The sequence below is a fragment of the Stenotrophomonas sp. ISL-67 genome (assembly GCF_018612915.1).
Taxonomy (GTDB): Bacteria; Pseudomonadota; Gammaproteobacteria; order Xanthomonadales; family Xanthomonadaceae; genus Stenotrophomonas.
Map to the genome: position 1 here is coordinate 114,011 of NZ_JAGGRL010000007.1, position 106,533 is coordinate 220,543.

94 protein-coding genes, 2 tRNA genes and 4 pseudogenes (1 of these 100 running past the window's edge) are annotated in these 106,533 nt (G+C 66.2%); 51 read left to right on the forward strand and 49 right to left on the reverse strand.

Going from position 1 to position 106,533, the window contains the following annotated elements; translation table 11 throughout:
* A protein-coding gene (locus J7J08_RS09365) for a cupin-like domain-containing protein (protein ID WP_214904423.1) crosses the window boundary here: on the forward strand, nucleotides 1–172 show its end. The gene continues 845 nt to the left of window position 1, outside the view; only the last 172 of its 1,017 coding nucleotides appear in the window; its start codon lies off the left edge, out of view; it ends in the stop codon at nucleotides 170–172.
* 46 nt (nucleotides 173–218) lie between these two features.
* Here J7J08_RS09365 and aceK read toward each other — a convergent pair whose 3' ends face one another.
* Nucleotides 219–1,955, reverse strand: a complete 1,737-nt coding sequence (gene aceK, locus J7J08_RS09370) for a bifunctional isocitrate dehydrogenase kinase/phosphatase (RefSeq protein WP_214904425.1) — start codon at nucleotides 1,953–1,955, stop codon at nucleotides 219–221.
* 91 nt (nucleotides 1,956–2,046) lie between these two features.
* On the reverse strand, nucleotides 2,047–3,612 hold the full coding sequence (locus tag J7J08_RS09375; protein ID WP_214904427.1) for a hypothetical protein: 1,566 nt from the start codon (nucleotides 3,610–3,612) through the stop codon (nucleotides 2,047–2,049).
* Nucleotides 3,613–4,087: 475 nt separating this feature from the next.
* On the opposite strand from J7J08_RS09375, the gene J7J08_RS09380 reads away from it, so the two are divergent.
* Entirely contained in the window at nucleotides 4,088–4,516 is a 429-nt protein-coding gene (locus tag J7J08_RS09380) for a hypothetical protein (RefSeq protein ID WP_214904429.1), read from the forward strand.
* 168 nt (nucleotides 4,517–4,684) lie between these two features.
* Here the strand turns inward: J7J08_RS09380 and J7J08_RS09385 are convergent.
* The 6 genes and pseudogenes from J7J08_RS09385 to J7J08_RS09410 all read right to left on the reverse strand — a co-directional run.
* Nucleotides 4,685–4,957 (reverse strand): annotated as a pseudogene (locus J7J08_RS09385) (NADP-dependent isocitrate dehydrogenase); the annotation flags it as partial.
* 52 nt (nucleotides 4,958–5,009) lie between these two features.
* Complete coding sequence (locus J7J08_RS09390) at nucleotides 5,010–5,456, reverse strand: DNA-binding protein (RefSeq protein ID WP_251006536.1); 447 nt, start codon at nucleotides 5,454–5,456, stop codon at nucleotides 5,010–5,012.
* A complete protein-coding gene (locus tag J7J08_RS09395; protein WP_214904432.1) occupies nucleotides 5,404–6,033 on the reverse strand; it encodes a nucleotidyltransferase domain-containing protein in 630 nt (209 codons plus the stop codon). Before J7J08_RS09395 ends, J7J08_RS09390 begins: the two co-directional genes overlap by 53 nt.
* Nucleotides 6,034–6,168: 135 nt before the next feature.
* Nucleotides 6,169–8,394, reverse strand: a complete 2,226-nt coding sequence (locus J7J08_RS09400; RefSeq protein WP_214904434.1) for an NADP-dependent isocitrate dehydrogenase — start codon at nucleotides 8,392–8,394, stop codon at nucleotides 6,169–6,171.
* A 204-nt stretch (nucleotides 8,395–8,598) separates the two neighbouring features.
* Nucleotides 8,599–9,096 carry a hypothetical protein gene (locus J7J08_RS09405; RefSeq protein ID WP_214904436.1) on the reverse strand — a complete coding sequence of 166 codons (498 nt, stop codon included), beginning with the start codon at nucleotides 9,094–9,096 and terminating at the stop codon, nucleotides 8,599–8,601.
* A 46-nt stretch (nucleotides 9,097–9,142) separates the two neighbouring features.
* Nucleotides 9,143–9,439 (reverse strand): LysM peptidoglycan-binding domain-containing protein, encoded by a 297-nt coding sequence (locus tag J7J08_RS09410; protein WP_214904439.1) that lies wholly within the window; start codon nucleotides 9,437–9,439, stop codon nucleotides 9,143–9,145.
* A 142-nt stretch (nucleotides 9,440–9,581) separates the two neighbouring features.
* Between J7J08_RS09410 and queF the strand changes: the two genes are divergently transcribed.
* On the forward strand, nucleotides 9,582–10,400 hold the full coding sequence (gene queF, locus J7J08_RS09415; protein ID WP_214904442.1) for an NADPH-dependent 7-cyano-7-deazaguanine reductase QueF: 819 nt from the start codon (nucleotides 9,582–9,584) through the stop codon (nucleotides 10,398–10,400).
* Nucleotides 10,401–10,559: 159 nt separating this feature from the next.
* On the opposite strand, the gene J7J08_RS09420 is transcribed toward queF, so the two are convergent.
* A complete protein-coding gene (locus J7J08_RS09420; protein ID WP_214904444.1) occupies nucleotides 10,560–11,873 on the reverse strand; it encodes a M20 family metallopeptidase in 1,314 nt (437 codons plus the stop codon).
* Nucleotides 11,874–12,109: 236 nt separating this feature from the next.
* Here J7J08_RS09420 and J7J08_RS09425 point away from each other — a divergent pair, with 236 nt between their 5' ends.
* From J7J08_RS09425 to J7J08_RS09460, 8 genes are all read left to right on the forward strand, one after another.
* Nucleotides 12,110–13,354 (forward strand): efflux RND transporter periplasmic adaptor subunit, encoded by a 1,245-nt coding sequence (locus J7J08_RS09425; RefSeq protein WP_214904446.1) that lies wholly within the window; start codon nucleotides 12,110–12,112, stop codon nucleotides 13,352–13,354.
* 86 nt (nucleotides 13,355–13,440) lie between these two features.
* The gene (locus J7J08_RS09430) at nucleotides 13,441–16,671 is read left to right on the forward strand and encodes an efflux RND transporter permease subunit (RefSeq protein ID WP_214904448.1); all 3,231 of its coding nucleotides are present in this window, start codon (nucleotides 13,441–13,443) and stop codon (nucleotides 16,669–16,671) included.
* Nucleotides 16,668–19,790, forward strand: a complete 3,123-nt coding sequence (locus J7J08_RS09435) for an efflux RND transporter permease subunit (RefSeq protein ID WP_214904450.1) — start codon at nucleotides 16,668–16,670, stop codon at nucleotides 19,788–19,790. Before J7J08_RS09430 ends, J7J08_RS09435 begins: the two co-directional genes overlap by 4 nt.
* Nucleotides 19,791–19,948: 158 nt before the next feature.
* A complete protein-coding gene (gene yccS, locus J7J08_RS09440; protein WP_214904452.1) occupies nucleotides 19,949–22,153 on the forward strand; it encodes a YccS family putative transporter in 2,205 nt (734 codons plus the stop codon).
* 94 nt (nucleotides 22,154–22,247) lie between these two features.
* Nucleotides 22,248–24,137, forward strand: a complete 1,890-nt coding sequence (locus tag J7J08_RS09445; RefSeq protein WP_214904454.1) for an MFS transporter — start codon at nucleotides 22,248–22,250, stop codon at nucleotides 24,135–24,137.
* A gap of 139 nt (nucleotides 24,138–24,276) precedes the next feature.
* Nucleotides 24,277–24,567 carry a CD225/dispanin family protein gene (locus tag J7J08_RS09450; protein WP_251006538.1) on the forward strand — a complete coding sequence of 97 codons (291 nt, stop codon included), beginning with the start codon at nucleotides 24,277–24,279 and terminating at the stop codon, nucleotides 24,565–24,567.
* Between the two features lie 43 nt (nucleotides 24,568–24,610).
* A complete protein-coding gene (locus tag J7J08_RS09455; RefSeq protein ID WP_214904460.1) occupies nucleotides 24,611–24,889 on the forward strand; it encodes a CD225/dispanin family protein in 279 nt (92 codons plus the stop codon).
* 65 nt (nucleotides 24,890–24,954) lie between these two features.
* Nucleotides 24,955–25,383 (forward strand): DUF2752 domain-containing protein, encoded by a 429-nt coding sequence (locus J7J08_RS09460; RefSeq protein WP_214904462.1) that lies wholly within the window; start codon nucleotides 24,955–24,957, stop codon nucleotides 25,381–25,383.
* A 162-nt stretch (nucleotides 25,384–25,545) separates the two neighbouring features.
* Here J7J08_RS09460 and ampE read toward each other — a convergent pair whose 3' ends face one another.
* From ampE to J7J08_RS09485, 5 genes are all read right to left on the reverse strand, one after another.
* Nucleotides 25,546–26,439 carry a regulatory signaling modulator protein AmpE gene (ampE, locus tag J7J08_RS09465; RefSeq protein WP_214904464.1) on the reverse strand — a complete coding sequence of 298 codons (894 nt, stop codon included), beginning with the start codon at nucleotides 26,437–26,439 and terminating at the stop codon, nucleotides 25,546–25,548.
* Nucleotides 26,440–26,552: 113 nt separating this feature from the next.
* A complete protein-coding gene (gene nudC, locus J7J08_RS09470; RefSeq protein ID WP_214904466.1) occupies nucleotides 26,553–27,458 on the reverse strand; it encodes an NAD(+) diphosphatase in 906 nt (301 codons plus the stop codon).
* Nucleotides 27,459–27,521: 63 nt separating this feature from the next.
* Complete coding sequence (erpA, locus tag J7J08_RS09475) at nucleotides 27,522–27,917, reverse strand: iron-sulfur cluster insertion protein ErpA (protein ID WP_214904468.1); 396 nt, start codon at nucleotides 27,915–27,917, stop codon at nucleotides 27,522–27,524.
* Between the two features lie 46 nt (nucleotides 27,918–27,963).
* On the reverse strand, nucleotides 27,964–28,428 hold the full coding sequence (locus J7J08_RS09480) for a polymer-forming cytoskeletal protein (RefSeq protein WP_214904470.1): 465 nt from the start codon (nucleotides 28,426–28,428) through the stop codon (nucleotides 27,964–27,966).
* 4 nt (nucleotides 28,429–28,432) lie between these two features.
* Nucleotides 28,433–29,185: a DUF6776 family protein gene (locus J7J08_RS09485; RefSeq protein ID WP_214904473.1), complete on the reverse strand. Its 753-nt coding sequence runs from the start codon at nucleotides 29,183–29,185 to the stop codon at nucleotides 28,433–28,435.
* Between the two features lie 158 nt (nucleotides 29,186–29,343).
* Here J7J08_RS09485 and J7J08_RS09490 point away from each other — a divergent pair, with 158 nt between their 5' ends.
* From J7J08_RS09490 to J7J08_RS09500, 3 genes are read left to right on the forward strand one after another with little or no spacing between them, the layout of a single operon-like run.
* Nucleotides 29,344–29,967 (forward strand): DUF4126 domain-containing protein, encoded by a 624-nt coding sequence (locus J7J08_RS09490; protein ID WP_214904476.1) that lies wholly within the window; start codon nucleotides 29,344–29,346, stop codon nucleotides 29,965–29,967.
* A gap of 24 nt (nucleotides 29,968–29,991) precedes the next feature.
* A complete protein-coding gene (locus tag J7J08_RS09495; RefSeq protein ID WP_214904477.1) occupies nucleotides 29,992–31,866 on the forward strand; it encodes an EAL domain-containing response regulator in 1,875 nt (624 codons plus the stop codon).
* A gap of 38 nt (nucleotides 31,867–31,904) precedes the next feature.
* Nucleotides 31,905–34,109, forward strand: coding sequence for an ATP-binding protein (locus J7J08_RS09500; protein ID WP_214904622.1), 2,205 nt, complete (start codon nucleotides 31,905–31,907; stop codon nucleotides 34,107–34,109).
* A gap of 1 nt (nucleotide 34,110) precedes the next feature.
* On the opposite strand, the gene bfr is transcribed toward J7J08_RS09500, so the two are convergent.
* From bfr to J7J08_RS09520, 4 genes are all read right to left on the reverse strand, one after another.
* On the reverse strand, nucleotides 34,111–34,581 hold the full coding sequence (gene bfr / locus J7J08_RS09505; RefSeq protein WP_214904479.1) for a bacterioferritin: 471 nt from the start codon (nucleotides 34,579–34,581) through the stop codon (nucleotides 34,111–34,113).
* 195 nt (nucleotides 34,582–34,776) lie between these two features.
* The gene (locus J7J08_RS09510; protein WP_214904481.1) at nucleotides 34,777–34,983 is read right to left on the reverse strand and encodes a bacterioferritin-associated ferredoxin; all 207 of its coding nucleotides are present in this window, start codon (nucleotides 34,981–34,983) and stop codon (nucleotides 34,777–34,779) included.
* 156 nt (nucleotides 34,984–35,139) lie between these two features.
* Nucleotides 35,140–35,214, reverse strand: a tRNA-Gln gene (locus J7J08_RS09515).
* A gap of 49 nt (nucleotides 35,215–35,263) precedes the next feature.
* Nucleotides 35,264–35,340 (reverse strand) — tRNA-Met (locus J7J08_RS09520).
* 121 nt (nucleotides 35,341–35,461) lie between these two features.
* On the opposite strand from J7J08_RS09520, the gene J7J08_RS09525 reads away from it, so the two are divergent.
* The gene (locus tag J7J08_RS09525) at nucleotides 35,462–36,097 is read left to right on the forward strand and encodes an RNA pyrophosphohydrolase (RefSeq protein WP_214904482.1); all 636 of its coding nucleotides are present in this window, start codon (nucleotides 35,462–35,464) and stop codon (nucleotides 36,095–36,097) included.
* Between the two features lie 100 nt (nucleotides 36,098–36,197).
* On the opposite strand, the gene rpsI is transcribed toward J7J08_RS09525, so the two are convergent.
* Together rpsI and rplM are read right to left on the reverse strand one after the other, a co-directional pair.
* Nucleotides 36,198–36,590 (reverse strand): 30S ribosomal protein S9, encoded by a 393-nt coding sequence (gene rpsI / locus J7J08_RS09530; protein ID WP_017354549.1) that lies wholly within the window; start codon nucleotides 36,588–36,590, stop codon nucleotides 36,198–36,200.
* Nucleotides 36,591–36,592: 2 nt separating this feature from the next.
* On the reverse strand, nucleotides 36,593–37,021 hold the full coding sequence (rplM, locus tag J7J08_RS09535) for a 50S ribosomal protein L13 (RefSeq protein ID WP_017354548.1): 429 nt from the start codon (nucleotides 37,019–37,021) through the stop codon (nucleotides 36,593–36,595).
* Between the two features lie 182 nt (nucleotides 37,022–37,203).
* On the opposite strand from rplM, the gene coq7 reads away from it, so the two are divergent.
* Nucleotides 37,204–37,848 (forward strand): 2-polyprenyl-3-methyl-6-methoxy-1,4-benzoquinone monooxygenase, encoded by a 645-nt coding sequence (coq7, locus tag J7J08_RS09540; RefSeq protein ID WP_214904483.1) that lies wholly within the window; start codon nucleotides 37,204–37,206, stop codon nucleotides 37,846–37,848.
* Between the two features lie 85 nt (nucleotides 37,849–37,933).
* Here the strand turns inward: coq7 and sugE are convergent, their stop codons facing one another.
* Both sugE and speD read right to left on the reverse strand, forming a co-directional pair.
* Nucleotides 37,934–38,251 (reverse strand): quaternary ammonium compound efflux SMR transporter SugE, encoded by a 318-nt coding sequence (gene sugE / locus J7J08_RS09545; RefSeq protein ID WP_214904484.1) that lies wholly within the window; start codon nucleotides 38,249–38,251, stop codon nucleotides 37,934–37,936.
* Nucleotides 38,252–38,421: 170 nt separating this feature from the next.
* The gene (speD, locus tag J7J08_RS09550) at nucleotides 38,422–39,216 is read right to left on the reverse strand and encodes an adenosylmethionine decarboxylase (RefSeq protein ID WP_017354544.1); all 795 of its coding nucleotides are present in this window, start codon (nucleotides 39,214–39,216) and stop codon (nucleotides 38,422–38,424) included.
* A gap of 171 nt (nucleotides 39,217–39,387) precedes the next feature.
* On the opposite strand from speD, the gene crp reads away from it, so the two are divergent.
* On the forward strand, nucleotides 39,388–40,053 hold the full coding sequence (gene crp, locus J7J08_RS09555) for a cAMP-activated global transcriptional regulator CRP (RefSeq protein ID WP_214904486.1): 666 nt from the start codon (nucleotides 39,388–39,390) through the stop codon (nucleotides 40,051–40,053).
* Nucleotides 40,054–40,130: 77 nt separating this feature from the next.
* Nucleotides 40,131–40,892: a sulfite exporter TauE/SafE family protein gene (locus J7J08_RS09560; RefSeq protein WP_214904487.1), complete on the forward strand. Its 762-nt coding sequence runs from the start codon at nucleotides 40,131–40,133 to the stop codon at nucleotides 40,890–40,892.
* Nucleotides 40,893–40,928: 36 nt separating this feature from the next.
* Here the strand turns inward: J7J08_RS09560 and J7J08_RS09565 are convergent, their stop codons facing one another.
* The 6 genes from J7J08_RS09565 to J7J08_RS09590 all read right to left on the reverse strand — a co-directional run bounded on the left by J7J08_RS09565 (nucleotide 40,929) and on the right by J7J08_RS09590 (nucleotide 48,279).
* Complete coding sequence (locus J7J08_RS09565) at nucleotides 40,929–41,645, reverse strand: haloacid dehalogenase-like hydrolase (protein ID WP_214904488.1); 717 nt, start codon at nucleotides 41,643–41,645, stop codon at nucleotides 40,929–40,931.
* Nucleotides 41,642–42,445 carry an indole-3-glycerol phosphate synthase TrpC gene (trpC, locus tag J7J08_RS09570; protein WP_214904489.1) on the reverse strand — a complete coding sequence of 268 codons (804 nt, stop codon included), beginning with the start codon at nucleotides 42,443–42,445 and terminating at the stop codon, nucleotides 41,642–41,644. The genes J7J08_RS09565 and trpC overlap by 4 nt, the downstream gene beginning before the upstream one ends.
* A 64-nt stretch (nucleotides 42,446–42,509) precedes the next feature.
* Nucleotides 42,510–43,547: an anthranilate phosphoribosyltransferase gene (trpD, locus tag J7J08_RS09575; protein WP_214904491.1), complete on the reverse strand. Its 1,038-nt coding sequence runs from the start codon at nucleotides 43,545–43,547 to the stop codon at nucleotides 42,510–42,512.
* Complete coding sequence (locus J7J08_RS09580; protein ID WP_214904493.1) at nucleotides 43,544–44,131, reverse strand: aminodeoxychorismate/anthranilate synthase component II; 588 nt, start codon at nucleotides 44,129–44,131, stop codon at nucleotides 43,544–43,546. Before J7J08_RS09580 ends, trpD begins: the two co-directional genes overlap by 4 nt.
* A 69-nt stretch (nucleotides 44,132–44,200) precedes the next feature.
* The gene (gene trpE, locus J7J08_RS09585) at nucleotides 44,201–45,676 is read right to left on the reverse strand and encodes an anthranilate synthase component I (RefSeq protein ID WP_214904496.1); all 1,476 of its coding nucleotides are present in this window, start codon (nucleotides 45,674–45,676) and stop codon (nucleotides 44,201–44,203) included.
* Between the two features lie 212 nt (nucleotides 45,677–45,888).
* Entirely contained in the window at nucleotides 45,889–48,279 is a 2,391-nt protein-coding gene (locus J7J08_RS09590) for an XVIPCD domain-containing protein (protein ID WP_251006539.1), read from the reverse strand.
* A 110-nt stretch (nucleotides 48,280–48,389) separates the two neighbouring features.
* Between J7J08_RS09590 and J7J08_RS09595 the strand changes: the two genes are divergently transcribed.
* Together J7J08_RS09595 and J7J08_RS09600 are read left to right on the forward strand one after the other, a co-directional pair.
* The gene (locus tag J7J08_RS09595; RefSeq protein ID WP_251006540.1) at nucleotides 48,390–49,250 is read left to right on the forward strand and encodes an ankyrin repeat domain-containing protein; all 861 of its coding nucleotides are present in this window, start codon (nucleotides 48,390–48,392) and stop codon (nucleotides 49,248–49,250) included.
* Between the two features lie 72 nt (nucleotides 49,251–49,322).
* A complete protein-coding gene (locus tag J7J08_RS09600) occupies nucleotides 49,323–50,165 on the forward strand; it encodes an ankyrin repeat domain-containing protein (RefSeq protein WP_343237722.1) in 843 nt (280 codons plus the stop codon).
* A gap of 46 nt (nucleotides 50,166–50,211) precedes the next feature.
* Here the strand turns inward: J7J08_RS09600 and yegS are convergent, their stop codons facing one another.
* From yegS to J7J08_RS09620, 4 genes are all read right to left on the reverse strand, one after another.
* Nucleotides 50,212–51,138 (reverse strand): lipid kinase YegS, encoded by a 927-nt coding sequence (gene yegS / locus J7J08_RS09605; protein WP_214904502.1) that lies wholly within the window; start codon nucleotides 51,136–51,138, stop codon nucleotides 50,212–50,214.
* A 601-nt stretch (nucleotides 51,139–51,739) separates the two neighbouring features.
* Nucleotides 51,740–52,231, reverse strand: coding sequence for a GNAT family N-acetyltransferase (locus tag J7J08_RS09610; RefSeq protein WP_214904506.1), 492 nt, complete (start codon nucleotides 52,229–52,231; stop codon nucleotides 51,740–51,742).
* 2 nt (nucleotides 52,232–52,233) lie between these two features.
* Entirely contained in the window at nucleotides 52,234–52,911 is a 678-nt protein-coding gene (gene rpe / locus J7J08_RS09615) for a ribulose-phosphate 3-epimerase (protein WP_068854293.1), read from the reverse strand.
* A gap of 40 nt (nucleotides 52,912–52,951) precedes the next feature.
* Nucleotides 52,952–53,281, reverse strand: a complete 330-nt coding sequence (locus J7J08_RS09620) for a DnaJ domain-containing protein (protein WP_070207432.1) — start codon at nucleotides 53,279–53,281, stop codon at nucleotides 52,952–52,954.
* Between the two features lie 143 nt (nucleotides 53,282–53,424).
* Between J7J08_RS09620 and J7J08_RS09625 the strand changes: the two genes are divergently transcribed.
* From J7J08_RS09625 to J7J08_RS09660, 8 genes are all read left to right on the forward strand, one after another.
* The gene (locus tag J7J08_RS09625; RefSeq protein WP_214904509.1) at nucleotides 53,425–54,351 is read left to right on the forward strand and encodes a phosphoribosylaminoimidazolesuccinocarboxamide synthase; all 927 of its coding nucleotides are present in this window, start codon (nucleotides 53,425–53,427) and stop codon (nucleotides 54,349–54,351) included.
* A gap of 176 nt (nucleotides 54,352–54,527) precedes the next feature.
* Nucleotides 54,528–55,010, forward strand: coding sequence for an Mpo1-like protein (locus tag J7J08_RS09630; protein WP_214904512.1), 483 nt, complete (start codon nucleotides 54,528–54,530; stop codon nucleotides 55,008–55,010).
* A gap of 421 nt (nucleotides 55,011–55,431) precedes the next feature.
* Nucleotides 55,432–58,260, forward strand: a complete 2,829-nt coding sequence (locus tag J7J08_RS09635) for a monovalent cation/H+ antiporter subunit A (protein ID WP_214904517.1) — start codon at nucleotides 55,432–55,434, stop codon at nucleotides 58,258–58,260.
* On the forward strand, nucleotides 58,260–58,646 hold the full coding sequence (locus J7J08_RS09640) for a Na+/H+ antiporter subunit C (protein WP_214904519.1): 387 nt from the start codon (nucleotides 58,260–58,262) through the stop codon (nucleotides 58,644–58,646). The genes J7J08_RS09635 and J7J08_RS09640 overlap by 1 nt, the downstream gene beginning before the upstream one ends.
* Nucleotides 58,643–60,178 carry a monovalent cation/H+ antiporter subunit D gene (locus tag J7J08_RS09645; protein WP_214904522.1) on the forward strand — a complete coding sequence of 512 codons (1,536 nt, stop codon included), beginning with the start codon at nucleotides 58,643–58,645 and terminating at the stop codon, nucleotides 60,176–60,178. The genes J7J08_RS09640 and J7J08_RS09645 overlap by 4 nt, the downstream gene beginning before the upstream one ends.
* Entirely contained in the window at nucleotides 60,175–60,681 is a 507-nt protein-coding gene (locus J7J08_RS09650; RefSeq protein WP_214904525.1) for a Na+/H+ antiporter subunit E, read from the forward strand. The genes J7J08_RS09645 and J7J08_RS09650 overlap by 4 nt, the downstream gene beginning before the upstream one ends.
* Nucleotides 60,678–60,962, forward strand: coding sequence for a K+/H+ antiporter subunit F (locus J7J08_RS09655; protein WP_214904526.1), 285 nt, complete (start codon nucleotides 60,678–60,680; stop codon nucleotides 60,960–60,962). Before J7J08_RS09650 ends, J7J08_RS09655 begins: the two co-directional genes overlap by 4 nt.
* Entirely contained in the window at nucleotides 60,959–61,390 is a 432-nt protein-coding gene (locus J7J08_RS09660; RefSeq protein WP_214904528.1) for a Na+/H+ antiporter subunit G, read from the forward strand. The genes J7J08_RS09655 and J7J08_RS09660 overlap by 4 nt, the downstream gene beginning before the upstream one ends.
* A gap of 52 nt (nucleotides 61,391–61,442) precedes the next feature.
* On the opposite strand, the gene J7J08_RS09665 is transcribed toward J7J08_RS09660, so the two are convergent.
* Together J7J08_RS09665 and J7J08_RS09670 are read right to left on the reverse strand one after the other, a co-directional pair.
* A complete protein-coding gene (locus tag J7J08_RS09665; protein ID WP_214904529.1) occupies nucleotides 61,443–62,393 on the reverse strand; it encodes a sodium:calcium antiporter in 951 nt (316 codons plus the stop codon).
* A 66-nt stretch (nucleotides 62,394–62,459) separates the two neighbouring features.
* Nucleotides 62,460–63,074 carry a hypothetical protein gene (locus J7J08_RS09670; protein WP_214904530.1) on the reverse strand — a complete coding sequence of 205 codons (615 nt, stop codon included), beginning with the start codon at nucleotides 63,072–63,074 and terminating at the stop codon, nucleotides 62,460–62,462.
* Between the two features lie 132 nt (nucleotides 63,075–63,206).
* On the opposite strand from J7J08_RS09670, the gene J7J08_RS09675 reads away from it, so the two are divergent.
* The 3 genes from J7J08_RS09675 to J7J08_RS09685 all read left to right on the forward strand — a co-directional run bounded on the left by J7J08_RS09675 (nucleotide 63,207) and on the right by J7J08_RS09685 (nucleotide 64,347).
* Nucleotides 63,207–63,743: a hypothetical protein gene (locus tag J7J08_RS09675; protein WP_214904631.1), complete on the forward strand. Its 537-nt coding sequence runs from the start codon at nucleotides 63,207–63,209 to the stop codon at nucleotides 63,741–63,743.
* Between the two features lie 101 nt (nucleotides 63,744–63,844).
* Nucleotides 63,845–64,096, forward strand: a complete 252-nt coding sequence (locus J7J08_RS09680; protein WP_214904532.1) for a type II toxin-antitoxin system prevent-host-death family antitoxin — start codon at nucleotides 63,845–63,847, stop codon at nucleotides 64,094–64,096.
* The gene (locus tag J7J08_RS09685; RefSeq protein WP_214904535.1) at nucleotides 64,093–64,347 is read left to right on the forward strand and encodes a Txe/YoeB family addiction module toxin; all 255 of its coding nucleotides are present in this window, start codon (nucleotides 64,093–64,095) and stop codon (nucleotides 64,345–64,347) included. Before J7J08_RS09680 ends, J7J08_RS09685 begins: the two co-directional genes overlap by 4 nt.
* 4 nt (nucleotides 64,348–64,351) lie before the next feature.
* On the opposite strand, the gene hmgA is transcribed toward J7J08_RS09685, so the two are convergent.
* Both hmgA and hppD read right to left on the reverse strand, forming a co-directional pair.
* A complete protein-coding gene (gene hmgA / locus J7J08_RS09690) occupies nucleotides 64,352–65,653 on the reverse strand; it encodes a homogentisate 1,2-dioxygenase (protein ID WP_214904538.1) in 1,302 nt (433 codons plus the stop codon).
* Between the two features lie 164 nt (nucleotides 65,654–65,817).
* Entirely contained in the window at nucleotides 65,818–66,933 is a 1,116-nt protein-coding gene (hppD, locus tag J7J08_RS09695) for a 4-hydroxyphenylpyruvate dioxygenase (protein WP_214904541.1), read from the reverse strand.
* 129 nt (nucleotides 66,934–67,062) lie between these two features.
* Here hppD and J7J08_RS09700 point away from each other — a divergent pair, with 129 nt between their 5' ends.
* Nucleotides 67,063–67,554, forward strand: coding sequence for a MarR family winged helix-turn-helix transcriptional regulator (locus J7J08_RS09700; protein ID WP_214904545.1), 492 nt, complete (start codon nucleotides 67,063–67,065; stop codon nucleotides 67,552–67,554).
* Nucleotides 67,555–67,585: 31 nt separating this feature from the next.
* Here J7J08_RS09700 and J7J08_RS09705 read toward each other — a convergent pair whose 3' ends face one another.
* From J7J08_RS09705 to J7J08_RS09720, 4 genes are all read right to left on the reverse strand, one after another.
* Nucleotides 67,586–68,725: a hypothetical protein gene (locus J7J08_RS09705; protein ID WP_214904548.1), complete on the reverse strand. Its 1,140-nt coding sequence runs from the start codon at nucleotides 68,723–68,725 to the stop codon at nucleotides 67,586–67,588.
* A gap of 100 nt (nucleotides 68,726–68,825) precedes the next feature.
* Nucleotides 68,826–69,431 carry a thioredoxin family protein gene (locus J7J08_RS09710; RefSeq protein ID WP_214904551.1) on the reverse strand — a complete coding sequence of 202 codons (606 nt, stop codon included), beginning with the start codon at nucleotides 69,429–69,431 and terminating at the stop codon, nucleotides 68,826–68,828.
* An 8-nt stretch (nucleotides 69,432–69,439) separates the two neighbouring features.
* The gene (locus J7J08_RS09715) at nucleotides 69,440–70,942 is read right to left on the reverse strand and encodes an oligopeptide:H+ symporter (protein WP_214904555.1); all 1,503 of its coding nucleotides are present in this window, start codon (nucleotides 70,940–70,942) and stop codon (nucleotides 69,440–69,442) included.
* Nucleotides 70,943–71,184: 242 nt separating this feature from the next.
* Nucleotides 71,185–72,063, reverse strand: coding sequence for a tryptophan 2,3-dioxygenase family protein (locus J7J08_RS09720; RefSeq protein WP_214904558.1), 879 nt, complete (start codon nucleotides 72,061–72,063; stop codon nucleotides 71,185–71,187).
* 335 nt (nucleotides 72,064–72,398) lie between these two features.
* Between J7J08_RS09720 and pdhA the strand changes: the two genes are divergently transcribed.
* Genes pdhA through J7J08_RS09740 form a run of 4 tightly spaced genes read left to right on the forward strand, consistent with a single transcriptional unit; the run spans nucleotide 72,399 to nucleotide 76,281 of the window.
* A complete protein-coding gene (pdhA, locus tag J7J08_RS09725) occupies nucleotides 72,399–73,481 on the forward strand; it encodes a pyruvate dehydrogenase (acetyl-transferring) E1 component subunit alpha (RefSeq protein ID WP_214904560.1) in 1,083 nt (360 codons plus the stop codon).
* Nucleotides 73,474–74,541 (forward strand): alpha-ketoacid dehydrogenase subunit beta, encoded by a 1,068-nt coding sequence (locus tag J7J08_RS09730; RefSeq protein WP_214904564.1) that lies wholly within the window; start codon nucleotides 73,474–73,476, stop codon nucleotides 74,539–74,541. Before pdhA ends, J7J08_RS09730 begins: the two co-directional genes overlap by 8 nt.
* A gap of 1 nt (nucleotide 74,542) precedes the next feature.
* Nucleotides 74,543–74,896 (forward strand): SH3 domain-containing protein, encoded by a 354-nt coding sequence (locus tag J7J08_RS09735; protein WP_145478894.1) that lies wholly within the window; start codon nucleotides 74,543–74,545, stop codon nucleotides 74,894–74,896.
* Nucleotides 74,893–76,281 (forward strand): dihydrolipoamide acetyltransferase family protein, encoded by a 1,389-nt coding sequence (locus tag J7J08_RS09740; RefSeq protein ID WP_214904567.1) that lies wholly within the window; start codon nucleotides 74,893–74,895, stop codon nucleotides 76,279–76,281. Before J7J08_RS09735 ends, J7J08_RS09740 begins: the two co-directional genes overlap by 4 nt.
* 329 nt (nucleotides 76,282–76,610) lie before the next feature.
* Here the strand turns inward: J7J08_RS09740 and J7J08_RS09745 are convergent, their stop codons facing one another.
* A complete protein-coding gene (locus J7J08_RS09745; RefSeq protein ID WP_214904569.1) occupies nucleotides 76,611–77,243 on the reverse strand; it encodes an NAD(P)H-binding protein in 633 nt (210 codons plus the stop codon).
* A gap of 136 nt (nucleotides 77,244–77,379) precedes the next feature.
* Between J7J08_RS09745 and J7J08_RS09750 the strand changes: the two genes are divergently transcribed.
* On the forward strand, nucleotides 77,380–78,933 hold the full coding sequence (locus tag J7J08_RS09750; protein WP_214904570.1) for a GGDEF domain-containing protein: 1,554 nt from the start codon (nucleotides 77,380–77,382) through the stop codon (nucleotides 78,931–78,933).
* Between the two features lie 109 nt (nucleotides 78,934–79,042).
* Here the strand turns inward: J7J08_RS09750 and J7J08_RS09755 are convergent, their stop codons facing one another.
* Nucleotides 79,043–79,984 carry a DUF808 domain-containing protein gene (locus J7J08_RS09755; RefSeq protein ID WP_214904571.1) on the reverse strand — a complete coding sequence of 314 codons (942 nt, stop codon included), beginning with the start codon at nucleotides 79,982–79,984 and terminating at the stop codon, nucleotides 79,043–79,045.
* A gap of 164 nt (nucleotides 79,985–80,148) precedes the next feature.
* Between J7J08_RS09755 and J7J08_RS09760 the strand changes: the two are divergent.
* From J7J08_RS09760 to J7J08_RS09770, 3 genes and pseudogenes are all read left to right on the forward strand, one after another.
* A pseudogene (locus J7J08_RS09760) lies at nucleotides 80,149–81,804 on the forward strand (AarF/UbiB family protein); the annotation flags it as partial.
* 193 nt (nucleotides 81,805–81,997) lie between these two features.
* Nucleotides 81,998–84,100, forward strand: a complete 2,103-nt coding sequence (locus J7J08_RS09765; protein WP_214904572.1) for a phosphoglycerol transferase I — start codon at nucleotides 81,998–82,000, stop codon at nucleotides 84,098–84,100.
* A gap of 335 nt (nucleotides 84,101–84,435) precedes the next feature.
* Nucleotides 84,436–90,450, forward strand: coding sequence for a hypothetical protein (locus J7J08_RS09770; protein WP_214904573.1), 6,015 nt, complete (start codon nucleotides 84,436–84,438; stop codon nucleotides 90,448–90,450).
* Between the two features lie 15 nt (nucleotides 90,451–90,465).
* On the opposite strand, the gene J7J08_RS09775 is transcribed toward J7J08_RS09770, so the two are convergent.
* Nucleotides 90,466–92,856, reverse strand: coding sequence for a DUF3772 domain-containing protein (locus J7J08_RS09775; RefSeq protein ID WP_214904636.1), 2,391 nt, complete (start codon nucleotides 92,854–92,856; stop codon nucleotides 90,466–90,468).
* A gap of 134 nt (nucleotides 92,857–92,990) precedes the next feature.
* Nucleotides 92,991–93,239: a hypothetical protein gene (locus tag J7J08_RS09780; RefSeq protein ID WP_214904574.1), complete on the reverse strand. Its 249-nt coding sequence runs from the start codon at nucleotides 93,237–93,239 to the stop codon at nucleotides 92,991–92,993.
* Nucleotides 93,240–93,344: 105 nt separating this feature from the next.
* On the opposite strand from J7J08_RS09780, the gene J7J08_RS09785 reads away from it, so the two are divergent.
* The 3 genes from J7J08_RS09785 to J7J08_RS09795 all read left to right on the forward strand — a co-directional run bounded on the left by J7J08_RS09785 (nucleotide 93,345) and on the right by J7J08_RS09795 (nucleotide 95,388).
* Nucleotides 93,345–93,548 carry a hypothetical protein gene (locus tag J7J08_RS09785; protein WP_214904644.1) on the forward strand — a complete coding sequence of 68 codons (204 nt, stop codon included), beginning with the start codon at nucleotides 93,345–93,347 and terminating at the stop codon, nucleotides 93,546–93,548.
* Nucleotides 93,549–93,554: 6 nt separating this feature from the next.
* Nucleotides 93,555–94,766, forward strand: coding sequence for an FAD-dependent oxidoreductase (locus tag J7J08_RS09790; protein WP_214904576.1), 1,212 nt, complete (start codon nucleotides 93,555–93,557; stop codon nucleotides 94,764–94,766).
* 121 nt (nucleotides 94,767–94,887) lie between these two features.
* Nucleotides 94,888–95,388: a hypothetical protein gene (locus J7J08_RS09795; RefSeq protein WP_214904579.1), complete on the forward strand. Its 501-nt coding sequence runs from the start codon at nucleotides 94,888–94,890 to the stop codon at nucleotides 95,386–95,388.
* Between the two features lie 73 nt (nucleotides 95,389–95,461).
* Here J7J08_RS09795 and J7J08_RS09800 read toward each other — a convergent pair whose 3' ends face one another.
* Nucleotides 95,462–95,896 carry a PepSY domain-containing protein gene (locus J7J08_RS09800; protein ID WP_214904582.1) on the reverse strand — a complete coding sequence of 145 codons (435 nt, stop codon included), beginning with the start codon at nucleotides 95,894–95,896 and terminating at the stop codon, nucleotides 95,462–95,464.
* 200 nt (nucleotides 95,897–96,096) lie between these two features.
* Between J7J08_RS09800 and J7J08_RS09805 the strand changes: the two genes are divergently transcribed.
* Genes J7J08_RS09805 through J7J08_RS09815 form a run of 3 tightly spaced genes read left to right on the forward strand, consistent with a single transcriptional unit; the run spans nucleotide 96,097 to nucleotide 98,323 of the window.
* Nucleotides 96,097–96,339, forward strand: a complete 243-nt coding sequence (locus J7J08_RS09805; protein ID WP_313955405.1) for a PepSY domain-containing protein — start codon at nucleotides 96,097–96,099, stop codon at nucleotides 96,337–96,339.
* Nucleotides 96,339–97,001 carry a response regulator transcription factor gene (locus J7J08_RS09810; RefSeq protein ID WP_214904585.1) on the forward strand — a complete coding sequence of 221 codons (663 nt, stop codon included), beginning with the start codon at nucleotides 96,339–96,341 and terminating at the stop codon, nucleotides 96,999–97,001. Before J7J08_RS09805 ends, J7J08_RS09810 begins: the two co-directional genes overlap by 1 nt.
* Complete coding sequence (locus J7J08_RS09815) at nucleotides 96,998–98,323, forward strand: sensor histidine kinase (protein WP_214904588.1); 1,326 nt, start codon at nucleotides 96,998–97,000, stop codon at nucleotides 98,321–98,323. Before J7J08_RS09810 ends, J7J08_RS09815 begins: the two co-directional genes overlap by 4 nt.
* Nucleotides 98,324–98,440: 117 nt before the next feature.
* Here the strand turns inward: J7J08_RS09815 and J7J08_RS09820 are convergent.
* Nucleotides 98,441–98,763 (reverse strand): annotated as a pseudogene (locus J7J08_RS09820) (DUF6122 family protein).
* Between the two features lie 73 nt (nucleotides 98,764–98,836).
* A complete protein-coding gene (speA, locus tag J7J08_RS09825; RefSeq protein WP_214904591.1) occupies nucleotides 98,837–100,726 on the reverse strand; it encodes an arginine decarboxylase in 1,890 nt (629 codons plus the stop codon).
* Nucleotides 100,727–100,911: 185 nt separating this feature from the next.
* On the opposite strand from speA, the gene speE reads away from it, so the two are divergent.
* Nucleotides 100,912–101,766 (forward strand): polyamine aminopropyltransferase, encoded by an 855-nt coding sequence (speE, locus tag J7J08_RS09830; RefSeq protein WP_214904594.1) that lies wholly within the window; start codon nucleotides 100,912–100,914, stop codon nucleotides 101,764–101,766.
* A gap of 210 nt (nucleotides 101,767–101,976) precedes the next feature.
* On the opposite strand, the gene J7J08_RS09835 is transcribed toward speE, so the two are convergent.
* Nucleotides 101,977–102,882, reverse strand: coding sequence for an aspartyl/asparaginyl beta-hydroxylase domain-containing protein (locus J7J08_RS09835; RefSeq protein WP_214904597.1), 906 nt, complete (start codon nucleotides 102,880–102,882; stop codon nucleotides 101,977–101,979).
* A 362-nt stretch (nucleotides 102,883–103,244) separates the two neighbouring features.
* On the opposite strand from J7J08_RS09835, the gene J7J08_RS09840 reads away from it, so the two are divergent.
* Nucleotides 103,245–103,892 carry an RIO1 family regulatory kinase/ATPase gene (locus tag J7J08_RS09840; protein ID WP_214904600.1) on the forward strand — a complete coding sequence of 216 codons (648 nt, stop codon included), beginning with the start codon at nucleotides 103,245–103,247 and terminating at the stop codon, nucleotides 103,890–103,892.
* Here the strand turns inward: J7J08_RS09840 and J7J08_RS09845 are convergent.
* Nucleotides 103,889–104,227, reverse strand: a complete 339-nt coding sequence (locus J7J08_RS09845) for a P-II family nitrogen regulator (protein ID WP_214904603.1) — start codon at nucleotides 104,225–104,227, stop codon at nucleotides 103,889–103,891. The two genes, J7J08_RS09840 and J7J08_RS09845, sit on opposite strands and share 4 nt — an antisense overlap.
* A gap of 75 nt (nucleotides 104,228–104,302) precedes the next feature.
* Here J7J08_RS09845 and J7J08_RS09850 point away from each other — a divergent pair, with 75 nt between their 5' ends.
* From J7J08_RS09850 to J7J08_RS09860, 3 genes and pseudogenes are all read left to right on the forward strand, one after another.
* Nucleotides 104,303–104,569 carry an accessory factor UbiK family protein gene (locus J7J08_RS09850; protein WP_214904606.1) on the forward strand — a complete coding sequence of 89 codons (267 nt, stop codon included), beginning with the start codon at nucleotides 104,303–104,305 and terminating at the stop codon, nucleotides 104,567–104,569.
* A 210-nt stretch (nucleotides 104,570–104,779) separates the two neighbouring features.
* Nucleotides 104,780–105,016, forward strand: a pseudogene (locus J7J08_RS09855) (magnesium chelatase domain-containing protein); the annotation flags it as partial.
* 83 nt (nucleotides 105,017–105,099) lie between these two features.
* Nucleotides 105,100–106,359, forward strand: a complete 1,260-nt coding sequence (locus tag J7J08_RS09860; RefSeq protein ID WP_214904610.1) for a site-specific integrase — start codon at nucleotides 105,100–105,102, stop codon at nucleotides 106,357–106,359.
* The last annotated feature ends 174 nt before the right edge of the window (nucleotides 106,360–106,533 follow it).

A 106,533-nucleotide genomic window follows, 5' to 3' on the forward strand; every position in this document is an offset into this window, starting at 1 on the left:
GCCGCCCGCCCAGCGCAGGGATTGGCGGGCGCTGTTCGACCACTACGTGTTTGCGGCCGGGGCCGAAACCACCGCGCATATTCCCGAGCCGGCACGCGGGGTGCTGGGCACGCTCGACGCAGCAACGGCCGCCAATGTGCGCAGCGTGCTGCGCAAGCGGCTGGAACGTTGAGCCCGGTATAACGCCAAGCGCAGCCCAGCGTCGTATCGGGGGCGAATCAGGCCAGCCGACGATTGCCGGTGTAAGGCGGCGTATCGGGATAGTCGCCGGCCGCGAAGCGCGCCTGCAGGCCTTGCCACCACTGTGGGTCGAACAGATGCGCATGGTGTTCGCGCACCGCGGCAAGCTCGTCGGCCGGCAACCCCATGAACGGGGCGAAACGCTCGGGGAACACATCACGCGGACCTACGTGGAACCACGGCTCAGCGGCCAGGGCTTCGTCGGCATTGCGCGGCGTCGGCCATGCGCGGAACACGCAATCACTGACCAGGCACAGCTCGTCGTAGTCGTAGAACACCGCCCGCCCATGCCGGGACACACCGAAGTTCTTGGGCAGCATGTCACCCGGAAAGATGTTGTTGCGCGCCATGTCGGTAATTGCCTGCGCGTAGTCCAGCGCGGCGGCATGGCGGGCTTCGGCGGTCTGCTCGCGCAGGTAGAGATTGAGCGGGCGGAAGCGGCGCTGCACGTAGCACAGGGCGATCACCAGCGAATCGCCGTCTTCGCGCACGCTGGCCGCGCACTGGGTGAGCAGCTCTTCACGCAGTGCCGGCGAGAAGCGCGCCTTCGGAAAGCGCAGGTGCCGGTAGGGCTGCGCGTCCAGCAGGCGGCCGACGCGGTCCAGGTTGAACACCAGCGCGTACTTCTCTTCCACCTGGTGCCGGGTCATGGTCTTGGGCCAGGCGAAGCGGTCGCGGATCAGCTTGAACACCAGCGGGTAGCTGGGCAGGGTGAACACCGCCATGACCATGCCCGGGGTGCCGTCAGCGTGCACCAGCTGTTCGTCGGGATGGTCCTGGAAGTGCCGGAAGAACGTGCGGTAGCGCTCGGTCTTGCCTTGCTTGGCACGGCCCAGCACGGTGTATATCTCATCGATGGGCTTGGCCGGCAGCAGGCTGCGCAGGAACACCACCGCATCGCCGACCGTGGCCAGGTCGGCCTGGAAGTAGCTGCGTGATACGCCGAACAGGTGCGCCACATCACGGCGGCGTGTCAGCACCGCCTCGGCACGCAGACCGGCGCCATCGTTGACCAGCGCGATCACGCAGGGCGAGAAGCGGTGTTCGCCAAATACCCGGCCCACCAGATACGCGCGGCGCTCACGGTAGAACACCGTGTCGAGCAGCTCGATGCTGCGCACCGGCTGGGTACCCCAGTGCTGCAGGTCGTCCTGCAGGCGCACGGCAATGGCTGCCGCACAGCGCAGCTGGTGTGCGTAAGGTACATCGAAGCGGTAATCGCCCAGCACCCGCATGAACGCCTCGGCCGGCCGCGTGGCCGACAACGCGTAGGTGTGCCGCGCCACCGGATGGGTGATGGCATCGGACGGCTCCACGTCCATCGCCATGAACTCCACCGCCGCATCCACGCCTTCGGTGGCGAACAGGCGCCGGGCAAGCGTGTTGTAGAAGGTCTTATACAGCTCGGCATCGATCAACCCACCGACCAGACCGGCGTAGGCCGTCCGGATCTGCAGCCACAGCCTGCGCTCACCAACGGTCTGGCCGGCTGCGCGCCTCAGTAGATCCACGGTTTCAGCAATGCAGCGGTCATACAGCCCGATGCGCTCCACCGCATCCTGTCGCGCGCCGTTCCAGTCGCGGGTCTCGAAACGCACCCGCGCGCGGCGGGTCACCCCGGCGAAGCGCGCGTGGTAGTCCTCGAAGCCAGCGCGGATCAGCGCGGCAAGGCGCGCGGCCAACGCATCGTCATCGGGGGAATCGGCAACAGCCATGCAGCGCGACCGGAAGGACCGACCCTCACCATAGTGGTGCCGGCCCATGGCCGGCAAGCCCGCCACACCATGGCGACCGCCCAAGCCTTCATCACGCAGCGGATTGCACGTCCGTATCGCCCGTTGATCCAGCGGAGGCCTCGATGAGCAGGATCCGCACGCGGTTACTACGGCACTGCACGGTACCCCCGTAGGCCAAGGTACGCCCGGTCAGCCGCTCGATCGCCAGTTTCATGGTTGACTCGGACAGGTGTGCACCGGAATCGAGGAGCGCAACACTGGCCACCATGCCTCGATACCCACCCATGCGGCCGCAGCGCGCCCGGATCTTGATCTGCCCCGCCTCATGCTTGAGCAGCAGGGAGGTAGCCTCCACCAGCGTGCGATACGCGGCCAGCTGCAGCCCCATGCTGAACGTGCAGGGATCCCCCACCAGGCGGGGATCCGCAACGCGATTTGTCTGGTTCCACGCTTCGTTGATTCCTCCAATCTGCAGGGCGAGATAGAGACCGACGTGTTCCAGCGAAGTCGGATACACCATGCTTGTCTCACCTCGAAACTGCCTTGAGTTCGACACCGAGATGCGCAACAGACTCTTGGCGAGGCCGGGATTGCCACTCTCTTCCAGAACCTGCGCAATCTGGCTGAGTGTCTGGTCCAGACCGTCTCCCAGATTTCGCATGCTCAACGCTCTTTCCCGGAGATCCATCTCACTCGCGATATGTGTGGATCTGACGTGGTTGATCGCCATCTTCTTGGCGATGTCGCCGGTTCGATGCTGGTGGTAGTGGTGGGTTATACGGGATCCGAGCACGAGCAGCGCCGTTCCGGCCAGAATCATGATCTGCTGGGTGAAGAACGTATCTTGATCGAAGGATAGATGGGTTGGCGCTGGGGTCGTCAATCCTAAGATCAGATTGAGAAGTGGCACACCCACCGCTGCACCCCGCCATCCATGCATGCACGTCAACGCAATGGCAGGCAGGGCCATCGAGAGCTGCAACGTTGTCCTGAGCTCAGAACGCTCCGGGTCAACCAATGCTGCCGATGATCCGAGCGCGAGCATGATCAGGAGCACGCAGATCGCAGGCCTGAACAAGGTCATATCAATCGCCGTGCCTGGGCTTCGGCAAACCCAGAGCATCGCGATTGGCGCTATGGTCAGCACTCCAAGAACGTCGCCCAATGCATAGCGCACAGCACGCGCGACCAACGGGATTGGCGGAGGTGTGGGCCAAAGCATCTCCGCCAGGATCACATTCAAAAATGTGACTACAAGCACCGAGATTGCAGCTGCGGATAAAAGCCATACATCGACTCTCGCTGCCAGAAGGCGCCGGTGAAGATACATGATCATCGCTACTGCCGGCATCAGGCACACTGACGCCGAGACCGCCCACGCGGCTCCATACTTCTCGACCAATGGATAGCGCATCTGCGCGAAGTACGCGTACTCGTCCATAATGAGATAGGGCCACAGCCTTGGCGGACAAACAAGCAACGCGGCAATTCGAACGCCGGCCGGCAGGTAGAACTGATCGAGCGACAGCTTACGCGCTGTCCAACAGGCCAGGGCATAGATGACCGCAAGCGCGACCCCCTCCGGTCGAACAAAAATAGCGAGCCTGATACCTTTCTTCCACCATTCCAGTCGCACACGATGCTCCTATCCCCAAGCCCACTTCCCGTTGAGGCAGGCACTTGGCGGCAAAACCGTATCGGGGGACCGCTTCTTGTGCAATCGGTAGAACTGACGATGGTCCAATCAACACAGCGTCGTTCAAAGTAGTTATTGATCACCATCACAACAAGATGCTGACCAGGCCCTCAATTGAGCACGCTGCACGCCTGATCGTCTGCATGGATATGGGAGGTGAGCATCGTCCCAGCCCCAAGCTGACGCGGTACTTTCGTCAAAGTCCTAGATGGTCATGACGCCGCAAATCACCCGCTTTTTTAGTAACGGCGTGACCTGGCATCTCGTAACCACTCCAAAGCATCCCCATCCCCCGCAAGGGCTGAAGATCCATCGGATCATCTGGACTCAGAGATTCTTCAATGCTTAAGGTTCAAGCAGAACATAGGATGGAGATGACCCCAACCGTCACCCCACCTGTCTTAGTGAGGCTTCCGTGCGCTCGTCATCCCGCTGGCTTGTTCTTCTCGCTTCGCCTCTCGTCCTGCAGCCATCAACTGCTATCGCCCAGCACGACGATCACGGCACGGAGCAAGCCAAACGCGGACTTGGCCAGTCATTTCCGAACGCTTTGAATCAGAGCCTGCATCCAAATTGGCATGTCTATGAATTCGAGCGCGACGGAATCTCGTACTACCAGGTCAATGACATGGCTGGTCGCCTGCATCTGATCGTTGCCAAGGCAGGCGACGCGTTCTGGTCACTCCCCGCTGGAGAGTCTGGTGCCAGGATCTCATTGCCCGCTTGGCCACAGCTCCCGCACCCAACCTCGGTACCCATTGAGGTATACAGAGATTCGGAGTTCGCGTTGATCTTGCATAACGACAGCAACGACGCCATGTGGTCAATTGAGCTGATCCGCTGAATCGCCTGAAGATCGAGACAGCATGACGGTGCTGCCCGCGATCACTTGCTGACAAGAATACTGTCAACCACTGCACCTGACGGACACCACGTACTTTCGGTACAGAACAAAAAACCCGCGCCGAAGCGCGGGTTTCTCGTCGATCACCGCAGGGGTGGAATCGAACGCTTACAACGCAGTCAATGCCGTGTTGAAGGTGCTGCTCGGGCACATCGCCTTGCTGGCCTTCACCACGTCCGGGGGGTAGTAGCCGCCGATGTCCACCGGCTTGCCCTGCGCGGCGATCAGCTCACCGACGATGGCCTGCTCATTGTCCGCCAGCGCCTTGGCCAGCGGGGCGAAGCGTGCCCTCAGTGCGGCATCGTCGTCCTGCGCGGCCAGGGCCTGGGCTCAGTACAGCTCGATGTAGAAGTGGCTGCCACGGTTGTCGATGCCGCCGAGCTGGGGAGAGGCTCACAGCCGACCCGCTGGATTGTATGCCGTTGGTGGGAGGTTACAGCGGGAACACTTCCGGATGACGCGCATGCAGCCATTGCTCTGTATGCAGCAGCAGACCTGCGGCGTGATCAATGCAAGCCTTCAGGGTTGCCTCGGACACCGGATCACCCTCGTAGTCGGTGAGGTGACGCTGGCGGCGCAACGCATCCAGCACGATGATGTCGTCCCTTGGCACTTCCATCGCGTGTATCAGGCACTGAATCGCGGTCTGGTGGTGACCAGGCTGACTGGTAGATGTCCGATAGCCGCTCGCCCAAAGGCCAATCATTGCGCACTGCATGACACACTTGTAACCGGCGTCAAATCGATTGTCCGAGCTGATTTGATCAAATCGCGCGTCCGCCAGATTTCGTCGTGCGGCGTCCAGCAACTTGCGCAGTGAGATGGGTTCAGCGCTGTGCGCCTTGAGCTGCCGGATCGCCAGCAAGTTTTCCAATGTCATCCTTGTCTCCTGTTACCAGCAGCTTGGGCTTTGCCAACAGCCCGGTGGCAAACGCATCACCGGTCTGCACCCGTCGCATGAACTCTTCCACTGAGTACAGCACAGGATTGATCTCCCGATGCAACACTTCCTGCGCGGGGTGGATCGCACGCACCAGGTCAGCGAACCCCAGATCGCCCAGAACCAGCAGATCCACGTCGCTACCGTTGACTTCGGTACCTGTTGCCATCGAACCGAAGACCCACGCCAAGGAGACGTGATCGGCCACCGACGCCAATGAATCGCGAAGGACTGGCACCACGCCATGGGTCTTTCGGAACATCGCAGCCAAGTCGTCGAACAGTACGCACGCGCGATTCGCCCGGTAGTGAACCTGATTACCCTGTTCGCTCCGCAGCAGCAGCCCGGACTCGGTGAGCTTGTCCAGTTCGCGTGCAAGGGTGCCGGCGTGGGTGCCGGTTATCCTGGCCAACTCGCGCAGGTGGAGACTGGCATCCTGCTGCAGCAGCAGCGCTGCCAGCACCCGTTGGCGGGTGGCCGGGAACAGGACGCCCATCAGTAGCGAAGTGTTGCTCATCAGGCGACAACTGTTGCTTATTTGGCAACATATTGCAAGTGAGCTCCGGTAATCCCCGCTTTTGGCGGCCGCCAAAAAAGAACCCGCGCTACGCGCGGGTTCTTCGGTACAGCGTTGGGACGTGTTGCGGTTCGCTTACAACGCAGCCAACGCCGTGTTGAAGGTGCTGCTCGGGCGCATCGCCTTGCTGGCCTTGGCCACATCCGGGCGGTAGTAGCCGCCGATGTCCACCGGCTTGCCCTGCACGGCGGCCAGCTCAGCGACAATGGCCTGCTCATTGTCCGCCAGCGCCTTGGCCAGTGGGGCGAAGCGGGCCTTCAGTGCGGCATCGTCGTCCTGCGCGGCCAGGGCCTGGGCCCAGTACAGCGCGATGTAGAAGTGGCTGCCACGGTTGTCGATGCCGCCGAGCTTGCGCGAAGGCGACTTGTCGTTGTCCAGGAACTGGCCGTTGGCCTGGTCCAGGGTCTTGGCCAGCACGCTGGCACCGGCGTTGGCGTAGCGGTTGCCAAGGTGCTCCAGCGAGGCGGCCAGGGCCAGGAATTCACCCAGCGAATCCCAGCGCAGGTAATCCTCTTCCACGAACTGCTGCACGTGCTTGGGCGCCGAACCACCGGCACCGGTTTCGAACAGGCCACCGCCGGCCATCAACGGCACGACGGAGAGCATCTTGGCGCTGGTGCCCAGTTCCATGATCGGGAACAGGTCGGTGAGGTAATCGCGCAGCACGTTGCCGGTGACCGAGATGGTGTCCTCACCCTTGCGGATGCGGTCCAGCGAGAACGCGGTGGCGTCCACCGGGGCCAGGATGCGGATATCCAGGCCGTTGGTGTCGTGGTCCTTGAGGTAGGTTTCGACCTTGGCGATCACCTGCGCATCGTGCGCGCGCGAGGCATCCAGCCAGAACACGGCCGGGGTGCTGCTCAGGCGGGCGCGGTTGACCGCCAGCTTGACCCAGTCCTGGATCGGGGCGTCCTTGGTCTGGCACATGCGCCAGATGTCGCCGGTCTGCACGGCGTGTTCGAACACCACGGTGCCGGCGTCGTCGGTGACCCGCACGGTGCCATCAGCCGGAATCTGGAAGGTCTTGTCGTGCGAGCCGTATTCTTCGGCCTTCTGTGCCATCAGGCCGACGTTCGGCACCGAACCCATGGTGGCCGGGTCGAACGCGCCGTGGGCGATGCAATCCTCGATCACGGCCTGGTACACACCTGCGTAGCAACGATCGGGGATGACGGCCTTGGTGTCCTGCAGTTTGCCTTCGGCATTCCACATGCCGCCGGAGTCGCGGATCATCGCCGGCATCGAGGCATCGACAATGACGTCGCTCGGCACGTGCAGGTTGGTGATGCCCTTGTCGGAATTGACCATGGCCAGGCCCGGGCGCTTGCCGTACTCGGCGGCGAGGTCGGCCTTGATGGCTTCCTGGGTGGCTTCAGGCAACTGCGGCAGGCGCGCGTACAGATCGCCGATGCCGTTGTTGGGGTCGAAGCCGGCCTGCTTGAGCACGTCGGCGTGCTTGGCCAGCACGTCCTTGTAGAATTCTTCTACCACCACGCCGAACATGATCGGGTCGGAGACCTTCATCATGGTGGCCTTCAGGTGCAGCGAGAACAGCACGCCCTTGGCCTTGGCATCGGCGATCTGGGCCTGCACGAACGAGGCCAGCGCGTTGCGGCTCATCACGGCGGCATCGACGATTTCGCCAGCCTTGACCGCGGTCTTTTCCTTCAGCACGACGGTCTTGCCATCGGCCTGCCGCAGTTCGATCTTCAGGTTGCCAGCGGCGGCGAGCGTGGCCGACTTTTCGCTGCCGTAGAAATCGCCGCCGTCCATGTGCGAGACGTGCGACCTGGATTCCTTCGACCACTTGCCCATGCGGTGTGGGTGCTTGCGGGCATAGTTCTTGACCGACATCGGGGCGCGGCGGTCGGAGTTGCCTTCGCGCAGCACCGGGTTCACCGCACTGCCCTTGACCTTGTCGTAGCGCGCCTTGATGTCGCGCGAGACGTCGTCGGTGGGCACGTCCGGGTAGTTCGGCAGGGCGAAGCCCTGATCCTGCAGTTCCTTGATCGCAGCCTTGAGCTGCGGCACCGAGGCGCTGATGTTGGGCAGCTTGATGATGTTGGCATCCGGGGTGGTCGCCAGCTGGCCCAGCTCGGCCAGGTGGTCGGCTTCCTTCTGCTCGTCCTTCAGGAAGTCCGGGAACAGGGCCAGGATGCGGGCGGACAGCGAGATGTCGCGGGTTTCGACCGCGATGCCGGCGGTGGCGGTGTACGCCTCGACGATCGGCAGCAGCGACTGGGTCGCCAGGAACGGGGCTTCATCGGTAAGCGTGTAAAGAATCTTGGGCGTGTTCGACATGGGGGACTGAGGCTCTCTTGCGGATCGGAGTGATCGCCGATGGCGATGCCGGATAACCCCCGCATTGTCGCGGTTTCAGACCCGGGGAGCAAAGCCGGGCCATACGCGGCGGTATTGGAACGGTGTGTGCGACTTGAGCAAAAAAAGACGCAGCCTCGCGGCTGCGTCCATCGTGAGCCCGTGCCGGGAGAGAGTCGGCGGGACTTACTTGACCTCGAACTCCTGCGGCGTTCCTGCCGCCTGACCATCTACAGTGACTTCGGCGCGGTACTTGCCCACCGGCCAGCCATTGGCATTTTCGAAAGTGACGTTGGTGGTGTCGGCGCCAGTGGTGTTCAGGGCCTGGGTTTTCTCGCCAGCCACCTGACCATCCTGATAGGTCAACCTGACGCCAGTGTTGACGTTGTTGGCGGTGCCGTCGGTGCGGAAGGAAACGATGATGATGTCCTTCGGCCCGAACAGCGCCACCGGGGCAACCGACTTGTCGGCGGCGGCGGTCTTGCCCACCGTCACGGCGGAAACGCTCACCGGGGCAGCAGCGGTCATCGGCTGCGGCGCGGCTGGTTCTGCCGGCGCCGTCGCAACCGGGGTGGCCGGCTGGGCGTTATTGTCGGCGGTGTCTTCCTTCTTCTTGCAGCCAGCCAAGGCCACGGTGGCCAGCAGGGCGGCAAGTACGGCGGTACTGATGGACGTCTTCTTCATGGAATTCCTCCGTGGGAATCGAAAGTGGACTGCAGGCGGAGCGGGCTTATTCCTTCGGCGGCAATTTCAGCGTCTGGCCGGGGAAAATCTTGTCGGGATCCTTCAGCACGTCGCTGTTGGCCTCGAAAATCTTCTTCCAGGCGTTGGCATCGCCCAGCTCGTTCTTGGCGATCTTCGACAACGAATCACCCGCCTTTACGGTGTAGGTGCTACCCCCCACCTTTTCGGCAGTGGTATCTACCGAAGCGGTTACGCCGGAGAAATCAGCCTTTTCCACCTTCTGCGCGGTGGTATCCACGCTGGAGGTGACACCGGAAAAATCGGCTTTCTTGTCGGTACTCATCCACACACTCCCGTCTTGAATAGGACGACCTGGATGGCAAGGTGTCACAGGCCTTGTTAATGGGGCATGGCGCAGGCGTGAAGGCGTCGGGAGGTTTTCTGAACAGGCGGCCGGGAGCCTTGGGCCACGGTAAAATGGCGGCATGAATACCCCCCAGGACTCCAGCCTCGGTCGCGAGGTTGCTTACCCCTCCCAGTACGACCCCACCCTGCTGTTCCCGATCCCCCGCCGCGCCGCGCGCGAGGAGATCGGGGTGGACGAGGCCAATCTACCGTTCGTCGGCCATGACCGCTGGCATGCCTATGAGCTGAGCTGGCTGGACCAGCGCGGCAAGCCGCGCGTGGCGGTGGCCACGATCAGCGTTCCGTGTACTTCACCTAGCCTGATCGAATCCAAGTCGTTCAAGCTCTACCTCAACTCGCTCAACAGCACCCGCTTCGATGATGACGAGCAGGCGCGCCAGCGTATGGCCGGCGATCTGTCGGCCTGTGCCGGGGCGGTAGTGAACGTGGTGTTCGGGGTACCGTTGCTGGTGGAAACGGCTGAAGGCGAATCGCTGGATGGGCTGGACCTGGCGATTGAGTGCTACGGCCCGCCTGCCCCGGAGTACCTGTCGGCCAACCCCGGCCAGGTAGTGACCGAGACGCTGAGCTCGGCCCTGCTCAAGTCCAACTGCCCGGTCACCGGCCAGCCGGACTGGGCCAGCGTGAGTGTGCGCTACCGGGGCCCGCGTATCGACCGCGAAGGGCTGCTGCGGTACCTGATCAGCTACCGCGAGCACGCCGAGTTCCATGAGCAGTGCGTGGAACGCATCTTCAACGAGGTCACCCTGCGCTGCCAGCCGGAGTGGCTGGAAGTAGAAGCGCGCTACACCCGTCGCGGCGGATTGGACATCAACCCGTGGCGGGCCAGCGCCGGGATCGAGCAGCCGGCGCGGACGGTGCGGGATCTGCGGCAGTAGCCGGCACGTCGGTAGCGCCGAAGAGAACGGCAGGAGCTGTTCTCAACGTCGCGAAGCGACGGCCCGAAGGGTGCCCGCCAGGACGGCGGGCATAACGTTGGCCGGCCCCCGCGCACCTTCAACGTTCGTGACGGCCGGCCAACGGCCGGCGCTACCGGATCAGGATGCCGGCGCATTGAGATAATCCAGGCTTACCTGCAGCAAGGCGCGCAGGCCCACATCCAGCGCCTTCTCATCCAGCAGGAACTTCGGCGAGTGGTTGGCTGGCGCCCTGGCCGGGTCGATGCCTTCGCTGGTGGAGCCGACGAAGAAGAACATGCCCGGCACCTGCTGGGCATACAGCGAGAAGTCTTCGGCGCCCATCTGCAGCGGCGGCTCGTATACGTTGGCCTCGCCAACCACGGCCTGCAGGCTCGGCAGCATGCGCGCGGTCAGCGCCGGGTCGTTGACCGTGGCGGGGTTGCCTTCGGCCTCGTAGATCTCGGTCTGCGCCTTGGCACCATGCGCGGCAGCGGTGTGTTCGGCCACGTTGCGCAGGTCGGCGAAGATCTGCTGGCGCATGCCTTCGTCGAAGGTACGGATGGTGCCCACCATCTCCACTTCGTCGGGAATGATGTTGTAGCGGATGCCGCCCTTGATGGCGCCGAAGGAGACCACCGCCGGCTGCTTGGAGATGTTGGAGCGACGGCTGACGATGGTCTGCGCGGTGCCCACCAGGTCGGCGGTGGCGACGATCGGGTCGACTCCGTTCCACGGCGCCGAGCCGTGGGTCTGGCGGCCGATCACCTTGATCCCGAAGCGGTCCGAGGCGGCCATCAGCGGGCCACCGCGGACCGCGATCTGCCCGGCCTGGACGCTGGAGAAAACGTGCAGGCCGAACACCGCATCGGGCTTGAAGTCGGCGAACAGGCCTTCCTTTAGCATCAGCGCTGCACCACCCTCATCCGGCGGCGGCGCGCCTTCTTCGGAGGGCTGGAAGATCAGCATCACTTCGCCGGGCAGGTTCTCGCGCATCTTCACCAACGCGTCGGCCACACCGAGCAGGGTGGCGGTGTGGGCGTCATGGCCACAGGCGTGCATCACGCCCACCGGCTCGCCGCGATAGGTACTGGTGGCCTTCGAGGCGAACGGCAGACCGGTCTGCTCGGTCACCGGCAGCGCGTCCATGTCCGCGCGCAGGGCGATGCGCGGGCCGGGCTTGCCGCCCTTGATGATGGCCACCACGCCGTGGTGGGCGATACCGGTTTTTGGCTTCAGACCCATCGCGCGCAGCTGTTCGGCGACCTTGGCCGAGGTGCGTTCTTCGCGGTTGGACAGCTCCGGGTGCTGGTGGAAGTCGCGGCGCCACTGCACCACCTGGGCCTGCAGGCGGGCGGCGGCGGCGGTGACTTCCGGGCGTTCGGTGGGGGCGGCGGTGGCCAGCGCCGGGGAGGCCAGCAACAGGGCGGACAGCAGCAGCGTGAGACGGGGCATTCGGGTCTCCAACGGGTGTTCGGGGTGGTTTGAACCTGAATGTAGGGCATCAGGGTGGCTTCGGAAAGCCAACCGTTGGTTGGCTTCTACCGAAATGCCCCAGAGGCTGGGAACCTCGTCCGCCACCGCCGGTCTGACCGCCCGTCCCATCCGTCATGCATTCATGGTCACGCCTGCCGGGTATCCTTCGTACCTGCCAACCGGGCCCCGCCCTTCGCCAGCCTCAGGAGTTTTGAATGTCGCGTTTCTGGAAGATCGTGCTGCTGGTGATCGCAGTACTGGTGGTGGGGCTGGTGGGCATGCGCATGCTTGGCGGTGGCAAGGGCAACGATGACAAGGCAGGTCCGCAGGCCGAGGCCGGCAAGGACGGCGAACGCACCAATGACCCGGTGCCGGTGACCGTGATCGATGCGGCGCGCCAGGACGTGCCGGTCTACGCCAGCGCACTGGGCACGGTGAGCGCGATGAACACCGTGACCGTGAGCCCGCAGGTAGGCGGCCAGCTGATCAGCCTGAACTTCAAGGAAGGCCAGGAAGTGAAGCAGGGCGACCTGCTTGCGCAGATCGATCCGCGCACGCTGCAGGCCAGCTATGACGAGGCGGCCGCCGCCAAGAAGCAGAACCAGGCCCAGCTGGCCACGGCGCGCTCGAACTACCAGCGCTCCAACTCGCCCGAGTACCGCCAGTACGTGGCCAAGACCGATCTGGATACCCAGCGCAACCAGGTGGCCCAGTACGAAAGCGCGGTGGCAGCCAATGAGGCCAGCATGCGTGCGGCCCAGGTGCAGCTGCAGTACACCCGCGTGACCGCGCCCATTTCCGGCATTGCCGGTATCCGCGCGGTGGACGCCGGCAACGTGGTCAGCGCCGGGACCGCGCTGGTCACCCTGACCCGGATCCACCCCATCCACGTGGTGTTCAACCTGCCCGAGCGCCAGCTGCCGGACGTGCGCCAGGCGCAGCAGGCCGGCCCGGTGACGATCGCCGCGCTGGACCGCAATGACGCGCACGTGCTCACCGATGGCGGCAAGCTCGACGTGGTGGACAACCAGATCAGCAGCGACAGCGGCACCTTCCGCGCCCGCGCCCTGTTCGACAACGCCGACAACACCCTGTGGCCGGGCCAGTTCGTCAACGTGCGCATGCAACTGCGCATCATCGCCGGCGGCGTGGTCATCCCGACCCAGGCAGTGATGCGTGGCCCGGATGGCGAGTATGTGTACATCGTCAAGCCGGACAATACGGTGGCCATGCAGACCGTGAAGAGCGGTGTGGAAGTAGGCGACAGCCATGTGCAGATCACCGAAGGCCTGAAGGGCGGCGAGCGGGTGGTGAGCGAAGGCCAGTTCCGGCTCAAGCCGGGCAGCAAGGTCACCGCGCTGAAGCCGGGCGAAACCCCGGCCGCGCCGACCGAAGCCGAACTCAAGGCCGCTGCGCAGAAGCAGGGTCCTGGTGGTCGCCGTGGCGGCGGCCCGCGCTGAGCGCGCACGCCGCATCCGCAACGCCGGCCCGGTGGCCGGTGTTGGTTTTCCGCATCGCCGTTTGACGTAACAGCAAGGATCCGCCCGTGGGCTTTTCGACGATTTTCATCCGCCGCCCCATCGCCACCTCGCTGTTGATGGCAGGCCTGCTGCTGCTCGGCATCCTCGGCTACCGCCAGCTGCCGGTGTCGGCGCTGCCGGAAATCGATGCACCCAGCCTGGTGGTCACTACCCAGTACCCGGGCGCAAACGCCACCACCATGGCCTCGCTGGTGACCACGCCGCTGGAACGCCAGTTCGGGCAGATCTCCGGGCTGGAGTTGATGACCTCCGATTCGTCGGCGGGCCTGTCCACGATCATCCTGCAGTTCGCGATGGACCGCGATATCGACATCGCCGCGCAGGATGTGCAGGCCGCGATCCGCCAGGCCACCCTGCCCTCGTCGCTGCCCTACCAGCCGGTCTACAACCGGGTGAACCCGGCCGACGCGGCGATCATCACGCTCAAGCTCACCTCGGACACGCGCCCGCTGCGCGATGTGAACAACTACGCCGACTCGATCCTGGCCCAGCGGCTGTCGCAGGTGCAGGGCGTGGGCCTGGTTTCGATTGCTGGCAACGTGCGCCCGGCCGTGCGCATCCAGGTCAACCCGGCGCAGCTGTCCAACATGGGCCTGACCCTGGAAGACCTGCGCAGCGCCCTGACCCAGGCCAACGTCAACGCGCCCAAGGGCTCGCTCAACGGCAAGACCCAGTCCTACAGCATCGGCACCAACGACCAGCTGACCAGCGCGGCCGAGTACCGCGAGACGATCATCAGCTACAAGAACGGCGCGCCGGTACGGCTGTCGGACGTGGCCGAGGTGATCGACGGGGTCGAGAACGACCAGCTGGCCGCCTGGGCCGATGGCAAGCCGGCGGTGCTGCTGGAAATCCGCCGCCAGCCCGGTGCCAACATCGTGCAGACGGTGGAGCGCATCCGCGCGTTGATGCCGCAGCTGCAGAACGTGCTGCCGGCCGACGTGCACCTGGAAGTATTTTCCGACCGCACCGAGACCATCCGCGCTTCGGTGCATGAGGTGCAGTTCACCCTGATCCTCACCATCGGCCTGGTGGTGGCGGTGATCTTCGTGTTCCTGCGCCGCCTGTGGGCCACGATCATTCCCTCGGTGGCAGTGCCGCTGTCGCTGGCCGGCACCTTCGGGGTGATGGCGTTTGCCGGCATGTCGCTGGACAACCTGTCGCTGATGGCGCTGGTGGTGGCTACCGGCTTCGTGGTCGACGATGCGATCGTGATGATCGAGAACATCGTGCGCTACATCGAACAGGGCAAGAGTGGGCCGGAAGCGGCCGAGATCGGCGCCCACCAGATCGGCTTCACCGTGCTGTCGCTGACCGTGTCGCTGGTGGCGGTGTTCCTGCCGCTGCTGCTGATGCCGGGCGTCACTGGCCGGCTGTTCCATGAGTTCGCGTGGGTGCTGAGCATCGCGGTGGTGCTGTCGATGCTGATCTCGCTGACGCTCACCCCGATGATGTGCGCCTACCTGCTCAAGCCCGACGCGCTGCCCGAAGGCGAGGATGCGCACGAGCGCGCCCACGCCGCCGGTAAACAGACCGTGTGGAGCCGCACCGTGGGCCTGTACGAGCGCAGCCTGGACTGGGTGCTGGAGCACCAGCGCATGACCCTGGCCGTGGCCGCCGGCGCGCTGGTGCTGACCGTGGTGCTGTACATCGTGATCCCCAAGGGCCTGCTGCCCGAGCAGGACACCGGGCTGATCACCGGCGTGGTCCAGGCCGACCAGAACATCGCCTTCCCGCAGATGGAACAGCGCACCCTGGCCGTCGCCCAGGCACTGCTCAAGGACCCGGCCGTCACCGGCGTGTCGGCCTTCATCGGCGCAGGCAGCATGAATCCCACCCTCAACCAGGGCCAGCTGTCGATCGTGCTGAAGGAGCGTGGCGACCGCGACGGGCTGGATGAGATCCTGCCGCGCCTGCAACAGGCCGTGGCCGGCATTCCCGGCGTGGCGCTGTACCTCAAGCCGGTGCAGGACGTGACCCTGGATACCCGCGTGGCCGCCACCGAGTACCAGTACTCGCTGTCGGACGTGGACGGCGCACAGGTCGCGCTGCAGGCCACCCGGCTCACCGAGGCGCTGCGCCAGCGCCCTGAGCTGGCCGACGTGGACAACAACCTGTCCAACCAGGGGCGGGCGCTGGAGTTGACCATCGACCGCGACAAGGCCAGCGTACTGGGCGTGCCGATGCAGACCATCGACGACACCCTGTACGACGCCTTCGGCCAACGCCAGATCTCCACCATCTTCACCGAGCTCAACCAGTACCGCGTGGTACTGGAAGTGGCACCGGAGTTCCGTACCAGCACCGCGCTGATGAACCAGCTGGCGGTGGCCTCCAACGGCGCCGGCGCGCTGACCGGCAGCAATGCCACCACCTTCGGCCAGGTCACCTCGTCCAACTCGTCCACCGCTACCGGCATCGGCGCGCAGAACACCGGCATTCCGGTGGGCGCGGGCAACATCATCCCGCTTGCCGCGCTGGCCGAAGGCAAGGTCACCAGCACCCCGTTGGTGGTGAGCCACCAGCAGCAGCTGCCGGCGGTGACGGTGTCATTCAACATCGCGCCAGGCTATTCGCTGTCCGACGCGGTCAAGGCCATTGAAGAAACCAAGGCCAGCCTGGACATGCCACAGCAGGTGCACGCGCAGTTCATCGGCAAGGCCGCCGAATTCACCGGCAGCCAGACCGACGTGGTGTGGCTGCTGCTGGCCTCGCTGGTGGTGATCTACATCGTGCTGGGCGTGCTGTACGAGAGCTACATCCACCCCATTACGATCATCTCCACCCTGCCCCCGGCCGGCGTGGGCGCGCTGCTGGCGTTGATGGTGTGCGGGCTGAGCCTGTCGGTGGACGGCATCGTCGGCATCGTGCTGCTGATCGGCATCGTCAAGAAGAACGGCATCATGATGGTGGACTTCGCCATCGAGGCACGCCGTGCCGGTGCCAACGCGCATGAGGCGATCCGCCGCGCCTGCCTGCTGCGCTTCCGCCCGATCATGATGACCACCGCCGCGGCCATGTTGGGCGCGTTGCCGCTGGCGCTGGGCACCGGCATCGGTTCGGAGCTGCGCCGTCCGCTGGGCATCGCCATCGTGGGCGGCCTGCTGATTTCGCAGCTGGTCACGCTGTACACCACGCCGGTGATCTACCTGTACATGGAGCGCTATTCCGAATGGCTGCGCGAGCGCCGCGAACAGCGCGCGCTGCGCAACGCAGCTGCGCAGGACCGCGCGTGAACATCTCCGGTCCGTTCATCCGCCGCCCGATCGGCACTGCGCTGCTGGCCATCGGCCTGTTCGTGGTCGGGTTGATGTGCTACCTGAAGCTGGGCGTGTCGGCGCTGCCGAACATCCAGATTCCGGTGATCTTCGTGCATGCCAGCCAGTCCGGCGCGGACGCCACCACCATGGCGTCCACGGTCACCGCCCCGCTGGAGCGCCACCTGGGCCAGCTGCCCGGCGTGGACCAGATGCGTTCGTCCAGCTCCGAAGGCAGCTCGCTGGTGTTCATGATCTTCCAGAGCGGCGTCGACATCGATTCGGCCGCGCTGGACGTGCAGACCGCGATCAATTCCGCGCAGGCCGACCTGCCCTCCGGGCTGGGGTCGCCCATGTTCCAGAAGGCCAACCCGAACGACGATCCGGTCATCGCCATCGCGCTGACCTCGCAGACGCAGTCGGCCGACGAGCTGTACAACGTGGCCGATTCGCTGCTGGCCCAGCGCATCCGCCAGATCAGCGGGGTGTCGTCGGTGGATATCGCGGGCGCCTCCACCCCGGCGGTGCGCGTGGACGTCAACCTGCGCCTGCTCAATGCACTGAACCTCACCCCGGATGACCTGCGCAATGCGGTGCGTGCGGCCAACGTGACCTCGCCCACCGGCTTCCTCACCGACGGCAATACCACCACTGCGATCATCGCCAACGATTCGGTGGCGCGCGCGGCCGACTTCGCCAACCTGGTGATCAAGACCCAGGACGACGGCCGGGTGATCCGCCTCAAGGACGTGGCCAACGTCTACGACGGCCAGCAGGATGCCTACCAGGCCGCGTGGTTCGACCACAAGCCGGCAGTGGTGATGTACGTGTTCACCCGCGCCGGTGCCAACATCGTGGAGACCGTGGACCGGGTCAAGGCGCAGATCCCGATGCTGCGCGACTACCTGCAGCCCGGCACCACGCTCACCCCGTATTTCGACCGCACCCCGACCATCCGCTCGTCGCTGCATGAAGTGCAGATCACCCTGCTGATCAGCCTGGCGATGGTGATCCTGACCATGGCGCTGTTCCTGCGCCGGCTGGCGCCCACGTTGATCGCGGCGATCACCGTGCCGTTGTCGCTGGCCGGTGCGGCCCTGGTGATGTACGTGTTCGGCTTCACGCTGAACAACCTGAGCCTGCTGGCGCTGGTGATCGCAATCGGCTTCGTGGTGGACGATGCGATCGTGGTGATCGAGAACATCATGCGCCACCTCGACGAAGGCATGCCGCGCATGCAGGCGGCGTTGACCGGCGCGCGCGAGATCGGCTTCACCATCGTCTCCATCACCGCCTCGCTGGTGGCGGTATTCATTCCGCTGCTGTTCGCCAGCGGCATGGTGGGCGCGTTCTTCCGCGAATTCACGGTGACCCTGGTCGCGGCCATCGTGGTATCGATGATCGTCTCGCTCACGCTCACGCCGGCGCTGTGCAGCCGCTTCCTGAGCGCGCACACCGAACCGGAGAAGCCCTCGCGGATCGGCCGGTTCCTGGATGCCAGCCACGACCGCATGCTGCGGGTGTACACGGTGTGCCTGGACTTTTCGCTGCGCCACGCGCTGCTGCTGTCATTGACCCCGCTCCTGCTGATCGTGGCAACGGTGATGCTGGCCGGCGCGGTCAAGAAGGGCTCGTTCCCGCCGCAGGACACCGGCCTGATCTGGGGCCGCGCCAACTCCAGCGCCACGGTCTCCTTCGAGGACATGGTCAACCGCCAGCGCCGCATCACCGACATGCTGATGGCCGACCCGGCGGTGAAGACGGTGGGCGTGCGGCTGGGAAGCGGCCGCCAGGGTTCGAGCGCGCAGTTCAACATCGAGTTGAAGACCCGCAAGGAAGGCCGCCGCGAAACCACTGCACAGGCACTGGCGCGGTTGAGCGCCAAGGCCGACCGCTACCCGGACCTGGAGCTGCGCCTGCGCGCGATCCAGGACCTGCCCAGCGATGGCGGTGGCGGCAACAGCCAGGGTGCGCAGTACCGCGTGTCGCTGCAGGGCAATGATCTTGCCCAGCTGCAGGAATGGCTGCCCAAGGTGCAGGCCGCGTTGAAGAAGAACCCGATGCTGCGCGACGTGGGCACCGACGTGGATACCGCCGGGCTGCGCCAGAACATCGAGATCGACCGGGCCAAGGCCGCACGCCTGGGTGTATCGGTCGGTGCGATCGATGGCGCCCTGTACGGCGCGTTCGGCCAGCGCCAGATTTCGACCATCTATTCGGACATCAACCAGTACAGCGTGGTGGTGAACGCGCTGCCGGAGCAGACCGCCACCCCGCGTGCACTGGATGAGATCCATGTGCGGGCCGGCAACGGCGAGATGATTCCGATCACCGCCGTGGCGCGGCAGGTACCGGGGCTGGCGCCGCCGCAGATCACCCACCAGAACCAATACACCACCATGGACCTGAGCTACAACCTGGCCCCGGGCGTGAGCACGGGCGAAGGCGAGGCGATCATCAAGGCCACGGTGGATGGGCTGCGCCTGCCCGGCGACATCCGCATCAGCGATGGCGGCGGTTTCAACGTGCAGCTCAACCCCAACTCGATGCTGATCCTGGTACTGGCGGCGATCATCACCGTCTACCTGGTGCTGGGCATGCTGTACGAAAGCCTGGTGCACCCGGTGACGATCCTGTCCACGCTGCCGGCGGCGGGCGTGGGCGCGCTGCTGGCGCTGTTCGTGACCAACACCGAGCTGTCGGTGATTTCGATGATCGCACTGGTGTTGTTGATCGGTATCGTCAAGAAGAACGCGATCATGATGATCGACTTCGCGGTGGTAGCCCAGCGCGAGCACGGCAAGAGCCCGCTCGAGGCGGTGCGCGAAGCCAGCATCGTGCGCTTCCGCCCGATCATGATGACCACCATGGTGGCGATCCTGGCGGCCGTCCCGCTGGCGATCGGCCTGGGCGAGGGCTCCGAACTGCGCCGTCCACTGGGTATCGCGATGATTGGTGGACTGCTGTTCTCGCAGAGCCTGACCCTGCTCAGCACACCGGCGCTGTATGTGATCTTCTCTTGCCTGCAGCAGCGCTGGCAGGGATGGCGTGCACGCCGGCGCGAGCGTGCGTTGTTGAAACGTGCGGCCCGCGCATAGCGCGGCACGGCCAGCGATCAGGCGCTACCCCGTCTGGTTGGCAGCTTGTGCGGGCATCGTGAGGGCCGGCCAACGGCCGGCGCTACCGCTTGTGGGGCTTCAATGCAGGTTTCACTGTAATACCGCAATAATGGGGCGATCCCGTACCCCGAGTCCGCATGTCCGCCCGAGAATCCCGTCTGAGCCGCCTATGGGCGCATGAGAAGGCCAGCTATGGGCTGCGGGTGTTCATCGCGTTGTCCGTGGCCATGGGCGTGTGCTGGCAGCTGGACCAGCTGCCAGCATTGCCGGGCGTATTCCTGGGCATCATCGCCAGCGCCATTGCCGAAACCGACGACAACTGGTGGGGCCGCACCAAGTCGGTTGCGCTGTCGCTGCTCTGTTTCGTCGTAGCCGCAGCCGCCGTCGTCGAACTGTTCGCCTGGCCCTGGGTGTTCATCGCGGCCCTTGCCCTTTCCACCTTCGGCCTGACCCTGCTTGGCGCACTGGGCGAACGCTACGCGTCCATCGCACAGGCCACCGTCACCCTGGCCATCTACACCATGATCGGCCTGGAACAACATGGCGCTGCCGACCGCGCGCAGGCCCTCCATGCCGTCAGCCACCTGCTGGCCGGTGCGCTCTGGTACGGCCTGCTTTCCATCCTGTGGACCGCCCTGTTCGCCAACCGGCCCGTGCGCGAACGACTCGCACGCCTTTACCTCGAACTGGGCCGCTACCTGCAGCTCAAGGCCGACCTGTTCGAACCCGTGCGCGATGCCGACGTGCAGAAGCGCCAGCTGGCCCTCGCCGAACAGAACCGCCGCGTCGTCGAAGCCCTCAACATCGCCAAGACCGCCATCCTGGCCCGGTTTGGCCGCTCCGGCCGCCCCGGCGTGCAATCCGGCCTATACCTGCGCCTGTACTACATGGCCCAGGACTTCCACGAACGCGCCAGCTCCTCGCACTACCCCTATGGCGCGCTTACCGAGGCTTTCTTCCACAGCGACGTGCTCTACCGCTGCCAGCGCCTGCTTGCCCTGCAGGGCGAAGCCTGCGCCAACCTGGGCACCGCCATCCGCCTGCGCCGCCCCTTCGACTACGGCGAACGCACCCGCCAGGCTACCGCCGACCTGACCGACTCGCTCACCTGGCTGCGCGCCCAGCACAACCCCCAGTGGCAGCGCCTGCTCTCCTCGCTGGAACTGCTCGGCCACAACCTGCAGAGCATCGAACGCCGCCTCTCCGAAGCAGCCCAGTCCGAATCCACCCTGGACAACGTCGATACCCGCCTGCGCGACACCAACCCGCACACCCTGCGCGAGATGGGCGTGCGCATCCGCCAGCAGCTCACCCCCGGCTCCCTGCTGTTCCGGCACGGCCTGCGCATGGCGTTGGCGCTGATCGTGGGCTTCGCTGCCATCCGCCTGTTCAACGCCCAGAACGGCTCCTGGGTGCTGCTCACCATTGTGTTCGTGTGCCGCCCCAACTTCGGCGCCACCCGCCAACGGCTGGCCCAGCGCATCGCCGGCACCCTGATCGGGCTGGTGCTCACCTGGGCCCTGATGCAGCTGTTCCAGGACCTGCGCATCGAACTGCTGATCGCCCTGCTCTCGGCCCTGCTGTTCTTCTTCACCCGCAGCGACCGCTACCTGGTCGCCTCCGCCGCCATCACCGTGATGGCGTTGACCTGCTTCAACCTGATCGGCGATGGCTTCCTGCTGATCTGGCCGCGCCTGGTCGACACCCTGCTCGGCTGCGCCATCGCGGCCGCTGCCGCGTTCCTGATCCTGCCCGACTGGCAGGGCCGGCGCCTGGACCTGGTCATGGCGCGCGTGCTCGAGCGCTGCGCTGGCTACCTGCAGGCGGTGCTGGGCCAGTACGGCAGCGGCATGCAGGACGACCTTGCCTACCGCATCGCCCGCCGCGACATGCACAACGCGGATGTGGCCCTGTCCACCGCGCTGTCCAACATGCTGCGTGAGCCCGGCCACGTGCGCGGCAACCTGGATGCCGGTTTCCGCTTCCTGGCGCTGTCCAACACCCTGCTGGGCCATCTTTCCGCACTCGGCGCCCATCGTGCGCAGCTGGACAGCTACGCCCAGGACCCGTTGGCCCGCTCCAGCGGCGAGCGCGTGCAGCAGGCCATGCAGCAGATCGCCGGCGCGCTGGCACGGCGCGAACCGGTCGACGAAGCCGCCAACGAGGGCGACCGTGCGCTGGCCGAACAGCTGGAGCAACTGAATGATGAGATGCCGCCCAAACTGCAGCTGATCCGCACCCAGATCGGCCTGATGCTGCGCCTGCTGCCAAAACTGCGTGCGGCGGCGAACGAAGTCAGCGGGGCAGAGCCGCGCCAGGTTGCATCTGACGTGAAGGGGTGAAGAACGCGTCGCCACGCGCCCGGGCATTGCGTGGCCGTTGAGCGCCAGGCTCTGCCCGGCTGCATGCTAGTCTGCCGGCTCGCAAGGAGATTCCATGTCCGGCCACAGTCAGTTCGCCCTGCTCAAGCAGCGCCGCTTCCTGCCTTTTTTCATCGTGCAGTCGCTGGGGGCGTTCAACGACAACGTGTACCGCCAGGCCATCATCGGCCTGCTGTTCTACCTCGGCGTCAGCCAGGCCGAGCAGTCGCTGTACACCACGCTGGCACCGGCCATCTTCATCCTGCCCTACTTCCTGTTCTCCGCCCTGGCCGGGCAGATCGCCGAGAAGCTGGAGAAATCGCGCCTGATCGTGATCACCACCACGATGGAAATCGCGATCATGACGCTGGCCGCGGCCGGCTTCCTCACCCAGAGCATGCCGGTGCTGCTCATCGCGCTGTTCTGCACGGGCCTGCAGTCCACGTTGTTCGGCCCGGTGAAGTATTCGGTGCTGCCGTCGGTGCTCAAGCCCGAAGAGCTCACCGGCGGCAACGGCTTGGTGGAAATGGGCACCTCCATGTCGATCCTGACCGGCATGATCAGCGGTGGCGCCATCTTCATCCTGGCCGGCAGCTTCGGTCCGGTGGTAGCCGGCACCGCCGTGATCGCCCTGGCCATCGTCGGCAACATCACCGCGCGCATGATCCCCAAGGTCGATGCCGGCGCACCCGACCTCAAGATCAACTGGAACCCCATTCCCGAGTCGTTGGCGGTGCTGCGCCTGGCCAAAAAGCAGAAGGCGGTGGCCAACGCCATCCTGGGCGTGTCGTGGTTCTGGTTCGTCGGCACCATGCTCACCTCGCAGCTGCCCACCTACGCGGTGGTCAACCTCGGCGGCAAACCGACGCTGTACATCTTCGCGCTGGCGCTGTTCTCGGTGGGTACCGGGGTGGGCTCGCTGCTGTGCGAAAAGCTGTCAGGCCGTACCGTTGAAATCGGCCTGGTGCCGCTGGGCGCGTTCGGCATGACCGCTTTCATGCTGGACCTGTACTTCGCGCGCGCCGGCACCGCCACCACCGCCGGTTTGAGCGTGGCCGCGTTCGTGGCGGCGCCGGGCAGCGTGCGCATCATCATCGACCTGGTCGGCATCGGCCTGTTCACCGGCTTCTTCGTGGTACCGCTGTTCGCGCTGATCCAGAGCCGCACGCCGAAATCGGAAATGTCGCGCGTGTTCGCCGCACTCAACATCCAGAACTCCGGCTTCATCGTCGCTGCGGCGATGATCGCGCTGGCCACGCAGAAGTTCCTGCACTGGACCATCCCACAGCTGTTCCTGGCGCTGGCGATCGCCAATGCAGTGGTGGCGATCTACATCTTCACCATCGTCCCCGAATTCCTGATGCGCTTCCTCAGCTGGGTGATGGTGCGCTTCCTGTACCGCCTGCGCCCGCACGGCATCGAAGCCAACGTGCCCGACGAAGGCGCCGCGCTGATCGTGTGCAACCACGTCAGCTACATGGACGCACTGATCCTGTCGGCGACAATCCCGCGCCCGGTGCGTTTCGTCATGTATTACAAGATCTTCAACATCCCGGTGATGCGCTGGATCTTCCGCACCGCCAGGGCCATTCCCATTGCTGGCGCGCGCGAAAACCCCGCGCTGATGCAGGCCGCCTTCGATGAGGTGGACGCGGCCCTGGCCGACGGGGAGCTGGTCTGCATCTTCCCCGAAGGTGCGCTGACCCGCGATGGCGAGATGGCCACATTCAAATCCGGCGTGGAAAAGATTCTCGAACGCCGGCCGGTGCCGGTGGTGCCGATGGCACTGCGCGGCATGTGGGCCAGCATGTGGAGCCGGCGAGATACCCGGCTGGGGCGCATGCGCGTGCCGCGCCGTCTGCGCGCCCACGTCGAGGTGTTCGCCGGCCCGCCGTTCGATGGCGCTACGGCCACCGCCGAGGGACTGGAAGCGCAGGTCCGCACGCTGCGCGGCGATCAAGGCTAGAAGCCGCATGCAAAAAAATCCCGTGCGGCGGTCATGTAAACGCATACATCGCCGGGAACATCGGGTAGATTACCGCCCATAGGGGGTGTCACTTGGCGTTGGGAGATGCCAAGAGACAGCCAATGGAATGGAGTCGTACTTGAATCATCTGCCGCCACCCGCCCCACCGGGCGTTGTCGTCCCCAACCATCTGGTCTGGGCGATCCTGACAACATTGTTCTGCTGCCTGCCGTTGGGCGTGGTGTCGATCGTGTATGCGGCCCAGGTCGATGGCCGCCGCGCGGCCGGCGACCTGGCCGGTGCGTATGACGCATCGCGCAAGGCGGGCGGATGGGCGCTGGCATCGGCACTCGCCATGCCCGTACTGCTGCTGTTGTGGCTTGGCCTGTTTGGCGGCATGGCCGCGCTGGGCGCTCTTTCCGACCTGTGAAACACCCTTCGTTCAACTCACCCCAGAAAATGGAGCTTCACCCATGAACGCCACTGCCCCACAAGTCCCCAACAACCTGGTCTGGGCCATCCTGACCACCCTGTTCTGCTGCCTGCCGGCCGGCATCGTGTCGATCGTGTATGCCGCACAGGTCAACGGCAAGCTGGCTGCAGGTGACATCGCCGGCGCACAGGAATCGTCGAACAACGCCAAGAAGTGGGCCATGTGGTCGGCCATCATCGGCGTCGTGGCCATCGTGCTTTACATCATCCTGGTCGTGGTGATGGGCATCGGCGGCGCGCTGGGTGGCGGCAACTACTGATCGCCCCCTTGGACGGCCCGGTTCGGCGCCCGCACGGGGTGCCCGGCTCGGGCCGTTCTGCCGACATGACGATGCCTTCCCGTTCCACCCTGTCGCGTTGGGCACCGCTGGCCATCAGTGCCGGGCTGGCCGTGGGCGCGACCGTGGTGCTGCGCCATGTCAGCCCGTATGCCGGCAACAGCCCATTGCCGGGCTGCCCGCTGTACGCATTGACCGGGTTGTACTGCCCCGGCTGTGGCAGCACGCGCTGCCTGTATTCGCTGGTGCATTTCGACTGGGCTGGCGCGATGGCGATGAATCCGCTGCTGGTGATTTCGCTGCCGTTCCTGCTGCTGATGCTGCTCAACAACGCGGGCCTGCGCATGCGCGCACTGGACCCGCTGATGCGGGTGCTGGCCAATCCCACCTTCTGGCTGGTGCTGCTGGTTGGCTACGCGGTGTTGCGCAACCTGCCTTGGTTTCCGTTTACCGCATTGGCGCCGAACGCGGCATAGACCGCCTGGGCCGGCCAGCGGCCGGCGGGTACGCGTCATCGCATGCGCGCTGCCGCCCCACGATCCGCTCCGCGCATCGTGGGCCCCATTGCTGTGCCCCCCACAACCCCCACCGCTTCGCGGTCGCCCCCGTACTCCGGGGGTTTTCCAAATGACACTGCGCTACGTCACCCAACCTGCGATCACGAGCAACGCCAGCGCCGCCATCCACAGCAGCAGCATGCGCCAGACCAGGCTCATTGCATCACGCAGCTCGGGCAGGCGGCGCCATACCGGCACCATGCCCGCATCGCTGTAATCGTGCGCGTCTTCGCGCAGCTCGGCGCTGACGCTGGCGCGTGCTACGGCGCCCAGGAAATCCGTGGAAGCCGCCCAACTATTGCCGTGCGCCTCGCGCCAGGCCTTGTACGCCGTATCGAAGTTGCCCACCAGCGCCATCGACAGCGACATCAGCTGGGCCACCGGCCATTCCAGCCAGGACAGCACCTGGCGCGCGCCGACCACGGTTTCCACGTCGGCCAGCGAGCGCATCGGTCCCACCGCCAGCAACGCGAGCAGGCGGTAAGCCAGCGCACCTACCGGGCCCAGCAGCAGGAACCAGAACAGCACTGCGAACCAGCGCCGCAACGCGTTGAGCACGGTGGCTACCACCAGCGAAGGCACGTCTTCCTGCAGGCTGCCGCCGGCCGATTGCAGCTGGTCGATGGCCGCATGCCGGGCGTGCGCGTCGTCCGCGTCGATCACCGCCTCGACGTCGCGGTCCAGGTCGCGCGGCCCCCAGCAGATCACCAGCGTGGCGATGCCCAACAGCAGCGACGGCAGGCCGAACAGGCGGTCATGCAGCGCCCATTGCAGCAGGGCCAGCACCAGCACGAACGGAACCACCGCCACCAGCCAGCCGTGGCGGCCGCGCCAGAAGCCGGTTTCGGCGGCGTGTGCGTCCAACCACTGCAGCCAACGCCGGTACCCGCCGAAGCGGCGCAGCGCCACGGCCGCGGCAGGCGCGACATGGCCCAGGGCCAGGGCAACCAGCACAGCGACCAGGGTGGTGAACATGACTGCCTCCGTTCGGTTTCTGGCCGCTACTATGCCTTGCGGCCCGGAAATTGCCCGGGCCACGGGTAATGTATGCCGCCCCGTGTTCAGGCAGCGGCAACGTGGTGCCTGGATCAGCTCACCTGGTTGCGGTACCAGTGCTCGATCAGGCTGCGTGAAATCGAGACCGGCGGCGACAGGCGGATGCCCACCCCGTCGTCCTCGAGGTCACGGGCCAGCGCAGCACCCACTTCCTCGGCGGTGAACCAGCGCGCATCTTCCAGCTCGCCGTCCACGGTGGGCACGTCGTCTTCGGCGGTGGCACTGAAGCCCAGCATGAGCGCGCCCGGGAACGGCCAGGGCTGGGTGCCGAGGTAGCGACACTGGCGCACCCGCACCCGGCTTTCCTCGAAGACTTCACGCACCACTGTCTGTTCCAGCGATTCGCCCGGCTCCACGAACCCGGCCAGCACCGAGTAACGGCGCGGGGCCCAGTTGGCCTGGCGGCCCAGCAGCAGGCGACCGTTGTTTTCCACCGCCACGATCACCGCCGGGTCCACGCGCGGGTAGTGCTCGGTGTTGCATTTGGCGCAGCGGCCGATGAACCCGCCACGGGTGAAAGCCACGGCACCGCCGCACACGCCGCAGAAGCGGGTGCGCGACTGCCAGTACGACATGCCGCGGGCATAGCAGAAAGCGCTGGCATCGGCAGCCGACCAGGTGGTGGCTGATTCGCGCAGGTCCACGCGCTGGGGGGCAGTGGCATCGATGGCAGCGGATTCAACCGAGAACCACGCCTGCTCGCCGCGCAGGCCAAGGAAGATGGCCGTGCCGGGGCCGCCTCCCACCTGGGCGCCGGTCAGCGCCAGCGGCTGGCCGTCGTCGCCGGCCAGCGCGCGGCCATCAGGATCCAGCACGAGCAGATGCGCCTGCGGCCACAGCCGCAACAACGCATCGGCGTCGTCACGCAGGGTATCGGCGCGTTCAAGGGGTTCGGTGGTGAATGCAAAACCGGCAAGCGGCAAGGAGAAATTGGACATCCCTGAAGCCTGCCGCTATTCAACCGGAACAGCAAGCGGCGCGGTTCGGCACCGCTGCGGCGATCACATGCTGAAACTGCTGCCGCAGCCGCAGGTGGTTTTCGCGTTCGGATTGCGGATCACGAACTGCGCGCCGGTCAGGCTTTCGGTGTAGTCCACTTCGGCGCCCATCAGGTACTGCAGGCTGAGCGGATCGACCAGCAGGGTCACGCCGTTGGTATCCACGGCCAGATCGTCCTCGGCACGGTTCTCGTCGAACTCGAAGCCGTACTGGAAACCGGAACAGCCACCGCCCTGGATGTAGACGCGCAGGGCCAGCGCATCACCGGCTTCGTCCTGGATCAGTTCCTTGACCTTGGCCGCAGCGGCCTCGGTGAAGTTCAGGGGACGGTCCAGCGACTGGTAATTCGGCGCAGCGGCGGGGGTGGGGGCGCCGGGCAGGGAAACTAGCGTGCTCATGTACCCAGCATGGGGGTGCATGGGCACGCTTTCAAGCACCGGCCGTTCAGGCCATCGCTTCGGCCAGCTTCCTGCGGGCGTTGCCGTCCTTGCCATCGTTCTGCGCGTCGCTGTCCTCGGACGGCGGCGGCAGGGCCATCTGGGCACCGCCATGGATCAGGCGTCCGGTCAGCTGGGCGCCGGCGTTCATTTCCACCACCTGGTAGTGGACATTGCCGGTAACGCGGGCGCTGGGGGTCAGTTCGACCCGCTCGCTGGCGTGCACGTCGCCATCCAGGCGGCCACTCACCACCACCACGTGGGCGCGGATCTCGCCTTCGATGCTGCCCTGCTCGGCCAGCGTAAGGGTGGCCATGGTGGCGCCGTCCTGGGCGATCACCTTGCCCAGGATGGTGCCTTCCACATACAGGCCACCGCTGAATTCCACGTCTCCCCGGATCACCACCTGCGCGCCGATCAGCGCGTCCACGACCAGATGCCCGTCGCGGTTGGATTTGTTGCTGCCAAACATGGGCTTACTCCCCTTCTTTTGCCGTTGCTGCAGCCGGTGCTCCGGCCTGCTTCCAGTCGAATACCTGGGTGGCGCCCCCTGCGCCGGTTCCCAGCGTGACCCGCACACGTTGCGGGGTGAAGTCCTTGGGCAACATGACGCTGCCGGTGAGCTGCTGGAAGTACCGGAAGGAATAATCCTGGCCCGGCACCTTGGTGCGCTGGTGCAGCTCGTCCCAGCTGACCGAGGTCAACTTGCCCTCCTTGACGCCTTCAACCGTAAACCGCATCTGGCCTTGGCTGATCGCGCCACGGTTGAGGTTCTGGGTCAGCACCACGGCGTACTGCCAGGTGCCCCCCGCTTCCGGCGAGAATTCAATGGAATGGGTGTTCAGGCCCTTGCGCTGGCTGGTGGATCCCACCAGGCGTTCGTAGAAGGCCACGTCGGCGCGAAGGCCGGCGATTTCCTCGTCGCGCTCGCCCAGCGAGGTCTGCACCTCATTGTTGGCTGCACGGCTGATCCGATCAGACGCCTGCAGGGTGGCCTGGGTCTGCTGCAGCTCCACCACCTGCTTCTGCAAGGTGTCGGCGCGTGCTTCCGCGGCGCCCAGCTGGCGGCCGGCGTCCCCGCCGGGGCCAGCGGTCCAGCGGCCCAGCAGCACGGCCAGGACCAGGCTGGCCAGCCAGAGGCCGGCCAGGATCAGCAGGCGGCGGCGATCGGGCGCCACCGGGGTACCGGGGCGGCGGATCTGGATGCGGGACGGTGTCGGGTTGTTCATGGCGATTACGGCGGCACCGCGGCTTGGGCGATACCGACACGACCCCTGTCGGGAAGAGCGACTTGTTAGTGTAAGTCAGGGTTGGCAGGGACAGTAGCGTTCACGGTCGTCATCCCCGATAGTGTGGGCCTGTGCACACTTTCGCCGGAGCGCCTGCCATGACCGAGGCCCACCTGTTCGTGATCGGCATACTGCTGGCCTGGCTGGCCGGCATCCGCGTGTACCTCACCGTGTTCGGGGTGGGCCTGGCGGGGCTGCTGGGCTGGGTGGAGCTGCCGCCGGCGCTGCAGGCCACCGAATCCTGGTGGGTGCTGGGTACCTCGGCTGCGCTTGCCATCACCGAATTCGTCGCCGACAAGATCCCCGGGGTGGACTCGGCCTGGGACCTGGTCCAGACCCTGGCCCGGGTACCGGCCGGTGCCTTCCTGGCCGCCGCCACGCTGTCGCCCAATGGCGAACTCAGCGCCACCGCGCTGGCCGCCGGTGCCGGCGTGGCACTGGCCAGCCATGGCCTGAAATCGGGCACCCGTGCCCTGCTCAATACCTCGCCGGAGCCCGCCAGCAACTGGGTGGCCTCGGCGGCTGAAGACACGGTGGTGGTGGGCGGCCTGGCGTTGGCGCTGGCGCACCCGTGGATGGCATTGATCGTCGTGGTGGCCTGCAGCCTGGTCGGCGCGCTGGTGGTCTGGCTGGTCTGGCGCACCCTGTGGAAGGGCATGCGCTGGCTGCTGCGGCAACCGGCGGGCAAGCCCGGGGCACTGGCCGACCGCGATGCCGCATAATCGCGCCGCAGACAGGGAGTACTGATGGCCGTCCAAGACAACGTTGTTGCATCCACCCGCGTCACCCGCGCCGAAACCCCGCCCGCCGATCATTGGCAGCGCTGGGCAAGTGCCAACGCGCCGGCCGTGGCGCCCGCGCCGAGCAATGTGGTGCAGCTCAACGCTGCCGCAGCCGCTGCCGTGTCCACCCCGCCGGTGCTGCCGCCGTCGCAGTGGCAGGACGATGCCAACCCACCGCCGCTGGGCAGCGAGGCGCCCTACCGCGTGCTGATCGTCGAGGATGACCGCTCGCAGGCCCTGTTCGCACAGAGCGTGCTGCATGGTGCCGGCATGGAAGCCATCGTGCACAGCGAGGCCGAAGGCGTGCAGCAGGTGATCAACCAACAACGCCCTGACCTGATCCTGATGGACCTGCACCTGCCGGGCCTGGACGGCATGCGCCTGACCGCACTGATCCGCCAGCAGCCGGGCCAGCAGTTGCTGCCCATCGTGTTCCTCAGCGGCGACCCGGACCCGGAGCGCCAGTTCGAAGTACTCGACAGCGGTGCCGACGATTTCCTGACCAAGCCGATCCGCCCGCGCCACCTGATTGCAGCGGTGTCCAACCGGATCCGCCGCGCCCGCGCGCAGGCCGCCCAGCAGCCGGGTGCGCAGGGTGCCCCGGCGATGAACAACCCGGAAACCGGCCTGCCCACCCGCCACCACGTGATGCAGCAGCTGAGCACCGCGCTGTCACAGGGTGCCCACGGCGGCCTGTTCTTCATTGAAGTGGCCAGTGCACTGGGCCTGCGCGAACGCTATGGCTATGCCGCGTTCGAACGGTTGATGGTGCAGGCCGCGCAGCGGCTGGCCGACAACGCGCATCCGCACCTGCTGGCGCGCCTGAACGACAACAGCTTCCTGGTCCTGGCCCGGGGCGTGGACGAGGAATCGCTGGATGCAATGGCGCACCAGCTGCGCGATGAGCTGTCCGCGCGCTCCTTCGTGATCCGCGATGAGGAATCGGTACACCTGCGTGGCGTGGTCGGCCATGCAAAGCTCTCCGGTGGCTTCGGCGATGCCGGCACCGCGCTGGAGGCGGTGGAGCGCACCACGCTGCAGGCGCGCCTGCTGCCATCTGGCGTAGCCGCACACGTGCGCCGCGAAGACGTTGCCGCGCAGGAACACCTGGCCATGCTCGAGGGCCAGCTCGAACCGGCCTACCAGCCCATCGTGGCCGTGGCCGGCGGCAACACCGCGCAGTACCAGGTGCTGTTGCGCCTGCGCCAGGCCGACGGCAGCGTGCTCAATGCCGGCCAGGTGATCCCCGCTGCGGAAGCGGCCGGGCGCATCGCCGACCTGGACCAGCAGGTCTTGGACCATGCGCTGGACCTGCTCGACCTGTACCGCCACGCCACCCCGCCGCTAAGCCTGTTCGTGTCACAGTCGCTGCGCACGCTGGCCCGCGACGCGTTCGCCGACTGGCTGCTGGAGACGCTGCAGCAGCGCCAGCTGCCCTGCAGCGCGCTGGTCATCGACGTACGCCTGCCCGACGCGTTGATCCACACCGTGACCCTGCAGCAGTTCTGTTCGCGCATGAGCGCGGCCGGCGTGCGCTTCTGCCTGAGCCAGTTCGAACCCAGCGGCGAAGCCAATGCCCTGCTTGGCCAGTTGCCGCTGGCGTTCGTGCGCATGGCCGCCCGCTTCTCCAGCAGCCATGCCAACCAGCAGACCCGCGATGAACTGCGCGGCGCGATCGATGCCGCGCACCGCGGCGGGGCGCTGATCATCGGCCAGCAGATCGAGGATCCCCAGGCCGCCGCAGCGATGTGGATGGGCGGGGTCGATTTCATCCAGGGCAACATGGTGCAGTCGGCCGGGAGCGAGTTGAACTTCGACTTCCACACCGCGGTGCTCTGACCATGACGGCCCAAGGACGGGTTCCCTTCTCGCTGTGGCTGGCCGCTATCGCGGCCGCATTGGCCGCCACCGCCAGCGGCATGGCCGCAGCCGGCGCCAATGGCCCTTGGCCGATCATCGCCGCCGGCACCGCGGCCGTGGGGGTGATGGCCGCGCTGGTCGGCGTGAGCCGCTGGCGTGAGCTGCAGGCGCAGCTGGCGCTGGCGCAGCGCCGCCACGACGCGCTGGCCGGTGAGCGTGACCACCTGCAGCGCGCCGTGCAGCAGCAGGACATGCTTGAACAGGAGCTGCTGCAGGCCAAGCAGGCGGCCGAGGCCGCCGCACTGGCCAAGGGCGAGTTCCTGGCCACCATGAGCCACGAGATCCGCACACCGCTCAACGGCATCCTGCCGATGCTGGACCTGATCGCGCGCGGCCAGCTCGGCAACGACCAGCGGCAGATGCTGCAGACCGCCACGGTCAGCTCGCAGCAATTGCTGCGCATCGTCGACGACATCCTCGACTACTCCCGTCTGGAGGCCAAGGGCCTGGACCTGGAGATCACCACGTTCAACCTGCGTGAGCTGCTGGAGGGCATCGTCCAGCTCATGCAGCGCAGTGCCGACGCCAAGGGCCTGGCGGTATCGCTGGAGCTGGACCCGGCCGTGCGGCTGTCGGTGCGCGGCGACCCGGTGCGGCTGCGCCAGGTGCTGGGCAACCTGATGGTGAACGCCATCAAGTTCACCGAGCGCGGCCAGATCCGCCTGCGCGTGACCCGCCAGGGCGAGACGGCCAGCCAGCACCAGCTTCGCTTTGAAGTGATCGACACCGGCATCGGCATCGACGGCAGCCTGCAGGCACGGCTGTTCCAGTCCTTCAGCCAGGCCGATGCCTCCACCACGCGCATCTACGGCGGCACCGGTCTGGGTCTGGCCATCTGCAAGCGCATCATCGACCTGATGCACGGCAACATCGGGGTGAGTTCCACCCCGCGCCACGGCGCCACCTTCTGGTTCGAAATTCCACTGCTGAAGGTGGCGGGCGATCTGCCGGCCGCACCCATCACCACGCGTGCGCTGCTGGTCAGCGAAGACCTGCTGCTGGTACAGCGCCTGCAGCGCGTGTTGCAGCATCACGACGTCCGCCTGCATACGGCGGACAGCGCCTCGGCCGCGCTGGACATCCTGCGCGCGCCGGTGCGCGCCGGGATCGAACCGGACCTGGCGTGGGTGATCGCCGACACACACGCACTGCGCCATGGCGCCACCGCGCTGCACCGCGCGGTGCTGCACGATGCCCGCACGCCCTCCCCGCGCCTGCTCTGGCTGCAGGGCGACGAGCCACTGGCCGCACTGCTGCACGAGAACACCCACGTGCTGCCGCGCGATGCCGGCGACGCCGAACTGCATGCGGTGCTGCGCCCGCCGGTGGTCAGCGCGCGTCCGCCGCCCCTGCTGGCCAGCGCGGCGCCCTGCAGCGGGCCGCTGGAGGCCCCGCAGCTGGGCCTGCGCCTGCTGCTGGTGGAAGACAACAGCGTCAACCTGCTGGTCGCCCAGCGCCTGCTGCAGGTGCTGGGCTGCACGGTCACCACCGCCACCGATGGCGAACAGGGCCTGCGGCAGCTGCAGACCCGTACCTTCGATCTGGTGCTGATGGATTGCCAGATGCCGGTACTGGATGGCTACAGCGCCACCCGCCGCTGGCGTGAGCAGGAAGCCGCACAGGGCCGCCCCCGTCTGCCGATCGTGGCGATGACCGCCAACGCGATGGCCGGCGACCGCGAGCACTGCCTGCAGGCGGGCATGGACGATTACCTGTCCAAGCCGGTCAACCGCGAATCGCTGCAGGCCTGCCTGCTGCGCTGGCAGTTCAAGATGGAAGACAACGCCGCCGACGACGGCGCGCCAGCAGTGCTCGACACCGGCGTGCTGGATGAGCTGCAGGAGGTGATCGGCGCGGAGACGGCCAACATCATCGCCGTGTTCCTGGAAGACACGCCGCCGCTGATCCGGCAACTGCAGGACGCCTCGGTTGCCGCCGACCTGGAAAAACTGCGTGCGCTGGCGCACAGCCTGAAATCGGCCAGCGCGAACGTGGGGGCGATGGCGCTGTCGGTGGCGGCCCGTCGGATCGAACACGATGCCCGCGCCGGCACGCTGGAGCGCCCGGCCGTGGCCGTGGCGCTGCTGATTGCCGAGTACGCGCGTGCGCGGTTGGCGCTGGCTGGCTACCAGGCCAGCGTGCGCGCCACCGCCGCGCGCTGAATCACTCTTCCAGCTTGGTGAGCAGGTAGTTCGGCTCGCCAATGCGCTCGATCAGCTCCAGCTGGGTTTCCAGCCAGTCGATGTGCTCTTCCTCGTTGTCGAGGATCTTCACGAACAGCTGGCGGCTGACGTAATCGCCGACCGAATCGGCGTAGGCCACCGCGTCACGCAGCGTGACGGTGCCCTCGCGCTCCAGTGCCAGATCGCACTGCAGGATCTCGGTGGGGTTTTCGCCAATACGCAGCTTGCCCAGCGCCTGGAAGTTCGGCAGGCCTTCAAGGAACAGGATGCGATCGGAGAGCACGTCAGCGTGCTTCATCTCCTCGATCGATTCCTTGTACTCATGTTCGGCCAGTTCCTTCAGACCCCAGTTCTTCAGCATCTTGGCATGCAGGAAGTACTGGTTGATCGCGGTCAGCTCGTTGTAGAGGACCTTGTTGAGGAATTCGATGACCTTGGCGTCGCCCTTCATGACCGTGCTCCTGCAGCGTGAAAACGCCGGCACTGTAGCGCGTCCCCGCAAACAATGAAGGAACGCGAATCATGCTCGCTATCGCCTTCCGGCGGGGTGCGCGTACAGGCGCGGAAACGATCCGTAGCAGCCAGCCCATGGCTGGATGACCTTAGCGGGGCCGGATGACCTTATCGGGGCTGGGGCAGGTTGCCGTCAGGCAACCTGGGCCAGACCCAGCACGGGTAGCGGCAGATCAACGGAACGGGCCTTCGCCAGCAGGTCCGCCGCCATGTCCAGGCAGGAACCGCAGGTGGCGCCGCAACCGGTGCGCATGGTCAGCTCGGACACGCTGGCGACACCGCTCTGGGCGGCTTCGCGGATCTGGTGGTCGGTTACCCCGTTACAGATGCAGACGTACACGTGCGGACTCGGCAGGCAGGCCCGGATCGGCCTGTGGCTATTCCAATCGAAACGAGAATGGTTGTCAATTTCGTAACTGAATCATTCTCGATACGGTTCAGCATGCCGCGCCAAAACAAAAAAAAGACCGATCTTTCGATCGGTCTTTTTCGTGTTTGGCTGCCCCGGATGGATTCGAACCACCGAATGCCTGAGTCAGAGTCAGGTGCCTTACCGCTTGGCGACGGGGCAAAATACGTGTGCAATTATCGCACTTTTTCACAAGGAATCCAAGCGAACTTGGTGGCTATGGGTGGACTCGAACCACCGACCCCAGCATTATGAGTGCTGTGCTCTAACCGGCTGAGCTACATAGCCCTGGTGAGCCGGCAATTCTGAGCATGTAAACGGAATCTGTCAACACCTTTTCACCGCGCTTGTGAGTGGGCACCGGGCGTGTCACAGTCCTGACCAGTAGATTTTTCTAGGAGTCCGCATCGTGATCGATCCGGACGGCTATCGACCGAACGTCGGCATCGTGCTGATGCGGCAGGACGGGCAGGTGTTCTGGGCACGACGTGTGCGCCGGGATGGCTGGCAGTTCCCGCAAGGTGGCATGAATACCGATGAGACGCCTGTCGAAGCCATGTATCGCGAGTTGCATGAAGAAACCGGATTGTTGCCAGAGCACGTAGAAGTGCTGGGTGCGACGCCGGGCTGGCTGCGCTATCGCCTGCCGGCCCGGGCCATCCGCCGCAATGAGAAGCAGGTCTGCATCGGCCAGAAGCAGGTCTGGTTCCTGCTGCGCCTGGCGGGCGACGAATCGCACGTCACCCTGGACCATACCGACAGCCCCGAGTTCGACCAGTGGCGCTGGGTGGATTTCTGGTACCCGGTGGAACACGTGGTGATGTTCAAGCGCGGCGTCTATGCACGGGCGCTGCGCCACCTGGCGCCGCTGGCGCGCGGCGTGGCCGGCACCGGAGTGGAATCCATGCCCAAATCGGCCCAGGAAGCGTGGATGCCCGGGCATGCGGCCGGGCACGACCGACCGCGCAAGCGCGCCCCCGCGCCCAAGCGCGGTGGTGGCTATTGGCCGCGCAGCAAGGCCAAGGGCGAACCGGGCGCGGTGTAAGCGCCTTCGCGTCCACTGAAACGACAAAAGCCCGGCCGAAGCCGGGCTTTTGCGTTCCTCCCAGCGGGATCCCGAAGGATCCCACGCCAGGCGCGATGGATCAGCGCTTGGAGAACTGGGTGGCGCGACGTGCCTTGTGCAGGCCGACCTTCTTACGCTCGACTTCACGGGCGTCACGGGTCATGAAGCCAGCCTTGCGCAGCTCGGACTTCAGGGTTTCGTCGTACTCGACCAGCGCGCGGGCAATGCCCAGGCGGATCGCACCGGCCTGGCCGGTGGTGCCGCCGCCAGCGGCGGTGACCATGATGTCGAACGATTCGGTGTTCTTGGTCAGCTCCAGCGGCTGGCGCACGATCATGCGTGCGGTCTCACGGCCAAAGAACTCGTCCAGCGGACGGCCATTGACGGTGATGTTGCCGGCGCCCTTGCGCAGGAACACGCGGGCGGTGGAGGACTTGCGGCGGCCGGTGCCGTAGTTTTGAGTGATAGCCATGATTAGATATCCAGAACCTGGGGCTGCTGAGCGGCGTGCGGGTGCTCGGAACCCGAGTACACCTTGAGCTTGCGGTACATGGCGCGGCCCAGCGGGCCCTTCGGCAGCATGCCCTTGACGGCGGTTTCGATGACGCGCTCCGGGTGGCGCTCCAGCGCCTGGGCCAGAGTTTCGGTCTTCAGGTTGCCGATGTAGCCAGTGAAGCGGTGGTACAGCTTGTCCTGCAGCTTGTTGCCGGTGACGGCAATCTTTTCTGCATTGATGACAACCAGGTAATCACCGGTATCAACGTGGGGGGTGTAGACCGGCTTGTGCTTGCCGCGCAGACGGCGGGCCAGCTCGGTGGACAGACGGCCCAGCGTCTTGCCGGAGGCGTCGACGAGATACCAGTCGCGCTGGACGGTCTCGGACTTTGCAGTGAAAGTGCTCATGGAAGAACTCAAGTAGGTCGGGCTCATTGCGGCCAGGAAGCGGCCGGAACTCTGCCACGCGTTGTGAAGAGGCGGGATTGTACCGGCCATCCTGCCCGGATGCAAATCCGCGGGCGGGCCGGGTTGGCAGGCCAGCGCCGGGGGGCGAGAATCGACATTCCCCCGCCGCGATGCCGAACCGCATGACCGCGTTCCGCCAGATCACCCCGCTCGACCACCTGCTGACCGAAGCGCAGCGCGCCCTGGACACGGTGTTCGGCAACCCGCCGGCCAGCCGGCCCTACCCGGCCGAGGCCACCCCGGACGCAGCACTGGACACCGCCCAGCGCCGCCACGCTGCCGGCCTGATGCGGATCAACCATGTCGGCGAGGTCTGTGCCCAGGGCCTGTACTTCGGCCAGGCCGCGGTGGCGCAGGAGCCGGAGACCCGGGCCCACCTGCTCGAAGCGGCCCAGGAGGAAACCGACCACCTGGCCTGGTGCGCCCGACGCCTGCGCGAGCTGGACAGCCGGCCCAGCCTGTTCAACCCGATCTGGTACGCCGGCAGCTACACGATAGGCACCCTGGCCGGCCTGCGCGGAGATGGCTGGAACCTGGGCTTCGTGGTGGAAACCGAGCGCCAGGTGGAAGCCCACCTGGACGAGCACCTGGACACCCTGCCGCCGACCGACCAGCGCAGCCGCGAGATCCTCAAGGTGATGAAGATCGACGAGGCCCGCCACGCCGAACACGCCGAGCACGCCGGCGCACGCAGGCTGCCCTTCCCGATCCCGGGCGTGATGGCCTTGGCCTCCAAGGCCATGAAGACCATCGCTTATCGGTTGTAACGCACACCGGTAGCGCCGGCCGTTGGCCGGCCCTGGGACCGCATCAACGTTCATGAGGGCCGGCCAACGGCCGGCGCTACCGGGATTACCCGGACACCAGTTTCAGGCCGATCACCCCCGCCACGATCAGGCCGATGCACGCCAACCGCGGCGCCGACGCGCTGTCGCCGAACAGGAAGATGCCCAGGATCGCCACGCCCAGGGCACCGATGCCGGTCCAGATCGCGTAGGCGGTGCCCACCGGGATGGACTTCATGGCTTGGCTCATCAGGTACAGGCTGACCAGTGCCGCGCCCACCGTGGCGAGCGTGGGCAGCGGCTTGCTGAAACCGTCCGAATATTTCATTCCGATCGCAAAGCCGATTTCAAACAGGCCGGCCAGCAGCAGGTAGATCCAGGGCATGGGGTTGCCTCCTAAACAAAAACAAAACGGCCCGGCGTCTTCACACCGGACCGTCATCGGTAGCGTGCCGTGGAACAATGATTCTGCGCAAATCAGATGTTCCACAGGGCGGGACGTCCCGCCTTGTGCAGCACCGCCCAGGCCAGGGCCCGGGCGGGTGTCGCAGGGTATTACTCGGACAGGTTGCGGCCGTGGAACAGCTCTTCGATCTCGCGCTTGAGCAGCGCTTCGATCTTCATGCGTTCCTTGAACGAGATGTTCTTGGCCTTTTCCTCGAACAGGTACTGGTCCAGGTCGAAGTCCTTCAGGTGCATCTTCGTGTGGAAGATGTTTTCCTGGTAGACGTTGACGTCGAACATCTCGTAACGCGACTTGATGTTCTTGGCCAGGAAGTTCTGGATCGAGTTGATCTTGTGATCGATGTAGTGCTTCTTACCCTTCACGTCACGGGTGAAGCCACGCACGCGGTAGTCCATGATCACGATGTCCGATTCCAGACTCTCGATCAGGTAGTTCAGCGCCTTCAGCGGCGAAATCACGCCACAGGTAGCCACATCGATGTCCGCGCGGAACGTGGCGATGCCTTCCTGCGGGTGGGTTTCAGGGTAGGTATGGACCGTGATGTGGCTCTTGTCCATGTGCGCTACCACGGCATCGGAGATCAACTCCTTGCCCGCCAGCTTCTTGTCGATCACCGGTTCTTCGGAGATCAGGATCGTCACCGAAGCACCCTGCGGATCGTAGTCCTGGCGCGCGACGTTGAGGATGTTGGCGCCGATGATCTCAGCGACATCGGTCAAGATCTGAGTCAGCCTATCGGCGTTGTACTCTTCATCGATGTATTCAATGTAACGCTGACGCTCCTCTTCGGTGCGGGCGTAACACACGTCATAGATGTTGAAGCTCAGCGCCTTGGTGAGGTTGTTGAAACCCTGCAACCTCAGGCGAGGCAACGGCTTGACCACGGCGGTCGATCCTGTGTGTGGTGGGAAAGGATCAATTATGGGGCAAAGTGATCGGGGGCGAAACTTGCATTGATACAAGTTGCTGTGTTGGGGTTTGCCCTTCACAACCCTGATCGTTAAGCTCGCGGCACATAGCCGTGAATTGTTCATGAGCAAAGGGAGCGCCTCAACGTGTCATCTGTGCGCCTTGCCACGAGTCCATTGGCCCTGGACATCGCCACCATTGACCGCTTTCTCGCCCACAGCCATCGACGCCGCTACCCGGCCCGCACGGATGTTTTCCGCCCCGGCGACCCCGCTGGAACCCTCTATTACGTGATCAGTGGCTCGGTTTCCATCATTGCCGAGGAAGAGGACGACCGCGAACTGGTCCTCGGCTACTTCGGCTCCGGGGAGTTCGTCGGCGAAATGGGCCTGTTCGTGGAAACCGACCGCCGCGAGGTCATCCTGCGCACCCGGACCCCCTGCGAGCTGGCCGAGATCAGCTATGAGCGGCTGCACCAGCTGTTCCTGGGCCCGCTGTCCACCGACGCGCCGCGGCTGCTGTACGCACTGGGCCAGCAGATCTCCAAGCGCCTGCTGGATACCAGCCGCAAGGCCAGCCGCCTGGCGTTCCTGGATGTCACCGACCGCATCGTGCGCACCCTGCACGACCTGGCCCGCGAACCGGAGGCCATGAGCCACCCGCAGGGCACCCAGCTGCGCGTGTCGCGCCAGGAGCTGGCCCGCCTGGTTGGCTGCTCGCGCGAAATGGCCGGCCGCGTGCTCAAGAAGCTGCAGAGCGATGGCCTGCTGCATGCCCGTGGGAAAACGGTGGTTCTCTACGGCACCCGGTGAATTCGGTTGCCGGCCAACGGCCGGCGCTGCCGTCGGGCATGACAGCGTCGTTCACGCATTGCCGTTAGGGTGACGGCATGGCACCTGGCAGCGAATTCTATTGGTTCATCCTGATCGGGCTTGGCGCGCAGCTGGTGGACGGCGCGTTGGGCATGGCCTTCGGGCTGGTCTCTTCTTCAGTGATGCTCAGCATGGGCCTGCCGCCGGCGGCGGTCAGCGCAAGCGTGCACACCGCAGAGGTGTTCACGACAGGCGCTTCGGGTGTTTCACATCTTGTGGCCGGCAATGTGGACAGGCGGCTGTTCCTGCGCCTGGCCCTGCCCGGCGCGATCGGCGGGATTCTGGGTGCCTATGTACTGACCCAGCTGCCGGGCGAGGCCGTCCGCCCTTTCATCTATGGCTACCTGCTGATCCTGGCGATCTTCATCCTGCTGCGCGCGGCCGGCCGGCTGGTGCCAAGGCAGGAAGTGAAGCGGGTGCCGGTGCTGGGTTTCTTCGCCGGGCTGCTGGACGCCAGCGGCGGTGGCGGCTGGGGTCCGGTGGCCACCGCCACCCTGCTGGCCCGTGGCGGGCAGGCCCGCACCACCATCGGCACGGTCAATGCAGCCGAGTTCGTGGTGACCCTGGCGGTGTCGATCACCTTCCTGCTTTCGATGGGCCTGCAGTACCTGAACATCGTGGCCGGCCTGTTGATCGGCGGCATGATGGCCGCGCCGCTGGCGGCGGTGCTGGTGAAGCGGGTCAAGGAACGCTGGGTGCTGGTGGCCGTGGGCGTGCTGGTACTGTCGATCAGCCTGTTCCAGATCAGCCGGGCCGTCCACGGGTGGCTGGGGGCGTGATGCCCTTCGTCTGCATCGCGTGGGCCGGCCGTGAGGTCAGGATTTCTCGCCGCCGCGGTCCACGCATCCCCAATTGAGGATCCGCGTTCCGGGCTTCAGCACCTGGCGGAAGAACGCCACCTTGGAATGCTTCGGATTCACCACTACCGGTGCCTTCGCCGCCAGCAGCAGCGGCAGGTCGGCGGTGCTGTCGGAATAAGCCACGTCGATGTCGCCATAGCCGCGCTCGCGCAGCATGCGCATCTTTTCTTCATTGTGGCAGTGGCGGGTGGCGCCGACCGCGCCGAAGCGCGGACCCACTTCACTGCCGATCACCGGCACGCCCTGGTGGGCGACGAAGGCAAGGATGGCGCGGGCCAGCTCCGGGGGGGCGCCGGTGGCCACCACTACGCGATCGCCCTGCGCGCGGTGCGCGGCGAACACCTCCAGCGCCTGCGGCAGCAGTTTGGCCCGCAGCTGCGCCTCGTGCGTGAGCACGTAGGCATCGATCACCCGGTTGAACTCGCGCGCACGGTGCAGGCCGAACGTAGCGATCCAGACATACACCGAAATACCGGCGCGGCGGGTCGGCAGCATGGCCGCCATCGGCCCGGCCACCGGCGTGACCAGCAGCGCGGCCAGCAGCCGCAGCGGGTTGCGCTTGATCAGCGAGGCGAACAGGTGGCTGCCGGAATCGCCGTCGTACAGGGTGTGGTCAAAGTCGAAGACCACCAGCGGCGCGTCGTCGCGCGGAGTCGGATAGATCACAGTCATGCGCTGAAGAATAGCTGACGCAGGCCCTCGCCGGGTTCTTCAACGCGCATGAACGCTTCGCCGACGAGGAACGCATGCACGCCGGCATTGCGCATCAGGCTGACGTCGTCGGCGCCCAGAATGCCGCTCTCGGTCACCAGCAGGCGGTCGCGCGGCACGGCCTGGCGCATCTCCAGGGTGGTCTGCAACGACACCTCGAAGGTACGCAGGTTGCGGTTGTTGATGCCGATCAGCGGCACCGGCACCTGGATGGCGCGTTCGAGCTCGTCGATGTCGTGCACTTCCACCAGCACGTCCATGCCCAGCTGCATGGCCAGGTCGGACAGCTCCGCCAGCTGGCGGTCTTCCAGCGCGGCCACGATCAGCAGGATGCAGTCGGCGCCCAGTACCCGCGCTTCATAGACCTGGTAGGCATCGATCACGAAGTCCTTGCGCAGTACCGGCAGCGTGCACGCCCCGCGCGCCTGTTCCAGGTAAGCATCGTCGCCCTGGAAGAAATCCACGTCGGTCAGCACCGACAGGCAGCTGGCGCCGCCGAATTCGTAGCTCACCGCAATATCGGCCGGGCGGAAGTCCGGGCGGATCACGCCCTTGGACGGGCTGGCCTTCTTGACTTCGGCAATCACCGCCGGGTCGCCGGCCGCGATCGAGGCGCGCAGCGCATCGGCAAAGCCGCGCACCGGCGGGGCGTCCGCCAGGCGGGCCTGCAGCGCTTCCAGGGGCACGCGGGCACGGCGCTCGGCCACTTCAACGGCCTTGCGGGCCAGGATGGTCTCGAGGATGTCGCTCTTGTCGCTCATGTTGTTCGGGGTCCTTCAGGCCGGCCATTATCGGCCAGCCGGGGGCAATGCGTGAAGGCGGGGCTCAGCCCGCGTGGCGGATGCGCTGGGTGGCGTCGACGTATTCCTGCATGCGCAGGCGGGCGCTGCCGTCGGCGATGACAGCGCGGGCCCGGACCAGGCCATCGGCGATGCTGTTGGCCACGCCCGCCACATACAGTGCCGCACCGGCATTGAGCGCCACGATATCCAGCGCCGGGCCGGGCTGGTTATCGAGCACGCCACGCAGCATCGCGATCGACTCTTCCGGCCCGCTCACCTTGAGGTTGCGGCTGGCCGACATGGCGATGCCGAAATCTTCCGGGTGGATCTCGTACTCGCGCACCTTGCCGTCGCGCAGCTCACCCACCAGGGTACCGGCGCCGAGCGAGATCTCATCCATGTTGTCGCGCCCCCACACCACCAGCGCGCGCTCGGCGCCCAGCTCGCGCAGCACGCGCGCCTGGATGCCGACCAGGTCCGGATGGAACACGCCCATCAGCACGTTGGTGGCACCGACCGGATTGGTCAGCGGGCCGAGGATGTTGAAGATGGTGCGTACGCCCATTTCGCGGCGCACCGGCGCCACGACCTTCATCGCCGGGTGGTGCATCGGCGCGAACATGAAGCCGATCCCGGTTTCACTGATCGCACGGGCTACCTCCTCCGGGCGCAGCTCGATGATCGCGCCCAGTGCTTCAACCGCATCGGCGCTGCCGGACTTGGAGGAGACGCTGCGGTTGCCGTGTTTGGCGACCTTCGCCCCCGCTGCGGCGACCACGAACATCGCGCAGGTGGAAATGTTGAAGGTATGCGAGCCATCGCCACCAGTACCGACGATGTCGATCAGGTGGGTCTTGTCTTCAACCGGCACCGCCAGCGCCAGCTCGCGCATGACCGTGGCCGCACCAGCGATCTCGCCCACGGTTTCCTTCTTGACCCGCAGGCCGGTGAGGATCGCGGCGGTCATCACCGGCGAGACATCACCGCGCATTACCTGGCGCATCAGGTCGACCATCTCGTCGAAGAAGATTTCGCGGTGCTCGATGGTGCGTTGCAGGGCTTCCTGGGGGGAGAAGGTCATGCGGGGGTCCTTTGCAGGAAATTCTTCAGCAGGGCGTGGCCGTGCTCGGTGAGGATCGATTCGGGATGGAACTGCACGCCTTCCACCGGATGCTCGCGGTGGCGCAGTCCCATGATCTCTTCAACTGTGCCGTCGGCGTTCTCGGTCCAGGCGGTCACTTCCAGGCAGTCGGGCAGCGTGGTTTTGTCCACCACCAGCGAATGGTAGCGGGTGGCCTGGTAGCGGTCCGGCAGGCCGGCGAACACGCCCTTGCCCAGGTGGCGGATGGGCGAGGTCTTGCCGTGCATGATGGTGCCGGCGCGGATGACATCACCGCCGTACACCTGGCCGATGCCCTGGTGGCCCAGGCACACGCCCAGGATCGGCGTGGTCGGGCCGAGCCGCCGGATCAGCTCCAGCGACACGCCCGCTTCGTTGGGCGTGCACGGGCCGGGCGAGATCACGATGCGCTCGGGGGCGAGCGCGGCGATCTCATCGACGCTCAACGCGTCGTTGCGCACCACCTTCACCTCCGCACCGAGCGTCTGCAGGTACTGCACGAGGTTGTAGGTGAAGCTGTCGTAGTTGTCGAGCATCAACAACATGGCAAATTCCTGGAATCAAGGATTCAATGCGGATCGGTAGCGCCGGCCGTTGGCCGGCAACCGGGTGAATTACAGGCCCTTGGCGGCCTGCGCGACGGCACGGAACAGCGCGCGACCCTTGTTCATGGTCTCGCCCCATTCCTTGCCAGGATCCGAGTCATAGACGATGCCGGCGCCAGCCTGCACGTGCAGGCGGCCGTCCTTGATCACCGCCGTGCGGATTGCAATTGCAGTGTCTGCGTCGCCATGCCAGCCGATGTAGCCGATGCTGCCGGCGTAGACATTCCGCTTGATCGGCTCCAGTTCGCGGATCACTTCCAGCGCGCGGATCTTCGGTGCGCCGCTGACCGTGCCGGCCGGGAACGTGGCGCGCAGTACGTCGGCGTAACTCAGACCCGGCTGCAACTGGCCGGTCACTTCGCTGACGATGTGCATGACGTGGCTGTAGCGTTCGATCACGAACTGTTCGCCCACTTCGACCGTGCCGGCCTTGGAAACGCGGCCCGCATCGTTGCGGCCCAGGTCGATCAGCATCAGGTGCTCGGCGCGTTCCTTGGGATCGGCCAGCAGTTCGGCTTCCAGCGCGTTGTCTTCTTCCACCGTGGCACCACGCGGGCGGGTGCCGGCGATTGGGCGCACGGTCACTTCGCCATCCTGCAGACGTACCAGGATCTCCGGCGAGGAGCCGACCACCTGCACGTCGCCGGTATCGAGGAAGTACATGTACGGCGAGGGATTCAGCGCTCGAAGGGCGCGGTACACATCCACCGGGCGTGCCTTGAACGGCACGCTCAGGCGCTGGCTGAGCACCACCTGGAAGATGTCACCGGCGCGGATGTATTCCTTGGACTTGTCGACCGCGGCGATGAAGCCTTCGCGGGTGAAGCCGGACACGAAGTCGTTTTCGTCCAGCACGTCGCGGGTGATCGGCGCCGGGTAACCCGCGCCGGGGGCGCGCAGTTTGGTGACCAGGCCGTCCAGCCGCGCCTTCGCCTCGTCCCATGCGCCGGGCTGGCCCGGGTCGGCATGCACGATCAGGTACAGGCGGCCCTTGAGGTTGTCGAACACCGCCAGCTCTTCGGAATGCAGCAGCAGGATGTCGGGAGTACCGAGTTCGTCGCGGCCGCGCGGCGGGGCCAGGCGCGGTTCGATGTAGCCAATGCACTCGAACCCGAACCAGCCCACCAGGCCACCGGTGAAGCCCGGCAGGCCGGCCAGCTTGGGCACCGAGTGGGCGCTGCGCAGCGCCTCGACCTCGGTGAACGGGTCGGCGACCTCACGGGTTTCCACCACCTGCCCGGACTCGCTCACGGTCAGGGTGTGGCCGTGGAACGCGTACACGCGCCGGGCCGGCAGGCCGATGATGGAATAGCGCCCGAAGCGTTCGCCGCCTTCGACCGATTCGAACAGGTAGGTATGCGGGCCGTCGGCGAGCTTCAGATACACCGAAAGCGGCGTGTCCAGGTCGGACAGCACTTCACGGACGACGGGGATGCGGGTGTGGCCTTCAGCGGCCTGCTGCTGGAACTGCTCGAACGTGATCAAGACGACTTTCCTTCCGGGAAACGGCGGTGGCGGGACGGACGACGGCAACAGGCCACCATCGCCACCAACGGCGAGCGGAAGAAAGGGTATGCGGGGTCGTCAGAATGGACACCCGGGGACTGTACCGCATTGGCGGCACCGGATGGAACCCGCCGGTGCCGGGTCGAAACCCGGCCCTGCCGGCGGTTCAGCCGCCAACAGGGCCAGGGGTGTCAGCCCATGCGGCGCGCGGCCTGCTGCTCCTGCTCGCGCTGTTCGGCGCCCAGGTCGGCCACCAGCACCGGGACCGGGACGGCGGCGGTGCGCTCCTGCTGGCGGTTGACCTCGGCCACCTGCTCGGTGCTTACGCTGAGCGGCTGCTGCCGGCCGGCCACCACGTCCACCTGCGCCAGGTGGCGATGCACCGAGGTGAGATCCTGGGTATCGACCGCAAACACGCGGGTGCGGTCCTCGCTCAGTACCACACGTTCAATGCGTTCCAGGCCCTCCTGCGTGGCCCTGGCCGCCAGCGCACCGGCCAACTGGTCGCTCTGAAGGTCGGGCACGCGGTTGTGGGCCGCATCGATGCCGTGGACCCCGGACTGGGCACCCTGGAACATGTGGTACTGCCTGTGGCCGGGATCGTTGATACCAACCACCAGCGTGGACGGCTCGGCGCCGATGGCGGCGTGCTTCTCCGCCGGGTGTTGGATGCGCTCGTGCTGTTCCAGCAGCGCGCGGGCCTGCGCCTCCTGCTTGATGAGCTCGGCGTCCAGGCTGGGAATGACCGTTTCCTTCATCCCGTGGCGCTGCACGGCTTCGGCAAACGCGGGGCCGATGCTGTCGACCAACCGTTTTGTCTCCACGATGTTGCCGATGTTCTGCGGCGTCAGCGCCGTGGGCACGTAAGTGGCGGCCGCGCCGCGCAGGCCCGCGACGGCTCCGCCCACCGAGGCGAACACCGCCGGTGCCTGCGCCGTGGTGTTCTTGATGTGGTGCGCCGCGAAGTCGTAGCCCTGGTCGACATAGGCGCCGGCCGTGGCGTAGCCGTCCTGCAGCTTGCCGGCAACCCATTGGCCGTTCCGGTCAATGCTGTCGGCAGTGCGCTGGCCCGCGGCACGCGCGGCATCGGCGTCTTCGCGGGCATCGCGGCTGGCGGCGGTGGCGCGCGCCTGGCCTGCCGCTTGTATGGCATCGGCGCGGCTGTCGAGCTCCTTGGCGGCGTTGTCGAACCCCAGCTTGCCGGCGCCCCACGAGGCCACCGACAGAATGCCGGACTGCGCGCGCGACTCCACGCGGTGTGCCGTGGACTCGATCATCCCGGTCAGCTCGCGGCCCTGGGCATACACGGTGGTGGTGGCTTTGGCGCTCACCTGCAGCGTGGCCGAGCCCATGTCGACCACCTTGCCCACCACCATGCCCTGTACGCGGGCCACCTGCTCCACTGCGTCGCCGGTGCGGTCAAGGACGTGGGCTGCGGTTGCCCCGCCCTTCTCCACCACTTCGCCCACCACCCGCCCGTTGTGCATGCCATGCGCGGCCGAGTGCAACACCTTGGACAACGGGCCGGCCAGCTCGGCCACCTGGCTGGGGGCATCGGTGCGCGCGCGGTCCACCAGGTTGTCCTTCGCATCGCGGGTCTTGGGGTCGAGCACCAGCTCCATGCGCCCCGCCGCCACCGGGATGTCGCGAAGTGCCTCGTAGCCCGGCTTGGTGGCCAGCTGTTCGACGAACTGCGCGGCTGCGGTCTGCGCACCGGGCGGCAGCATCTCGCGCATCTTCTCGGCCACCTTGGCCTGCATCAGCGGTTCGCGCATCAGCATGCTGGCTTCGTTGGCCAGCAGCCCGTAGGCGTGGCGCTGCTGGTCGTTGAGGCGCTGCATCCCGTTCTGCACGTCGTTGAGCACCTCACCACTGGTCTGGTAGGTGTGTACGGTCTGCTGCGGGTTGAAGGTGGGCAGGCCGTTGTCTTTGGCGTAACGCGACGCGGTGTCCGGATGCAGACCGGCGGCGTTGAAGGTCGTGGCGCGGGCGCCGGTGACGGCGGACGCGGCGGACGCCATGCCGCCGCCGAGGGAGTGGCCGGCGATTTCGAAGTTGTTGCCGACGCGATCCTGCAGCCGCACAGCCAGCGTCATCGCGCGATCGTAGTAATCACTACGCATGCCGATACCCTGCTGACCATTGTTGAGGAAGTCCTCTCCGCCGGATTCACGCCGACCACTTGGGGCGGATGGATCCATGATTTCGCCGGTCGAGCCTTTGAATACAACGACAGGCTTGGCACCCTCACCCATCACCCGCTTGTCAGGAAGGTATATCTCTGCGCGGAACCCAGACTGCGTGGGACTGAGATGGTTGCGAACTTCTTCATCCGACATGTTGATGCCAGCGGCCCGAAGGGCCTCCGGATCAGCACTGGCGCGGACCCAACCGGCAGGCGGCTCGCCATCACCCTTGGCTGATAGATAGACATCGGCGGCAAGACCAGACATCTCGCGCGCATGATAGGTTTCCTGGAGACGATCCGCTTCGTTGTCGTTGCCGCTTTCACGCAGCCGCTCGACAAGAAGATTCTGTTCCTGGATGGCGCGGGCGCGCGCCTCGATATCGGGACCACTCATGGCAAGCTCCATTGCACAGTGAAGGCGCGCCCCCCGAGCCGCGCTGGTTATCGAATAACAGAACGTTTTGCTAATGTCACCCCCTTCAGGGGTTCAACATCAGGATGATCATGCGCGTCGGCCTTCACAACTTGATGACAAAAACCCTTCTAAGTGCGGCATGGATCACGCTTTTTGCGCTCAGCGGGTGCGCCGCGACGTCTGCGCATGGTGCAGACCAGTATTTCACCGGAAGCGAACTGAAGCTGGCAATCGCCAGTGAGGATGGCGATCTTGATGCCATTCGGCGGCTTATCAAGGAGGACGGGGTTAAACCCGACAATTCGTTCTCCAGTCGCGATGGCATTCCTCTGCTGGCATGGCCATTGCGAGCAAAGAACCTGGATGGCCTGCGCGCCATGTTGGAGAACGGCGCGAACCCCAATGCGCGGCTGGTGAAGCAGATGAACGGTGAGGTGGTCCACTTCAACAATGCCATGGTCTACGCCGCCAAGATGGACGATCCGCGCTTTCTCGCGTTGCTCCTGAAGCATGGTGGCGACCCCAACACGCGCAACTCCAACAATGAGACATTGCTCTACCAGGCATTCATCAGCGGCAACCAGTGGGACAACGTGAAGCTGTTGGTGGAGGGCGGCGCGGACGTAAATGAGCCCAGCCTCGGCCCTTCCGATACCCCTATCAGCTGGTACAGCGGTCGTGGTGGCTTCGAGCACGTTTACTGGCTTCTTCAGCACGGTGCGGACCCGACCGTGATGCTCAAGTCATCGATCGGCGAGCCGGACCGCATGTTCATTGCTGAACACATTTACTGGGGTATCACTACTCCGGATCTTCTGCCGTGGCAGAAGAAATGCCAGCAGTGGTTGGTCGAGCGAAACATCCCGCGTCCACCTATGCCAGACGGAATCAGGCAGAAGCGTGAAGCCTTTGGTTTCCCAACGAGAGAAGAGGACGTTCCGCTTCTCTGACAAGGTGCCTATTCCGAGCCCTTGGGAGCGCCAGCGTTGAAATGTTTCGCACACATTGAAGCGACTCATGTCGTGAAGACTGCGCTGGCTGTAATCGCATGGCTGATACTCCTTGCGCTCAGCGGCTGCACGGCATCTTCTCCACATGGCGCTGTTGACTACTTCGATGGGCAGGCATTGGAGTTGGCTATCGCAACCGAGGGCGGTGACACGCAAACCATTCGCCGCCTGATCAAGGATGAAGGGGTTGATCCCGACAAGACGTTTGCCAAGCGCGACGGCATCCCCTTGGTGGCGTGGCCCTTCCGCGCAGGAAACCTTGAGGGGCTGCGCTCACTGCTGGAGAACGGCGCCGACCCGAATGCGCGCGAGGTGAAGCAAGTGGAAGGTCGCGAGCTCCGCTTCAACAACGCGATGGTCTATGCCGCCAAGATGGACGATCCACGCTTTCTGGCACTGCTCCTCAAGCATGGCGGAGATCCGAACACGCGGAACTCGGGCAACGAGACGCTGTTGTTTCAGGCGTTCATTTCCGGCAATCAATGGGAGAACGTAAAGCTGCTCATCGAGAATGGGGCGAACATCAACGAAGCGAACAGGGGTAGCGCCGATACTGTCCTCAGCTGGTACACCACCCGGGGCGGTTTCGAACACGCTTACTGGTTACTTAAGCACGGCGCGGATCCAACGATCATGCTCACGCCCCCGAAGGTTTCCGGCAAGCCCGACCGGATGATCATGGCCGAGCACATCTATTGGGGCATCACCACACCGGACCTGCTTTCTTGGCAGAAAAAGTGCCAGCAGTGGCTGGTTGAGCGCAACATCCCGCAGCCTTCCATGCCCGATGGCATCCGGCAGAAGCGCGAGGCATTTGGCTTCCCCACGAAGGAAGAGGATATTCCGCTGCTGTGAGGCAGCCGGGCAAGGCCCGGCTCTACGGCGGGCGATGCGGCAACCGCTACTGGAGGAGCGCGCTGTCCAGCGGTAGGTGCATGCGCACGCGTGCCGCCACACAGTCGATGCGGAAGCGTCGCGCGCGCACCGGTTCGCCATCCAGGTTGAGTGTCATCTGCTCGTCAGCTTCGATCTCCACCCATGGCGCGCGGGTGCGTTCGGCTACCTGCTCCAGCGCGCCCTGTTTGCCGCCGCGGATCAGCGCCCCGAGTGTCGAGGCTACTTCGCCACTCAGCTCCGGGATCACGGTGATGTCGAGCAGGCCGTCATCCACCAGCGCCTCCGGACACAGCACCTGGCCACCACCGGCTTGCCGCCCATTGCCGATGCCGAGGGCGATGAAGCCACCCTCCCAGCTGAAGTCAGGCGTTCGCAACCGGGCCTGGATCGGCTCGATCCGCCCCAGCCGGGAGATGCCGGTGGCGAGGTACGCCAGCCCGCCGAGAACCTTCTTCAGGCCCTCGTCAGTTTCCACCGTCACCTCCGTACCGAAGCCACCGCTGGCCACGTTCGCGCACCACCACCGTTCGCCGTCGGCATCGATGCGCAACAAGTCCAGCGGGCGCGCCGCCTGTGCCTGGATCAGCTTCAGCGCCTGCAATGGTTCGTCGGGAATGCCGGCGCCCGTGGCAAAATCGTTGGCGGTGCCCAGCGGGACCAGCCCCAAGGTAGGCAGCACGTCGGCGGCCTCATCACGGTGGGCCAGGGTTTCCGCCACTTCGCTCAGGGTGCCGTCGCCCCCGGCGGCAATGATGGTATCCACCCCATGCTCGATCGCCTCGGCCACGTAGCGCTCAGCGTCGCCGTCTTCCCAGGTGACGCGCGCTTCCAGGGTGACCCCCTCGTCACGAAGCGCGTGCACGGCCGCGCGCAGGTCGTCGTTGCCGGTGGACTTGCCGTTGAGGATCAGACGCCAGCGGGGACCATGCATGCAGCACTTCCACGGGAGGGGAGCCGCAGGCTAGCAGTGCGATGTGTCAGGTGCAGTGAACGTCATCAAACGGTCACCGACCGCCCGGAGAATGGAAGGCCATAGCAGGGACGATGGATGGAGGCAGGATCAGCCTCCCGCTATTCTCAGGGCCGCATTCGCAAGAGTGCGGTCTTTTTTATCCACCTTGGCTGAGTGCCCGGCACTGTGCATCAGCCGTAGCGTCGGGCCCTGACGTCCAACACCGGCAGCTCCACACGCCCGCGGCCCCGTTGCGGCGCCTGGAGCGCATTGTCTCGCAGGTCAATACGGGCTGGCGCAGGCTGAAGCAGGTACCGCAGTGCCAACTTGGCGGCCCACCAGCCGCTGGTGATGAGCATGGCCAAGGGCAACATTCCTGCCACGTCCACGACGCTCTGGCGGTTGGCCACTGTTTCCAATGCGGCGCCCACACTGCCGGTGGCGGCATTCGCTACGCAGGGCAGTACTGCTGTTGCGTTGCTCATCAGGGAAGGAGGCAGACAATACATGACGGTGTTCACGTAGCAGGCGGGAACCCCATCATCCGCATTGCCGGGTCCTTCCGTCAGAGGCGATGCCGTCAGCGACCGTCCGCAAACGCCTTCAGCGCGTCTCCATCGAGGCGATATACCGTCCACTCGCTCTGCGGCTTGGCACCGGCAGCCTCATAGAACTTGATCGCCGGTTCGTTCCAGTCCAGCACCGACCACTCGAAACGGCCGCAGCCCTCGGCCACGGCAATGCGGGCGATGTACTGCAGCAGCGCCTTGCCGGCACCGCTGCCGCGCTGGGCCGGGCTCACGTACAGGTCTTCCAGGTAGATGCCGTTGCGGCCCAGCCAGGTGGAATAGTTGTAGAAGTACACCGCGTAACCGACGGCCTGCCCATCGGCTTCGCAGACCAGCGCGCGCGCCTTGGCCCCACCGCCAAACAGGCTGGCGACAATACCGGCCTCGTCGGTCTGCACCGACGATTCGGCCTTCTCGTAGATCGCCAGCTCGCGGATGAAGCGCAGGATCAGCGCGGCATCGGCCGCGGTGGCGTCGCGTATCTGCAGGCCGGCCGCGCCCATGCTCAGCCCCGGGCCTTGGCCACGTTGTGGCGCATCTGGTCGATCACGTCCTTGTAGCTGATCGGTGCGTTGAAGATCGCCGAGCCGGCCACGAAGGCATCGGCACCGGCGGCGGCGATCGCGCCGATGTTGTCGGCCTTGACCCCACCGTCGATCTCCAGGCGCACGTCACGGCCGCTGGCATCGATCTTCTGGCGCACCACGCGCAGCTTGTCCAGCGCCGACGGAATGAAGGCCTGGCCGCCAAAGCCCGGGTTGACCGACATCAGCAGCACCAGGTCCAGGTCGTCCAGCACCCAGTCCAGGATGTCCACCGGGGTGCCCGGGTTGAGCACCAGGCCCGGCTTGCAGCCCAGCGAGCGGATCAGCTGGATGGTGCGGTGCACGTGGCGGCTGGCTTCGGGGTGGAAGCTGATATAGGTCGCGCCGGCCTCGGCGAAATCCGGAATGATGCGGTCCACCGGCTCCACCATCAGGTGCACGTCGATCGGCGCGGTCACCCCGTGCTTGCGCAGCGCCTGGCAGACCATCGGGCCGATGGTCAGGTTCGGCACGTAATGGTTGTCCATCACGTCGAAGTGCACCCAGTCGGCGCCGGCGGCGAGCACGTTGTCCACTTCCTCGCCGAGCCGGGCGAAGTTGGCGGACAGGATGGACGGGGCAATGATGCAGTTGGACATGGCCGGGGCCTTCAGGACGTAGAGAGGGGGCGGCGCGCGCTCAGCGCTTGCGCAGGGTCTTGATGCGGTCGTAGGCGGCGTTGAGCTGGCGCGATCTGCGCTCGGCCTGCTGGCGCAGCTCGGGGGCGGCGCCCACGACCTTGTCGGGGTGGTACTGGGACATCAGCCGGCGGTAGGCCAGATCGACCTCGGCATCGGTGGCCTCGGAGGTCAGCCCCAGCTCCCGGTAGGGATTCTCCCTGTTCAGGCGGAACCAGTCGGAATCGAAGGCGTGCCCGATCAGCAGGCCGACCACGGCACCAAACAGCGGGTTGGGCCTGAAAAGCAGGGCACCGGCGATGAATCCGAGCAGTTTTCCGTACCAGCGCATGGTCGTCGGGGCGGCCGCGGCAACAAAGGAACCTCATTTTACGTCACAGCGGGCCCAACCCGCTTTACACTAGGCCGCCCGCTGTCTCTGCGGGCCCTCCGGGTGCCCTGGACAGCTGTCTCGACGAAGCCTCAGGAGTGCCCGTGCCGACCACGTTGTTGCAATCCGATCTCCCCGGCCTGCCCTTGCGCCATCGCGGCAAGGTGCGTGATGTTTTTGACATTCCGCGCGAACGGCTGCCCGCCGGCACTCCGCCGGGGGACTACCTGCTGATGGTCGCCACCGACCGTCTGTCGGCCTTCGACGTGGTGCTTCCCGATCCGATCCCGGGCAAGGGCGAAATGCTCTGCCAGGTGTCGAACTTCTGGTTCGCCAAGACCGCGCACCTGATGCCCAACCACCTCACCGGCATCGACGTGGCCAGCGTGCTGCCCGACGGCGTCGACCCGGCGCTGTATGCCAGGCGCGCGGTGGTGACCCGCAAGCTCAAACCGGTCCCGGTGGAAGCCATTGCCCGCGGTTACCTCATCGGCAGCGGCTGGAAGGACTACCAGCGCACCGGCAAGGTCAGCGGCATTGAACTGCCCGACGGCCTGCGCCAGGCCGAGCAGCTGCCCGAGCCGATCTTCACCCCCTCGACCAAGGCCGCCGTCGGCGACCATGACGAGAACATCGATTTCGATGCGATGGTGAAGGCGGTCGGCGCGGACCTGGCCGAGCGCGTGCGCGATGCCACCCTGCGCATCTACAAGTTCGCCGCCGATTACGCGCGCGAGCGCGGCATCATCCTGGCCGACACCAAGTTCGAGTTCGGTACCGATGCCGATGGCCGCCTGTACATCATGGACGAGATGCTCACGCCGGATTCCTCGCGCTACTGGCCGGCCGACGAATACGAAGTGGGCACCAGCCCGCCGAGCTACGACAAGCAGTTCGTCCGCGATTACCTGGAAACCCTGGACTGGGGCAAGACCGCCCCGGGCCCGAACATTCCGGCAGAGGTCATCGACCGCACCCGTGCCAAGTACGCCGAGGCGCTGCAGCGGCTGGCCGGGATCTCGGTGGATTGATGGATATGCCCGCCGCCGGCACAGGCGGCGGGCCTCCGTAGAGCGGGGCTCTGCCCCGCTGCCGTAGAGCGGGGCTCTGCCGCGCTGCCGTAGACCGGGGCTCTGCCCCGCTGCCCGGGATAAAGAAGTTGGTCGGTCGGCTACCGGGAGTATCCTGTGCCCAAACCGGAGGCTCAATGTCCACGACCCAGCTTGTGCGGCCCCTCGACCGCTATTTCGCCAGCTATTCCGACGACCACCGCAATACGCTGAACCAGCGCATCCATGTGGTGGCGGTGCCGGCGATCCTGTGGTCGGTCATCGCCCTGCTGTGGTGCCTGCCGCCGCTGATCACCTGGTTCCAGTACGGGATCTGGGCGGGCCTGGCCATGTTCATCGCATGGTGCTTCTACAACCGCATGTCGCGCCGGTTGGGCCTGGGCATGCTGGCCTTCTTCTTTTTCTGCGGCTGCACCTGCCGCCTGCTCGAAGCCGAAATCGGCCTGGCCAACCTGGCTTGGCTGGGGCTGGGCGTGTTCGTGGTGGCCTGGATCGCACAGTTCATTGGACACAAGTTCGAAGGGCGCAAGCCGAGCTTTCTGACCGATCTGACCTATCTGTTGATCGGGCCGGCCTGGGTGATGGCCAAGGTGTATCGGAAGTTTGATTGGCCGTACTGACTGACGGGTCCTGGCTGTCGGATGGATGGCGTTGCCAGGCAGGGCCTGGCACTACGGTGGGCGATGGCGTGCCGTCGGCGGCGAAGCTGAACGAAATGGACGCTCACCCCTGCTCTACGGCAGCGGGTCCAGCATGGCCGTGGGCTACGATCCGCTGAGTGCATCCATTCATCTTCGAGAACCCGTCCGGGCCGGCGCAGCCCCTGCCGTTGCTGGGCGGAACGGAAGCCAGCCCGCTTAATCGGCAAAGTCCTGGCCGCGCTTCCATACGGCGCTGAACAACCCCGCATGGACCACCACGCCAGCACGAAAAAGATGAATCATGCACGTTGCATGCAGTTGATGGCGTAATCGGGTATATCGGCGACAAATCCCTGCCTGTTAGACTGAAAGGCCTGCTCGTGAATCGCGCATTCCCTGCATGAACCCCAGCCTTCTCCTGCTGCTCGCCCTGCCCTTCCTGCTGGCGGTGGCGGTCATTGTGTTCCGCCACCGTTCCCGTGCCACTGCCGCTTGGCTGGCCGCGGCCGCCCCCGTGGGCGGGCTTGCGCTGCTGGCGACGATGACTCCCGCGATCCTGGAGGGCGGAGTCGTGCGCAGCTTCGGGGAGTGGCTGCCGCAGGTCGGGCTGGCCTTCTCGGTGCGGCTGGATGGGCTGGCCTGGATGTTCGCCGGCATGGTGCTGGCCATCGGCGCGCTGGTGGTGATGTATGCGCACTACTACCTGAGCCCGCGCGACAACGCCCACCGCTTCTATTGCTACCTGCTGTTGTTCATGGGCGCCATGTTGGGCATGGTGCTGTCGGGCAACCTGCTGTTGCTGATGGTGTTCTGGGAAATGACCAGCATCAGCTCGTTCCTGCTGATCGGCTTCTGGTCGCACCGTCAGGATGCCCGCGAGGGTGCGCGCATGGCGCTGGTGGTCACCGGTGGCGGCGGTCTGGCCCTGCTCGGCGGCGTGTTGCTGATCGGCCGCATCGTCGGCAGCTTCGAGCTGGACGTGGTGCTCGCCGCTGGCGACGTGATCCGTACCAGCCCGCTGTACCCGTGGGCACTGTTCCTGGTGCTGGCCGGCATCTTCACCAAGAGCGCGCAGTTCCCGTTCCATTTCTGGCTGCCGCACGCCATGGCCGCGCCGACCCCGGTGTCTGCCTACCTGCATTCGGCCACCATGGTGAAGGCCGGCGTGTTCCTGCTGGCGCGGCTGCACCCGGCGCTGGCCGGTACCGAGCTGTTCTTCTATACGGTCAGCGGCATCGGCGCGCTGACCCTGCTGATCGGCGCCTGGAACGCGATCTTCCAGCATGACCTGAAAGGTCTGTTGGCCTACTCGACGATCTCGCACCTTGGCCTGATCACCCTGCTGTTCGGCCTGTCCACGCCGATGGCGGTGGTGGCCGGCGTGTTCCACATCCTCAACCACGCCACCTTCAAGGCCTCGTTGTTCATGGCCGCCGGCATCATCGACCATGAAACCGGCACCCGCGACATGCGCAGACTCGGTGGCCTGCGCCGGCTGATGCCCTTCACCAGCGCACTGGCGATCATCGCCTCGCTGGCCATGGCCGGCATTCCCCTGCTCAACGGCTTCCTGTCCAAGGAAATGCTGTTTGCCGAGGCCATTACCGCGCAGGGCCCGGAACCGATGCGCATCGCGGTGTCGATCGCCGCGCTGCTGGCCGGCGTGTTCGGCGTGGCGTACAGCCTGCGCTTCGTGCACGACACCTTCTTCGGCAAGGGCCCGCACGACCTGGACCGGGTGCCGCACGAGCCACCGCGTTTCATGAAGGTGCCCGTGGAGATCCTGGTCGTGATCTGCGTGGCGGTCGGCGTGGCGCCGGCCATCACCGTGGCCCCCGTGCTGCATGCCGCCGCCTGGTCGATCCTGGGTCCGGCCATGCCGGCTTACAGCCTGTCGCCCTGGCACGGCTTCAACACGCCGCTGATGATGAGCATCGGCGGCGTACTCGGCGGCATCGCGCTGTATTTCGGGCTGCGCAAGCTGATCGACCTGCATGCGGTGATCACCCGCAGCACGGGGCGCAACCTGTTCCACAAGCAGCTTGACCTGGTGTTCGGGCTCGCCCACCGGCTTACCCAGGGGCTGGCCAACGGCAGCCTGCAGCGCATGCTGATGGCACTGGTGGTGGTGGCGATCATCGTCGCTGCCGCACCGTTCGTGGCCAACCCGGTTTCTCCCAACTGGCCCGCGCCGCAACCCCTCCCGCTGCTGGGTTGGGCGCTGTGGCTGGTGATGATGGCCTGCGCATTGGGCGCGTTGTTCGTCTACCGGCAACGCCTTCTGGCGGTGCTGGTGACCGGCGGCGTGGGCCTGATGGTGTCGCTGACGTTCGTGTTCCTGTCCGCCCCGGACCTGGCGCTGACCCAACTGCTGGTGGAGATGGTCACCCTGGTGCTGATGCTGCTGGGCATGAACTACCTGCCGGCGCAGTCGCCGCCGGAGACGTCGCGCTGGCGCAGGCGACGCGACGCGCTGATCGCGGTGGTCGGCGGCGGCGGCCTTGCCGCAATGGCCTACAGCGCGATGACCCTGCCGCCCAACACCATGGCTGGCGAACTGCTGGCGCGCGCCCTGCCTGAAGCCTACGGCGAGAACGTGGTCAACGTGATCCTGGTGGATTTCCGTGGCTTCGATACCTTCGGTGAGATCACCGTGTTCGGCATTGCCGCGCTGGTGGTGCACGCCATGCTGCGCCGTTCGCGGATGGCGCCGGAGCAGATCATGCCGGGCCCACCGGTCAAGCTGCCGGTGCCGGCCGACCTGGCCCAGATCATGTTCCCGCTCACCCTCACCGTCTCCATCTTCCTGTTCCTGCGCGGCCACAACGCACCCGGCGGCGGCTTCATCGCCGGCCTGGTGCTGGCGGTGCCGCTGCTGATCCAGTACGTCATCCAGGGCACCGCATCGGTGGAATCGCGCTTCGGCTTCGACTACATCCGCTGCATCGGTGCGGGCCTGCTGATCGCCATCGTCAGCGGCAGCGCCTCGATGCTGTTCGGGGTGCCGTTCCTGACCAGCGGCCACCTGGACCTGGAACTGCCGCTGATCGGCACGGTGCCACTGGCCAGCGCAATCGGCTTCGACACCGGCGTGTACCTGGTGGTGTTCGGCGGCGCGATGCTGATGCTGTCGATGATGGCCACCGTGAAGCCTTCGCGCACCCGCAATGCCCGCAAGGGTGAGATCGATCCCAACCGCCGTTCGGCACGCACCGGGGAGATGCACTGATGGAACTGGCCCTGGCAAGTGCGATCGGCGTGCTCGGTGCGATCGGCATCTACCTGCTGCTGCGCGCGCGCACCTTCGACGTGATTCTTGGCATGACCTTCCTGTCCTATGCCACCAACCTGCTGATCTTCTCCGGCGGGCGCCTGGTGACCGGCAAGGCCCCGGTGCTGAAGGAAGGCCTGGACAGCAACCTGAGCAACTACACCGACCCGCTGCCGCAGGCCCTGGTCCTTACCGCCATCGTGATCGCGTTTGCGATGACGGCGGTGAGCATCGTGCTGGCCATGCGCAGCCGCAGCGACAACCACAGCGACCACGTCGACGCGCACGAGGATGAAGCGGCCGAACGGGCCGATACGGCGCCCGGCCGGGAGGGTGGCCCGTGAACCATGCGGTGATCCTGCCCATCCTGATTCCGCTGTTCGGTGCCGCCTGTTCGCTGTTCGTCGAACACCGCCGCTACGGGCCGAAGGTGCAGCGCACGGTGGCCTGGGCCACGCTGGCGGCATTGGCCGCGTCGGTGGCGCTGCTGTTCGCGCAGACCGCCGATGGCACCATCGCGGTGTACCTGCTGGGCGACTGGCCCTCGCGGCTGGGCATCGCGCTGGTCGCCGACCGGCTGTCCAGCTGGATGTTGCTGACCACCCTGCTGCTGGCCATTCCCTGCCTGCTGCACGCCTGCTCGGGCTGGGACCGCCGCGCGCCGCACTTCCACGCGCTGTTCCAGTTCCAGCTGGTCGGCCTCAACGGTGCGTTCCTGACCGGCGACATCTTCAACCTGTTCGTGTTCTTCGAGGTGATGCTGATCGCCTCGTACGGCCTGCTGCTCAGCGGCGGGCGCGGCCTGCGCATGCGCATCGGCCTGCACTACGTGGTGTTCAACGTCACCGCCTCGACCCTGTTCCTGATCGCGCTGGGCCTGCTGTACGCATCGCTGGGCTCGCTCAACATGGCCGAATTGTCCCAGCGCATCGCCGAAGTGCCGCCCACCCACCTGACCCTGGTGAAGGCCACCCTGGGCCTGCTGTTGCTGGTGTTCTGCAGCAAGGCCGCGCTGATGCCGCTGTACCTGTGGCTGCCCGAAGCCTATGCGCGCGCACCGGCGGCGGTGGCCGCGCTGTTTGCGATCATGACCAAGGTGGGCCTGTACGCGATGCTGCGCGTGAGCACGCTGTGGTTCGGCGAGGACGCGGGGGCCATGGCCGGTTATGGCAGCCAGTGGCTGCTGTGGGCCGGCGTGGCCACGCTGGTGCTTGGTGGGCTGGGCGTGCTGGCCGCCGCGCGGCTGCGCGTGTTGATCTCCTACCTGGTGGTGGTGTCGGCCGCCACGCTGTTCATCGCCTTCTCGATCCGCACCCCCGAGGTGCTGTCCGCCGGCCTGTACTACCTGCCCCACAGCACCTTCGTGGCGGCCGCGCTGTTCCTCATCGCCGATCTGATCCGCCGCCGTCGCGGCGGTGCCAGTGACCGCAAGGAAATCATCGCACCGATGCCCGGCAAGGAAACCCCGGCGGTGCTGTTCCTGATCGGCGCGGTCTCCGTGGCGGGCCTGCCGCCGCTGTCCGGCTTCCTGGGCAAGGCTGCGCTGCTGGCCGGCATGCCGGCCGCCTACACCGCCGTGGCCTGGACCGCAGTGCTGGGCAGCAGCCTGATGGTCATCGTGGGCATCACCCGTGGTGGCATCCGCCTGTTCTGGCGGGTGCCGGTTGTGGAAGAAGGCGTGCCGCCGCCGCGCAAGGCCCCCACCCGCACGGTGGAGCTGTTCGCCGCCGCGCTGCTGCTCTGCTACGGCATCGGCATGAGCGTGTTCGCCAACCCGCTGATGCAGTACACCGACGCCATGGCCAGCCAACTGCTGCAACCGGCGCATTACGTGGATGCCGAGCGCGCCACCCCGCCGGAGATCCGCCAGCCATGACCCGCCGCCGCTCGCTGTACCGCCGCCTGATCCCGTCGCCGTCACTGAGCGTGATGGTGGTTGCGTTCTGGGTGCTGATGTCCGACAGCTTCACCCTCGGCCAGATCTTGCTCGGCGTGGTGCTGGGCGTGGCGGTGCCGCTGTTCGCCGCGCGGCTGGACCGCGAGTTCGCCCGGATCGGCTCGCTGCGTCCGCTGCCCAAGCTGATCTGCGTGACGCTGTGGGACATCCTGGTGTCCAACATCCGCGTGGCGATCCAGGTGCTGGGCCCGGAGCGCCGCATCCATCCCGGCTTCATCTGGTTGCCGCTGGACATCGCCAACATCCACGGCATCGCCGCGCTGACCAGCATGATCACGCTGACCCCGGGCACCGTGTCGGCCGCGCTTTCCGACGACCGGCGCTACCTGCTGGTGCACGTGCTGCACCTGGACGACCCGGACGCGTTGATCCGCCAGATCAAGTCCCGTTACGAAGCCCCGCTGATGGAGATTTTCCCATGACCGGTTTCACTTTCATCCAGACCACCCTGGTGGTGTGCATGCACGTGGTCGGGCTGGCCATGCTGCTGGCCACCTGGCGCCTGCTGCGCGGGCCGGCGGTACCGGACCGGATCCTGGCACTGGACACGCTGTCGGTGACCGCCATCGCCGAGCTGATGCTGTTTGGCATGTATCTCAATTCGGCGGTGTATTTCGAGGCCGCGCTGATCATCGCCATGCTTGGCTTCGGCAGCACGGTGGTGCTGAGCAAGTTCGTGCTGCGCCGGGACATCGTCGAATGATCACCTTCATCCAGGTCGCGCTGTCGCTGCTGCTGCTGTTCGGCTGCTTCTTCATCCTGGTCGGTGCGCTGGGGCTGGTGAAGCTGGACACTTTCTTCAAGCGCCTGCACGCACCCACCAAGGCCAGCACGCTGGGCGTGGGCTGCGTGCTGGCCGGCTCGGTGCTGTACCACATCTTCCTCGGCGAAGACCCGCAGCCACGCGAGCTGCTGATCACCGTGTTCCTGTTCATCACCGCGCCGATCAGCGCGCACATGATGGCCAAGGCGGCGTTGTCGCTGATGATGGAAAAGCGGCCTAGCCTGCCCGGACATGAGACTGCGAAGGAGGAGCAGCTGCCGCCGCCGCTGCCGCGCGATGTAGATGATGGGCGCCCTTTCGATGAACGCGTCGCCACGCATACGGATCCTGCCGCACCCACGGAATAGGCGCTCTGATGCGTGACGAGGCATCAGGCACCGCCTGGGACACGCATGAAGGTTACGCAAGCAACGAGAGCTCCAGCACCACCCAGCCCGCGAACGCGAGCAGCAGGATCGCGCCTTCGCGGCGGCTGACCACCAGGTCGCCGCGCAGCATCGGGTACAGCACCAGCACGAAGGCAATCGCCGCCGGCAGCTCCAGCTTCACGAACGACTCCGGCAGCGCCAGCGGACGCAACGCAGCCATGCCGCCCACCACCACCAGCAGGTTGAACAGGCTCGAGCCGATCACATGGCCCAGCACCATGTCGCCCTGGCCCCGGCGCGCGGCCATGATCGCGGCCGCGACTTCCGGCAGCGCTGTACCGATGGCCACCGGCAGCAGGCCCACCAGCAGCGGCGACCAGCCCAGGCTGGCACCCATCACCGGGGCCGCACTAACGACCCAGCGCGCGCCGTAGTACAGGCATATCGCCGCGAACACCACCCGGATCACATTGAGCAGCAGCCCGGTACGGGTCATGGCGTACCCGGCAATCGCTTCGCGCACAGGTTCCGCTTCCCGCTTTGCGGCGCGCAGCACGAAGGCGAGCAACGCCACGAAGCCCAGCAGCAGCACCGCACCTTCCCAGCGCGCGATCACCCCGTCCAGGCCGAACACGATCAATGCCAGGCTGGCCACGGCCAGCAGGATCAGCAAGGGTGACAGCAGTCGGGCCCGCACCAGCAGCGGGGCCGCCAGCGCTGCGATGGCCAGGGTCAGGCCAACATTGACGATGTTGCTGCCCACCGCGTTGCCCAGCGCCAGCGCTTCCGCCCCGACCACGAACGCACGGGCGTTGACCACCAGCTCTGGCAATGACGTACCGAAGGTCACCAGCAGCAACCCGGCCACGAACGGCGAGGCGCCGAAGCGCTGGGCCAGCCCAGAGGCCGCCTTGACGATGGAGTCGCCCCCGAGTGCGAGCAGCAGCAGGCCCAACAGGAACCAGGCGGTGGCAGCGATCATCGGTGGATCCCCAGGTGGCGTGGCCCGATTCTGTAGTGCCGGGCCATGCCCGGCAACCCTCCAGGCTCAGGAACAGCCTTCCACGTAATCCACCTGCGGGGTCTTGCCGACCCGCCAGGCAGTCACAGTGCCGTCGCCATTGATCTCGAAGTTGATGAGCGCGCCACCCTCGGCGGCCGGGCGTACGCGCAGGTTATGGCCCTTCTCATCGTACTTGTGCGGGGTCAGGTCGCCCCGGTCGGGGTACAGCGTCTGCAGTTGGCCCAGCGACATGCCGACCTTGCCGCCGCCCGGCGCCACGGTCCGGTCGTTGCGTACGTCGTAACGCACCAGCCGCTTGCCCTCGATCATCAGGATCACGTCATCGGCCTGGCTGCCCTGCGGTCGCAGTGCGTGGCAATCGTCATCGGCGACGTCTCCCTTCAGGGGCTCTTTCCATGCTGCGCGGACCTCATCCAGCGTGGCACCCAAGATCAATGGACCATACCCATCGAGGCGCGCAGGACCCGCCGCGGCAGCATCGGCTGCCGGCGGGGCGGGCGTGGCCGCGGGTACCGCCAGGTCGGTGGCCGGCGCTACCACCGCCGCACCGGCATCGGCCGAGGGGGTCTCTGGCTGACGGTCGCAGCCCGCCAACGCGATTGCGATACCGAATGCCAACACGCTTGCCCGCTGCCTCATATGCACGCCCTCCTGTGAGTGGACCGCAGGCTAGCGCGGGGGGCGTGCAGCCCGTGCATGCATATCGTGCCTGTCATCACGGTTACACCTGCAGCGTTCAGGCTCGGCGTGCACCGCTTCGACCCCACGCCCATGCAACCGCGCAAGACCGACCTCGCCCGCGACGCCCTGCAGGCCCACCGCGCGCCCCTGGACATGCGCCAGCGGCGCCTGCTGATCCTCTGCGATGGGCAGCGCGACCTTGCCCAGCTCAGCGCCATGATCGGGCCGGAGGCGTCGGCGATGGTGATCCAGCTGATCCAGGCGGGATATCTTGTCTCCACCGCCTCGCCTGGGCCGGTGCCAGCGCCGGTTGCGCCGACTGCTGCGGGCCCGGCTCCCACCAGTGCTGCTCCCGTCACCGAGCGGCGCCGCTCACTGGTGGCCGCGCGCATCTACCTGCTTGGCATTCTCGAACTGCAGCGGCACCCGCAGGCCGCCGCGTTGTTGCACACCCTGCAGCAGGCGCGCAGCGACGAGCAGGTGGTAGCCGCGCTGGGCAGTGCCCTCGACGCGCTGCCCGGGCTGACCTCACCGGGCTACTGCGAACGCGTACGCCAACGTCTGTTCGAGGTACTGCCCGAGACGCATCTGGCACAGCTGGAGCAGGCGGGCGCGGTCGCCGGCTGAGGGCCGCGGCTGGCGCGGTCAAGCACCGGTTGACCGCATCAATTGACCCGCCGGAATCGATATGTACAATTTTCTGTACACCCGAGCCGGAGCGACCGATCATGCAGACCCTGACATATAGCGCGGCACGCGCCGCATTGGCGGAAACCATGGATCGCGTCATCAACGACCACGCACCTGTCGTGATCACTCGAAGTGGCTCCAAAGCCGTCGTGATGATGTCCCTTGAGGACTATCGCTCCATCGAGGAAACGGCCTACCTGATGCGCTCACCGGCCAATGCCGCGCGGCTGGCGTCGGCCATCGCACAGCTAGAGGCCGGCGGCGGCACCGTGCATGAGCTGATCGAATGATTGTGCAGTTCTCCGACGAGGCGTGGGAGGACTACCTGCACTGGCAGAAGATGGATCGGCGCAAGACCGAACGGATCAATGGGCTGATCAAGGCCATTACCCGCACGCCCTTCGAGGGGATCGGAAAACCGGAGCTGCTTCGCTTCGACAGGGCCGGCTGGTGGTCGCGGCGTATCGACATGGAGCACCGGATGGTCTATCGCGCACAGGGCGGCATCGCGCAGATCGCCGCCCTGCGCCATCACTACTGAGCCACTACCCCGGGAAGTTCTTCTTCAACCCCTGCCAGCAGTGCTGATAGCCACGCTGGCGGTGCGCCGCGCCCATCGCCTGCGCGGTGGGGCGAATCACGCCACGCGTTTCGAACATGAAGGCCATGGTGTCCTTGATCACGTCCGGCCGGCTCAGGTCGGCAGCGGACGCTTTCTCGAACGTGGCGGCATCCGGGCCGTGGCCGCTCATGCTGTTGTGCAGGGAGGCGCCACCGGGCACGAAGCCTTCGGCCTTGGCGTCATAGGCGCCGTGGATCAGGCCCATGAACTCGCTGGCGATGTTGCGGTGGAACCATGGCGGCCGGAATGTATCCTGCGCCACCAGCCAGCGCGGCGGGAAGATCGCGAAATCCATGTTGCTGGTGCCCGGGGTATCGCTGGGCGAATGCAGGACCAGGAAGATCGACGGATCCGGGTGGTCGTGGCTGATCGAGCCGATCGTGTTGAAGCGGCGCAGATCGTAGCGGTAAGGGGCGTAGTTGCCGTGCCAGGCAACCACATCCAGCGGCGAGTGATCGATATCGGCGCGCCACAGCTGGCCCTGGAACCTGGCGATCAGCTCGAACGCACCGTCCACGTCTTCAAAGGCCGCATGCGGCGTTTCGAAATCGCGCGGGTTGGCCAGGCCATTGGACCCGATAGGACCCAGGTCGGGCAGTTTGAGCAGTGCGCCGAAGTTCTCGCAGATGTAGCCGCGCGCCGGGCCATCCGGCAATTCAACGCGGAAACGCACCCCGCGCGGAATCACCGCGATCTGCTGTGGTTCGATCTCGATCACGCCGAGCTCGGTGAGCAGGCGCAGGCTGCCCAGCTGCGGAACGATCAGCAGTTCGCCATCGGCGTCGTAGAAGTAGCGGCCCTGCATGTCTGCATTGGCGGCATACAGGTGGATGCCCACGCCAGCGTGCGCATCTGGCGCGCCATTGCCGCCCATCGTGTACAGGCCGTCGACGAAATCCGTCGGTGCGGTGGGCAATGGCAACGGGTCCCAGCGCAGCTGGTTGGGCGACACCGCGCCGTGCGCGAAATCGCTGTGCAGGCGCGGCTGCGCGTAGGGCTGGAACTCGCCATGCGTCACCGCCGGGCGGATCCGGTACACCCAGCTGCGCCGGTTGCTGCCGCGCGGGGCGGTGAACGCCGTGCCGGACAGCTGCTCGGCGTACAGACCATGCGCCACCCGTTGTGGCGAGTTGCGCCCCACCGGGAGTGCGCCTTCCACGGCTTCGGTGGCGAATTCGTTGCCGAAGCCGGTCTGGTAGCCACGGGCTGCGATGGAGGTGGGCATGGTCGGGCTCTCATGTTGCCGGGCGGTGCCCGGCTTATGGTCATTTGTGCACGTCAGCAGATGAGGCGCGTTGCGACGCGTTCAGCTGCCCGGCGTGTCCTTGCTAAGGGGGCGCAGCAGAGCCCGGCGCTACGGTTATCGGGCAGTTGCCCGGCGCCTTGACGTTACAGCACGCCGCGCTTGATCTGGTCGCGTTCGATGCTTTCGAACAGCGCGGTGAAGTTGCCTTCGCCGAAGCCTTCGTTGCCCTTGCGCTGGATGATCTCGAAGAAGATCGGGCCAATGCAGTTGGTGGTGAAGATCTGCAGCAGCTTGCGCTGCTTGGTTTCCGGATCGGCGTCGATCAGGATCTTGTTCTTCGCCAGGCGCGCCACGTCTTCACCATGGCCGGGCACGCGCATGTCGATCACATCGAAGTAGGTTTCCGGCGTGTCCAGGAACTCCACGCCCTGCGCACGCATTGCCTCGACGGTGTCGTAGATGTTCTCGGTGAAGCAGGCGATGTGCTGGATGCCCTCGCCCTTGTAGGCGTCCAGGTATTCGTTGATCTGGCTCTTGGGGTCGGACGATTCATTGAGCGGAATGCGTACGATGCCGTCCGGCGCGGTCATCGCCTTGGACACCAGGCCGGTCTTGAGGCCCTTGATGTCGAAGTAGCGGATTTCGCGGAAGTTGAACAGGCGCTCGTAGTAATCCGACCACTGCTGCATGTTGCCGAAATACAGGTTGTGGGTGAGGTGGTCGATGAAGGTCAGGCCGAATCCGACCGGGTTCTGGTCCACCCCTTCGATCGGTGCATAGTCGGTATCGAACATGCTGCCGGCGGCGCCATAACGGTCCACCAGGTACAGCATGCAGTCGCCGATGCCCTTGATGACCGGGGCCGGTACGGCCTTGGTTCCCGGCTTGAAGCCGACCACTTCAGCACCGTTGCCCAGCGCCATCTGCAGCACTTCGTCGCCGGGCTTCTTGAAGCGGATCGCAAACCCACAGGCACACGGGCCGTGCTTGTCGGCGAAGTCCGACGCGAACGAATCGGGCTCTTCGTTGACCAGGAAGTTCACCCCGCCCTGGCGGTACACGGTGATGGCGCGCTGCTTGTGGCGCAGCACGGCGGTGAAGCCCATTTTCCGGAAATAGTCGTGAAGCTCGGCGCCACGACCGGCCGGCGCGGCGAATTCAACGAATTCGAACCCATCGATGCCCATGGGGTTTTCGAAGGTGGTGACCTGCATGCCCGGGTTGGGGGCGTGCGACGCGGTTGCGGGCTGGCTGCTCATGACGTGGCTCCAAAGCGGCCCACCCCCGGAAAAAAACCAGGTGCGGGCGGAAGGCAGACCCGCGAGAATGCGGAGTCCGGAAAGAAGGTTATAGTTTCACATGAAACCACCATCAAGGTGCACCGCAGCATGAGCCCATCCGATCCCAGCAGCCAGACCATCCGTGCCACGCACGCCCTGCTCGACCTGGAGCAGTTCCTGCCGTACCGGCTGAGCGTTTTGTCCAACCGGGTCAGCGGCAACATCGCCAAGCTGTATGGGGACCGTTATGGTCTGGCGATTCCCGAATGGCGGGTCATCACCATCCTGGCGTTGTACCCGGGCTCATCGGCGAGCGAGGTCTCCGACCGCACCGCGATGGACAAGGTGGCGGTCAGCCGGGCCGTGGCCAGACTGCTCGAACGGGGCTTCATCAAACGTGAAACCCATGGCGATGACCGCCGCCGCTCGGTGCTGGCGCTGTCGGCGGCCGGGTTCGAGGTTTACGAGACCATCGCCCCGCTGGTGATCGAGATCACCCGCAAGCTGATGTCGGTGCTGAGCGAGGAGGAGGAGCAGACGCTGGAGAAGCTCATCCAGCGCCTGGCCGGCGACGGCCTGCAGCGGATGGATGAGGGCTGAGCGGTAGGTGACGACCGTGGGTCATCACGCCTCAGCTGAGGTGCTTGCGCCGGGCGTATACCCACGGCGCGGCCAGCGCACCAATGGCGCCGGCAGCCAAGCCGAGCGAGGCCGCCACCGCCGCCGCTTCCAACGCCCCAGGCAGGGCCAGTGCGGCAATCACCAGCAAGGCGGCCGGCAGCGCGATGAAGGTCGCCAGGAAATAGCGCCAGCGCGGCGCCCACGTGCCCACCTGGAGCAGGCTCACCGGCATCCAGGTTTCGCCCGAGGCGTCCTCTGCGATCCTGGCCACCACCTTGGGCAGGTCTACTTCCACCGGGCCCTTGCCAGTGCGTGCGGTGGCCAGCGCGCGCGCCACCTCGTCGACCGACGGATAGGATGCCGGCCACGGCGTGGGCGCATTGACCCCGTAGGCAGTCAGCAGCGGCACGCTCAGCCACGGCGCCAGCAGCGGCCGCAGCCTGCGCCGGTCCAGTACGCACCAGACCTGGGCGATGCCGTTGGCAACCACGCTGTACAACGCCAGCTGGCCCGGCTCCGGGTAGGGCAGCACATGCACGCGCGCAGCCATGCTGGGATAGCCCATATCGCGCAGGAAGCCTGGACGGGTGCGGCCTTCGTGCGCCCACGCCAGGCCCAGCGGCGCGACCAGATAGGCCTCGGCCGGATCTTTCACACCGGCCGTGGCACGGTCATCGCTGGCCAGGAAGAATGCCAGCGATTTCGGTTCGGCCACGTCGTGCAGGTCCCAACGACCGCTGTCACCCAGCACATGCTTGAGCGGCAACCGCGCGGGCGCGGTTTCGGCCTTGGTGGCGTTGTGCAGGTAGGGCAGTACCGAGAGCACGAAACCCTGCAGGTCCACCCCGCGCGTGCCGTTGCCCTGCCATTCGCTGGGCAGCACGCCGGCCAGTGCCGGGTTGCGGGCCAGCTGGTCGAGCTGGGCCTTCTGTTCAACCAGCTTCTGCACCGCCGCCTTGAGCAGCACGTTGTCGGGCACCGACACCAGCGGCAGCCGATAGTGGATGGAGCCGGGCGCGGCGGTGTCTGCCTCGTGGGTCGCGTCGTGCGCCGAATGGTCGTCCATCAGCACATCCGCCGGCGGTAGGGTCACCCCGGCCGGTGCGTCTAGAAGGGTATCGGAAGTGCTGTCGCTGGCGCCGGGCTGCATGCGTTCAATCCATGAGGTCCTTGGTCATAGCGGCAGCGGAACGGGCTTCTGTAGGGCAGGAAAAAAAAATGCCGCGATGATCGCGGCATTCTTCGTTGGGTCACGGCGCCGTCGGCGGCGCCCATTCCTTCATGAAGGCAAAGAAGCGTTCGCGGTTGTAGCCCTTCGGCTGGCCCTTGTCGGCCTCCAGCTCGCCGGTGAACTGCGAATGCAGCAGCGTGCCCTGTGCATCCAGCACGAACAGGTGCGGGTAGCCCTTGATCGGCGGGAACTGCGACAGGAAGGCGGCGTTCTCGTTGTCTTCGCTGTAGTTCACCTTCATCCAGACGTAGTTGGCATCGCGGAAGCTGCGGATCTCCGCATCGCCCTCGATGAACGCATCCAGCAGGTGGCACCACGAGCACCACTCCCCGCCCACGTCCAGCACGATGCGCTTGCCGCCCCGCTGGGCTTCGACCTTGGCCGTGGCCAGGTCGGCCACGGGATCGCGGCCCGGGTCGAACTGCGCGTTGAGTCCCGCGACCGCAGCGACATCCGCTGCGGCCGGCGTATTGCCCGAGGCCACCGGTTGGCCGGGGTCGGCAATCGGTCGCTTCTGCTCGGTGGTATCCAGCGGCTGCGCAGGCGCGGCGGTGGGCGCCGACGGCGAACAGGCGGCCAGCAGGCCGGCCACGATCATCGAGGAACACCACGTTTTCATGCGCATCGCAGACCTCACTTGACGCCGTGCATCAGCTTGTTGATCAACGGGGCGATCAGGAACAGCACCACGCCGGACCCGATCAAGGCCCAGAAGCCGAAGGTGTAGCCCTTCAGCGCCGATTCGACGGTCATGCCGCCTTCGCCACTCACCGCGCCGGCGAAGATGCCCGACAGGTTGTTGCCGATGCCGGTGGACAGGAACCAGCCGCCCATGCCGAAGCCGACCAGGCGCACCGGCGCGAGCTTGGTCACCATCGACAGGCCGATCGGCGACAGGCACAGCTCACCGACCGACTGGATGACGTAGACCATGAACAGGGTCCAGAACGGGATCTTGCCGTCCACCACCATGCTCGACAGCGCCAGCATCAGCAGCGCGAACGCAGCACCGTTGAACAGCAGGCCCAGGCCGAACTTGCGCGGGATGGACGGATTGGCACGGCCCAGCTTGATCCAGATCCAGGCAATGATCGGGGCCAGGGTGATGATCGCCACCGAGTTCACCGACTGGAACCACGCGGTCGGGAAGGTCCAGCCACCCAGGTTGCGGTTGACGATGTTGTCGGCCAGGAAGGTGAAGGAACTGCCGGCCTGTTCGAAGAACATCCAGAACATCACGTTGAAGGCGAAGATGATCAGCATGGCGATCACGCGGTCGCGCTGCACCTTGCCCTCGCGGATGCCTTCCACCAGCAGCAGCACGCCCAGGGCGACGAACAGCGCACCGAGGATCCAGGCCAGCGCGGTGGCGCCGGTGGACAGCAGGAAGTAGGCCACCGGAACGGCAACCAGTGACCCGACGAACACCATCACCACGCGGCCCATGCCCTCGGCGCCGGCCGGCGGTGCGCCGATGCCCTTCAGGCCCGCACGACCGATGTAGAACCACGCCAGGCTGAGCAGCATGCCGATGCCCGAGGCGATGAACACCATCTTGTAGGACGGCATCGCTTCGGTACCGAAGACCTTTTCGGCCAGGTACTGGGTCAGAACCGGGGCGATCATCGCGCCGACATTGATGCCCATGTAGAAGATGGTGAAGCCCGAATCGCGGCGCTCATCCTTCAGGCCGTACAGCTTGCCCACCATGGTGGAGATGTTCGGCTTGAACAGGCCGTTGCCGATGATGATCGTGGCCAGGCCGAACTCGAACACTTCCTTGTTCGGCATGGCGACCATGAACAGGCCGGCGGCCATGATCACCGCGCCGGTCAGGATGGAGCGCTGGTAGCCCAGCACCCGGTCGGCAACGTAACCGCCGAAGATCGCTGCGGCGTACACCAGGGCCAGGTAGGCACCGTAGGTACGGCTGGCGGCGGCCTGGCCGGCCGAATCGCCGTCGAAGAACTGGGCCACGATGTACAGCACCAGCGCCCAGCGGATCCCGTAGAACGCGAAGCGCTCCCAGAACTCGGTCATGAACAGCATCCACAGCGGGCGCGGATGGCCGAGGGTGGTCTTGAACTCCGGCAGCGCCGGATCGGGAATGGATTTCGCGGCGGCGTCTACGCTCATGCGGGATTCCTGGGTTCGGTGGAAGACATGCACGTCCGATGTGCGAAACAACGCGGGAGAATCCCAGAACAACGGCGTTCACGTCAAATACACGCCGATGTGTGCCGCTGGGCGCACGCTCGCTGAAATTGCATGTGCAACTACCGCCCGGGACCGGCCGGCGCAGCAACGACGGGGCCTGCCGCACCGTACGGGGGATGGCGCGGGAAAACATGAATGGGCCTGCGACGCGGCCCCCCGGCTCAGGCGTCGGGCGGCATCGGGTCGTCGTTGCGGATCGTGGTGCGCACCTGGAACAGCTCCGGGAAGAAGGTCAGCTCCAATGCCTGGCGCAGGAACCCCACCCCGCTGGAGCCGCCGGTGCCGCGCTTGAAGCCGATCACCCGCATCACCGTGCGCATGTGGCGGAAGCGCCACAGCTGGAAGGCGGTTTCCAGGTCCACCAGGTCCTCGCACAGCGCGTACTCGCGCCAGTAGCGGTCGGTGTTCTGGTAGATCCGTTCAAACACCGGGTGCAGCGCATCGTCGGCCACGTGCGGTTGCTGCCAGTCGCGATCGAGGTAGCCGGCCGGAATGGCATGCCCGAAGCGGGCCAGGTAACGCAGGAATTCCTCGTACAGACTGGGCGCGTCCAGTACCTGCTGCAGCTGCGCCTGGCCGGCCGGGTCGTGCGAGAACACCTGCAGCATCTGCGCGTTCTTGTTGCCCAGCAGGAATTCGATGTAGCGGTACTGCAGCGACTGGAAGCCCGACGAAGGCCCCAGCACGTCGCGGAAGCCCATGTATTCGGAGGGAGTGAGGGTTTCCAGCACCGACCACTGCTCGGTGAGCTGGCGCAGCACCTGCTTGCTGCGCGCCAGCACCTTCTGGCATTGCCAGACCTGGTCGCGCTGCAGGAAGCCGATCGCCGCGCGCAGTTCGTGCGCCAGCAACTTCAGCCACAGCTCCGAGGTCTGGTGCTGGATGATGAAGAGCATCTCGTCGTGGTGCGGCGGGTTGGAGAGCGGCTGCTGCGCCGACAGCAGCTGGTCCAGCCGCAGGTAGCCGGCGTAGGTGAGGCGACCTTCCAGGTCGGTGTGGATGCCGGCTTCCAGATCGCGTTGGTTCTTGTCGACAGACATGGCGGGGACCGCTTGAGGGGGTGAAAGCGTAGCGCAGTGGCCGGGTGCCTGTGCGGGCTGCCCCCTACGCTGGCGTGTGGAGCTGCGGCCGGGGCCGTGTTCAGCGCGGGCGGGACGAACCGGGTACGCCGGCCGACAACCCGGCGGGAGCGCGCTCATGCGCCGTTGATACAACTGAATACGTTGATGTTATTGGCGTTTAGGGCATTTCATGGGGTATACCGGCGGTGCCAGCGGGGCAGTTCTTGCTGCGCCGCAGGACGGCTTTTTCATACGTCTTCCTTAACATGGCAATTCATATCATTTGTAACTTCCTGTCGAAGGTGCAGTACGCAATGACGGTTGCCGCTGAGTTCAAGATCGAATACCTGCAGTACCTGGGCACGGACGGCACGCTCGTCCGCGATGACCTGCCCGACGCCCTGCGCGACCCGCGCGCGCTGCTGCCGATGTTCAAGCAGATGCTGTTCGTGCGCGTGTTCGACGGCAAGTCGATCGCGCTGCAGCGCACCGGCAAGCTGGGTACCTACGCCGCCTGCCTGGGCCACGAAGCCGCACATGTCGGCATCGGCGCTTCCATGCAGAAGGACGACGTGTTCGCGCCGTCCTACCGCGAGTATGGCGCCATGTTCATGCGTGGCGTGCGCCCGCGCGATGTCCTGATGTACTGGGGCGGCGACGAGCGTGGCAATGATTACGGTGGCAATGCGGCCAAGGACTTCCCGTTCTGCGTGCCGATTTCCACCCAGTGCCTGCACGCTGCCGGCGCCGCACTGAAGTTCAAGCTCAACCAGGAGAAGCAGATCGCCGTGGCCGTGTGTGGCGACGGTGGCAGCTCCAAGACCGACTTCTACGCGGCACTGAACTCGGCCGGTGCCTACAAGCTGCCGCTGATCCTGTGCATCGTCAACAACGGCTGGGCCATCTCGGTGCCGCGTTCGGCCCAGACCGGTGCCGAAACGCTGGCCCAGAAGGGCCTGGCCGGTGGGCTGTTCTGCCTGCAGGTGGACGGCAACGATCTGATCGCGGTGATGGCCGCCATGCTGCAGGCACGCGAGCGCGCGCTGGCCGGCGACGGCGGCACCGTGCTGGAACTGATGACCTACCGCCTGTCCGACCACACCACCGCCGATGACGCGCGCCGCTACCGCGACGATGCCGAGGTCAAGGATGCCTGGCAGCGCGAGCCGATGCTGCGCCTGCGCAAGTACCTGATCGGCGCCGGCGTCTGGAGCGAGGAAGAGGAACAGGCGTGGACCGTCGAGTGCGGCAAGCGCGTGGATGAAGAGGTCAACCTGTACCTCAACACCCCGGTGCAGCCGGTCGAAGCGATGTTCGACTTCCTGTATGCCGATCCGCCGCAGGACCTGCTGGTCCAGCGCGCACAGGCGATTGCCCTGGAGCAGCGCCATGGATGAGATCAAGAACGGCGCGTCCAGCGCGCAGACCAACGCCGCCGACAGCGCCGCTGTCGCGCGCGGAGAAGACATCATGACCACCACGCCCATCACCCTCATCGAAGCCATCACCCAGGCACTGGCGTGGGAGCTGGAACACGACAAATCGGTGCTGGTGCTGGGCGAAGACGTGGGCGTCAACGGCGGCGTGTTCCGCGCCACCGCCGGGCTGCAGCAGCGCTTCGGCGCGGACCGCATCCTGGACACCCCGCTGGATGAAACCACCATCGCCGGCCTGACCATTGGTCTGGCCGCGCAGGGCATGAAGCCGGTGGCCGAAGCCCAGTTCGATGGCTTCATGTACCCCATGGTGGACCACATCATCTGCCATGCCGCACGCCTGCGTTACCGCACCCGTGGCCGCCTGCACTGCCCGATGGTGCTGCGCGTGCCGTGGGGCGGCGGCATCCGCGCGCCGGAGCACCACAGCGAAGCCAACGAGGCGATCTTCACCAACGTGCCGGGCCTGCGCGTGGTGCTGCCCTCCTCCCCGCAGCGTGCCTACGGCCTGCTGCTGGCCGCGATCCGCGAACCGGATCCGGTGATCTACATGGAACCCAAGCGGATCTATCGCCAGTACAAGGAAGTGGTCGTCAATGACGGCGAAGCGCTGCCGCTGGACGTGTGCTTCGTGCTGCGCGACGGTACCGACGTGACCCTGGTGACCTGGGGCGCGCAGGTCAAGGAAGCGCTGGAAGCAGCCGACAAGCTGGCCGGCGAAGGCATCAGTGCCGAGGTGATCGACGTGGCCACGCTGCGTCCGCTCGACTTCGCCACCATCGCCGAATCGGTGGCCAAGACCGGCCGTTGCGTGATCGTGCAGGAGGCCCCGAAGACCGCGGGCTTCGGCGCGGAGATCGCCGCGCGCCTGGCCGAGGAATCGCTGTACGACCTGCTGGCGCCGGTCGAACGTGTCACCGGCTACGACACCCACATTCCGCTGTTCCGTCTGGAAATGAAGTACCTGCCCAGCGTGGAGCGGATCGTCAGCGCGGCCAAACGCGCAGTAGCGGCGGGCTGACATGCGGGCCAGACTCCTGGGCCCATACCGCAGCCAGTACCCCAACCCGCTCCGGTTCCGCACCGGCCAGATCGTCGAACTGGGTGTTCGTGACGAGGAATGGCCGGCGTTTGCCTGGGTACGCACCGATGACGGGCGTGCCGGCTGGGCACCGGTGGCGTGGTTGCAGATGCTGGACGATGGTCGCGCAGAGGCCCTGCGCGACTATGACGCCCGCGAACTGGACGTTGACAGCGGTGAAATGGTCAAGCTGCATCATGAACACGGCGGCTGGTGGTGGTCCGAACGCGCGAACGGCGCGACGGGCTGGCTCCCGGCCCGCGATCTCGAACTGCTGGAAGAGAACTGCACATGAGTGAGAACAAGAGTTTCCACCTTCCCGACCTCGGCGAAGGCCTGCCCGACGCCACCATCGTCGAGTGGTTCGTCAAGGAAGGCGACGTCATCAAGCTCGATGAACCGCTGGTCTCGATGGAGACCGCCAAGGCCGTGGTTGAGGTGCCCTCGCCGTTTTCCGGCAAGGTGCTGAAGCTGGCCGGCGGCGAAGGCGACATCATCCCCACCGGCAGCGTGCTGGCCCAGTTCGAGCTGGACCCGAACCTGCCGCAGCGCGCCGATGGCCAGGACACCGGCCACAGCCACGGCCACGCGGCCCCGGCGCCCACGCCGAGCACCGGCCAGACCGCCCCGGCCCAGTCGGGCAAGGTGGTGGCTTCCGATGAGGGCGGCGAGATCGCCAAGCCCGGCGCCGAACGCGATGACGCCGGCACCGTGGTCGGTGCGATGCAGAGCTCCAATGCCGTGCACGCCGAACAGGCCGTCGCGGTGGGTGGGGTCAAGGCCGTGCCGGCCGTGCGCGCCACCGCGCGCAAGCTGGGCGTGGACCTGAGCCGCGTGCGTGCCACCGGCACCGATGGCGCGGTGACCATGGCCGACGTCAAGCAGGCCGCCGCCGATGGCAGCGCCAAGGTCGGCGCCGCGCCGGCACCGGTTGCGGCTCCCGTGGCCGCCGCTGCGCCGGTCGCCCGCGCCGGTGAAGCCCGTGCACCGTTGTCTGCTGCCGGCAAGCCGATGCGCACCCAGCCGCCGGGCGTGGTCGCCAAGGGCCAGCCGGAACCGCTCAAGGGTGTGCGCCGCAACATGGCACGGGTGATGGCCGATGCCCACAGCAAGGTCGTGCCGACCACGTTGAACGACGACGCCGACATCCACGCCTGGGTGCCGGGCAACGACGTCACCGCCCGCCTGGTGCGCTCGATCGTGGTGGCCTGCCAGAAGGTGCCCGCGCTCAATGCGTGGTTCGATGGCGACGCGCTGACCCGCACCCTGCACGCGCATGTCGACGTGGGCATCGCGGTGGACACCGACGACGGCCTGTTCGTGCCGGCCCTGCGCAATGCCGACGTGCTGGACGCACGCGGCATCCGCGAAGGCGTGAACCGCCTGCGCGAGCAGGTGGAAGCGCGCTCGATCGCCGCGTCGGAGCTGAGTGGCTATACGATCTCGCTCTCCAACTTCGGCATGTTCGCCGGCCGCTACGCGACCCCGGTCGTGGTGCCGCCGTGCGTGGCCATCGTCGGTGCCGGACGTGCCCGCCACCAGATGACCCCGGTGATGGGCGGCGTGGAAGCGCACAAGGTGATTCCGCTGTCGGTGACCTTCGACCACCGCGCCGCCACCGGCGGCGAAGCGGCGCGCTTCCTGCGCGCGATGATGGATGATCTGGCGCTGGCCAGCTGACGGTAGGTGCCGGCCGTTGGTCGGCACGCGATGTAATGACGGCCACCGAACGGTGGCCGTCTTCGTTTACGAACCGGTAGGGTCGGACCCCGGTCGACTGCCGATAACACTTCACCGCTCGGTAACGCATGGAGACGGAACGCAGCGCCATGACCTGCAGCTACCCGTGCCTCCTCCCACGTAACGGCGTTCTCACGCTGGACATCGCTGCGTTCGCCGCACCGATCACCGTTATCGGCAGTCGACCGGGGTCCGACCCTACTGGGAATGCGTTCGTTCCGGCACCGTGCAGCCACGCAGGGCGTGGCTCTACGCAAGGTCGCCAGAGGTCACACCAGGTCGGTTGATGCCACCACATGCGCGCCGGGACGGGGCGCCAGCGCTGCTTCAACCATTGCGGCGGCAATGCGTTCGGATGGATTGATCCGCCATGCCCGCGGCAGCACCGGCCCCAACGCGCCCAGCACCAGGCTGGCAAGGTGTTCGCCGGTGCGTCGCTCGCTGCGCTCACCGCCGATCAGGCCAGGTCGCACCAGGGTGAGGGACGGGTAGTCCAGCCTACGCAGGTCCTGTTCCACCCGGCCTTTGACCTGGTTGTAGAAAATCCGCGAGGTTGCACTCGCTCCCATCGCCGAGTTCAGCACGAAAGCGTTAGCGCCCCGCGCGCGGGCCAGCGTGGCGACCTGCAGCGGGTAGTCGTGGTCAATGCGAGCGAACCGCTCACGGCTGCCGGCCTGCTTGATCGTACTGCCCAGTGCGCAGATAACCGCATCCACCGCCCGCCAGTCGGCGTCTGCCGGCAGCTGCTCGAAGTCCACCACCGGGTTGAACAGGGCCGGGTCGGCCAGCGCCACCGCGCGCCGGGTAGGCGCCACCACGGCGTCGCAGCGGGGGTCGTCCAGCAGCTGCTGCAGCACCTGCGCGCCGACCAGGCCGGTCGCCCCTGCCAGCATCACCTTCATCGCATACTCCTGCCCTTCAATTGCCTACCATCGTGGCACAGCGCCGGGTTCAAGCCGACGACGCTGGCGCCGATACTGTTCCAACGCCTCCCTCCGTCCGGCCCCGTGGACGGTAACCCGCCCCAGGACCCGCCGCATGAAGGACCCGCAGGACGCACTTCCCAGCCCCAGCCCAGATACGGCCATTGGCCGGCTGTTGCTGCGCCGGCAGGCGAAGGACAGTCTCGCCGACGCGGCCGGGGACGCGTCCGCCGCCAAGGGCGGCAGCAGCGCCATGCTGCAGCGGCTGTTCGCCGGGGCCGAACAGCCCGAGCCGCTGCTGGCCGCCTTCGCCAACGGCATGTCCACCCTGCCTGGTGAGCTGGGCGACATGGGCCAACGCCTGCAGTCGGCGCAGCGCAGCGCCGACTGGGTCAGCTACGGCCGCGCCATGCGCCAGCTGATCGACAAGTACATCCGCACCATCGAACAGGACAGCCCCGACGGCCAGCCCGACAGCCTGCGCCTGCGCGAGCTGCTGCGCCTGACCCTGGGCGTGACCGTGGCCAGCCTGCTGCAGAACATGCCCGAGCTGAAGGACGAGCCGGTGCAGCTGGCCGCCGAACTGCGCCAGTGGCACCCCGGCCAGCAGTTGCAGCCGCTGGAGCAGCGGCTGCGCGAGCTGACCCACCAGATCGGCGTGCGCAGCGATGGCTGGCAGGAACAGCAGGAACTGCTGATGAGCCTGTTCGACCTGCTGCTGGACAACATCGGCGAGCTGCTCGACGACACCAGCTGGCTGCACGGCCAGGTGCACGCGGTACGCGCCCTGATCAGCGGCCCGCTGGACCGCGATTCGGTCGAACAGGCGCGTGCCAACCTGCGCGAAGTGATCTACAAGCAGGGGCTGCTCAAGCAGGGCATCGTCGAGTCCAAGGCCGCGATGAAGAGCCTGATGGGCGGCTTCATCGAACGGCTGGATGGCATGGCGGTCAGCACCGGCGAATACCACGACCGGATCAGCAGCTACGCGCTCGCATTGAAGGAGGCGCGCAGCATCGCCGACCTCAACCAGCTGCTGCAGGACGTGCTGCAGGACACCGGCCGGGTGCAGGAACAGGCATTGCAGGCGCGTGACCACCTGGGCACCGCACGTCGCGAGGTGGAACAGGCCGAGGCCCGTATCGCCGAACTGGAACAGGAGCTGCGCGATGTCTCCGGCCAGGTGCGCACCGACCCGCTGACCGGTGCGCTGAACCGCCGCGGTCTCGATGAACTGCTGGAGCGCGAGCTGGCCCGCGCTGCGCGCCATTCCCATCCTTTGGCGCTGGCCGTGCTGGACCTGGACGATTTCCACCAGACCAACGAGACGCACGGGCATCCCGGCGGCGATGCGATCCTGCGTCACCTGGTGACGGTGTGCCAGCTGTTGCTGCGCAACACCGACACCATCGCCCGCATCGGCGGCGATGAGTTCGTGCTGCTGATGCCGGAAACCCCGGGCGCCGACAGCATGTCGACGCTACAACGCCTGCAACGCTCGCTGGCGCAGCGCCCGTTGCAGCTGGACGGCGAACGCGTGCCGGTGCATTTCAGCGCGGGCTTGAGCCAATGGCAGCCCGGCGAAACCGGAGACGCCCTGCTCAAACGCGCCGACGCGGCGCTGTACGCGGCCAAGCGGATAGGCAAGAGCCGCGTCCAGGCGGGCTGATCCCACGCCCGGGGTGGCTGGGGTGCATCCGGGCACCTCGTGGACACGCATGGCGTGTCCCACGCAACGCCAGACCCGATCCCGCCGCACGCATGGGCCTGCACAACGATCAATGCGCAGCAGTCTTCCCACGCATCTTCTGGATTCCGGTCACCGCCGCCAGCACCACCGCGCCGGCGATCACGCCGACCACCAGGTTCGCGCCCACTTCCACCAGCCAACCCCACGGTGCCACCTTCCCGGCGATACCCAGTACGAAGTGATGCACCGCCGGCACGTTGTGCACCAAAATGCCACCGCCGACCAGGAACATCGCCAGGGTCCCGGCCACCGACAGGAACTTCATCAACCACGGCGCCGAAGCCACCATGCCACGCCCGAACGCGGCCACCGCCCCGCCCTTCCTGGACAGGTACAGGCCGGCATCGTCCAGCTTCACGATGCCAGCCACCAGGCCGTACACGAACACCGTCATTGCCAGCGCGATCACCACCAGCGCGGTGACCTGGTTGAGAAACGGCGCGGCCGATACCACCCCCAACGAAAGCACGATGATTTCGGCGGACAGGATGAAGTCGGTGCGGATCGCGCCCTTCACCTTGTCATTTTCCCAAGCCACCATGTCCACCTTCTCGTCGGCCAGCGCCTTGACACGCTCGGCCTTGTGCTGGGCATCCTCTTCCGGTGAATGCAGGAAGCGGTGCGCGAGCTTTTCCACGCCTTCGTAGCAGAGGAAGGCGCCGCCGATCATCATCAACGGCACCACGATCGGCACCGGGTAGCCCTTGCTCCTGAGCCAGGCTTCCAGCGCACTGATCGCCAGCGCGGCCGGCACCAGGATCGCCTTGTTCACCAGCGAACCCTTGGCTACCGCCCACACCACCGGCAGCTCCCGGTTGGCATTGACTCCGGTCACCTGCTGGGCGTTCAACGCCAGATCGTCGCCAAGCACGCCGGCGGTCTTCTTGGCCGCGACCTTGGTCAATACCGAAACGTCATCCAGCAGAGTGGCGATATCGTCGAGCAACGCGAACAGGCTGGCACCGGCCATGGCAATCCAGAAATCGAAGGGACGCCCGGATTCTGACCGATCCGGGCGTGTTCGTGGAAGAAGCGCCGGATTCACCAGCCCACCACCGCCCTGCGGCGACACTGCCGGTCTGTCCTGCCCCGGAGCCCTGCTTGAATACCACGCCCGCCATTCCCGGCTCACCCTCGCTGGTCAAAGGCATGAACCGCCGCAGCCAGATCCTGCGCCTGCTGCTGCGCTACCGCCATTCCGGGGTATTTTCGGGGATGAACCTGGATTCGCGCGCCGTCCATGACCTGCCACCGGAGGGCAACCCGGAGCAGTTCGTCACCGACCTGGAATCGCTCGGCCCCACCTTCGTCAAGCTCGGCCAGATGCTGTCCACCCGGCCGGACATGGTGCCGGTGGAGTTTGCCACCGCACTGGAACGCATGCAGGAGAAGGTCGCGCCGATCCCGGTCGAGCGCATCTACGCCATCATCGAGCAGGAGCTTGGCGCCCCGGTGTCCAAGCTGTTCTCCAGTTTCGATCCGGTGCCGCTGGGCTGTGCCTCCATCGCGCAGGTGCACCGCGCGCAGCTGCACGACGGCCGCGACGTCGCCGTAAAGGTGCAGAAACCGGAGGTTGCCGCCCAGCTGCGCTCGGACCTGGAAGTGCTGCGCAGCTTCGCGCTGGCCGCCGACCATCTTACCCAGGTCGGCCGACGGGTACGCCTGCGCGACTGGCTCAACGAGTTCGCCAAGACCTTGATGCAGGAGCTGGACTACCAGGCTGAAGCAGAGAACCTGCAGCGCTTCGGCCAGCACCTGCGGCCCTTCAAGCCGCTGTGGGTACCCCAGCCGATCTGGGACTACTGCAGCCACCGGGTGCTGACCATGGAGCTTGCCCAGGGTGTGCGCGTGGACATGATCCCCGATGTGCGCCGCACCGAAGAGCCGATGGCGCCGCTGGCCGCCGCGCTGATCCGCGGCTACATCGACCAGATCTTCGTACATGGTGAGATCCACGCCGATCCGCACCCGGGCAACCTGCGCGTCACCCCCGAAGGGCGCCTGGCGATCTTCGACCTGGGCATGGTGGCGCACATGCCACCGCGCCTGCGAGAGCGCCTGTTGAAGTTGTTGTTCGCCGCGGTGGATGGGCGTGGCGAGGAAGTGGCCGATGAGATCATCGGGATCAGCACGCGGCTGGAAGCCTTCGACGAAGAGCGCTACCTGCGCGAAACCGGACAGGTGATCGCGCGCTATGCCGCCAGCAGCACCTTTTCCGAAGGCCGCGTGGTGCTGGACCTGGTCCGCATCGCCACGGCCAGCGGGCTGCGCACGCCACCGGAGTTGAGCCTGCTCGGCAAGGCGCTGCTCAACCTCGAAACCGTATGCCGGCTGCTGTCGCCGGACCTGGATACGCGCCGCATCGTCGAACGCCAGCTGCAGCACGTGATGCGTGCGCGCCTGAAGAAATCGCTGTCAGCGGCCAACCTTGCCAGTGAAGCAATGGAGGTGCAGCAGCTGCTGCGCGAAGGCCCGCGCAAGATGTCCGACATCCTGGCGCTGCTGGCCGAAAACCGGCTGCAGATGAAGGTGACCGGGCTGGAAGAATCACGCTTGATGGAGAACCTGCAGAAAATCGCCAACCGCGTGTCGGCCGGCATCGTCACGGCCGCGCTGATTCTTGCGGCAGCATTGATGATGAAGGTAGATACCGGTTGGCACTTGTTCGGATATCCGGCGATCGCGTTCACCTTGATGCTTATCGGCGTATTCCTTGGGTTGGGCATCATCCTCAGCGCACTGCTGTTTGATCGACGCGCGCGCTCGCGGGAAGAACGCGGGCATCGATGAGTCGATGGCGCGCCGCAGGCGCGCCGTCTTCACGTGCGCTTTACCCTTTGAATCGCAAGGCGGTGTAGGCATCCGCGACGCGTTGTCAACAAACATTTCAGTCAGGTTCGTGCAGGCATGATCCCGTCATCGGCCTGTCATGAGGGTATGTCTGGGCAGCCGGTCGCACCTGTCTCCGCTGCCGATGATACCCATGCTCTGGATCCTGTTGCTGTCGCTGTTGCTGCTCACTTGGTTGTTGCTCGCCTCTGGCCGCTGGGTGTGGTGGAAGGCAAGCCTGATGTCGCTGCTGCTGCTGACGCTCAGCGCATGGTGGTTGATCAACAAGCTCTCCGGCGATGGCCTGAATGCGGCAACGCTGTACCACCTTGGCGCGGACATGGAAGGCGCCGGTGTCTCCGACTTCAAGGGTTACATCGCCGGCTTCATCGCGCTGGCCCTGCTCTCGCTGCTGCCGTTGCTGACGCCGCGCACCCAGCGCTGGCAGCGTACCGCGCATGGCCGTGGCATCTTCGCCGGCTTCCTGGCGGTGTGGGTGCTGGCGATCGGCGTCAGTCCGCTGTATCGCGATGGCCAGCGCCTGTACCAGCAGATGCGCCCTGTTGATTACAGCATGGTCGCCCCAGAGTACCGCGTACCGCAGCAGCCGCTGCGCAAGCCGCGCAACATCGTGTGGATCTACGGCGAAAGCCTGGAGCGCACGTATCTGGATGAATCCACGTTCCCCGGCCTGATGCCCAACCTGAATCGCCTTGCCGGACAATCGCTGGACGTGCGCGGCCTGGTCTCGGCCGAAGGCGGCGGTTGGACCATCGCTGGCCTGGTCTCGTCGATGTGCGGCGTACCGCTGACCACCGCGCAGGGCGACGAGAACAGCATGGACCGCATGGGCAGCTTCCTGCCCGAGGCGGTGTGCCTGGGCGATTACCTCAAGCAGCAGGGCTACACCAACCACTACATGGGCGGTGCCAACGGGCTGTTCGCCGGCAAGGGCCAGTTCCTGGCCACGCATGGCTTCGATGCGGTGGATGACCTGGCCTGGTTCAAGCAGCAGAAGATCGGTCGCTCGCACTTCTCCACTTGGGGCGTGCACGACGACGTGCTGCTGGACAAGGCCTACGACCGCTTCATGCAGCTGTCCAAGGCCGGCCAGCCGTTCATGCTCACGACCTTGACCATGGACACCCATCATCCGGCCGGGCATCTGCCGGTGGCCTGCAAACGCACGCGCTACCAGAGCGGGTACGGCAACATCGGCCTGCTCAACGCACTGAAGTGCACCGATGGCCTGATCTCCAAGCTGGTCGACCGCATCCAGGCCAGCCCGTACGGCGACGACACGTTGATCGTGATCGCCTCGGACCACCTGGCCATGCCCAACGACCTGAGCCATATCCTGGCCAAGCAGAAGCGCGAGAACCTGCTGCTGTTCCTGGGCAAGGACATCCCGCCGCGCCAGCTGGCGGCCAACCAGGGCTCCACGCTGGATTCGGGCGCGACCCTGCTCAGCCTGATCGAACCGGAGATCGGCGAGATCGGCTTTGGCCGCTCGCTGCTGCAGCCGGAGCGCGCGAAGAGTGCCAGCGCCGCGGTGTTCCGCGACGACGGCAAGGATTTCCCGCGTTACCTGGCCTTCTCGCGTTCGCTGTGGCTGGGCGACAAGACCCGCCAGCTGCGCATCGATGAAGAAAACCAGGTGGTGATCGGCCTGCAGCATGTGCAGCCGCCGGTGCTGCTGGAGTACGACAAACAATGGGACCTGACGTCGGTCTACCTGGAGAACACCTCCAAGCAGTTCGACCTGGCCGACCCGGCCAATACACTGGCCTATGTAGATCGCTGCACCGCGTTCGAAGACGGTTCGGCCGATGGCGACTGGTGCGCCATGCTGGTCAACCGCGACAAGGGCATCAAGCTCTATCGCGACGACCAGCTGCGCCAGGGGTTCGCCGTGGATGCACCGCTGGATCCGTTCAACGGCCCGCGCCCGAGCATCCGCCAGGCGCACATGATCACCCAGAAGGGCCGTCGCACCCGCGCGGGTCAGTACATGCTGCAGTTCGTGGCCAAACAGTCGCCTGATCGTGGTTTCTGGATCGAGGCGGTGTCGTCCAAGCGCAAGGTCGTGGTCGCCCAGCAATGGGTACAGCCGGATGCGGAAGGCAGGATCAGCGTGCCGTTCGGGTTGGATCATGAAGTCGACGACCTGGAGATCCGCGCATGGTTGAATCACGCCGAGAAGCTGGCCGTGGACAACTTCGCGCTGATTCCGTCACGACGGGGCAACCGCGGCTGACAACCACGCTGCGGTGCAGGCCTGCTCCGCGAATCTGCGATCCCACGCACAGCGTGATATCCCGCTGATCGGCACAATCGTGCGTTCGTCGATGTCAATCAGGGGGGCCCGTTATTCTGGCTGCACCGCTGGCCGCCGACCGCATCCCGGCTACGCCCACTCAACCTGCCCACAACGCCCGTACCGCGCAGTCCGGTATCGGTGTCACCGGCATACACAACACCGCGCCGGGCTACGCCACACCTGAGCCCCTGGTACCGCTGCCACCGGCACTGGCGCGACTGCTGCGCCGCTGCCCTCTGCTGCCTTCGGAGCTGGCGCGGTTCCAATCGCGGTTGCAGGCGCTGCTGGTCCATGCCGCACCGGGGCAGCTCGCTGACCATCTTGCCAACGCGGTGCGCGCCACGCCGATTGCCGCGCGCCGCGAGGCGCTGGCGCAGGCACTGCGCGAGTGGGATCGCGCGCCGCTGCGCGACGCGACGGACTGGCGGGCCGAATGCGCGCGGGTGGTGACCGCCGTGGTCGACAGGATGGGCCAGATGCAATGCCGGCGTGTGGTGGGCAGCGCGCTGTACCTTGTCGCCAATCTCGCTGCCGGCCCCGCCGGCGCACAGGGATTGACCTGGACACAACAGGCCCTTGCGCTGCCGCGTCTGCTGCATGAACAGGCGCTGCTGCCGTGGCTGCAGTGGCTGTTCCAGCTGCCCCTGCCCTCGCTGCGTGGCGGGGCGTGGGTGGAACCCCTGATCGCCCTGCTGCCCGATGACCTGGAACCGCTGCAGCAGCAGGCCGACCGCGCGCATGCGGCCCTGCACGCGCAGTTGCAGCTTCCTTCGTCGCCGGTGCGCCTGCTCCTGCTGGGCACGGCGTGGGTGCTGTGGTGCCGCCGGCAACGCCAGGTCCCGCCGCAGCCACCGGTCACGGCCATTGGCCAGCGGCTGGCGCGGCTGCCTGACACAATGGACCAGTTGGACCTGGCCGGCACCGCCGTGCGCCGGCTGTTCGCCGCTCCGCACCCCGCCATGCGGGCGGAAACGCCGTTGCTCCCTGCAGACACCGCCTCCTCCGCAGCGGAACGCACCCGCCTGCTGCGCCCGGCACTGCCGATCGGCATGGCAACCGCGGCATTGATGGCGACGACAACGACGCATCCCTGGCAACGACGTGCCGCAGCGGCCACCGCTGGGCTGGCGGCAGCCACCGCAGGCGCACGGCTCATCGCGTGGGCGCTGGACGATGCCTACCGTACAGCCGTCCACCAGGCCGGCCAGCAGATCGACCTGGCACTGTTCAGCGCCCCCCGTACACCGGCCGCGCGGGCGTTCGGCCAGGCCTTGGCGCTGCACGTGGCAGCGTTGTCCGGCCCGTCCCCGCCGCCAGCCCGGGGTGCCACGCCCGACGCGGAAGCGCTGGTGGCGCACGCCCACGTGGTGCTGGACCTGCCCGTGGCCGACCACGCGCCCAGCTTCCGCCAGGCGTTGCGCGGCCTCTGCGGGTTCGACGACGCAGTCGGGGATGCACTGCTCGATGCTGCCGCGGGCTGGGCGCTGCGTCGCCGCCCGCGCTCGCTTCCGTCCAGCGACGGGCAGGGTTTCCTGCCACCCGGCGATCCGGCCACGAATGCAGCGGCGGCGCAGGACCATGTCGCGCTGATCGGGGCCCTGTGGACCTTGCGCGATACCGCCTCCGCCGGTGGCAGCGCGCAGCCCTGGCGTCATCCGTTTGCGCCGGCCGACGCGTCGCCACTGGCGCGGGCGTTGCAGACCGTCCGGCAACGGCTGATGCGCCTCTACCGCCAGGACGATTTCCTTCAAACCCTGTATGCGGAGCGCACGCCGCCGTCCACGCTGAGGGTGGTCAACGGCACGCTGAGCGGCATGCGCGCCACCTCCAGTACGGTGATCGTGCTGCATCCACAGCCGGCGTCGCCCGAAGGCGCGGCCTGGTCACCCTCAACCGCGTTGCTGCTGGTCAATCTGCAACACGCCGTCCTCGGCGCCGGCACCTGTTTCGACAACGCGGTACGTGCGCGCCTGGACTGCGCCCTGGCGTACTACCTGGGCCAGGTCGCGGCAACCACGCCGGCAACACCAGCGGCCCTGGACATGCAGATCCACCGCCTGGAGCGGGCGCTTCAGCAGCACGCCGATGGCCATATCGCTTCCACCAACGAAACCGGAACCCTGGTACGGCTGCAACAGCAGGTAAAACTGGCACAAGCGGTTCCGATCCGTGGACTGGCTCCGGCATGGAGCGAGTGGCGACCCGACCCGCGTTCGCACCTGGGACACAATACGGCGCTGGCGCGTGGGTTGCTGCGGCAGGTCGCGCAGCAGGCGGAATTCCTGGCGCTGTGCCGCCGCCGTGGTGCCGACCCCACCCAGCTGGTCTACCCCGCCCACGGCGCGGTGCTTGCACGTGCACTGCAGGGCCCGGACATGATCCACCTGTTCGATGCCGGCCATCCGCCTGCGGCATTGGCCCCGTTCGACACCATGCTGCGCGGCATCGCCACCGTGCTGCACGCGCCAGTGCGCTCTGACGGCCACCTGCGCGTTCCGGAAATGCTGGCCTATTACGCGGCGCCCTTGCCAGAAGTACCGATGGAGGAAGCACAGTTCGAATCCTGCCTGGCAACGCTGGCGCAGCAGATCGCACGACAACGGGGCGCCGTCGTTGAAACGACCCGCGTCGAAGTGGAGTGGGACGCGCGCGATGCTTCCCCGGCGCAGCACGACCACCCGCAGGTGCTGGACCGCCTCTGGGACCGCATCGACGCACGGCCGGAAACCCTGGATGCCGCGCTTGCCGGGCAACTGCTGCCACCGGTTCGCGCGTCCGAGCTGCACACGGCGTGGCAGGACGCACAGGAGCAGCTGCTGCGGACGTTTGAACAACCCGACATCTGGCTGCGGATGCGCCGCACCAATGCGTCCTTCCACTCCCTGCGCGTACGTGCCGATGGCATCACTGCGTCGTCGCATGCCGACGGGCCACCGGCCGTGGTGGTCGACGGGCTGGTAACCGACCTGCCGGCCACGCTGTCGGCACGGCTGGAGGCGCTGTACCGGATGACCGACCGGTTGGGCCGGTTCTCGCCCGGCACGGCGGTGCCGTTGGCCAATGCATTGCAGTTCCACGGTGCTTATCCGCCACCATCACCTTCGCCCTGCCCGGCACCGGTGCTGTGCACCCAGGCCCAGCTGCTGGACGCCATCGCCCGGGTGCAGGGTCGCTGGCAGCAACACGCCAACGCACTGCCACGCTGGCGCCAGGCCAGTAATGAGCTGCAGGATCTGGGCCAGTTGCTGGCCGAAAGCCCGGACGCTGCCGCTGGCGTCCACCGCCCCGCCTGGGACACCACCACCAGCGCGGTAGTGCAGCCGGCGCTGCCCGCCTTCGCGCGCCTGTTGGAAGCGCCCGAGCTGCAGGCGTACCTGCACTCCCAGCGGCTGGTACCCCGCTGGGTGTCCGTCAACGCGGCCGGTGACATCATGGTGGAAGACACGGCAGGCAGGCTGCATGCCTTCAATGCCACCGCTGCGCTGCAGGACACCGGGACCGCCTTGGCCACGCTTGCCACATTGCGCGCGGTGGCCGCCCAACTCGGTGCCCCGGTGCGCTCCGATGGCCGGGTCAGCGTAGACGATACCCTTGCCATGCACGGGGGTTGCGGGCCGTGGGAACAGGGCCACCCCGACGGTGCCTCACGCTGCGCCGAACGCCTGCTCGGCGAGCTGCGGCTGGGCATGCGGGCCGATCTGGTCCACGCCGCCGACGTGCTGGGCGCAGTGGACCTGGAGCAGGTGCGCCAGGCCACCGCCGCGTTCCTGGCCCAGCGCGCGCCCGACGAACAGACCCTGCTGGAGTACCTCGGCAACCCATTGGTCGAACGCGGCGACGCAGCGTGGGACCAGTTGCATCGCAGCAGCCATTTCGTCGCGTCCATGGCCCGCACACCGCGCGCGATGGCGTTGCAGACGGCACTGCTGCGGTCCCTGGACTGGTACCCCGGCAGCCGCACCACCCCCACCTCGCCCACGCTGCTGAGCAGCCTGACCCGCGTGGCGATCGTGCTCGACCTCGGCCCCCCATCGGATCCCGATACACGCGTCCTGCTCGGCTACCCCCTGCACAAAAGCGCCAACCAGGGGCGGACCTTCGCGCAGATCCGCCTGGACTTCCACGACCACCTGCACCGCCTCGGGCGCCTCCCCAGCGGGCTGCTGGGCATGGCGACCACGCTGGCACTGCAGGACCACGCACCGGAACTGCTGGCAGCCGATGTCCCACCCACCCTGGTCTATGGCACCACCGTCGCTTCGATCAACTTCGTCACCGGGGTCCACCTTGCCGAGCGCATGCAGCGCGGGCTGTCGCAGCAGATGCGCTTCAGCGAGCTGCTTACCCTGGCGGCCGACCTGGCCAACGACAGCCAGGCCCCTGCACTGGTCAAGCAGCTGACATTGCAGGCACGCCGCCTGCCCACGCTGGACTGGTACCTGTTCCGCCAACCCCAGGACCATGCCGGGGATGGGATGTCGCCGGCGCAGCGCATCGATGCGGCGCTGCACACGTTCGACCAGCGCGTGGTCGATATCGAACGGGCCATCAGCGATGTGCTGGCACCGTTGCCCTATCGCATGCCGCTGGTCGAAGCAGAAATCCGCCGGGTGTTTCCGCGCTTTCCGGGCGTGCTGGCCAGCCAGCCATGGAACTCCACCGAGTTCCGCCTGTGCAGGATCAGCGAGTATTTCGAGCCCAGCGTTCCATTCTACGAACTGGTGGCGGCTGGTGCCCTGCGCGGGACCCCATCGCAATGGCAGCCCTGCCGCACGCTGGTTCCCGATGCGCAGCTCAAGCGCCATGAGGCAGCCATGCACAGCGCCTACGTGCGGATGAAACCGCTGCTGCCCCGATTGGCCGACATCAACGCACGCTACCAGAAGCGTTTTGATACCTACTTCCGCAAGGCACAGCGAGGCTACGGGGTCTTGATCGAAGAGGCGCTGCACCAACGCCCGCTGGAGGAACGCCGTGCCCTGCAGCGCGGCGACGTCCAGGTATTCACCCTACGCACCCACGAACCGGACCTGGAGGCCCAGCAGGAGACCCGCAACGATACCGACCCCTACCGCGGCCGCTTCGGCGTGGTCTATACACTGATGCTGGATGGCCAGCCACGCCACTTCCAGCTGTTTCCGCTGCAGTGCCGGATCATCCCGCTGCTGGTGGATGGGCCACTGCCGCTGGGCGGCGAGCTGCAGCGGCGCAGCGTGCGCCTGCGCAGTGGCAACGTCGCCACGATCCGGGTCCGTCGTGGCACGCCGCTGCCGGTGGACTTGGACGCGTATGTATCGGACAAGATGCCCCAGGAAGGCCGGAGCTCGGATGTCATCGTCGAGCCGTTGCGGGTGCTGCCCCCGGCGAACGGCAACGATACCTTCGCGCCCTCGCCGTTCCATGCGCTGGTCGATCCCGTGCAGCGCGGTTTCTTCTGGCTGGACGCAGCGACGTTCCACCGCGAAGGCTGGGCACAGACCAGTTTCGAGGAACGTCGGGATGGTCCGCCGCTGTGGTTGGAGGTGGTGGATTTCTTCGTGCCGTTCGTGGAGAACCTGCGCCGGATCTCGTCGAAGAATCGCAACGAGTTTGCAATGGCCGCCTTTGGCCTGTACCTCGAAACGATCATCGTCGTCGGGCCGGTCATCGGCGGGGTGGTGAAGGTGCTGGCCCGGCCCGGACTGAAGTTGACGATGCCGCGCGTGGCCGAGCTGACGCGGGTGATTGGGCGGGGCGCGATCGACGCGCTCAACCCAGCGGCGGGCAGCCTGGCGCTGCTGCGCATGGGTGTGACCGTGGTGCAGCGTACCGCTTCCGGCAACCTGCGCTTTCTATGGGCACTGCTGGGTCGTTCCCGGCGCGCGAACGGGCTGCGCTGGCTGATGCGCGAAGGAATGGCGGCAGCCGAGGAAAGCAGTGGGCTGTCCTCGCCCATCCAGGACATCACCCTGCGCACGGTCGATGGCATTCCCAACGTGCTGGTCGCAAGGCCAGCGAGCGGCGACCGCAGGCGTACCCTGAGTCTGTTCGACCCGGCCACCCTGAGCGCTTACGGGCCACCGCTGCAGGAACGGATTGGCGATGGCAGCGGCGCGGCGGGCATGCTGCTCAAGGTGGGCGGAGCCCCGCGCGCGCCGCATGTCTCGCCCGGCAAGGCGCTCAAACCGATCAAACAGGGGCCCAAAGGCTCCGAAGAACAGCCCGACGATACGCGCTCGCCGTTGCAACCGCCCTCCCTGACGCTGCCCGATCACCACGACAGCATTTACCCTGACCTACGTCCCTGAGTGGCCCTGCCAGGCTCAGGGCGCCTCCGGTGGTGGCGGCATCGTGCCCACCAGGTGGACGTCGGTCGGCGCAGACAGTGCGATTCCGGCCGCGGCAAACCGCTGCAGCATCGTGAAGTACAGGTCACTGCGCACCCCGTACACCGCGCGCGGGCCGGAGGTATAGGCGAAGCTGTTGATCGCCACCTGGCCGTTGGCGATGGAATCGATGAACACCGACGGCGCCGGGTCGGCCAGCACGCCGGCGTGTTCGGTGTAGGCATCGAGCAGGATCTGGCGCACGCTGGCCACGTCGGTGCTGAGCGGCACGGTGAACTGGATCTGGATGCGACCCTGCGCGTTGTCCATCGTCATGTTGCGGATGGTCTTGGTGATCAGTTCGGAGTTGGGCACGATCAGCGTGGACTTGTCGCCCACCTGGATTTCGGTGGAGCGCACGTTGATGCGCTTGATGTCGCCTTCCTGGTCGCCCAGCTTTACCCAGTCACCGATCTTGACCGGCCGCTCGGCCAGCAGGATCAGGCCGGAGACGAAGTTCTGGGTAATCGCCTGCAGGCCGAAACCAATACCCACCGACAGTGCGCTGACCAGCAACGCCAACCGCTCGAAGCCGATTCCCAATGCGGTCAATCCCCACAGCACGGCGGCGATGATGCCCAGGTAGCGGGTCACCGTGCTGATCGAATTGCGCGCGCCGGCGTCCAGCTCGGTCTTGGGCAGGTAGGTCTCGGTCAGCCAGCGCTGGAACGCCTGCATCACCACCCACACCAGCAGGAACGCCAGCACCGCATAGACCACGGCGCTTGGCTTGAGCGTGGTCTTGCCAATGGTGATGCCCTTGGACAGCGTGTCCAGGCCGCCGAACAACGCATTGGTATTGCCCAATGGCGCGGTCAGCGCCAGCACCGCGAACACGATCACCCCGATCCGCAGCAGCGCCGACAACAGCACCCCGCCCTGCTCCAGGCGCGACGCACTCATGCCGGTGGTCAACACCACGGTCTGGCCAATGCGACCGGTGGGCGACAACAGCCAGATCGAGAGATCGTCGGCGAACTTGAGCAGCAGTGATGCCGCCAACAGCACCACCGCGCCCCAGATCAACTGCTGGCCGACGAACAGGGCGAAGTTGAGGTAACCCAGCAGGGTCGCGATCACCGCCGCCGACACCACCACGTTGCCCACCACGCGCGCGAGCACGATCCAGCCGCTCCGGCGCGTGTTGGCCTTTGGCTTGGCCGGGGCCTCGCTCTGCGCCTCCAGCTTGGCCTGGACCTCCTCCGCCTGGCGGCGATGCATGCGCGCCAGGGACACCAGGATGGCAATGATCAGCACCATATAGGTAATGGCGATCAACCCGTCCACCGCCACGGTGGTCACCTGGCTGGTGCGCGCCTGTTTGTTCAGCGCTACCAGCAGGATGCTGACCCAGGTCAGGCCGGCCGCGCACCACGCGTATTTGCGCAGCCGCCATGCCATGTCGTCATCGAGGTTCATCAGGCGCCACGACGGCCGTTTGGGCATCAGCAGTGCCGCACCCAGTGCGGCCATGAAGGCGGCCACGAAGGTGGCGACCTGGAAGTTGAGGGCCACCGCTTCCAGGCGCGGCGCGATGGCGCCGATTTCCTGCAGCGAGCCGACCAGGATCGCCGCGGCGAAGCCCGGCAGCAGGGTACCCACCGCCAGCAACCATACCGCCAGTCCCGAGCGCCGCAGGCGGCCGTCGGGCGCGCGCTCGGAGGCGGCAAAGCGCCGACCCAGCGCGCGCAGCCACAAGCGCAGCGGGAAGAACATCAGCAGTGCCGCTACCGCGCCGAACACCGGCGTACCCCGGCCATGCTGCGCGATCGCCTTGCGCGCGGTGGATTCACCCTGGCGATACAGTGCAGCCAGCCGGTCCAGATCGGCCGGGACGTGGGTGGCGAACTGACGCCACAGCGAGGGCGACAGCGGGGAATTGACCTTGCGCACCAGCTCCTCGCTGAGCTGGGTGGCGCGCATCTTTTCTATATCGGCGCTCAGCTGCTTGGCATCCACGGCCAGCAGGCGTGCACGTGCGATCGCCGCCGCGATATCGGCCCGCTCCTGGTTCAGGGATTTGCGCTGTTGCACCAGTTCGCGCGATTCCACCGTACCTTCGGCGACGGCGCCCAGCTGGGAGAGGCGGATATCCAGCTGGTCCAGTTGCGGCTGCAATGCGGACTGCGCGTCATCCGCGCTGCGCTGCACGCCCAGCGCCCGGTCGGACAGGGTTTTGAGGGTATCGCGGGTCTCGGCATCTTCCAGCGATTGCTGGATCGCCGCCAGCTCCTTGCCGGCCTGCGCCAGCTGCACCAGCGGCGGGTTCTGGCCATCGTCGGCGCCCTGCGCAGACACAGCAGGGGCGGCCAGCAGCCAGGCGCACATCAACAGGCCCAGCAGCGGCCGCAGCAGGGGAAAACCAGGACGGGAAGACAAACCAGCAGTACCAGGGCAACACGCGGACCACCGCGCCTTGGCGGACTATAAACCGCCACGTGTTCACATCGGGTATGCGCAGTTCAATACTTGAGCCGAAGCTCCTCCACCTGCGGCTGCAGCGCTGCGTACCAGTCCTGGAACTCTTCCTCGCTGATCTCGTCCGGCGCATACACCGCCACTTCGTCCCAGGCATGGTCGGTGGGCAGGGGCTGGCGCGGGCCGGCCCGCAGCGAATAACTGACGCCCTCGTGGTCGACCACCTCGTCGACGGTTTCCCAGCGCTGGCGGGAAAAACCGGCCGGGCTCTTGAGCAGGATCACCTGGTACATCCGCTTCTCCTTGACGTCGCCGCACGGGCGCGAAGACCTGGGTGAAAGCATAGCGCCGGCGCTGCGCAGCGGATCACCCGTGCAGGCAACGCACCGTTGCGGTGCATGCAGGTAGCTTCACCCGGCCGTGGCGTCGGTCCCGGCATCGTGGCGTCCACCTCCTCACCGGTGCCCGCGATGACCACCCACGCCGACCTGAAGACCGTTGATGCCACCCCCCAGGAGCACTACCTGGCGCAGGCCCGCCTGCAGGGCTTCGGCCTGGCCACGTTGATCCATACCCCGCAGACCGGCCACCCCACTGCCTGATTCCACATGGACCTCAAGAGCGGATACCCCTTCTGGGCCGTCAGCAACGGGCTGATGCATGCCTTTCCGCCATTGCGCGAGGACCGCAGCTGCGATGTGCTGGTCGTGGGCGGCGGCATCAGCGGCGCGCTGATTGCCAACGAACTGTGCGCGCACGGCCATGACGTGGTGCTGATCGAGCAGCGCGACATCGGCTGGGGCAGCACCGCAGCCAGCACGGCGCTGCTGCAGTACGAAATCGATACGCACCTGACCGACCTGGCCAAGCGCTACGGCGAGCGCGACGCGGTGCTGGCCTACCGCGCCTGCGCCCAGGCCATCCCGGCGCTGCGTGCGGTGGCCGCCGGTTTCCGCGGCGTGGACTGCCATCCCATGCAGAGCCTGTACTACGCCAGCAAGCGCGGTCACCGCACGGCGCTCCAGGACGAGTACGCGCTGCGCCTGAAGCACGGCTTCGAGGTGCGCTGGCTGGATGCCGCAGCGGTGCACGAGGGCTACGGCTTCCGGTCGCCCGGCGCGATCCTCAGCGCGCTGGCCGCACGGGTCGACCCCTACCAGCTCACCTACCGGCTGCTGATGCGGCTGGCCAAGGCGGGCTGCGCCGTGCACGACCGTACCGTGTTGCACACGCTGCAGCCCACGGCACGCGGGGTGACGGCGACCACGCCCGAGGGCGTGCGCATCCGTGCGCGGCACGTGGTGCTGGCCACCGGCTACGCTGGCCAGCGCTGGCTGAAGCAGAAGGTGGCCCGCAACCGCAGCAGCTACGCTTTCATCACCGACCCGATCGACCCGGAGGAACTGGGGCCACTGGCCGACACCATGGTCTGGGAGTCCGCCCGTCCGTACCTGTACATGCGCAGCACCGGCGACCACCGGCTGCTGGTCGGCGGCCAGGACGATGCCGTGGACATCCCGGCCCGGCGCGACCGGCGGGTGGCCGGCAAGGTCGGCACCCTGCTCAAGCACCTGGGGAAGCTGTTCCCGCGCCTGCCGCTGCAGCCGGCCTTCTCCTGGGGCGGCACGTTTGCCGAAACGGAAGACGGCCTGCCCTTCTTCGGCCCGCACCCGCAGTGGGGGCCGCGGGTGCTGTTCGCCATGGCTTACGGCGGCAACGGCATCACTTACTCGATGATCGGCGCCGGCCTGCTGCGGGCGCGGATCGAGCGCCGCAGGCACCCCCTGGCAGACCTGTTCGGGTTCCAGAGGCTGGACTGAACACGGTGACCGCACGCCACACCGTGGGTTCCGCTTGCATGCGGAGCCACGACAGGCATCATTCAAGCAACGGCTGCTAGCGTCAGCGCTGTCGGCCGCCCTGCCTGCCCCGGAGCCTCCCATGATCCGCCCGCTTTCCCTGCTGTTGTGCCTGTTGGCCCCCGGTGTCGTGCTGGCGCAGTCCGCTGCCGGTGCCACCGGCCCGCAGTCGACGACCGGTCTGGACCTGTCGGTGCCGCAGCAACCGCTGCAGTACCTCAATGATCCCACCCTGCGTGGCGACCCGCCCGGCACCTTCTACGGTGACAAGAGTGGCCGTCGTGCAGCCCCTCGCGGCAGCGCCGCCAACGGCATCGCCGAGGTCACCGACGACAAGCTGCGGGTCAACGGCAGCATCACCACGGGCATTGGCTACGCCAAGAACTTCGGCAACACGCATTACAACGCCGCCGAGTTGAATCTCAACAAGAATTACACCAACGACGAAGGCAAGACCCACAACATGAACCTCAACATCCGGGTCAGCGAGGGCAAGGGCCCTGGCTTCTATGGACCGTATGGGGGTGGGTATGGTGGCTTTGGGCGTGGCTACTGGGACGGCCCCGGCCCGGTGGGCTGGTAACCGGCCGCACACGCATCATCAACACGGCCGGGGCGACCCGGCCGTTTGCGTCTGAGCCGCAATGTGGCGTGGCTCAGTCCCACCAGCCATCGCGACGGCTGGACAGCACACGGCCATCGTGACCGCTCATGCGCACATCCACGCGCTGGTTGCGGGCGTTGCGCGCCTCCAGCGTCCAGGTGGCACCCTCACGCTCGACCGATTCGATCCGGGTGAGTCCGGCCTTGCCGGCCAGGGTGAGGATCTGCCCGGCATCGAGCAGGGCGCGGCCATCGCGCGGATCGAAGATCTCGCCCGTGGCCGGATCGACGATCACTTCATCCACGCTGCCATCGGCGCGGGTCACATCGGCTTCCCACACGCCGTCGTCGCGCTCCAGCTCGTGCACTTGGAGGTAGCCGGCGGCACGCAGTTTGGCCTGCACGTCGGCAGCGGAAAGATCGGCGGCAACGGCCGGGGCGGAGATGAAGGCAGTCGCCAGGACGGCGGCAAGGATCAGCTTGTTCATGGGGGAGTTCCTGAAAGGGGCACCGGACCATCCCGGCGCCGCCAGTCTGGCAAGCGCCCTTAAGCAGACCATGAGCCCGGCTGTCAGGAAACGTTTAATGCCCGCGCGTATACCGTATGCAGCCCTTCCCCACCCCCGCTGCCATGACCGCCCTGTCGTTGCTTCTCCCCCTGCTGTTGACCGCTGCCGCGCAGGACCCCATGCGGGTCCTCGATGGCGGTGCGCGCCAGCAGCAGGCCGTGCGCCAGGCCGTGCAGCAGGGCCGTTACGTGCCGCTGGAAACGGTGGTGCGCGATGCCCTGCGCCGCTACCCCGGGCAACTGCTGGAGGTGGAGCTGGATGACGGCAAGTATGAGATCGAGATCCTCGGGCCCAACGGCGTGGTGATGGAGCTGGACTATGATGCGACCAGCGGCCGCCTGCTCAAGATGGAAGAGGACTGATGCGACTCCTGCTTGCCGAGGACGATGCCCTGCTCGCCAGCCAGCTGCAGCTGCTGCTTGAGGACGCCGGCTACGTGGTGGTCCACAGCAGCGAGGGCCGCGACGCCGAGTACCAGGGCCAGGTCGAGGATATCGCCGCGGCGATCGTCGACCTCGGCCTGCCGGGCCTCGATGGCCTGAGCGTGATCGAGCGCTGGCGCGAGGCCGGGCGTGATTTCCCGGTACTGGTGCTGACCGCGCGCACGCGCTGGCACGACAAGCTGGCCGGCTTCGATGCCGGGGCCGATGACTTCCTGACCAAACCATTCCAGCCCGAAGAACTGCTGCTGCGGCTGCGCGCGTTGATCCGCCGCAGTGCCGGGCACGCCAGCCCGCGCCTGCAGTGCGGGCCACTGCGGCTGGACGTCAACGCGGGCCGCTTCGAACTCGATGGCGTGCTGCTGCCGCTGAGCCCGCAGGAACACCGGATCCTGAGCTACTTCATGCACCACCCCGATGTAGTCATCAGTCGTTCGCGCCTGGGCGAGCATGTGTACGAAGCGGGCTTTGATCCCGATTCCAATACGCTCGATGTGCTCATCGGGCGGATCCGCCGCAAACTCGGCAGCACGCTCATCCACACCCATCGCGGGCAGGGCTTCCGCCTGTCGGCGCAGCCATGAAGACCCGCTCGCTGCGCAGCCGCCTGCTGCTGGCCGGTGGCCTGGGCATGGTGCTGGTGTCGGCACTGGCCACGTGGTGGTTGGGCGCGATGTACGAGCGCTCGGCACGCACGGCGCTGGACCAGCAATTGGGCAACGACCTGATCGCAGTGCTGGCGTTGGTGGAAACCGATGCGCAGGGCAGCATCCAGGTCAGCGGCGAACTGGGTGACGAACACTACCGGCGGGTGTTCTCCGGCGCGTACTGGCAGCTGCAGGATGCCCAGGGCCGCGCGCTTGGGCAATCGCGTTCCCTGTGGGATGAAACGCTCGCGGCGCCGGCCGCGCTGCGCACCGGGCCAGCCCAGGCCTACGATACCAGCGGCCCGCTGCAGCAGCCGCTGCGGGCGTTGGCCCAGCAGGTCACCCTGCCGCGCGCGGCCGCCCCGCTGCAGGTGGTGGTGGCCACCGACCGCAGCCAGCTTGACGCGCAGGTGAATGCCTTCCGCCAACGCACCGCGCTGGCGCTGATCGTGCTCATCGCACTGTGGTTCGCCGTGCTGGTTACCCAGGTGCATTACGGGCTGCGGCCGCTGGCCCGGCTCGGTCGCATTGCCGAGCAGGTGCGCAATGGCGAGGACGTGCGCTTTCCGCAGCAGGGACTGGTGAAGGAGGTAGCGCCGCTGGCAGGAGAGTTGAATGCGCTGCTCGACCACCACGGGCGCATGGTGCTGCGCGCGCGGCGCAGCGCCGAAGACCTGGCGCATGCGTTGAAGACACCCCTCACCGTGTTGACCACGGAGGCGGCGGGCGACGGCAATGACTGGCGTAGCACCCTGCGCGGCGAAACGGCACGCATGCAGGCCAGCATCGACCGTTACCTGGCGGTGGGCGTGGCCGCCGACCACCAGCAGCGCACGCCGGTGGCACCGGTGGTGGCTGCACTCTGCGGGTTGATGCAGCGCGTGCACGGCGAGCGCGGAATTGCGTTCACCTGCGATGCGGATGCTGCCGGCGTGTTTGCCGGTGCACGTGAGGACCTGGAAGAGATGTTGGGCAACCTGCTCGACAACGCGGGCAAGTGGGCCGCAAGGCGGGTGGAGGTGACGGTCGCGCAGGTCGACAACCACATCCAGATCGAGGTCCATGACGATGGCAGTGGGCTGCCGGAGGACGATCTCGAACGCGTGTTGGGCCGAGGCGTGCGGTTGGACCAGCGCGCGCCGGGCAGCGGATTGGGGTTGGCGATCGCGGCGGATATTGCCGAGAGTTATGGCGGTGCATTGGTGCTGCGGAATGGCACCCCTGGGTTGGTGGCGGAACTGAGCCTGCCGGCCGGATGACCGTGGTACGGCCGCCGTACATGCGGCCAGGCAGCCGGGCAGAGCCCGGCGCTACGCAATACAAGGCGCCCACCCGTAGAGCCGGGCTCTGCCCGGCTTGCCAGTTCGCCCATGGCGCTACCGGCTTGAGTGCATCCACCAACAGTCGATGGCATCCAATACGATGTGGATGAGCAACCCGATCCCGAACAACCGCGTCTTCTTCGGCACGCACAACCCCGCGTACAGCGCGATGGCCGGTACGGTATGCAGCGGATGGAAGCCAATGCTGCAGCGGTTCGGCGCATAGACCGGATCGGCCAGCAGGTGGCCAGGTCGATGATCCAACCCAGCAGCAACAGCGCCCAGGCCGACAGGAACCGCTTGCGCCAGAACATCCACGCCAACAGCGCCGGCACGGCGGCGTGCAGGAACAGATGGAAGATGGCGCGGCTGCTCATGGAGCAGCCGGGCAGAGCCCGGCTCTACGCGTCGTGGGGCCGTGCTCTGTCCGGCGGTACAGCACCCTACCGATCAGCTCAGCGGCTCGTCGGACAGGTAGGTGTAGCCGGTCAGGCCCGCTTCCAACGCTTCGGACAGCTCCTGCGCACGCGCTGGCGACAGCGCTGCCGCGGCCACGCGTTCGGCATAGCTCGCACGCAGGTCGGCCAGGCTGTACCCCACGTAGTCCAGCATCACGTCGGTGGTATCGCCCCGGCGCTGCTGGGTGATCGCGTAGCCATCGGCGTCGGCCAGCACTTCCACCGCGTCGGTATCGCCGAACAGGTTGTGGATGTCGCCTAGGATTTCCTGGTACGCGCCCACCATGAAGAAGCCAATGCGGTAGCTCTCGCCCGACTTCACCGCATGCAGCGGCAGCGAGGTATCCAGGCTCTCGTTCTCGACATAGGTCTTGACCATGCCATCCGAATCGCAGGTCATGTCGGCGATGATGCCGCGACGCTGCGGCGGCTCGTCCAGGCGCTCGATCGGTACGATCGGGAACACCTGGTCGATCGCCCATGCATCGGGAATCGACTCGAACACGCTGAAGTTGACGAAGTACTTGTCCACCAGGCGTTCGTTCAACTCATCCAGCGCCGGGCGGTGGCTCTTTTCGTCATAGCTCAGCCGTGCACGCACGGCATGGGCGATGGCGTAGAACAGGTCGTCGATGCGCGCCCGCTGCGGCAGGTCGATCTGGCCCAGCGCGTAGCTGGACAGGCCTTCAGCGTGGAAGTGCTGCGCTTCCTGGAACAGTTCCACCGCCGGGCGCTGGTCCAGGTCGTCGTGGATTTCGCGCAGGTGGCGGATCGCGGCCGGTTCGTCGTCATGCTGGTCGGGCACGCGGCCCTCCTGCGCTTCCTCGACCTCGGACACATTGGCGATCAGCACCGCGTGGTGCGCGGTCATCGCGCGGCCACACTCGGTGACAATGCGCGGCGGGGTCAGGCCGTGCTCTTCGCAGGCATTGGCCAGCGGCTGCACGATGTTGCCGGCGTAGGAATCCAGCCCGTAGTTGATCGAGCAGAAGCTGCGCGAGCGGGTACCTTCGTAATCCACGCCCAGCCCGCCGCCCACATCCACGTGGGTGATCTTCGCGCCCAGGCGCGACAGCTCCACGAAGTAGCGGGTGGCTTCGCGCATGCCGTTGGCGATGTCGCGCACGTTGGAGATCTGCGAGCCCATGTGGAAGTGCAGCAGGCTCAGGCAGTCGGCGTACTCGGTGTCGCGCAGCGACTTCCACAGGTCCAGCAGCTGGCGCGGGGACAGGCCGAACTTGGCCTTGTCACCGCCGCTGTTCTGCCACTTGCCCGCCCCCAGCGACGCCAGGCGCATGCGCACGCCCAGGCCCGGCTTCACGTCCAGCGCCTTGGCCTCTTCCAGCACCAGCTTCAGCTCGGAGGGCTTCTCGATCACGATGAAGGTCTGCAGGCCCAGCTTGCGGCCGATCAGGGCCAGGCGGATGTACTCGCGGTCCTTGTAGCCGTTGCAGACGATCAGCCCGCCCGGGCGCGACAGTGCCAGCACCGCCATCAGTTCCGGCTTGCTGCCCGCTTCCAGGCCGAAGCCCTCGCCGTGGTGGCTGGCCAGGGTGCCGGCCACGCCACGGTGCTGGTTGACCTTGATCGGGTATACGGCCGTATAGCCGCCGGGGTAGTCCCAATCGGCCTGGGCCTTACCGAAGGCCGCCTGCAGCTTGCCCAGGCGCTGGCCCAGGATGTCCGGGAAGCGCACCAGCAGCGGCAGCTTGGCCCCGGCAGCGCGCGCGGCATCCACCACCTTGGGCAGGGACACCACCGGGCCGTCCTGGCCAGTCGGTCTCACCACCATGTGTCCAGCCTGATCCACGTCGAAGTAGCCATCCGCCCAATGCGGAATCGAGTAGGTCTTGCGGGCTTGGTCGAGGGACCAATCGGTCATTGCAGTGGGCCTGAACAGGAAAAAGGGCGTGCATGATAACGCCTGTGTCGCCAAGGGTCCGTTACAATCCGCGCCCGCGCCTGTTCCCGGCTCTCCCGAGCCTGAACGGGCCACCGTCCGGACGTGGCTGACGCCACGCGGCCCCGGCCGCCCGGCTTCCCCCTTCCGAACAGGACCGTTACTCCATGACTGACAACAACAACTGGTACATCGAGCACTTCGAGCGCACCGGCTCGGCCATCGGCTACCACCTGAAGGGCAAGCTGGACGAAGTGCAGTCGCCGTTCCAGAAGATCGAGATCTTCGCCACGACCGACTGGGGCAACCTGATGACCATCGACGGCGCCATCATGCTGACCAGCAAGGACAACTTCTTCTACCACGAGATGATCAGCCACCCGGTACTGTTCACCCATGCCGCGCCCAAGCGCGTGGTGATCATCGGCGGCGGCGACTGCGGCACCCTGCGCGAGGTGCTCAAGCACCAGGGCGTGGAGAGCGTGACCCAGTGCGACATCGACGAGCAGGTCACCCGCATGGCCGAGAAGCACTTCCCGGAACTGTGCGATTCCAACCATGACCCGCGTGCCGAGCTGATGTTCGACGACGGCGTGGCCTACATGGCCAACTGCCCGGCTGGCAGCGTGGACGTGGTGATCGTCGATTCCACCGACCCGGTCGGCCCGGGTGAGGGGCTGTTCAACAAGGCCTTCTATGAGAGCTGCTTCAAGGCGCTGAAGGATGACGGCATCCTGGTGCAGCAGTCCGAATCGCCGCTGATGCAGCTGGACCTGATCAACGAAATGCGCACCGAGATGGGCAAGGCCGGCTTCCAGTCGTTCAAGACCCTGCCGTTCCCGCAGCCGTGCTACCCCACTGGCTGGTGGAGCGTGACCCTGGCGCGCAAGGGCCAGAGCAGCTTCGACTTCCGCCAGGCCGATTCAGCCTCCAAGAGCTTCAACACGCTGTACTACACCGCCGCCCTGCACACCGGCGTACTGGTCACCCCTCCCTTCGTGGCGGCAGCCCTCAAGGGTTGATCCCGGGGTCCAGGAGGGCCGGCCAACGGCCGGCGCTACCGGTGGCGGTTTCGCGACCGGGAAAAACAAAAAACCCGCGCCGGTAACGGCGCGGGTTTTCTTGTCGATCGGCGCTGGCCGGCGCCGGGACCTCTGCCGCTTCATCGGCAATTGAACGGCGCCGGGACCTTTCCGGTAGCGCCGGCCGTTGGCCGGCCCTCGCGATGCCGGCTACAGCGCCCAGATCCCCGCAATCACCAGCAGCACCAGCCCCCACTTGATCGCGTGGTAGGCGAACGCGTTCTTCGCGCGCAGCGCCTTGGCCTTCAGCCGCACTTTGTACACGCCGCCAAAGGCCTTGTTCACGCCCCCGGTGGGATCGCCCGGGAAATTCGGCGAGGCGCCACCGGCCAGCAGCGTCGCCGCCACTGCACGGTTGAACAGCCCGGGCAGACCGAAGCGCAGCGGGCGGGCGATATCGCAGAACAGGATCACGCGGTCCTGGTCGGTCTCGTTGTGCGCGTGATGGATGTAGGTCTCGTCGAACATCATCCACTCGCCGTCACGCCAGCTCTTTCGAATCCCGTCCACCTCGATGTAGCAGCGGTCATCGTTCGGCGTGGCCAGGCCCAGGTGCAGGCGCAGCGAACCGGCGAACGGGTCACGGTGTGGGCGCAGCTCGCTGCCCGGCGGCAGCTGGGCGAACATCGCCGCGCGCACGTCCGGAATCGACTCCAGCAGCGCGGTGGTCTGCGGGCACAGTTCCTTGGCCGACGGATGCGACGGGCCATACCACTTCAGGTAGAAGCGCTTCCAGCCGCGGCGGAAAAACGAATTGAAGCCGGCGTCGTTGTACGAGCTGGAGGCTGCGATCTTCTCGGCATCGCGCAGGGCGAGCGCCTCATCGCGGATCATCGTCCAGTTCGCGCGCAGGGGTTCCAGTTGCGGGAAGTCCTTGCCCGGGTCCAGGAACGGCGTGGTCGGCACCTTGGAGAACAGGTACATGACCACGTTGATGGGGGCCATGAAACTGGAATGGTCGAGCAGCTGCCGCGACCAGCGCGCGCGCACCTTGCCCCGGTAATGGATGTACAGCACGCAGGCCACGAACAGGGCCACCACAATTATCTTGATCATCATGCTTCCACCGGCCAGCGCCGGAACCCGTCAGGGCAAAGGGAACGCAGGACCGGAAGCGGCCCGCATCGGGGGAATGCCATGGTCCGTACCGACCCGGCTGCGGTCAAGCGGCAGCGCATTCACGCTCATCGGATCAATCTCGTACGCAATTGAATTTATTGCGCTTTTAAGCATTTCGCCGAGGTTGTTTCTCGCTGGGCGCGACAAACTGTTCCACCCCAGGCTACGACATTTTTCTGACAAACACTGGTTTCGTGTACTCCGGAGTACTAAAATTAACGAAATCTTGATACTCCCCCATTCAGCAGCACCGGTACGCCTGACGCTTTGCGCCGACCACCGGGTCGCCCCAGAACGTCATGAATACAACCATTGCTTCGTGTGTCGACGACACCGCCCCCGCCGAGCTGCTCAAGCGCGGCGAACGCCTGCTTGAACCCGATGTCTACCGCACCTGCCTCAACGGGCAGCCGGCCGTGGTCAAGGACTACACCCGTTACCGCGGCACCCCGCTGTCGCCCATTGCGCGCCTGCTGGTCCGCCGCGAGGCACGCATCCTGCAGCGCCTGGCCGGCTGGAAGCATGCCCCGGCCCTGCTGGGCACCATCGGCGGGCTGGCGCTGGGCATGGAATTCATTCCCGGCCAGACCCTGAGCGCGGCCCAATCGGTGGGCATCGAGGTGTTCGAGCAGCTGCAGTACGCGCTGGAGCGCCTGCATGCGGCTGGCATCACCCATAACGACCTGCACGGCACCAATGTGATGGTCAACGGCAACGTGCCGGTGCTGGTGGACTTCACCTCGGCCTGGCGCAGCCCGCGCTGGCTGCCGGTGCACCCGGTATCGCGCCAGCTGCGCCGCAGTGACAGGAAGAACCTGCTCAAGATGCGCCAGCGCCTGACCGGCACCCGCCCCAGCGCCGCCGAAGCGGCCCAGGTCGCCGACCCGCGCTGGGTGGCGGGCGTGCGCGTGGCCTGGAAGCGGTTCTACCGGTGGTTCAAGGGTTAAAGCGCGTCGGCGTCCAGCTCGCCGGTGCGGATGCGCACCACGCTGCCCAGGTCATAGACGAACACCTTGCCGTCGCCGATCTTGCCGGTGCCGGCGGCCTTGACGATGGCGTCCACCACGTCGTCCACCTGGCCGTCGGTGACCGCCACCTCGATTTTCACCTTCGGCAGGAAATCCACCACGTACTCGGCGCCCCGGTACAGCTCGGTGTGCCCCTTCTGCCGCCCGAAGCCCTTGACCTCGGTCACCGTGATCCCGGTGACCCCACGCTCGGCCAGCGCTTCGCGCACGTCATCCAGCTTGAACGGCTTGAGCACCGCCATGACCATCTTCATCTGTTGGCTCCCTTCATCTGCGGCGCAAGGATAACGCTATCCTAGTCCCTGGCCAGCCCCACCCGCAGAGATTCCATGATTGACCTCAACCAGCTCGATGACCTCGCACGCCGCCTGAGCGACATGGTCCCGCCGGGCCTGCGTCAATCGCGCGAGGAACTGCAGGCGACCTTCAAAAGCGCCCTGCAGGCTGGCCTGGGCAAACTGGACCTGGTGACCCGCGAAGAATTCGACGTGCAGCGCGCGGTGCTGCTGCGCACCCGCGAGAAGCTCGAAGCGCTGGAGAAGAGCGTAGCTGCGCTGGAAGCCGCCGCAGGCGTACCAGAGCGTCCGGCTCCCTGATCGGGCGCAGCTCTTGCGTTCCGCCCGTACAGGCTCGCCTGTAGCGTAGCCCCCTGGGCGACTGCCGTGTGGTTCGACCGCATCGCGCTGTCGGCCTTGGACGACCTCCCGGCGCGTGGTCTGCTGATTGAGCGGCACGGTTATGGCCGACAGTCATCGGCAGCGTCGTCACCCAAGCTTGGAGTTCGTTCAACCAACCTGGAAACCTGCATGAGCCTTGCGCTGGTGCACAGCCGCGCGCGCGTGGGCGTTGCTGCGCCAGCGGTGCGGATCGAAGTGATGTTGAGCGGCGGCCTGCCGCATACCACCCTCGTCGGCCTGCCCGAAGCGGCCGTGCGCGAATCGCGCGACCGCGTCCGCGCCGCACTGGTCTGCGCCCAGTTCGACTACCCGCAGCGGCGCATCCTGATCAACCTGGCCCCAGCCGACCTGCCCAAGGAAGGCGGGTACCTGCGACTTTATTGGATGGACGCAATCCATTACATTCAATAAGGACGGACACCTCGTCCGGGTCTCATGTTGGAGCCAACATGGCACAGGTTGTAGTGATCTCACTTGACCGTAGCGAGAACCTGGTCACAGGAAGTCCTTCGCGCTCCCATCAGCCGGCCGCGGTGGCCCTGCCACAACTCGTCTGGGGCCACGGAGAACCTTGGCGAGAGGCTAATGTTTGGCTCCTCTCTCGTAAGGACTCTGGCCTTGATGAAGAGACAGTACGGAAGGATGCCCAACTCGTAGGGGCTTACGCTCAATGGGTTGAGGAGGTTAAGGTTGCATGGCACCACTTCCCGCTGCGCAAAGACGAGCGCGTGCTCAATCGGTACAGGCAGCACCTACTACAGCTGAGAGCCGCAGGTAAGCTGGCGGCCAGTACTGTGACTCATCGGATGAGGGCCGTAATTGCGCTCTATAGATGGCTTGTAGAAGAGCAGCTGATATCCACTAAGTGGCCGCTTTGGGAAGACCGCACATACGGCGTGCGGATCTCCACTGACTTTGGTCTCCAGCGCTCGATCAATGTGAGCACGAGTTCGCTTGCGATCAAGAACAAGCGTCGACCAGGGTATCGCCTTGAAGGCGGGGTTCTCCCGGTGAGCGCCAAGCAGCGCACTCAAATACTAGAGGCAGCTCGATCTCACGCGCCCTATGAACTTTTCTTGATGCTCGCCTGCGGCTTCTTCACAGGTATGCGGGTCGGGTCCATCTGCGATCTCCGTGTAGGTACGCTCATCAATGCTGCGCGCGACTCGAGGCTGAATGGGTTTGTCTACCTAACTATCGGGCCTGGCGCCACACCCCAAGTCCACACGAAGTTCGACGTTACGGGTCAAATCATCATGCCAGCGACGCTCTTCGATGAAATACTGGGGTATGTCGAATCGCCGACGCGCATCAGACGTGTTGATCGCGCCGCGCGCAGCGATCGAGATCGGGTCTTCCTGACTGCTGCTGGCCGGTCCTATGCTGCCAAGTCAGCAGGGCATGGAGCTACTGTCAGCGTGCTCATGTCAAGGTTGCGACGCGAAGCTGCGAAGATCGGCATCGATCTTGGAGGATTCCATTTCCACCAGACACGCGCGACCTTCGCCACCGAAGTTGCTGAAACTGCTCTACGCTCGAGTCAGCGTCTCAATGCGATCTCCATAGTCAAAGACTTACTCTTGCATGCTCACGAGGCGACGTCGCTACGCTACATACGGTTCGTCGAAGATGAGAAGGTGAAGGCCAAGATCGGAAATGATTTCTCACTAGCCTTCTTGAACGAAGCCATCGAGAAACCATGCGACTAACAGCCTTCTCTGAGCTTCCTGAGCTGTCGGTCAAGACCAATCGCAGCGGCAGCACTGCTTGGGACTACCGAGTGTTCACTTGCCACGGCATGAGCAGCGTGCGCAAGCAAACCGCCGATAAGATGCTGAGGAACCCTATACACGTTCGAGGCTTTGAATCGCCCAGGGTTCCGT

Excerpts from the sequence above, each read along its gene's own strand:
- aceK (WP_214904425.1), bottom strand. The coding sequence starts at position 1,955 with ATGGCTGTTGCCGATTCCCCCGATGACGATGCGTTGGCCGCGCGCCTT.
- J7J08_RS09390 (WP_251006536.1), bottom strand. The coding sequence starts at position 5,456 with ATGACATTGGAAAACTTGCTGGCGATCCGGCAGCTCAAGGCGCACAGC.
- J7J08_RS09395 (WP_214904432.1), bottom strand. The coding sequence starts at position 6,033 with ATGAGCAACACTTCGCTACTGATGGGCGTCCTGTTCCCGGCCACCCGC.
- J7J08_RS09400 (WP_214904434.1), bottom strand. The coding sequence starts at position 8,394 with ATGTCGAACACGCCCAAGATTCTTTACACGCTTACCGATGAAGCCCCG.
- J7J08_RS09405 (WP_214904436.1), bottom strand. The coding sequence starts at position 9,096 with ATGAAGAAGACGTCCATCAGTACCGCCGTACTTGCCGCCCTGCTGGCC.
- J7J08_RS09410 (WP_214904439.1), bottom strand. The coding sequence starts at position 9,439 with ATGAGTACCGACAAGAAAGCCGATTTTTCCGGTGTCACCTCCAGCGTG.
- queF (WP_214904442.1), top strand. The coding sequence starts at position 9,582 with ATGAATACCCCCCAGGACTCCAGCCTCGGTCGCGAGGTTGCTTACCCC.
- J7J08_RS09420 (WP_214904444.1), bottom strand. The coding sequence starts at position 11,873 with ATGCCCCGTCTCACGCTGCTGCTGTCCGCCCTGTTGCTGGCCTCCCCG.
- J7J08_RS09425 (WP_214904446.1), top strand. The coding sequence starts at position 12,110 with ATGTCGCGTTTCTGGAAGATCGTGCTGCTGGTGATCGCAGTACTGGTG.
- yccS (WP_214904452.1), top strand. The coding sequence starts at position 19,949 with ATGTCCGCCCGAGAATCCCGTCTGAGCCGCCTATGGGCGCATGAGAAG.
- J7J08_RS09445 (WP_214904454.1), top strand. The coding sequence starts at position 22,248 with ATGTCCGGCCACAGTCAGTTCGCCCTGCTCAAGCAGCGCCGCTTCCTG.
- J7J08_RS09455 (WP_214904460.1), top strand. The coding sequence starts at position 24,611 with ATGAACGCCACTGCCCCACAAGTCCCCAACAACCTGGTCTGGGCCATC.
- J7J08_RS09460 (WP_214904462.1), top strand. The coding sequence starts at position 24,955 with ATGACGATGCCTTCCCGTTCCACCCTGTCGCGTTGGGCACCGCTGGCC.
- ampE (WP_214904464.1), bottom strand. The coding sequence starts at position 26,439 with ATGTTCACCACCCTGGTCGCTGTGCTGGTTGCCCTGGCCCTGGGCCAT.
- nudC (WP_214904466.1), bottom strand. The coding sequence starts at position 27,458 with ATGTCCAATTTCTCCTTGCCGCTTGCCGGTTTTGCATTCACCACCGAA.
- erpA (WP_214904468.1), bottom strand. The coding sequence starts at position 27,917 with ATGAGCACGCTAGTTTCCCTGCCCGGCGCCCCCACCCCCGCCGCTGCG.
- J7J08_RS09480 (WP_214904470.1), bottom strand. The coding sequence starts at position 28,428 with ATGTTTGGCAGCAACAAATCCAACCGCGACGGGCATCTGGTCGTGGAC.
- J7J08_RS09485 (WP_214904473.1), bottom strand. The coding sequence starts at position 29,185 with ATGAACAACCCGACACCGTCCCGCATCCAGATCCGCCGCCCCGGTACC.
- J7J08_RS09490 (WP_214904476.1), top strand. The coding sequence starts at position 29,344 with ATGACCGAGGCCCACCTGTTCGTGATCGGCATACTGCTGGCCTGGCTG.
- J7J08_RS09495 (WP_214904477.1), top strand. The coding sequence starts at position 29,992 with ATGGCCGTCCAAGACAACGTTGTTGCATCCACCCGCGTCACCCGCGCC.
- bfr (WP_214904479.1), bottom strand. The coding sequence starts at position 34,581 with ATGAAGGGCGACGCCAAGGTCATCGAATTCCTCAACAAGGTCCTCTAC.
- rpsI (WP_017354549.1), bottom strand. The coding sequence starts at position 36,590 with ATGGCTATCACTCAAAACTACGGCACCGGCCGCCGCAAGTCCTCCACC.
- rplM (WP_017354548.1), bottom strand. The coding sequence starts at position 37,021 with ATGAGCACTTTCACTGCAAAGTCCGAGACCGTCCAGCGCGACTGGTAT.
- coq7 (WP_214904483.1), top strand. The coding sequence starts at position 37,204 with ATGACCGCGTTCCGCCAGATCACCCCGCTCGACCACCTGCTGACCGAA.
- sugE (WP_214904484.1), bottom strand. The coding sequence starts at position 38,251 with ATGCCCTGGATCTACCTGCTGCTGGCCGGCCTGTTTGAAATCGGCTTT.
- J7J08_RS09560 (WP_214904487.1), top strand. The coding sequence starts at position 40,131 with ATGGCACCTGGCAGCGAATTCTATTGGTTCATCCTGATCGGGCTTGGC.
- J7J08_RS09565 (WP_214904488.1), bottom strand. The coding sequence starts at position 41,645 with ATGACTGTGATCTATCCGACTCCGCGCGACGACGCGCCGCTGGTGGTC.
- trpC (WP_214904489.1), bottom strand. The coding sequence starts at position 42,445 with ATGAGCGACAAGAGCGACATCCTCGAGACCATCCTGGCCCGCAAGGCC.
- trpD (WP_214904491.1), bottom strand. The coding sequence starts at position 43,547 with ATGACCTTCTCCCCCCAGGAAGCCCTGCAACGCACCATCGAGCACCGC.
- J7J08_RS09580 (WP_214904493.1), bottom strand. The coding sequence starts at position 44,131 with ATGTTGTTGATGCTCGACAACTACGACAGCTTCACCTACAACCTCGTG.
- J7J08_RS09590 (WP_251006539.1), bottom strand. The coding sequence starts at position 48,279 with ATGAGTGGTCCCGATATCGAGGCGCGCGCCCGCGCCATCCAGGAACAG.
- J7J08_RS09595 (WP_251006540.1), top strand. The coding sequence starts at position 48,390 with ATGCGCGTCGGCCTTCACAACTTGATGACAAAAACCCTTCTAAGTGCG.
- yegS (WP_214904502.1), bottom strand. The coding sequence starts at position 51,138 with ATGCATGGTCCCCGCTGGCGTCTGATCCTCAACGGCAAGTCCACCGGC.
- J7J08_RS09610 (WP_214904506.1), bottom strand. The coding sequence starts at position 52,231 with ATGGGCGCGGCCGGCCTGCAGATACGCGACGCCACCGCGGCCGATGCC.
- rpe (WP_068854293.1), bottom strand. The coding sequence starts at position 52,911 with ATGTCCAACTGCATCATTGCCCCGTCCATCCTGTCCGCCAACTTCGCC.
- J7J08_RS09620 (WP_070207432.1), bottom strand. The coding sequence starts at position 53,281 with ATGCGCTGGTACGGAAAACTGCTCGGATTCATCGCCGGTGCCCTGCTT.
- J7J08_RS09630 (WP_214904512.1), top strand. The coding sequence starts at position 54,528 with ATGTCCACGACCCAGCTTGTGCGGCCCCTCGACCGCTATTTCGCCAGC.
- J7J08_RS09635 (WP_214904517.1), top strand. The coding sequence starts at position 55,432 with ATGAACCCCAGCCTTCTCCTGCTGCTCGCCCTGCCCTTCCTGCTGGCG.
- J7J08_RS09640 (WP_214904519.1), top strand. The coding sequence starts at position 58,260 with ATGGAACTGGCCCTGGCAAGTGCGATCGGCGTGCTCGGTGCGATCGGC.
- J7J08_RS09650 (WP_214904525.1), top strand. The coding sequence starts at position 60,175 with ATGACCCGCCGCCGCTCGCTGTACCGCCGCCTGATCCCGTCGCCGTCA.
- J7J08_RS09655 (WP_214904526.1), top strand. The coding sequence starts at position 60,678 with ATGACCGGTTTCACTTTCATCCAGACCACCCTGGTGGTGTGCATGCAC.
- J7J08_RS09660 (WP_214904528.1), top strand. The coding sequence starts at position 60,959 with ATGATCACCTTCATCCAGGTCGCGCTGTCGCTGCTGCTGCTGTTCGGC.
- J7J08_RS09665 (WP_214904529.1), bottom strand. The coding sequence starts at position 62,393 with ATGATCGCTGCCACCGCCTGGTTCCTGTTGGGCCTGCTGCTGCTCGCA.
- J7J08_RS09670 (WP_214904530.1), bottom strand. The coding sequence starts at position 63,074 with ATGAGGCAGCGGGCAAGCGTGTTGGCATTCGGTATCGCAATCGCGTTG.
- J7J08_RS09675 (WP_214904631.1), top strand. The coding sequence starts at position 63,207 with ATGCAACCGCGCAAGACCGACCTCGCCCGCGACGCCCTGCAGGCCCAC.
- J7J08_RS09680 (WP_214904532.1), top strand. The coding sequence starts at position 63,845 with ATGCAGACCCTGACATATAGCGCGGCACGCGCCGCATTGGCGGAAACC.
- J7J08_RS09685 (WP_214904535.1), top strand. The coding sequence starts at position 64,093 with ATGATTGTGCAGTTCTCCGACGAGGCGTGGGAGGACTACCTGCACTGG.
- hmgA (WP_214904538.1), bottom strand. The coding sequence starts at position 65,653 with ATGCCCACCTCCATCGCAGCCCGTGGCTACCAGACCGGCTTCGGCAAC.
- hppD (WP_214904541.1), bottom strand. The coding sequence starts at position 66,933 with ATGAGCAGCCAGCCCGCAACCGCGTCGCACGCCCCCAACCCGGGCATG.
- J7J08_RS09700 (WP_214904545.1), top strand. The coding sequence starts at position 67,063 with ATGAGCCCATCCGATCCCAGCAGCCAGACCATCCGTGCCACGCACGCC.
- J7J08_RS09705 (WP_214904548.1), bottom strand. The coding sequence starts at position 68,725 with ATGCAGCCCGGCGCCAGCGACAGCACTTCCGATACCCTTCTAGACGCA.
- J7J08_RS09710 (WP_214904551.1), bottom strand. The coding sequence starts at position 69,431 with ATGCGCATGAAAACGTGGTGTTCCTCGATGATCGTGGCCGGCCTGCTG.
- J7J08_RS09715 (WP_214904555.1), bottom strand. The coding sequence starts at position 70,942 with ATGAGCGTAGACGCCGCCGCGAAATCCATTCCCGATCCGGCGCTGCCG.
- J7J08_RS09720 (WP_214904558.1), bottom strand. The coding sequence starts at position 72,063 with ATGTCTGTCGACAAGAACCAACGCGATCTGGAAGCCGGCATCCACACC.
- pdhA (WP_214904560.1), top strand. The coding sequence starts at position 72,399 with ATGACGGTTGCCGCTGAGTTCAAGATCGAATACCTGCAGTACCTGGGC.
- J7J08_RS09730 (WP_214904564.1), top strand. The coding sequence starts at position 73,474 with ATGGATGAGATCAAGAACGGCGCGTCCAGCGCGCAGACCAACGCCGCC.
- J7J08_RS09735 (WP_145478894.1), top strand. The coding sequence starts at position 74,543 with ATGCGGGCCAGACTCCTGGGCCCATACCGCAGCCAGTACCCCAACCCG.
- J7J08_RS09740 (WP_214904567.1), top strand. The coding sequence starts at position 74,893 with ATGAGTGAGAACAAGAGTTTCCACCTTCCCGACCTCGGCGAAGGCCTG.
- J7J08_RS09745 (WP_214904569.1), bottom strand. The coding sequence starts at position 77,243 with ATGAAGGTGATGCTGGCAGGGGCGACCGGCCTGGTCGGCGCGCAGGTG.
- J7J08_RS09750 (WP_214904570.1), top strand. The coding sequence starts at position 77,380 with ATGAAGGACCCGCAGGACGCACTTCCCAGCCCCAGCCCAGATACGGCC.
- J7J08_RS09755 (WP_214904571.1), bottom strand. The coding sequence starts at position 79,984 with ATGGCCGGTGCCAGCCTGTTCGCGTTGCTCGACGATATCGCCACTCTG.
- J7J08_RS09765 (WP_214904572.1), top strand. The coding sequence starts at position 81,998 with ATGCTCTGGATCCTGTTGCTGTCGCTGTTGCTGCTCACTTGGTTGTTG.
- J7J08_RS09775 (WP_214904636.1), bottom strand. The coding sequence starts at position 92,856 with ATGTGCGCCTGGCTGCTGGCCGCCCCTGCTGTGTCTGCGCAGGGCGCC.
- J7J08_RS09780 (WP_214904574.1), bottom strand. The coding sequence starts at position 93,239 with ATGTACCAGGTGATCCTGCTCAAGAGCCCGGCCGGTTTTTCCCGCCAG.
- J7J08_RS09785 (WP_214904644.1), top strand. The coding sequence starts at position 93,345 with ATGCAGGTAGCTTCACCCGGCCGTGGCGTCGGTCCCGGCATCGTGGCG.
- J7J08_RS09790 (WP_214904576.1), top strand. The coding sequence starts at position 93,555 with ATGGACCTCAAGAGCGGATACCCCTTCTGGGCCGTCAGCAACGGGCTG.
- J7J08_RS09795 (WP_214904579.1), top strand. The coding sequence starts at position 94,888 with ATGATCCGCCCGCTTTCCCTGCTGTTGTGCCTGTTGGCCCCCGGTGTC.
- J7J08_RS09800 (WP_214904582.1), bottom strand. The coding sequence starts at position 95,896 with ATGAACAAGCTGATCCTTGCCGCCGTCCTGGCGACTGCCTTCATCTCC.
- J7J08_RS09805 (WP_313955405.1), top strand. The coding sequence starts at position 96,097 with ATGCGGGTCCTCGATGGCGGTGCGCGCCAGCAGCAGGCCGTGCGCCAG.
- J7J08_RS09810 (WP_214904585.1), top strand. The coding sequence starts at position 96,339 with ATGCGACTCCTGCTTGCCGAGGACGATGCCCTGCTCGCCAGCCAGCTG.
- J7J08_RS09815 (WP_214904588.1), top strand. The coding sequence starts at position 96,998 with ATGAAGACCCGCTCGCTGCGCAGCCGCCTGCTGCTGGCCGGTGGCCTG.
- speA (WP_214904591.1), bottom strand. The coding sequence starts at position 100,726 with ATGACCGATTGGTCCCTCGACCAAGCCCGCAAGACCTACTCGATTCCG.
- speE (WP_214904594.1), top strand. The coding sequence starts at position 100,912 with ATGACTGACAACAACAACTGGTACATCGAGCACTTCGAGCGCACCGGC.
- J7J08_RS09835 (WP_214904597.1), bottom strand. The coding sequence starts at position 102,882 with ATGATCAAGATAATTGTGGTGGCCCTGTTCGTGGCCTGCGTGCTGTAC.
- J7J08_RS09840 (WP_214904600.1), top strand. The coding sequence starts at position 103,245 with ATGAATACAACCATTGCTTCGTGTGTCGACGACACCGCCCCCGCCGAG.
- J7J08_RS09845 (WP_214904603.1), bottom strand. The coding sequence starts at position 104,227 with ATGAAGATGGTCATGGCGGTGCTCAAGCCGTTCAAGCTGGATGACGTG.
- J7J08_RS09850 (WP_214904606.1), top strand. The coding sequence starts at position 104,303 with ATGATTGACCTCAACCAGCTCGATGACCTCGCACGCCGCCTGAGCGAC.
- J7J08_RS09860 (WP_214904610.1), top strand. The coding sequence starts at position 105,100 with ATGGCACAGGTTGTAGTGATCTCACTTGACCGTAGCGAGAACCTGGTC.